Here is a 115343-nt window from a genome sequence, read left to right on the forward strand (position 1 = left end):
AGAACCAGCTTTTGCACCAGAAATTTGGACGGCTGGTTCATCAGGATACAAACTTGGCAGGGCATATAATGTACTCACGACTAGTACAACTAGAATGAGTAAATATTTCCATGCTGGGTAACGCATTCGCTTTCTTCTTAAAATGAAAAAAGTCGTGCAGCTGCACGACTATTTTATAATTAAAGGTTATTTAGAGTGCCTTCAGGTAATACTGAAATCACACTTGCACGCTGAATTTTAACTTCGTTGCCACGGTTTAATTCAACCACAGCGAAATCACCTTCGAGTTTAGTAATACGGCCCATTAAACCGCCTGCAAAAACGATTTCGCTGCCAACGCCTAAGCTCTCAACCAAAGTGCGATGTTCTTTCGCACGTTTTGCTTGAGGACGCCAAATTAAGAAGTAGAAAATTGCAATGAATACTGCAATCATCAATAAGTTAGCAACTAAGCTTGGTTGTTGTGCAGCTTCACCAGCTGCATGTGCAGTCGAAATAAAAAGGCTCATTTCATTTTCCTAAACTAAAAATATCAAAAAAGATGATAAAAAATCGGCTTGTTCAGCAATTTACATTGTCTTTTTGCTCAGCGCAAATACTGATGTATTAATCTTGCGGACAAGGAGGTACTTCAAGCCCACGGCGTGCATAAAAATCGTGAACAAAATCATCAAATGTTCCGTTATCTAATGCATCACGCATCATTTCTGCTAAACGCAAGTAATAACGAAGGTTATGGATTGTGCCAAGCATTGATGCAAGCATCTCACCACATTTTTCTAAATGGTATAGATACGAACGGGTAAAGTTGGTACAGGTGTAACAATCGCAATGCGGATCAAGTGGGCTTTGATCATGGCGGTATTTCGCATTTCGTATACGCACTAAACCGTCCGTAACAAAATAATGTCCATTACGTGCGTTACGAGTTGGCATTACACAGTCAAACATGTCTACACCACGACGAACAGCTTCAACGATGTCTTCTGGTTTGCCAACACCCATTAAATAACGTGGTTTATCCGCAGGCATTTGCTCTGGAAGATAATCAAGGACTTTGATCATCTCTTCTTTTGGCTCGCCTACAGAAAGACCGCCAATCGCATATCCATCAAAACCGATTTCTTTTAATCCATTTAGTGATTCTTGGCGGAGGTCTTCATACATGCCGCCTTGAATAATACCAAACAGGGCATTGCGGTTTTTTAACACATCATGATGTTGAGTTTTACAACGCTTTGCCCAACGTAATGAAAGTTGTAGCGATTTCTGAGCTTCTTCGTGAGTCGCTGGATAGGGTGTACATTCATCAAAAATCATCACGATATCTGAATTCAATGTATGTTGAATATCCATTGAAATTTCAGGAGAAAGGAAGACTTTAGAGCCATCAATTGGAGAGCGGAATGTTACGCCGTCTTCTTTGATACTACGCATTGCGCCTAAGCTAAATACTTGGAAGCCACCAGAGTCGGTCAAAATTGGTTTATTCCATTTCATAAAACCATGTAGACCACCGTGCTCACGAATGACATCTAGGCCAGGGCGTAGATATAAATGAAAGGTATTCCCTAAAATGACCTGTGATTTAATTTCTTCAATATCACGTGGGAGCATGCCTTTAACAGTGCCGTAAGTTCCGACAGGCATAAACATCGGTGTTTCAACGACACCATGTTCCAAGGTTAAGCGTCCGCGTCGAGCGCGACCAGACTGACCTAATTTTTCAAACTTCATAAATTGTCCAAATCGAGGCGAAAAAACAGTTCGCTGATTGATAGCGATAAAGCGCTCTATTTTCCTAGATTCGCGCAGTTTATGCTAGAAAAATTACATTATTCTTAACGACTTGGATTTTTGTTTATGAAAAATTACAAGAGATTCATGATCTTGCTAAACAATGAAGATATCTGCATATTTTTCGCCCAGGTATACAGTTTTTAGCGTATCCTAATATGAATAAATCGTAATGGATAAACAACGTGATTCTCTAAGATATTGCCACTTTTTAAGGTGGAATCCTTATTTGAAATTAGGGCGATAATCAAAATTTTGTTGCGCTTGATGATCTGTAAATGGGCGAATAGGTTTCTTTGCGAGGCTGATACTGTTGATTAAGTTATTTGGAAAAATTTGAATCAAGTTATTAAACTCTTCGACATTTCGATTGAATATTGAAATTGCAGCACTGACATTTTCATTTTGCTCTTGAATGTCATGCATCATTTGGTTGTAAAGCTGATCAGCTTTGAGATCTGGATAATTTTCAACAACCACATTTAAACTTTTCATTAACGACTGACTTAGCGCTTCAATATGCTGAAGCTGAGCTACATCAGTTGATTGTGTATTGAGATTTAGGATTTGTTGGCGTAAGGCTGTGATATTTTCTAATGTTGATTTTTCAAACTCAGTGTATTGAGATAAATTTTGCTCAAGATGCTCTAATGTTTTAATTTTCTGACGTTCAAAATTTGCGACATCTGACCAAGCACGCTGAGAAGCATTCAGATATCGAACGATATTATTTCGAACCCATATTCCCCAAACAATAATCAAAACAAAGATGGAAAGAAAAATGAATAAGCCCACACGCATTACCTAATATGATCGTTATTATGCAACTAAGTTTAGCATGCTCTGTTTGAGTTGTTGATAATTTGGCATGGTTAATGTTCTTAAGTAACCGCGCAAAGCGGATATATTTTTAATGTCTTTGATTTCAAGCTTGTGCGTGATTTCAAATAAATCGCGCTCTCCCAAATAGCACATGATTTGGTCATGAGGGTGGAAAATTAAGTCGCCCTGGTGAAGTCGATAAAATTCAATCAGTTTGAGTGTGGTCGATGGCGTCATGATCTTTGCGAGTTGTAAGCGATCTGTACCGTAAATCTGAACTTTTTTACGTAGCTCTAAATCGCTGCTCTCCCAGCGTTCTATATATGGTGCGGTGAAACCTCTCTTTCTACTGGTTGTCGCTAATCCTAGTGGTGATATATCAAATACAAATACGCCCCAACGATGACGTTCAATTTTTTTTAATTTTTGTGGTGTTTTGTTTTGCTCTGGCAGATTGATTTCATCAATATATCGGTAATGAAAAAGCATAACAGGGAAATCTTGGTTTTGAGGGTTTTTCCACGTGGTAGAGGCAAACTTTAAAATGTCATTGGCATGGTTACCTTGGTTAAACAAAGGAAATTTTTGCCTTAGCTGACTTATGATCAAGGTGTTATGTCTATTTGTTCCAAGGTGTGATGGCGTTGAATAAGCTTCTATACCGAATTTAAAACCAATCATTCGCTCTTCAAGAAATGAAATCACTTCATGAATAGGTTTATTTGGTTCATAAATAATATATGCAATCAGGATAAGTATCGCCGCTGCGCTATATGCCATCCATTTTAATGTGTCAAAAATAGGAAAGAGCGAAAAAACAATGAATATGATGGCAAGCGTAACAAAAAATTTAGGTATGCCATTGTGAAAAAAGAGTTGGGTATTCGAACCCCATGGATGTAATCCTTGCAGGATGTCATCAGAATGTTGAGCAGAACGTCCAAGAGCCCAAAGCCGATCAACACTGGCCATAATTTGCTTATTCTTTCGGGTGCGAAGGTGAAGCAGTTGCTGAACAGAATCAATCGGCATAGATCAGATCCTAATCTTTTGCTTGGTCAATCAACATTGCGTCACCATAACTAAAGAAACGATAGCGTTCTTTTACAGCATGTTGATACGCATTCAAAATATAATCACGATTGGACAGGGCTGAAACAAGCATTAATAATGTTGATTCTGGAAGGTGGAAGTTAGTAATCAAGCGATCTACCACTTTAAATTCATAACCAGGATAAATAAAAATCTGAGTATCACCAGTCCAGCCCTTCAGTTCGCCACCATTGGCTTGAGCTGCGCTTTCTGTTGCGCGTGTTGCAGTCGTTCCGACGGCAATCACTTTATTACCTCGATCTTTAGTGGCTTTAATCAACGCCATAGCTTCATCGCTGACTTGGCACCATTCACTGTGCATGATGTGATTTTCGATATCGGTTGTACGTACTGGTAAAAATGTACCTGCACCTACATGTAAAGTGACAAATGTCTTGTTTACACCTTTATCTTCGAGTTTTTTTAATAGTTGTTCATCGAAATGCAGAGATGCCGTTGGAGCTGCAACGCTGGCAATTTTTGTAGGATCATTAAATACGGTTTGATAACGTACAGTATCAATATCTTCTGCTTCTCGGTTGAAGTAAGGTGGAATAGGCAATGCACCATACTGATCCAATACATCTAAGATTGGTTTGGAAAATTCCACCACATAGAGATTTTCATGGCGCCCTTGAACCGTAACTTTAACCTCATCTGATCCGACAAAAAGCTCAGCACCTGGTTTTGGCGAGTTACTTGCTTTGATATGGCAATGAGCAATAAATTGATCAAGCATTCTTTCAACCAGAACCTCAATCGCACCACCTGAAGCACGCTTACCTTTCAAGCGAGCTTTCATTACCTTAGTATCATTGAGAACTAATAAATCACCTTCATTAAACAGGTCTAAAATATCGGTAAATTGGTGATCGTCATATTGGCCATCGGCTTTAAGATGAAGTAAGCGAGAAGCGCTTCGCTCTTCAAGAGGGTAACGGGCAATAAGTTCGTCTGGGAGTTCAAAGTTAAAATCAGAAAGTTGCATAAGAATATAAAAATGGAATCAGCAAAAATTTTGGCATTAGTATATGCTTTTTTTGCCCAGTTCGAGTTGAGTTTGGTGGTTAAAAAAGCATAATGCATACTATTGATTTAAAAATAGGCGCTTGAGTCAGGTTATGCATTGACAAAGAAAAGAAAAACGATATTATACCGAACACAACCTTTCCCGAGGTGGTGAAATTGGTAGACGCGGCGGACTCAAAATCCGCTGTCAGAGATGACGTGTCGGTTCGAGTCCGACCCTCGGGACCAAATACTTAAAGGCCTTCAAGCATATTCAGACTTGAGGGCCTTTTTATTTGTTTTAAATAAATAAAGGAATTTTAAAATTTCAAATGAAGATTTGATGAATAATATAAGATAAGGATTGAGTAAATTTTATTTTAATAATAAATAGTTATGGTTTATTCAATCGATCTTCACTAGACGCTTACGTTTTGTAAAGTATGACTCATGCTTTAGCTAGATATTCAGTCCCCAAAAATGCACTTTCTTAATATTTGAGAATGTATTAGTCTTGATGAAATAAGGTTTCATTTCTTTACTGTGAAATGAAAAAATAAAATGTAATCGATCATTATTCCCCTTTACTCCATGGCAGGATGTAGACATGAAAATAGAATTTATAGATGTCGATCAAGCTGATCAGCTCAGTGCCTGCAAAATGTCTCTTTTACTCGGTGTATCAACGCCAAAAAATCAACTTGAGAGTTTTTTAAGATTTGCGCGTGGCATTTTAAATGCGGAGTCAGCAATCTTAGCTTTTCATGATGAACCATATGTGTGGCATTCTTCTCCAAATGGATTTAAAGCTTTTAATGCCAATAAAAAAGCAAAATTATTACCATATTTCGCGGGACAAACTTCGATCAGTCGTGATCATCCTAATTATTCATCTTTTTCAGCACATATTCATCAACTCGGAGTTGATCACGAGCGAATTATAGCCATTGATTTAAAAGTGAATGATGATTTTTCAATTGGTCAAGTGATTTTATTCGATAATCAGCACCAACCTTTTGATGATCATAATTTAGAACTGGTTTATGATTTTTCAATGAGCTTGATTCGTATATTAGAGCTTCATTCGGATTATGCGGAACTCAAAGAATTATATGAACAACAATCGGCGCTTAATTTCAGTAAAACAAAATTCTTTCAAATCATTGCACACGATTTACGCGCACCATTTCATGGCTTATTAGGTTTTTCTGATGTATTGGCCAATGAGCGTGAAAGTTTGGATGAGGACAGTGTACAGAATATCGCTGAGTATTTACATGATACCGCTCAATCGACTTATAACTTATTGGAAAGCCTATTAAATTGGGCAATGGCTGAAGGCGGGAGATTTGTCTATCATCCTATTCAGTTTGAGCTTAAACAGGTGACAAAAATCGTTTTTGATGTTTTAAACACGTTGGCTGTGAAAAAAAATATTCAATTAATTGAAAGTGTGCCGCAAGAGTTAAAAGTCTTTGCCGACATTAATATGATCACATCAGTGATTCAAAACTTGGTATCCAATGCTTTGAAGTTTACTCATGTGGATGGAACTGGAAAAGTTTATATCGAAGCATCAAAATGCGATCAAGGTGTCGAAATTGCCATTCGCGATACAGGTTTAGGTATGACATCACAGCAAATTGAGAAGCTTTTTCAACCGGATTTGAAGGTATCTATTCGTGGTACATCTGGTGAAAAAGGTGCTGGTTTAGGTTTGGTGTTATGTAAAAGATTTGTTGATTTGAATCATGGTGAAATTTGTGTCAGTTCTCAACAAGGTCAAGGTACGACTTTTAAAGTCATATTACCTGAAGCAGACACTCATGCAGCGTTACCTGCCACCCCAAATACGAGTAATCAAACATCTTTGGAAAAAGTGAACTAAATAGTCCACAAATTGCGTAAGGACTGATATAAAAGAGTTTTAGATTTATTCAGGCTTTTTTTCAAATGAATGCTGATCAGTTGCAAAAAACTCTTAGAGCCAGTCAATACGCGGAACAAGTTTATAATTTACATCAAACATTATTAGAACAAGATTATTCATCTGATCAATTTAATAAATTTTTAAGTACTGAACAAATCTATCACATTGTACAAAAAGAACTTGCTGACATTCAGGATGAAAAAGAATGGATGCAAAAAATTCGAATTTTGCGAGCACGGTTAATGTTTCGGTGGATTTGGCAGGATGCGAACCGCCTCATTTCAGTTATTACATTGACTCGTGAGCTTTCAGACTTTGCCGATGCCAGTATTGATGCAGCCAAAAGCTTCGCTTATCGTCCATTGCAAGCCAAACATGGAGAGCCGATCGGCTATAACGGTAAGCTTCAAGACCTTATCGTGATTGCAATGGGTAAATTGGGGGCTCAGGAACTTAATTTATCCAGTGATATTGATCTTATATTTGCCTTCGATGAGCAAGGTGAAACCAATGGTCGTAAATGTATTGATGTTCAGCAATTTTGCATCCTTTGGGGGCAAAAAATTATTTATTTGTTGGAACATATCACCGCAGATGGATTTGTATTCCGAGTGGATATGCGATTGCGACCATGGGGTGATGGTTCAGCACTAGCAATCAGTCATGCGGCACTTGAAAAGTATCTCAGTCAACATGGGCGTGAGTGGGAGCGTTATGCATGGATAAAGGCGCGTATTGTTACAGGAGGAAAGGAAGGGGATGAGCTTCTGGAAATGACTCGACCTTTTGTATTCCGCCGTTATGTGGACTACACTGCTTTTGCAGCGATGCGTGAAATGAAAGCGATGATTGAGCGTGAAGTTCAACGTAGAAATATTGAAGATGATATTAAACTTGGTGCAGGTGGTATTCGTGAAGTCGAGTTTATCGTTCAAGTTTTCCAGTTGATTTATGGTGGTTCAAAACTTGAGCTACAAGACCGTCAATGTTTAGTGAGTCTACATCATTTGGGGGTTGTTGGATTACTTGAACCTGAAGTGGTAGATGAGCTTGAAAATGCTTATTTATTCTTGCGTCGTGTGGAACATGCTATTCAAGCCTTAAATGACCAACAAACGCAATCACTGCCTACTGAGGTTGACCAAAGAAATCGCATCGTAGAAACACTTGGATTTGAAAGTTGGGATGCGTTCTTAGATGTTCTCAATGAGAAGCGCGCTATAGTAACTTATCAGTTTGAGCATTTAATTAAAGAAAAAGAAGTAGATCCATTGGTTGAAAGCTTTAGCCAAATAGAGCAGCAATTGAATGAAGTTTTAGATGAGTCTGCTAAAAATTTGGTTCGTGAATTTTGGTATGGACATGCCATCAAAAAATTACCCGCTAAAGCAGTTAATCGTTTAAAAGAGTTTTGGCCTCATCTGATTCAAGCTGTTCTTGAATCGGATAATCCACAAGTCGCTTTGGTAAGGCTGATGCCACTGGTTGAATCTGTGATGCGGCGAACAGTCTATCTGGTGATGTTAATTGAAAGTAAAGGAGCATTACAGCGACTCGTTAAAATGGCGACTGTAAGCCCATGGATTTGTGAAGAGCTAACCCATTATCCAGTTTTACTCGATGAGTTTTTATCAATGGATTTTGAGCTACCTAAACGCCAAGATTTGGAGGATTCACTCAGACAGCAGCTGCTGCGTATTGAAATTGATCAAGTGGAAGATCAAATGCGTGTATTGCGCTTATTTAAAAAATCGAATGTTTTGACTGTAGCAGCAAGTGATGTATTGGCTGAAAGTCCACTGATGCGTGTGTCTGATGCGCTCACCGATATTGCTGAGGTTTCAGTTCAAGCAACTTTGAATTTGGCATATCAAATTACAGCAAAAAAACATGGTTACCCAGTAGATGCAGATGGTCAACGTTGTTCAAAAAATCATATGGCATTCACTGTCATTGGGTATGGGAAATTAGGCGGTATCGAACTTGGGTATGGTTCAGATCTTGATTTAGTCTTTATCCACTATATGGATGAACAGGCAGATACAGATGGCTTGAAACCAATTAGTGGTTTTGAATTTGCGATGCGTGTTGGGCAAAAGCTCATGTCGCTGATGACAACCCAAACTTTAGATGGTCGTGTGTATGAGATTGATACACGATTGCGTCCTTCAGGAGAAGCTGGGCTTCTCGTTACAAGCCTTAAGGCTTTTGAGCAATACCAACTTAAAAATGCATGGCTTTGGGAGCATCAAGCGATTGTTCGTGCGCGTAGTATAGCGGGTGAGCAAAGCTTAAGAGAAAAGTTTGAGGAATTACGCTGTCGTATTTTAACTTTGCCTCGAAATGAAGAAACGGTAAGAACAGAAGTGCTAAAAATGCGTCAAAAAATGAAAGACCATTTAGGCTCATCAAATGAGCAAAAAAAAGATGGAATTTTTCATTTAAAACAGGATGCAGGTGGTATCGTTGATATCGAATTTATGGCACAGTATGCAGTATTAGCATGGAGTGGGACGAATCCTGATCTCGCCCATTACTCCGACAATGTACGAATCCTTGAGGATGCCGCAAAAACTGGCTGCTTATCCAGCGCCGATGCGACAGCATTGATTCAAGCTTATCTCCGTGAACGTGCCGAGAGTCATCGTTTAGCCCTTGCAAATCAATCCATGCAAGTGAGTGCTGCGAATTGGCTCGATACCCGTAAGGTCGTTTGCAAGCTATGGCAAAGATTAATAGATCCAACTGCATCAGTAGTTGGATAAAAATGACTGTGTATAAAAATTTGGAGTTTAGGTCATGAATTTGGCTGATCGTGATGGTTTTATTTGGCAAGATGGACAATTAGTTGATTGGCGTGAAGCAAAAACTCACGTCTTAACACACACTTTACACTACAGTATGGGTGTGTTTGAGGGTGTCCGTGCCTACGAAACTCCGAATGGAACGGCAATTTTCCGTTTAAAAGAACACACTAAACGTCTTTTAAACTCTGCCAAAATTTATCAAATGAAAGTTCCGTTTGATCAGGCGGCATTAGAACAAGCTCAAATTGATGTGGTGCGTGAAAATAAATTAGCTTCTTGCTATTTACGTCCAATTATCTTTATTGGTTCGGAAAAGCTAGGTATTGCAGCGACGGATAATACAATTCATGCAGTGGTTGCTGCGTGGAGCTGGGGCGCTTACCTTGGTGAAGAGGCAATGGCGAAGGGTATTCGTGTAAAAACTTCTTCTTTTACACACCATCACCCTAACGTGACGATGTGTAAGGCGAAAGCATCAGGAAACTATACGCTGTCTATTTTGGCACACCAAGAAGTTGCGCACTCAGGTTATGACGAAGCAATGTTACTTGATCCACAAGGTTATGTGTGTCAAGGTTCAGGTGAAAACGTATTCTTAGTGCGTGATGGCGTGATTCATACCCCTGATATCGCTGGTGGTGCTCTTGATGGTATTACTCGTCAAACGATTATTACGATTGCGAAAGACCTTGGATATGACGTTGTAGAGCGCCGTATCACACGTGATGAATTCTATATCGCTGATGAGGCATTTTTTACAGGTACAGCGGCAGAAGTAACGCCAATCCGTGAATATGATGATCGTCAAATCGGTGAAGGTGTTCGTGGTCCAATCACAACACAAATCCAAAAAGCATACTTCGATGCCGTACAAGGTAAAGACCCTAAATATGCTCACTGGTTAACATATGTGAAGTAATTAATGCTTTGAAAAAAGGACTCAATTGAGTCCTTTTTTAATCATCTTTACCAAAAATATCTCTGGTATACACTTTATCTGCAACATCATTTAGTTTATCGCAATGACGATTACTAATAATTAAATCTGCTCTTTTTTTAAATTCTTCCAGTGTTTTGATGATTTTTGAGTTTTGAAATTTTTTCTCTGAAAGTGTGGGTTCGTAAATAATGATCTTGATTCCTTGTGCTTTGAGACGACGCATAACACCTTGTATTGCTGACGATCGAAAATTGTCTGAACCACTTTTCATGACCAAACGATATATCCCAACAACGCTAGGGCATCTCTCCAAAATAGACTGTGCAATAAAATCTTTGCGAGTAATATTCGCATCTACAATGGCTTGAATTAAATTGCTTGGAACTTGGTCGTAGTTGGCGAGTAATTGTTTAGTATCTTTAGGAAGACAATATCCGCCGTAACCGAATGATGGATTGTTATAAAATTTACCAATTCGAGGATCTAAACAAACACCCTCGATCATTTGGCGAGTGTCCAATCGGTATATTTGAGCGTAAGTATCTAGTTCATTGAAGAATGCAACGCGCATAGCTAAATAGGTGTTTGCAAAAAGTTTGATTGCTTCTGCCTCGGTGGAGTCAGTGAACAAGACTGGACAATCTTTTTTATAAGCACCCTCTATGAGCATGTTTGCAAATTGATGTGCTCGTTCAGAATTTTCACCCATTATAATTCTTGAAGGATATAAGTTATCCAGCAATGCTTTTCCTTCTCTGAGAAACTCAGGTGAAAATATAATATTCTGTGTTTCAAATTTACTTTTTAGTTGTTGGGTGTAACCTACAGGAACTGTCGATTTGATAATGATCGTCGCTAATGGATTGATACTTAAAATCTCAGTGATCACAGATTCAACACTTGAAGTGTCAAAATAATTGGTTGTAGGGTCATAATCAGTTGGTGTCGCAATAAGAATATAGTCTGCCTGAAAATATGCATCCACAGCATTAGTTGTTGCTTTAAAGTTTAATGGTTTATTACTTAGAAAATCAGAGATTTCTGTGTCTTGTATAGGTGAGATTTTCTTGTTCAATACATTTACTTTATTTTGATCAATGTCTAAGGCGGTGACTTCATGATGTTGCGCTAAAATCATCGCATTTGAGAGACCGACGTACCCAGTGCCGACAATAGTAATTTTCATTATTTTAGTTCAAGCCAGATTAAATTTAATTTGACAAAATAGGGTTTCTAAGACGTGACAATTTAATGAAGATTTGATTTCAATTTGGACGAGTTTGAATTCTTATCGTTCAAGAATATTTTAACTCTGTGGTATGATGCAGCTATTGATTCGGTGGAATAAAACGGCATGTCAATACATGAAAACAATGTCTTATTAGAAGAAGAGATTGCACAAGAACAGAACATTGTTTTGTGTATGAAGTGGGGAACCAAATATGGTTCTGAGTATGTGAATCGTCTTTACAATATGGTGAAACGACACACGACTGTTGATTTCCAGATGGTTTGTCTCACTGACCGTACAGAAGGAATTGATCCAAATGTTAAATGCTTTCCTATTCCACCGTTAGCATTGCCTGAAGGTGCGCCTGAGCGTGGTTGGAACAAACTTTCAACTTTTGAGCCTGACTTATATGGCTTAAAGGGTAACGCGCTATTTTTAGATTTGGATGTTGTTATCGTTGATAACATGGATGATTTTTTCACATATCCTGGTGATTTCTTAATTATTCATGACTGGAAACGACCATGGCGAATCACAGGTAATAGCTCAGTATACCGTTTTAAATTGGGCGCTTTCCCTGGATTATTACCATATTTTCGTGAGAACTTTGATGAGATCCGAAAAAAATTCCGTAATGAACAAGCCTATTTGTCATGGTATGTAGATAAACATGCGAAGCAAACCTATTGGCCAGATAGCTGGTGTAAAAGTTATAAATATCACTGTTTACAAAAAATCCCAATGGCGTTTTTTAAGCCACCAGTAAAACCTGAAGGTGCTAAAATTATTATTTTCCATGGTGAGATTAATCCACCTGATGCTGTGAATGGTGGCGGTGGTAAATGGTACCGCTATGTGTTGCCAAGTCAATGGATTAAGGATGCTTGGCGCTAAACATGGAAATGTTGAATAGACAAGAAAGAGCATACCGTTTATCTGTTGTGATGATGGTAAAAAATGAGGCTGAAAATTTAGCAGTTAGTTTACCTGCATTGCGTGGTTGGGTAGATGAAATCATTGTGCTTGATTCTGGAAGTACTGATCACGGACGTGAACTGGTCGAAGCTGCTGGCGGTCAATGGTTTGTGAATACAGATTGGCCTGGTTTTGGTAAACAGCGTCAATTGGCGCAAAGCTATGCGACTGGTGATTGGATTCTAGCGTTGGATGCTGATGAAGAAATTACTGAGGAATTAAAGCAAAGCATTTTAAAAGTTATCCAAAACCAACCTGCAAATATCGTTTATGGAATTAAACGCGTTGATTGTGTTTTTGGACATGAGATTGACAATCGTTATTGGTCAATAAAAGCGCATTGGCGTTTATATCCTAAATCATTTCAATATAACGATAATTTAGTGCATGAATCTATTGTTTTGAATCAAGCTAGAACAGAAACATTGAATGGATTCATGTTGCATCATACTGCACCTACACCAGAATTTTTACTCAGCAAAAGACTCCAATACGCGAAAGCGTGGGCAGTTGATCGTTTTAATCGTGGAAAATCAACTTCATCATTTGCAATTTTACTGCATGCATTCTGGGCATTTATAAAACAATATATTGTAGATGGTCGTTTTTTGAAAGGCCGCTATGGTTTTTTATACTCGTTAATATTTGCGCAATATACTTTTAATAAATATGCAATTTTGTATGATCTACATCATAACAATGCCGAAGGAAAGTTTGTTGCTGAACATCAAGCATTGCAGAATCTAACTTCAATCGAGCTTGGGACAGAAAAAAGATCCACTTTATCATTGGTGATTATTTTAAAAAATGAGTCAAGACATTTGGCAGATTGCTTAGATAGTGTGGTTGATCTCGTGGATGAAATCGTCATTCTAGATTCAGGAAGCACGGACAATACTCGAGAAATTGCTGATCGTTACGGTGCAAAATGGTTTGTAAATACTGATTGGAAAGGTTTTGGTAAGCAACGTCAATTGGCTCAAAGTTATGCCACTCAAGATTATGTGTTGGTTCTGGATCCAGATGAGCGATTGGATCAACCTTTACGTGACTCCATTGCAGAAATTCTAAAGCAGCCAGTACAGTATGATCGAGTGTTTAGTTTGGCGCGAGTGAATTTATTCTGTGGTGTTGAAGTTCAAAAACGAGGCTGGTACACCGACAAACTTGCAAGACTTTATTCACGTGAGCATTTTAAGTATTCAGATTTAGAAGTGCATGAATCTTTAGACCAAAAAGGGGTTTCAGCACAATGTTTGCCAGGTTATTTGGCTCATTTGACCAACGATGATTTACACCATTTCTTGCTCAAAAATGTTCGATATAGTCATGATTGGGCAAAAGATAAGTTTAAAAATGGAAAAAAAGTCAGTTTAATTGCCTTAATATTTCGATCAATATTTTCATTTATTCGAGAATATATTATCCGAGGTGATTTTGTTGGTGGAGCATATGGATTATTTTTGGCAATCGCTTCGATGGGATACACCTTTAATAAATACGTGATGCTTTGGCAAATGAATCAAGAGAAGAATAAATGAATATTGTAATCGCAAATATGTCGACGATTCCAGTTTTTGCTTACGGTGGAACGGAGCGAGTTATTTGGGATTTAGCAAAAAAATTAGTCGAGTTCGGTCATAAAGTCACATTTATCGTCCCGAAGGGCTCAACTTGTGATTTTGCAGAAGTTATTGAAATTGATCCTTTTAAATCTTGGAATCAATTAATTCCTGAAAATACAGATATCGTTCATTTTCAATTCCAACCTAAAAACCTTGAAATTGATATACCTTATGTTGTGACAGAACATGGTAATGCTCAAGTGGGTGATTTGTTAGATAGAAATACTATTTTTGTTTCAAAAAATCATGCAGAGAGACATCAGTCGAACAGTTTTGTTTATAACGGCCTCGATTGGTCAAATTATGGTAATGTGAATTGGAAAGCCAAGCGTGATTATTATCATTTCTTAGGTAAAGCGGCTTGGCGTTTAAAGAATGTCAAAGGTGCGATCAATGTTGCTTTAAAAGCGAAGCAAAAATTAGATGTATTGGGTGGTGACCGCTTTAATTTTAAACGAGGCATACGCTTAACATTTTCTCCAAATATTCGTTTTCATGGTATGGTGGGCGGTCAAGAAAAACTCGCACTATTAAATGGTTCAAAAGGTTTGATTTTTCCAGTGCGTTGGCATGAACCATTTGGTTTAGCGATTATCGAAAGTATGTATTTCGGGTGTCCAGTTTTTTCAACGCCTTATGGGGCTATTCCAGAATTAGTTCCTCATTTTTGTGGAAAACTTTCACCTCAAACCGATGAGTTAGTCGATGCTATTTTGAATCAGAAATATGATCCTTTACAGTGCCACGAACATGTTAAAGAATATTTTAATGCTGAAAAAATGATGTATGGATATTTAGAAAAATATCAAATGGCTGTTGAGGGTAAAGCATTTAATTATCAAGCTCCATCATTATTGAAAGATAGCACTCATTTAGATTGGCATTAAAAATGATAAACTCTCATGTAGTTTTTAAATGTATTGCAAATGTTCTAATGTGTAATTAGACAAACTAGAAAAACTAACTTTTATGGATAGATATTTTTTTAATTAATCTAAATTAAAGTATAATGTATATGTTTTTTTTCATACTAGAACTGTTGAATGTGAAATTTATTAACAACCATAATCTATTAACTTTTTTTATTTTATAAGCTTAGTAAAAAGTAGATCCCCAATTTTATATGAAGAGTTTTGTTATAAGTTTACCTTCTGCTCATGAGCGAAGGAGTCATATCACTGAGGAATTTCACGCAAAAAAAATTGATTTTGAGTTTTTTGATGCTCTAACTCCCGATTTAGCCTACGAAATTATAAAATCCGATTTTGATTTTTTTGACCTGACTAAAATTAGTGAAGGTGAATTGGCGTGTGCATTGAGCCATATTACTGTTTGGAAGAAAGCGCTGAATGATGGTTTGGATTATGTTGCGATCTTTGAAGATGACATTTTTTTAACTGAAGATGCATCATTATTTTTAAAGGATAGTAGTTGGTTAGAACAAAATATAGATATTTTAAAGATTGAAACTTTCTTCGAGAGAGTAATTTTAAAAAAATCAAAATTAAGTAAAGAAAAACATGTAATAAGTGAGCTAAAAACAGATCACTTTGGGGCTGCGGGATATATACTTTCGAAAAAAGCCATAAAGAATATTCTAAACTATATTCAGCATCAAACAACGTTGAAACCATTGGATCACATACTATTCTCTGATTTGCTTAAACACAATGATTATATTGTTTATCAGTTGGAACCTGCCATTTGTATACAAGAGAAAGTTCTCAAGCAAGAAATTACGCTCGTTAGTTCGCTAGATGCTTTCCGCAACAATTTTAAAGTACCAAAACAAATGTTGAGCATTGATCAAAAAATCAAACGAGAATTTCTTCGTTTGATTCATAAGTTGAGGCTATGTTTGTTTGCTAGAAAAGTAGAGTTTAAGTAGCTGAATTATGAGAAATTTTGTTATTAGCTTAGAGACTGCTAAGAGCCGACGTGAACACATAAGCATTGAATTCAATCGTCAAAATGTTGGTTTTGAGTTTTTTAATGCGATTACACCTGATTCTTGTCAGAAATCGATTAACTTATTAGATCTAAATTTTCAAAAGACAGAGCTTACAGAAGGTGAAATAGCTTGCTTATTGAGTCACCTCACTTTGTGGAAAAAAGCAGTTGATGAGCAATTTGATTTTATTACTATATTTGAAGATGATGTTTACCTGGGTCAAGAGAGTCATCTACTTTTAGAGAATTATAATTGGATACCAAAAGATACACATATAATCAAACTTGAAGTTTTCTCAAAAAAAATAAAAATGGCTTATCAAAAGCAAGCTATAGTACCTGGTAAACGAGCGTTGTATCAGCTGAATGGTATACACTTAGGTTGTGCTGGCTATATTTTATCTAGAAAGGCTTGTGAGCAATTATTGCAATATGCTCGAAGTCTTGATGAAATGGTGGCTGTTGATCATATAGTTTTTGAATTATTTGATCAGTCAACTCAGTATACTCCATATCAATTAAGTCCTGGGTTGTGTATTCAAAGCGATATATTAAAGCCTACACAAAAAGAAATTTTTGAAAGTAGTTTAGAGCAGAATCGTCGTAAGCGTTTTGATATTCAAGTACAGCATATCAAGCAGAAATTGACGTTTAAACAAAAGGTTGTACGGGAGTGGTTTAGACTCATTCAGCAACTGTTGGATGTATATCAGCACCGAACAATTAAGTTTAAATAGGAAAAATATCGATGGGTGATGAGAAGGTTATTCTAGCTGCTGCTACAGGTTACAGTGTTTCTCAAATTTTAGCGTTCATAAACTCTTTAGATCATACTGAATTTGATGGTGAACTTGTTTTAATCATTTATCGTAAACAATTAGAAGAATATAGAAAACACTTAAAGCATATTCAACACTACACTATTAATTACCAATTTAGTTCTATGGGTAAGCTACACTATCGTAATGATTATGTTGGATTACTCAAACATAAGTTGGCACGACGTTGCGCCACTCTGTTTTTTCAATTTGTAGCTAAAATTCCAATGCAAGGTTGGAAAGAAATCGCTTTGAACTATGCGAGTTATCCTCATGTAGGTCGTTTCTTTGAGTATCAAAAAGCGATTCGACTTCGTCCAAATGCTCAAAAAATTCTTTTATCTGATATTCGGGATGTAATTTTCCAAGCTCCACCACTTGATGGCATCGTACATGGATTGTATGTCGGGATGGAAAAACAAAAGGTTAAATTAAAGGATGAGGCTTATAACGCTGACTGGATTAAAGATGCATACGGTGTAGAAGTCTTAGAGCAAATGGGAATGCAGCAGATTTCATGTTCAGGAGTAAGCTATGGTGATCGAGAGTCAATGCTGGCTTATATTCAGTTAATGATAAGTGAGTTTTGTAATATTCCATATAAAATCATGTCGAATCGAATTTATGATCAAGCCATGCATAATAAGTTGATATTCGATGGTCGTATACCCAATATTCAATTCTGCCAACCTAATGATTCCAATATAATAACTTTAGGGTTATTTTCGCAAGAAGAGATATCTTTGTTAGATGGCAAAATAGTCAATAAAGATCAATCTGTGATTCCTATAGTGCACCAATATGATCGACATAAGTTTTTATTAAAAATTTTAAACCCTTAAGTATTTAATTTATATTTAAAAATTAATAATTTATTGATAATAGGTGAATCTTGTCAGATGAATACTGACTTAATTTAAGCAAGAGAAGAATGAAGAGGGAAGTAAGCTCAATGCTTATTTATCCGCATTTCCTTTAATCACCATATAAATAAGTGCGGCGATTGAACCAAAAGCTGCAATAAAACTACTCGTACTAAAGAACACGATACGCTGATAAGTGGTGAGGTTAAATAATTGTTCATTCAAGATATAACGCATAAATGCCCATTGCACGATGCAAAATACAATAATAATGATTGTATGACGACGAACATCAGGACGCATAGCCATATGAATGAACTCTTAAATATTTTCTGAGATTATGCCATTTTTGAGCGTTTATCTCAATGAAATAAAAACCCTGCAGTTGCAGGGTTTTTATTTAGATCAACAAAACGTTATTCTTGTGATTCAGCTTTTGGTTTTTCACGTAAGCGAATACCAAGATCACGAAGTTGAGTTGATTCAACTGGTGCAGGAGCTTGTGTTAAAGGACATTCCGCAGTTTTCGTTTTCGGGAATGCAATCACATCACGAATAGAAGAACCGCCAGTCATTAACATCACAAGACGGTCTAAACCGAATGCTAAACCACCGTGTGGAGGTGCACCATAACGTAAAGCGTTCAATAAGAAGCTGAATTTTTCTTCTGCCTCTTCTTCACCAATACCTAATGCTTCAAAAATTGCTTTTTGCATTTCTAGGTTATGAATACGAAGCGAACCACCACCGATTTCAGTACCGTTAAGTACCATATCGTAAGCAACAGACAATGCAGCACCTGGGTTATTCTTCACTTCTTCAACGCTAGATTTTGGCAATGTGAATGGGTGGTGAACAGAGGTCCATTTACCATCATCAGTTTCTTCAAACATTGGGAAATCAACAACCCAAAGTGGTGCCCACTCGCAAGTTGCCATCTTCATGTCATGACCGACTTTGATACGTAAAGCACCCATTGCATCGTTTACAACTTTCGCTTTATCTGCACCGAAGAATACGATATCGCCATTTTCAGCACCCACACGTTTTAATAGATCAAGCACGATTGGCTCGATGAATTTCACGATAGGAGATTGTAAGCCTTCGATACCTTTTTCAAGTTCGTTAACTTTGATATACGCCAAACCTTTTGCACCGTAGATACCTACAAACTTAGTGTACTCGTCGATTTGGCTACGTGGAAGAGAGCCTGCACCCGGTACGCGAAGCGCAACAATACGACCTTTAGGGTCTTTAGCAGGACCTGCGAATACTTTGAACTCTACGTCTTGCATTAAATCTGCAACGTCAACGAGTTTAAGTGGAATACGTAAGTCAGGCTTGTCAGACGCATAGTCGCGCATTGCATCTGCATAGGTCATACGTGGGAACTTATCAAATTGAACATTAAGAAGTTCTTTAAACATCTTAACTGTTAAACGTTCCATTAAATCCATAATGTCATCGTCACTCATGAACGATGTTTCAACGTCGATTTGTGTGAATTCAGGCTGACGGTCAGCACGTAAGTCTTCGTCACGGAAACATTTAGCAATTTGGTAATAACGATCAATACCACCCACCATTAACAATTGTTTAAACAACTGTGGTGATTGCGGAAGAGCGTAGAAACTACCATTTGATACACGGCTTGGAACTAAATAGTCACGCGCACCCTCAGGAGTCGCACGTGTCAAAATAGGTGTTTCAACGTCTAAAAATCCATTTTCTTCGAAATAGTTACGAATAAGGTTTGTTAATTTAGAGCGGAAACGTAAACGCTCTAACATTTCTGGACGACGAATGTCCAAGAAACGATACTTCAAACGAATTTCTTCTGAAATATTAGTATTATCATCATTTAATGGAAATGGTGGAGTTTCAGACGCTGCTAGAACTTCAATTTCTTTACCTAATACTTCGATTTGACCACTCACCATGTTGGCATTTTCAGTACCAGCATAACGACGGCGAACGCGACCAGTAATTTTTAAAACAAATTCAGAACGAGCTTTATCAGCTGTTTCGAAAGCTTCTGGTGTATCAGGATCAATAACCACTTGAACTAGACCATCACGGTCACGCATATCAAGGAAAATTACACCACCGTGATCACGGCGACGGTGTACCCATCCGCAAAGTGTAACGGTTTGATCAATTTGAGCTTCGGTTAATGAACCGCAGTAATGAGTTCGCATCATAGCGTTAAAAATCCAACTATATGGGTTAATGAAAGCGTATACGTAAACAGCGTAACGCCTTTATACAAAGGGTGAATTATGCCTCTTTGAGACTACAGTCACAAGGAGAAGATTATGAAAGCCCTATTATTTAATGCAAATTTAAAATTAAGACGATCCTTCGAATAATTCCAATTGATCTAGGATTTGAAAAACAAGCGCACAAATCGCAAACGTCAATAGAAAGCCTCTAAAGAAATAATTAATTGAGAAGCCAATGTAACCATATAGATCATTTAAAATGGCTGTATTGTAATTAGAGTTGAAATGAATAAATCCAAATAATCCACCTAATATTGCAATTAGCGCGGATACCACAGCAAAAATAGTGATAGAACGAGTTACTCTGAATGGTTGACGGTAAGTACAAAAATATTGTTTTGCAAACCATAAAATAAAGGGCAAAACGATAATAGAGGTACCGACCTGTAAAATGCGATGGAGGGGATAGTGTTGCCCGAAAAAATTGATTTGCTTAGCTAATAGATCATGAAAAGCAAAGGTTCTGTAATCAACATGGGTTAAACCATCCCAAAGGATATGACTGCTGATACCCAAGATTAATGAAATATTGATCAGCAAGAAGAACTGCAAGACAGATCTAAAGTTCGATAATTTTAAGGGATTGTAAATACCAGCCCATCTAAAAAAAGTAGGTCTTAATAGTGCATACCACAATAGACAGAATGTCATTCCCACCAATAAATTGGGATATAGCAATGCGCTCCATTGATGTGAGATTTGGATATGTTCGTCTGTAAAAAGACGAAATAAGTCAGGGACCATGCAACCAATTGCTAGAGCAGAAATAGGAAGTGTTCCTTTCGATGCTTTATGCAAAATTGGTGCGAGTACAGCATGTGAAATTGTAAAGGGCATTGCTGAAATATATCAAAAAAATGCTATCCGAATTTTATAGATTAACATTGATATGTAACCCATTGGTTTAATTATATGAAGGTAATTAATTTGGGGTAAATGAATGAAATATGATTGAAGTTTGGTTGAAATGTTATATTATAACAACAATTGTAAATTCTCGAATTTTGAGCTTGTCGTATGAACTTTCATAAAAATATCATTACTGCCTCCGTCTTGGCAGTGATAGCATCCGCAGCACATGCTGATCAAAAACAAAAAAATGTTCAATTAGATACAATTTCTTCTACCGCACATCCATTGGTTCAAACAGCTGCTGACTTCGCTGTAGCAGATCATGTGATTGATCAAAAAAAATTATCCGAAAGACCAACAACCATAGGTGATGCGTTAGCCGATGAGTTGGGTGTTTATTCTAATCAGTATGGAACAGGTGCAAGTCGTCCTGTGATTCGTGGCCAAGATGGACCGCGTGTAAAAGTTTTACAGCATGCTTCTGAAACTGCAGATGTATCAACACTTTCTCCTGACCATGCCGTAACGGTTGATCCTATTTTGGCGAAGCAAGTGGAAGTTATCCGAGGACCTTCAACATTACTGTACGCAGCTGGAACTGTGGGTGGTTTAGTCAATGTGACTGATCAAAAAATACCGACACAAATGCCAGCTAATGGTCTAGAGGGGCAAGTGGGCGTCCGCTACAACTCTGGGAGTGATGAAAAACTTGCGAGTGCAGGTGTAACATCAGCTATAGGTGAAAATTTTGCACTTCGTGTTGAAGGCACGAAGCATAAAGCCAATGATTATATCCCTTTCAAAGGTTACTTCACTGAACATCATCATGAGGGTGAGACAGAGCCTCATCGTGAAAGTGCTAAACGTGTAGAAAATACCTTCTCAGAAGGTCAAACAGTTAATGTCGGCGGCTCATGGATCCATGATCGAGGCTTTGTGGGGCTGTCATATAGTAATCGACAAGATAAATATGGATTACCTGGTCATAGTCATGAATATCATGGATGTGAATTGCATGGAGATCATTTCCATTGTCCACCACCTAATTCAGCGCACGACCATGAACACGAAAATGCTGCAGGTCCATGGGTTGACTTAAAATCTGAACGCTATGATTTGCGAACTGAATTAAATGATCCATTAAAAGGATTTGAGAAGCTGCGAGCTCATTTAAGTTTTACAGATTACGAGCATGATGAACTAGAAGAAAATGAAGTTATTAGTAACTTTAAAAGTAAGGGTTATGATGGTCGTTTAGAGTTGGTTCATATACCGTTGTTAGGTTGGGAGGGTGTTGTAGGTGTACAAGCATCTCAGCAAAAAATAAAACTTAATGCGCCTGAGGGACATGACCATGATGAAGTTGATCATGGTGACCATGATCATAGTGATCACGATCATGAACATCATGGTCATAGTCATGATGTTCTGATGGCGGATACAAAAACCAATAAGTACAGTTTATTTGCACTAGAACATAAACAGATTGGTCCTGTGCATGTCGAATTGGGCGCTCGTGTAGACCATCAAAAAATTGATGTCGATTCCAATCAAAAGAACTACTCAGGGACTGCTGTTTCAGGATCAGCTGCAGCTAATTGGGAGTTCGCGCCAAATTATAAGTTGTCTCTAGTGGGGTCTCATCAACAACGTTTACCGCTAGCTCAAGAGTTATATGCAGATGGTCTTCATTTTGCAACAAACACATATGAGCTAGGTAATCCAGATATTGATAAGGAAACATCAAATAATCTAGAGTTGGGTCTCCATTATGAAGGTGATCAGCTCGATTATCATGTTCATGTTTATCACAATTGGTTTGAAGACTATATTTATGGTGCAACTGTAGCTCAACAAGGCAATTTACGTGGACTTAAATATACGCAGGATAAGGCACGTTTTTATGGAACTGAGGCTCAGCTAGGCTATCAAATTAATGATACTTACAAGGTGAGTGTGTTTGGTGATTATGTAAGAGGCAAGATAGAGGGGGAAAATGCTCCACGTGTTCCTGCTGGACGACTTGGTACAAAGGTGGAAACCAATTTTGCTGATGGTTGGTCTGGTTTAGTTGAGTATTATCATGTATTCACGCAAGATAAATTTGCTGACTTTGAAAAAGAAACCCAAGGTTATAACATGGTCAATGTTGGTGTGTCTTATGCTGGGCAGTTAAACAATCGCAACGATTATCGGGTTTATTTAAAAGCAAATAACTTGTTGGATGATCAGGTTTATTCGCACAATTCATTTTTATCGAATATTCCACAAATTGGACGTAATTTTACCGTCGGCGTTGAATACGGGTTCTAATTTAATTCAACGTGTTAAAAACAGTTTAATGCTTGAAAAAACGTAAATTAAAACCTAGTCTGAAAGTATCGGACTAGGTTTTTTGTTATGCGTCTATTTAAACGAATTCACCAAAAATTAAATTGGTCAAACCGACGTTATGTTGGTCTGATTCTCGGTATGCTGACCATCGGCTATTTAGCCTCAGCGCTATATCATATTTATAAACCATTACCAGAAGGGCTTAATTATTCCGGTAAATTACGGCATGCAAATGTGAAATTCCTAGCAGACCAAACTTATATAGATACGGCGGGTCAGCGACAGCAGCATCAGATTTTTGATGAAATTCTCAATCTTATTGAGCAAGCGCAAACCACAATTGTGTTAGATATGTTTCTGTTCAATCCTGAAACTGGTCAGTCTCAAAATCAACATCGCGCATTAACACAAGAACTGACTCAAGCACTTATTAAAAAAAAGCGTCTAACACCGAATATTGAAATTAAATTAATCACTGATCCTATAAATTCAGTTTATGGTGGAATAATCCCAGAGCACTATCGACAACTCAGACAAGCAGGAATTGATGTCATAGAAACAGATTTATCACCATTACGCGCATCGAATCCACTGTGGTCGGGCATTTGGTATTTTTGTTGTCAGAGTTTAGGAAATAATGCTGAGAAAGGTTGGTTAAGTAATCCTTTCGGGGAAGAAAAAATTACCATTCGAAGTTATTTAAATCTTTTTAATTTTAAAGCGAACCATCGTAAAACCATCATAGTGGATACATCCGAGGGATGGAAAACACTAGTGACTTCGATGAATCCGCATGATGGAAGCTCACGCCATTCTAATGTAGCACTTGTGGTCGAAGGGCATACAGCTGTCGATATTTTAAAAACTGAACAATCAGTGGCTTTATTTTCTAAAGCAAATATTCCAATGGTTATTGTGGGAGATGTACCAGAAGATAAACAGTTGCCGCAAGTTCAAGTACTGACAGAAAAGGCAATATATGATGAACTGCTGAAACTGATTGAATCTGCTCAAGGTGCTGATGCAAAAATAGATTTGGCAATGTTCTATTTATCAGAGCGAAAAATTATTGAAGCCTTAATTGAAGCTCACCAACGCGGTGTTGAAGTTCGTGTATTACTAGACCCGAACAAAGATGCATTTGGACGTACTAAAAATGGTATTCCAAATCGTCCTGTCGCGACAGAGCTCTATAAAGCTGGAATAGACGTACGCTGGTGTAATACACAAGGTGAGCAGTGCCATTCAAAAATGATTATTAAGCGTAGTTCAGATCAGGTTGAACTGATTTTGGGGTCGGCTAATTTTACTGCTCGTAATTTGAAAAATTATAATTTAGAAACTGATTTACGTGTTATTGGCTCTTCAAATCAGCAAGTTTTTAAAGATGCAGTACAGTATTTTGATACTGCTTGGATGAATTTAGAGGGTAAGCAAATGAGTGTTGATTACTCAGAATATGCAGAAGATTCAAAAATGAAATATGCCATTTATCGATTCATGGAATGGAGTGGTCTCTCAACCTTCTAAAAAAAATCCCTCTAAAGAGGGATTTTTTCATTTATGGATTCGGTGGAACTAATTTATCGAGTTCCTTATCATCAATCTGATCGAGCTCTTTAATGTCGGTTTTAATTTTCCACTTAGACTCATCCTCAACAGGTTGAGGTAAACGTGCTTCTAACCAATCACAAACCACATCTGGCGTAAAATCAGGATGATTACACTGAATCACCCAAGATAAGAATTGTTTCGCCTCACCATTCATATAGGGTGGAGGAGACACTGGTAAAAACTGAGTGGGTAGGCGTTCATTTTTAGAAATGTAATTTAATACATGACCAAGTTCTTGAACCGTTTGCCAAGCTAAGGCATGGTCGATATTGATTTGAAATTTAAACCACCATGCATGTTCACCATCAGTGCCATAAGAATCGATATAGTTTTCTTGGACACTCGGAACTTTACAAAAAAATTGGTGCAGGCGATCAAAACTCATTTCAGGCACGGTGGATAATCTCGCAAAGTTAAAAATGGTTAGTCTAGCAGATTTACAAACAGACTCATGCAGATAAATAAAAGGTCTAAAGTATTAAATTTAAAATTTTAAATAATGTTCAAGATTTCTACATGATTGATCTATATTTAAGTTTTAGAATGAGTGTTGAAAACAAAAGTAATCTTACATTTGGAATGAGGTAATAGAGATGAACAATACATTATTGGTTAAGACTCTATTCGGTTCAGTGATTCTTTTAATAACGAGTCATACTTTTGCAGATAGTTGGGCTAATTACCAAGGTTCTAAGGTTCGACCTGTAAAACCAACACAGACTCCAATATATACTGGTAATGCAGATCGTCTAAGTAAGCCAGTCCCATTGCAACAACCACGTTTTGCTCAGAATAGACCTCAATTACAGCGACCATATCCTCCTTATCCAGCGTATCCGCAGCAGAATGGGATTACAGTGATCTATCAACAGTCTTTACCGACCACGACGACATATTCTAGCAAGCAGTCAAGTTTCGTAAATGGGCAGGGTGGTACTATTGAAATGAGTCAGTATATGCTGATTTCAGATTGGCGTCGTTATGGTCTTCCTGCACCACAAGTTGGAATGCATTGGATATACCAAAATGGTCGATATATCCAGATGCTAAATGATCGTTAGATGCTTAATCCAATTTGTCTAAGCCATCTTTATCTAAGCCAACTCATCATCTTCAGGGCGTGGTGTTTTTCCAAGTGGTAAAGGTTTATCTTGGTGTTTATCTCGGATCACTGATGGAAAATTCCAAGAAGCAAAACGCACGACCAATATAGCGAATGCTAGGATTAAAATTGATCCTGTAATAATGACTAAATCAATATCAGCTTTATGGTCATGTTGAATATCAGAAATTAACAGACGTGTCAGGGCAGTGATGGCGATATAGATCAGAAATCTGACGGGCATATGATTGGTCTTAAAATAAATACCTACCATCGCACCTAGTTCTAAATAGATAAATAACAACAGAATGTCATCAATCGTTGCATATTGTTTTACCGTAAGAATATCTATCACGGTATGTCCTGCAGACCAAATTACCATGCAGCCAATAATAAAGAGCGCAATATAGTGGAAGCTCTCAACTGCTAGATTTCCAAAACGATCTAATAAGGATTCGATTTTTTCTACGCTAATATCTTTTTTACTCATGACATCTCCTCCTTTGAAAAAACCTGATGGTTTCATTGGAGTGATGCAAAATTCATGCTCATCTTATGCCTAAGCAGGGAAGACTATTATGAGTTGCTTTGAAAATAAGCAAATTTCAGATAAAAAAAGCCTGAAAAATCAGGCTTTTTTAAGATAAAACTTATGATTGATTTGTGAAGTAATCTTCGCTAAATCCCATCACGATTTCAGAGCTAGCTTTGATGCGAGCTAAACGTGTATTTAATTCAGGTAAAACACGTTGGATGTAGTAGTTCACCAAAGATAATTTGTTCTCATAGAACTCACCTGATTTTTCACTCGCAGCTTTAGCAATTTTAGCAAACATATAGGTAAAGCTGAGTAAGCCTACCGCATGTAAATAATCCACCGCAGCAGCATTCGCATAATCAGGATTTTCCGCAGCACGTTCAAGAACAACTTGAGTAATCAATTCAAGTTCAGTTGCAGCATCAAGAGTGGCATCTTTGATGTAATTTAAGTCCGCATCTAATGCATTTGCAAAGTCACGAATTTCTTCGATATATTCTGCGATGAATTGACCATTACATTTAATCGTTTTACGACCAATCAAATCTTGTGATTGAACGCCGTTCGTGCCTTCGTAAATTTGTGAGATACGAAGATCACGGATACATTGTTCCATACCCCATTCACGAATATAGCCGTGACCACCAAAGACCATTTGGGCATCTAGAGTCGCATTGAAAGCAGTGTCTGTTAAATATGCTTTTGCGATTGGTGTGAGCAAAGCAACGCGATTATTTGCTTTTGCAACTGCTTCTGGATCCGTCGAGAACTTTGTAATATCCAGTTGTTGACCTACATATACTGCAAATGCACGTGATGCTTCATTGTTCGCACGAGCATTTAAGAGCATACGACGTACATCACCGTGTACAAGAATACTATCAGCAGGTTTATTCGGAGATTTCACACCTGTTGCACTACGACCTTGTAAACGATCAGTGGCGTATTGAGCAGCATTTTGATAAGCAAATTCTGAAGCGCCTAAACCTTGGATACCCATGGACAAACGTTCATAGTTCATCATCACGAACATTGCAGCAAGACCTTCGTTTTCTTTACCGACTAAATAGCCTTTTGCACCGTCAAAGTTCATCACACATGTTGCAGAGGCTTTGATCCCCATTTTGTGTTCAATAGAACCAGGGCCTACAGGGTTACGATCACCCAAGGTACCATCTTCATTCACTAAGAATTTAGGTACAATGAACAGAGAAATACCGCGTGAACCAGCAGGAGCATCAGGCGTTTTTGCTAATACAAGGTGAATAATATTTTCAGCTAAATCATGGTCACCACCGGTAATAAAGATTTTCGTACCCGTGATGTTGTAAGTACCATCTTCATTACGTTCAGCCTTAGTTTTAATAATGCCTAAATCAGTACCTGCGTGAGGCTCTGTGAGACACATCGTACCTGACCATTCACCTGAATAGATTTTAGGAAGATAGGTTTCTTTTTGTTCTTGAGAAGCATAGCTATTTAATGCCATACCCGCACCCACAGAAAGAAGTGGGTAAAGCATAAATGATGGGTTGGTTGAAAAAAGCATTTCATCTGCAAGCACAGTCAGCATTTTTGGCATGCCTTGACCGCCCCATTCTTCGTCAGCACCTAAGCCAATCCAACCACCTTCTGCATATTGTTGGAACGCTTCTTTAAAGCCCGCTGGTGTGGTAACAGATCCATTATTATAAGTTGCGCCTTCTTCATCACCTGTGCGATTTAGGGGAAGGGTCACGTTTTGAGCGAATTTAGCCATCTCTTCTAAAATAGCTTCAGCTGTCGCAGCATCAACATGAGCTAAATTCTCATTTGATTGCCAAAATTGTTCAGCTTGAAATACATCATTCAAAATGAACTTCATATCTGTAAGAGGCGCATTATAGATTGGCATTTTCGTTCACCTTTTTTTGTTTAAATATCTTTAGTTCTTAGCAGTCTATCGAAGCATATTAGGACTTGTTAGACGACTAAAGGTTAATATCTCGAATTATTTATAAAGAAAAAGGACGGCCAAATCTATGACTGTCCTTTTTCTTTTTACACATATTTAATGTGGATCATTAGAATGCAAAATGTTCAGCATCTAAAGTCATTAATGGCTCTAATCCACCTGCAATTACGTCAACATGTGAGCGAACGCGTGGAAGGATCTTCTTGAAGTAGAAGCGAGCTGTCGTGATTTTCGCATTGTAGAAGTCAACTTCAGTTGAACCTGCTGCAAGTTGTTGTTGAGCAACTTGAGCCATGCGAGCCCATAAGAATGCTAGCGTTACATAACCAGAGAAGTATAGGTAATCTACTGCAGCAGCACCGACTTCATCAGGGTTTTGCATCGCGCGCATACCGATCTGCATAGTTAAATCACCCCATTCTTTGTTGAGTGCAGCCAAAGGTTCAACAAACTCTTTCAAGTCTGCATTATCTTTGTTTGCTTCAGCAAATTTGTGAATGATTTTGGTGAAATCTTTCAACATCGCACCTTGAGTTTGCAGTACTTTACGACCTAACAAGTCAAGTGCCTGAATTTCGGTGGTACCTTCATATAAGCAAGCAATACGTGTATCACGAACAATTTGCTCCATACCATGCTCTGAAATGAAGCCGTGACCACCAAATACTTGTACGCCTTTGTTTGCAGCTTCATAACCAACTTCAGTTAAGAATGCTTTAGCAATTGGCGTTAATAATGACAGAATATTATCTGCAAATTTACGTTCTTCTTCAGTCGCGCCTTTCTCAACGATATCAGCATAGTGAGCGAGGTAATACACTAGAGCTCGACCACCTTCAGCAAAAGCTTTTTGCGTTAATATTAAGTTACGAACTGCTGGATGCACAATAATAGGATCTGCTTCTTTTTCAGGTGCTTTAGGACCAGAAAGTGAACGCATTGCTAAACGATCTTTCGCATATGCCAAAGCACCTTGGAAAGATGATTCAGCAGCAGACAAACCTTGTACAGCTGTACCAATACGTGCAGTGTTCATGAAGGTGAACATTGCATTCAGACCACGGTTTTCAGGGCCAATCAAGTAACCTGTTGCACGATCAAAATTGATCACACATGTTGCGTTACCATGGATACCCATTTTATGTTCAATCGAACCACAACGAACAGCGTTGCGCTCGCCAACTTCACCATCAGCAGTTAAGTTAAACTTAGGTACGATGAATAATGAGATCCCTTTCGTTCCTTTAGGAGCACCTGGTAAACGCGCAAGAACGATGTGAACAATGTTGTCCGCCATGTCATGCTCACCAGCGGAAATAAAGATTTTCTCACCTGAAATCGCAAAACTACCATCTGCATTAGGTTCAGCTTTTGTGCGGATAATACCAAGGTCAGAACCCGCATGAGATTCTGTTAAACACATGGTACCTGTCCACTCACCTGAAATTAGTTTTGGTAAGTAAGTATTTTTTTGCTCTTCCGTACCATGGTGCTCAATTGTACGAACTGCACCATGAGATAGACCTGGGTACATACCCCATGCCCAGTTCGAAGAGCCGATCATTTCAGAAATGATAATGCCTAAAGAGTTTGGTAAACCTTGACCACCATATTGTTCTTCAGCAGCTAAAGATGGGAATCCTAATTCTACATATTTTTTATATGCTTCTTTGAAGCCTGTTGGAGTAGTAACTACACCATCATTCCAAGTACAACCTTCGCGGTCACCTACTTGGTTGAGTGGAGATAATTCGTTTTCACAGAAATCTGCAGCAGCTTCTAAATATTGATCAACCAACTCACGGCTTACGTTTTCTTGGAATGCAGGGAGTTTTGAAAAGTGTTCTTCAGCATTTAATAATTCATGCAAAACGAATTGCATATCACGTAAGGGCGCTTTGTATTGTGGCATATCGGGTTCCTCAATACTGGTTAAACCAGATTTATAATCCTAATAAAAAATGTCGTGTCATCTACGACACCTATTTTGTTCTATTACATCGTGCAATAAGTTATTGCTTGGTACAAGTTTTATAGCCATATTCTGTGTGACTGTAAAGTCAAAGAAAAAATATTAATTTTGGCTAAGTGTTTAGAGTATAAAGTTTTTTCGTGAATTATATGTGAACAGAATAGTCAAAAACGTAATAAGTTATGACATAAAAAAAGGCGCAACATGCGCCTTTTTAATATTCAATCACTTAGTAGTGAGTTGAATTGAATTATGCGGATTTTTTTAAGTCTGGTTTAACGAGTGGTTGATTTGGTTTGAAATAAACTTTACATACACCGTTGATAGTCTGTTCACCCACTTTGATTTGAGCTTTTTTACCGTCAGTTTGTCCATTGCATGCTTGAAGTTTTGCATTTTGACTAACTTGCTGTTGCATCAAACGTTGATCAAATTTTTGAACAAGCTCAGCACGTTTGGCATCTGTGAGCGGTTCACCTTTTTGTGAACGGTTAGCTTGGACCGAAGCTGGCTTTTCAGCTTTAAATTGGGCACGTGCTTGCTCATGCATTTTTTTCATATCAGCACGATCCGCTATGAAACGGATATGACAAGTACCATCAATATTTTGTTTATCAGTTTTGATTTGAACAGTTTGACCTACAGCTTTGCCGTCGCATGCTTGACGAATTTGCTGCATCATCGCTTTACGGTCAGCACGCGCTTGTTTGAATTGCTCGCGTTGTTCAGGTGTTAAACGTTCTTTATGATGATGTTTTTTATCAAAGTGACCCTTTTTAACTTCTTGAGGTGCTTGAGTTGTTGTTTGACATGCAGTAAGTGCGCCCATACTGATTAAGCCAGTGGTCACCAATACAATTTTGTTCATCGCTTTCATTATGTTTATCCCCAAAGTTGTTTGGATTCGGTATAGGTAAAGATTAAATAATAAAGATGAAGAAACAATGGAGAGTTTTTTGAATCAGTGTTAGATACAATACTGAAAAACGAAGAAATAATGTGAGTTAAATTTGAATATACGTCGCGTACCAATCGCACTACGCTTATTTTTTACAGTACTGTTAACGACATTGCTCATTACGACAGTTAGCTTAAGTGTGCTGCATTGGACGATGCAAAAAAACTTCACCAAATATGTAGCTGATGTAGAAATGCAAAAGCTTGATCATCTAATCGATAATTTAGCGGGCGTATTCTCTGTTTATCAGGATTGGGGCAATGCTGTTCAAGCTCAGATTTTACAAATTGAAGGTGAAGCTGCACCCGATGATTATGATCGACTATCACGTTGGTGGTTACGTCGCCAATATGATATTGCATTGCAACAGCGTTATTTCAAAGAGCATACATTAATTAGTGAAATTGAGTCACAAAGAACGCAAACTATTAGCCCTGAAGAGCTGAAAGTCTTAGAAGAAAATTTACCTTCTGCATTTCAGCCATTTGAAGGATTGCGTTTCCCATTAAGTTCAAATCAGAATCAGACAAGAACCACGAACAGTTCTGATAAATCACATGAAAATAAGCTTTCTAGTTTGAGAACTTCTGAATACCAGCAGGGCAAGAAACTATTTATATCTATGTCTGATCACTTGGGTTTAAGTTCTAGACTATCCTTATATGATGCAAAACAACAGTTTATCTTGGGGGAACCATCAGAGAATATGGTGTCGTATCGACCGATCACAGTTGATGGCAATATTGTGGGGTATCTCGGGCTAAGACCTGTTTTAGATCAAGATGATGCTTTAAGTATTAATTTCTTTAGCAATCAAAAGCGTTATTTATTTTTAATATATATTCTGACATTTATTTCGAGTTTGGTTGCTGCCTTATTATTAGCAACTTATTTTAGAAAGCCAATTCAACGCTTATTAAATGCAACACGAGAATTAACCAAAGGAAATTTTCAGCATCAGGTGAAAGTAAATCGTAACGATGAGCTTGGCGATCTTTCGACTGAAATTAATCAGTTAGCTGTGATTCTAGATCAGCATGAAAACTCTAGAAAGCAGTGGGTTGCAGACACTTCGCATGAGTTAAAAACGCCGCTGGCTGTTTTGCAAGCACAAATTGAAGCAATGCAAGATGGAATACGTAAACCAACGCCTGAACATTTTGCTTCAATGTTGGCACAAGTTTCGAGTCTGAAAAAATTAACACAAGATTTGGCTGCGTTAGCACAAGCTGAAGCACAACAACTCAATTTTGATTTCAATGAAATTGACCCTTGGAGTGTCGTGTTAAATGAGATTGAAAATTTCAAACCTAAATTTGAACAAGCCGATCTCACGATTAGCGCAGAGGGGCATGGAACGAAATTACAATTAGATGTAGATCGTTTTAAACAAATTATGGTCAACTTACTCGGTAATACTATTCGCTATACGGAAGCCGGTGGAAGAATTCATGTGCATACGATCGAAAACGATAAGACTTGGTCGGTGATTGTTGACGATAGCCCATTAGGTCTTACTGATGAGCAATTGGCTCATTTAGGTGAGCGTTTCTATCGAGCGGATGATTCTAGAACACGTAGTACTGGCGGAACTGGATTAGGTCTAGCATTATCGTGCAAAATTGCACAAGGCATGAAGGGCTCCTTGAAGTTTGACCACTCACCATTGGGTGGATTGCGCTGCATCCTCACATTTCCAAAGAAATCGTTTTAAATTGAAGAAGGGTGACATATGAAACATGTGATGCTGGTTGAAGATGAAGTAGAACTTGCTCAATTGGTGCGAGATTATCTTGAAGCAGCTGGCTTTGAAGTCAGTATGTTTCACGATGGTCAAGAGGCTTATGATAGCTTTTTACAACGTAAACCAAGTCTAATGGTTTTAGATTTGATGGTACCTCGTATGGATGGTCTCACGATCACCCGTAAAGTCCGTGAGCAGTCTGATTTGCCTATTATCATGGTGACAGCACGAACGGAAGAGATTGATCGTGTACTTGGTTTGAATATGGGGGCGGATGATTATGTTTGTAAACCATTTAGCCCTAAAGAGTTAGTTGCTCGTGTTCAAGCAGTGTTGCGACGTTTAGATCGTAAAGCAGAACCTGAAGAAAATAATTTATTCCGTATGGACAAAGGTCAACAACGAATTTGGTATCAAAACAAATCTTTAAATTTGACACCTACAGAATTTCGACTTCTTGAATTATTCTTAGAACACGTAGGTCAGGTGTACTCTCGTGCGCAATTATTGGATCATATCAACCCAGACAGTTTTGAAGTGGCAGATCGTGTGATTGATAGCCATATCAAAAACTTGCGCCGTAAAATCTCGGATGCCGCGGAAACAGGTAATCGCCATGAATGGGTTCAAGCTGTTTATGGGGTGGGATATCGTTTCGAATATCCTGAAGATTGATTCTTTGTGATAAAAAAAAGCGAATCTAGAAGTTCGCTTTTTTTTGTGCGTTGGTTTTGGTTAGGGTCTCTACAATTGGCCATTTCATATGCAACTTTCATGTAACTTTGTTAGGATATGAGCTTATTAAAGGTGGCTATCGTATTTTTATTTAAAGTAAGCTTCGACTCTAGCTTTTACTATAGGATCAACATCATCAACCATATAAAAACAATATCTATATTTTTCGATCAAAACACTAATATATTTTTGTTTATCAGGAACTGTGTGCTTTAAGATTATCTGTGCAGCTACGGTTATTAAGTTATTTGATTGGCGCATCAAGGTGATCAGCATCTCATCTTTATATCCCATAACATCTCTAGTAAATGACTGTTTTACAGTATGTACTATGGAGTTAAGTTGCTTCAAATGATATTTTTTGAAATCACAAAGGGTGAATAGCCACCAAAATTATTGGCTGAGCAGGTAAGTTTGCAGCACCAAGCTTATCAAGCATTTCAGAAATCATTGGACATGTGTCGGATTCAAATTGCTCTTCAAATGTGTAACTAAATTGCAATTTTGATATTTGATGATTACTTGCAAGAAATAATAACCAATATGCTCTGACTACAGCTTCAAATTGTGATCTAAGTAAAATCATAGCTTGTGTTGGTAGATTTGAAGATAATAAACCACTTACTCCAAGCCCATGCTCAAATGAGATGTAAATACATTGTTCAACTAAGTCCAAACGCGGCCCACAATCGATAATGTCACTATTAATAATTTCTTGTTTTAGCTCTAAGATCATCTGAGTTGATAATCCAAAAAGTTGTTCTATATCCATAATGAATATCGTACTCATAGAGTTGTAATGATATAACCCAAATATAGAATGAGTTTTTCGTATTACTACTATTTATTAATTTAGCGTAATTATTGTTATAGAAAAGCAATTTTTAACTTTATTCAAATGACTCTGAGTAAAGCGATATGCTTTTGTTCGGCTTTTTTAAGCTTCGATACCACAAGATTATAGGAATTGGAGATCAAATCTTTGATAAGCTCTTCATCCAATTCAGATTCATCATAGATGGAAACCCAGTGTCGTTTATTCATGTGCCATCCAGATCGAATATAAGGATAAATATCTTTTAACATATGTCCATGATCTGGTTCGACTTTTAAATTAATCGCAGCTTTGCCTTTTAAATGAAATGCGAGCAAAAAGACTTTATCCATAATTTTATAAACATCACATCCCTCACCAAATGGTTGACTGACAGTGACTTCAGGAAATTTTAAAGCTTGTGATGCTGCCAATTGATGTAAATGCATAGTCAAAACGAATGGTTATTGTGGATAATGATTAAATTATCCACAGAATGAGAGAGGTTTGTGAATAACTTATGATGAACAACTGACTTGAATTTCAGGGACGTCGCTAGCTAAAGGGCCTAAGTCTTCTGGTTGTTCAAGATGTTCTTGTTTGGTGTATGGTGTTTGAAGAAGTTTGAACAAGCGATCAACTTCAGAGAAATCATCACGTTCAGCAAGTTCAATTGCTTTCTGTGCCATATGGTTTCGTAGAACGTAGTGTGGATTGGCTGTTAACATCGCTTGATCGAGATCGTCAGTGTCTTGATTTTCCCGTATTGAGAGATATTGGTGAAGAAACCGCTCAAATGCGATACGGTCAAGGCAATCATCTTTGATTTGTTCATACGCTTTATTCTGTAAACGAATAAAACTTTGGGTGTAATCAAGTTGTTCTGTTTGTAAAATATGTAGAAAAGCCATAGCACAATCAAAGCTATCTTTATGAAAACTTGGTAATCCCATTTTTTGACTTAAACCAAGTTTATAGTGTTCCAAGAACGTTGGTTCATAGTGTTCTAAACAGTAAGACAAGTCTTGTTTCCATTGCTCTCGATCATAATTTTCTGGACAAAGATGAATGAGACTATTTAACCAAGTCCATAAATTCCAGTGCCCGATACTCGGTTGGTTCTGATACGTATAGCGTCCTTGGTAATCAGAATGATTGTTGATCCAATTAGGACGGAAACGCTCCATAAAACCATAAGGTCCGAAATCTAAAGTTGAGCCGGTAATATTCAGGTTGTCAGTATTCATGACCCCGTGCGCAAAACCAATCAGTTGCCACTTGGCGATCATGATCGCAGTACGTTGAATGACTCGAGTTGCAAAAGAAAGAACAGGTTGTTCTGTCTCCAAACATTCAGGGTAGTGCCATTCAATGCACTTTTGCGTAAATTCTTGCAGTAGATCTGGCTGAAATTGATTAATCCATTCAAAGTGACCCAAGCGAATATGTGTCTCGCACGTACGCAACATCATCGCGCCACGTTCAAGTTTTTCTCGTTGTACACCTTGATCTGATGATACAAAACCAATCGCATTACTGGATTGAACACCTAGGGCATTGAGGGCGTGTCCAGCCAAATATTCACGAATAACGGAACGTAACACTGCACGACCATCGCCTCTCCGAGAATAGGGGGTAGAGCCAGCACCTTTAAGATGTAAATCGACCGTGTTGTTATTGTGATCTAGGATTTGAGCAATGAGTAAACCGCGACCATCACCAAGCTGTCCAGCCCATTGTCCAAATTGGTGACCCGCGTATACCATCGCCAAAGGTTCAAACTCAGCAAAAGTTTTTTGCCCGCTACAGATTTCTACCCAGTTCATTTTATCTTCTTGAGTCCACAGTAACTCATCTGCAAGTGCTTCATTAAAATGACCAGGTTTAGCCCCTTTTAGAGGAAGAGGTTGTTGATGATGATACAGTCGAGCGGGTAGTGTGTTATAGCGAGAATTGAACTGCATATAATTTTTCAAAATGTGATGAACAACTTTGACTATAGCAAAATTCAATACATAAAACTGTGACTGATACAATGGAAATAGTATCGAAAAAAATAAAAAAAGCCCCGATCAACGGAGCTTTGGAGTAACTGAAGAGTCTCTTGAATGAGTTATTCAGATACTGGTGATTTCTTTAAATTACGAACCAATAAGTTCAATGTCTCTCTATGATGAGATAAACGTTGTTCAACCAATTGGAATTCAACTTTCAGTTTGCTATCCATTAAGTGAATTTTTTCAGCAACAGCTGCTTTTTTGGCATTAATTTCTTGCTCTTTAAGCTTCGCCCAATCATTTAGAGTTTGCGTAAATGCTTCATATTCTTGAGCAATTTTTGTTTTAACTGTCACGATATCATCATTCACGTTATGGCCGTAAACAGCGAGATCTTGTTGCGCATATTTAAACTTCATTGCAAGCTCAGCTTTTTTAATATTAAAGCTTGGAATACGTCGTAAGTTTTTTGCTAGCCCTAGTTTTGAACACGTCCAGATCAACCATTTAGTTGGGTCGTATTGCCACCATTTTACGCCATTGCGATAGTCGTATTGGAAGATATGATGGTAGTTATGATAACCCTCCCCCCAAGTCGCAATAGCAAGAACAAAGTTGTCACGTGCAGTATTTTCATCTGTGTACGGACGTTTGCCCCACATATGGCATAGCGAGTTGATAAAGAAAGTCACATGATGGCTTAAAATTAAGCGCATTAAACCACCCAACAATAATACTCCCCAGACATCACCAACTGCCCATCCAATAGGAAGAAGAATAGCGGCATGAACGACAATCACGAGAGGGATGTAATATTTATCTTGGAACATGACAATTTTGTCAGCCAATAAATCAGGGGCGTTTTTGTAATTTGCTTCAGCTGCTGGATAGTTGCGTAGCATCCAACCGATGTGCGCGTACCAGAAGCCATTGTTAATTGAGTAGGGATCTTTTTCTACATCATCAACATGACGATGATGGGTACGGTGACCTGAGGCCCAATACAAAATGCTGTTTTGTACAGCAAAGGTTCCCATAATCATTAAAATGATTTTGAGTGGTACAGTCGCTTCATAAGCACGATGTGCCCATAAGCGGTGATAACCTGCGGTAATGCCAAGACTGCTCAGACCCAACAGCGCAAACATGCTAATCCACGCAGCAAGCGAGAAATCATGATGATAAGCATAAAGTGGAATCGCAATAACGGCGACAATAGGTAAAAACACCAATGCAAATACTGCAATCCAGTTGATTGGGGCTTTGGGTAGGGGAGCATTCATCTCCAACAGCACTCCTAGAACCTTTAATAGGTTAAAACTAAATCCACTCACAAATTTGTGAGGTAAGACTCGTTAATACTAACATGGGCGAACATGTGTTCACTAGCATTATTGTACAGTTGTATTGTTTAAACCGTAACAGAATACATCATTGTATAAATTCGACTTTGGACGAATTTCAAAAAATAAATTAGAGAAAAATAATCACTTACAGCTATGAATTTAAATATATTATAGGTGAGACATCATTAACTTGGGATAATCAGTAATTAAGCCTTGGACTCCTAAATCCTTAAGCTGTTTCGCACGATCTATATGATTGACTGTCCAAATACTAATATTTAAATTTGCGGAAAGTGTGGATGCAATGATCTCATTTGTAGCAAGTTCGTTCATCCAACCAATTTGACAACATTCAAATTTCAAAGCTTGATCAATGGCTGCATGCTTTATATCGGTTTCAACCAGTAATCCACGCTTAAACCTTGATTTTTGCTTTTGAAGGGCTTGATGAATTTTAGGATCGAAACTGGTGATAATGGCTGAATCTTCAAAGCCAATTAATTGTTGATCTAAGGCATCGACAATTTTTTCTGCGGCCTTCATCGATTCAACAGCTTTGACCTCAACTTCAATATGATTAAAATTATGAATAATTTTGAGGGTTTGGTCGAGTAGCGGTGTAGTTTCGACTTTATTCCATTCAGACCACGTTACGGCATGATTATACTGCGCTAAATCTTGCTCATCACATTCGTATAAATGTTTAGCTTGGCCTGTAGTACGAATAAAGTCATCATCATGCATCACGATCAGAGCATTATCTTTGAGTTGACGAACGTCAAATTCTACAGCGCGGATACCAATATCTTGAATATATTGAAATCCACCGAGGGTGTTTTCAGGTGCTTCCCCACGCGCACCACGATGACCAATTATTTTCATAAAACACCCTGAAATTTCAGGGTGATTTTAGTGCTAAATCATGAATGAAATATGACGATTTTTAATCAAAATTTTGATTAAAAAAGCATTTTAAGTGGATGGGGCAATCAACATGCAGACCTTTTTACACTTTTAAGGTCAGGCCTCAATCGTCTCATTGATATTCTTTTGCCAAAGCACTTCTGAGCCACCTTCAGCACGTTGTAAGGTACGAGATGCGACGAATAACCAATCAGATAAGCGGTTCAAAAGTTGCAATGATGTGGCTTGGATATTTTGATCACGTTGATGAACAGACATCACGCTACGTTCAGCTCTACGGCAGACAGCACGTGCTTGATGAGCAAAACTGCAGACTAATGTACCAGCTGGCAAAATAAAGTCTTTTAGCATGGGTAATGCTTCGTTCATACGATCAATATCTTTTTCTAAGAATTCAATTGATACTGGTTGAACCAAGTTAAAGCCTGGGATACATACTTCACCGCCTAAATCGAATAACCAGTGTTGTATCAGGCTAAGCGTATTGTCCCAAACGGATTTATCTGTAATGGTACTGATCGCTATATGCGAGCGAAGAACGCCGATCACTGCATTAAGCTCATCGACATCTCCCAAAGCATCAATACGTAAGTCATCTTTAGGTACACGTGAACCATCGCCTAGTCCGGTAGTGCCCGTATCTCCCGTGCGGGTATAAATTTTACTTAAACGGTGACCCATGTAGATCCTCTATTTTTAAATATACGGGATAGTGTAAAGATACTATCCCTATGTTTGACTTAATGCTGAATGGTTAATCCTACTGAAGCAAGTCGTCCACCATGAATATAGTAAACACCTTCAATAGAGCCTTCGTAGGCTGCTTTGTAATGTACATCGCCAATATTTTGAATGTTACCAAACAGTTTTAACTTGGGATTGATGTTCCAATAGCCATGTAAATCAACAGTAGCATAGCCAGGCGTAATTTGAGTCGTCGACCAATCTTTGGCATTTGATTTTGCAACCAATGATGCACTTAAGCCATAAACTTGGTTTTGAATGCCTGTTGAAAATGTAAAAGTTTGGCGCGGGCGACGTGTGAGTTCACTTTCTTTTGCTTCATTCATCGCTTTTACATAATGGTAGCCAGCTTTAAAGAAATAATCATCCATTACCCACTTTGTGAAAGCTTCAGCCCCCTGCATACGTGCTTCGGAAATATTATCTAAAGTCCATGGTGCTGTAGACGCATAATCAATTAAGTGATCAATCTCTGTATGGTAGATTGATAAACCGTAGTTCCATTGCTCGTTAATTCGATGATCGAAACCGAGTTCATACGATGTGCTTTCTTCGGGTTTGAGCTGAGGGTTTGCTGAGTTCCCGTAGTATAAATCATTTACGGTAGGCGCTTTAAATGCTGTACCTATATTGGAGTAGATACTTAAATCAGGGCGAATCTGATATCGAACGCCAACTTGCCCCACTGTATGTGTTCCAAATTTTTGATTATCTTCAGCCCGAATACCGATTTGGGTATTTATTTTTTCATTCTGAAATTGATGCTGAGCATAATAGCCAGTTGTATTTAAATCTTGCTGAAAAGCTCCTGAACTTTTCTGTGTTTCGGTGTCTAATGTTTTATGTGTTATACCAAAACTCAAATTATGTTGAGAATTAAGCTGTTTTTTTAGCACAAGCTCATATTCATCTGCTGTGTAGGTCGTATTCTCTAGGCTTTGTAGTTGTTTTAATTCATCTTTAAAGTGAGAAATACGAGAGTCAAGACGCAAAGTATCATTCAATTCTGTGTAGGCTTTAAGCGTAGTGACAGTATTTTTAAAATCGTGAGATTTCTTCAGGTAGCGCGGATTGAGGTAGTCTGAATAGTCTGTACCTTCATATACAGATGTTCCTTCATTCTCCGAATAATCTAAACTTGCACCGAATCTCTCTTTTTTAATACCAGTTTTTATGGAAAAACCTTTTTGATCGTAATTTGATTTGATGCCATCTTGATGATCACTAATAACCGTTCCGTCACTTTCTAAACGTTGACCTCTTACTTGTAGATACAAATCATTTTCAGCAATGTCAGCGCCTAGAAGTGCTTTATAAGTTTGGTTCTCACCAATTTCACCAGTAATAAATGCACCTGTTTTTTCAGGTATTTTGGTAATGACTTGAACCACGCCTCCAATCGCATTTGTACCATACAGTACTGATGCTGGGCCTTTAAGCACTTCAATTTGGTCAATATCAGTTGTATCTAAGAAGCTTAAAGATGCTAAACCACTGGCATCGTTATTTAAACGTACACCATCTCGTAAAACCAAAGTGTGGTCTGAGTCAGTGCCGCGCATGAAAATTGAAGTCTGTTGTCCAAAGCCACCAAGTTGAACGACGTTTAATGCAGCTTCAGTACGTAACAAATCCGCAAGTTGAGAAATGGGTGATTGTTCGATAGTTTCAGGTTCAATGATAGAGATGCGTGCAGGAATTTGTTCAATGTTTTGTTCCGAACGTGTCGCAGTCACTACAATTGAATTTAACTTTGCTTGAGATGAGGATTGTTGTTGATCGGCGAGAACAGTGGTTGAGCCTAATGCAAGCGTGATTGCACCAAACAAAGAGGTGGTTTTAAAGTATTTAGACATGAAGCGCTCCATACATCCACTTCCCCGTGAATGATTGAATGAGAGAACACAAAAAGCAGGTATCCGGACTTAAATGTGTAAAATTATTACTGACTATCCACCTTCCCATAGAAAACTACAGTGGTGTAAACCGAGGTTTAAATTGATAGCCGTTTCATTTTTACCGTTGCGGGGGCAGTGTTGGATTCGCACCAACTTCCCTAAAGCGATTGCTTTGACTTGTTGCAATTTGAGCGCAGTATAAAGAGGGCTTCTCATTTAAACAATCTTCACACCGAATATTCTGAGTGAACTTTACGCAAGATGAAAAAATTGCTTTACAATGAAGCGCCCAAAAATGATAGATCGGCTATGATGAGGGTGGATTAGAGCTAGAATAGATGCGAACTCGTGCAAAAATATGTGGGATTACCCGATTAGAAGATGTCCAAGCTGTTGTGCAAGCTGGTGCGGATGCCATAGGACTTGTGTTTTTTCCACCAAGTCCAAGACACGTAGATGTTGAGCAAGCAGCACTGTTGGTTCAAGCGATTCCTGCTTATATTCAATCAGTTGGATTATTTGTTAATAGTTCAGCCGAAGAGATCCAAAACATACTTAAAAAAGTCCCTTTAGATATTTTGCAGTTTCATGGCGATGAAAGTCCAGAACAGTGCAAACAAATTGCTCAAGCAGTGGGTCGTCGCTGGTATAAAGCAATTCAAGTAAAACCAGAACTAGATATCGTTGAAGAAATCAATAAATATCAAAAGTTTGGTGCGAGTGCTGTGTTGTTGGATACATGGCATCCAGATTTAAAGGGCGGAACAGGCCACAGCTTTGATTGGACAACATTTCCAAAATTAAATATTCCATTGATCTTGGCAGGAGGACTAAACCCTGACAATATCGAGCAAGCAATTCTTACAACACAAGCATATGCTGTGGATGTGAGCGGCGGTGTAGAGTCCGCAAAAGGTATAAAAGACCAACAACTCGTAGAACGCTTTATGCAAGGAGTCCATCGTGGATCAGCAAACCGTTAATCAACAAGATCAAGTGATTGACTATACCCAATACCCTGATGCAAAAGGGCATTTCGGTATCCATGGCGGACGTTTTGTGTCAGAAACTCTAATGGCTGCACTAGAAGATCTAGAGCAACTGTATTTCCGAATGAAAAATGACGAACAGTTTTTGGCAGAATTCGACCGTGACCTCGCTTTTTATGTAGGTCGTCCAAGTCCGCTTTATTATGCTGAGCGATGGTCAAAGGAGTTGGGTGGTGCACAAATCTATCTAAAACGAGAAGACTTGAACCATACTGGCTCTCATAAAGTAAATAACACGATCGGTCAGGCTTTGCTGGCAAAGTTATCAGGCAAAAAACGTATTATTGCTGAGACTGGTGCAGGTCAACATGGTGTGGCAACAGCGACCATCGCAGCGCGTTTAGGGCTTGAATGTGTTGTATACATGGGTGCAGATGATGTGAAACGCCAAGCGATGAATGTATATCGTATGCGTTTATTGGGCGCGACTGTTGTTCCTGTCGAAAGTGGTTCTAAAACATTAAAAGATGCCATGAACGAAGCCATGCGTGATTGGGTAACAAATGTCGATTCTACTTATTACGTGATTGGTACAGTTGCAGGTCCACATCCATATCCTCAATTGGTACGTGATTTCCAATCGATCATTGGTCGTGAAGCACGCCGTCAAATTGAAGAGCAAGCAGGTCGTCTACCAGATGCATTGGTTGCTTGTGTCGGCGGTGGTTCAAATGCTATGGGCTTGTTCTATCCATTCCTGAATGATCAAGATGTGAAAATGTACGGTGTTGAAGCTGCTGGTTACGGTATTGAAACTGGTAAACACTCTGCTCCATTAAATGCTGGTCATGTTGGTGTGCTGCATGGTAACCGCACTTATCTTATGTCGGATGCACAAGGTCAGATTATTGAAACACACTCAATTTCAGCAGGTTTGGATTATCCTGGTGTAGGCCCAGAGCATAGCTTCTTAAAAGATATGAAGCGTGTTGAGTATGTTCCAATTAATGACAATGAAGCATTACAAGGCTTCCGCGACTTAACTAAGATTGAAGGTATTATTCCTGCACTTGAAAGTTCGCATGCGATGGCATATGTGACTAAGTTGGCTCCAACGATGTCTAAAGATCAAATTATTATTGCGACGGTTTCAGGTCGTGGTGATAAAGACTTAATGACAGTTGCACGCATTGATGGCGTGGAAATGGTAGAAATGTGATGTAAAACAGCATTAAATAAAGCTCCTTGGTAGGGGCTTTATTTTTATAAAAAGAAAATGGGGGAATGAAATGAGACAAGAAAAAAAGCAGGGTTATGTTGAAGTATTCATCGAGTCTTATGAGGAATTTATTGAATTAATTCGGCCAGATAAAGAAAATTTGAAAGATTATCTTGATAGTTGCTCAGCTAACCTTTTATATCGTGGTCAACAAGATCATACTTGGTTATTACAACCTAGTTTATTTCGGAATGATTAGACTTTTGAAATTTATTCTGACGCTTTTCATAACTTATACAATGCACAATTGTTAAGAATAAATACATTTATAAAAGGCTGTGATCAAAATGGAATTCAAATTCCATCGGATTCAAAACACCTGAGAGAAGAATTGCTTAATCGCAACATTGATTCGAGTCTAATTGATAAGATTTTTTTAAATAGCGCCTACGCTCCACCTGACGATTTATATGAGTTTCTCGCATTTGCTCAGCATTACGGAATACCGACCGAATTGTTAGATTGGTCAAAGAGTCCGTTAGTTGCTAGCTTTTTTATGGTTAAAGGAGTCCTTGATAGTTTTATAAGTGAGAAAAATAAAGAGAAATTTAATTACGCTGGCTGGATGTCCTTATGGATTTTAAACCCTGACAAGAAGAGCTTACTTAATCAAGGTAGTGCAGAACCTATTTTTGAAATGGTGGAAGTTCCTAAAGGGCTGAATCGAAATATTTCTGCACAAGATGGATGTTTTACACTTATTCGTCAAAAACTTGGAAACAGCCAAAGTTTAACTTGGAATGAAGAAAATAGAAGATTTCAAGAGATTAAATTACTTGATGAGCTTATAGCTGAGAAAAGAGTTGAAAAAATGCTCTTAAAAATTTCCTTGCCTGTAAAGTTCGTAGAGAAAGTTTTGAAGTATTGTGAAGCTTATGATGTAACGTCTGCTTTAATTTATGGAGGGGCAGAAGGTGCTGCAAAATATGCGAATGATAATTTTGCCTTAGAATCTTTTAAGCTTAAACTATCAGAAATTCAATAAAAGTAGGACCTCTCATGCCTAGCCTATTTATCGTCATGCTCGGTGGTCGACATCAGCGTGCCAACACCGAAGTGCACGATGTCGTGCTCGCTGTGGGTGAAACATTGGAAGAAACTTACCCACAGCTTAAAACCGTATGGTTTGGTGAGAAGAAAGGCTTACATATTGATGCTTGGGCGAAGGTAAATGGAGTGGAATATAATGAGCAGCAATTCCAAATCCATTTTACAGATGCAGCTCCTAATGAAAACGAAATGAAACTCTGGTTGATTAATTTAGGTGGGTACCACGTTAATGAGTTCGGAGAGTTACATCGTTATGTATTAGTACCCGCTTTAAATAGTGCATCGGCTAAAGAACGTGGTAAATCATTCTTTGGAAAAGATTGGCAAAAACAGCATACAGATCGGGTTTTGGACGTTGATGATTGTATTGCCATTGATCAAGTTCATGGTCGATATATTCAATTGATCGAGGGTCAATTTAAAGAAGGGTATTGGGAAAATACATACATCACGATCGGATAATTTTTCATAAAGAACAAATTTACTATTTATATGAATTTATGTGCTAAGAAAAGCCCAATAAAATCTTTATGTGGAATAAGTGCTAGAATCCAGAGTTTGTCTATATATCAGTGATTTGAGTGATTACATATCAATAAAATCGCTATTAAATATGTAAAAAACGCATTTTATTGATAGATGAATAAAAGCTATGCTGTGCTTCGTTAAAATTAAACTACTAGCTGTACGCCATGTATTTATATACTGATTTCGATCAGCAACTGATCAATGAACGTGTTGCACAATTCCGTGATCAAACGGAACGTTATTTAGCTGGAAAGCTTACTGAAGATGAATATCGTCCATTACGTTTACAAAATGGATTATATGTTCAGCGTTATGCGCCGATGCTTCGCGTCGCTGTACCTTATGGTTTGATGAACTCTAAACAGCTTCGTAAAATTGCTGAACTCGCTAAAGCGTATGACCGTGGTTATGCACACGTTTCTACTCGTCAAAACTTTCAATTTAACTGGCCAGCATTAGAAAATGTGCCAGACATGTTGCAAGAGTTGGCATCAGTTCAAATGCATGCGATTCAAACATCTGGTAACTGTATTCGTAATACAACAACAGACCAATATGCAGGTGTCGTTGCTGGTGAAATTGAAGATCCAAGACCGACATGCGAATTGATTCGTCAGTGGTCAACTTTCCATCCAGAATTTGCATTCTTGCCACGTAAGTTTAAGATCGCAGTTTCTGCACTTGCTGAAATCGACCGCGCTGCAACAGCATTTCATGATATCGGAGTGTATATCGTTCGCAATGAGGCGGGTGAAATGGGCTATAAAATAATGGTTGGCGGTGGTTTAGGTCGTACACCGATCATTGGTGCTGTGATCAAAGAGTGGTTGCCACGTGAAGACCTTATTGCTTACTTAGAAGCAGTGCTTCGTGTGTATAACTTACACGGTCGTCGTGATAACAAATATAAAGCTCGTATCAAAATCTTGGTAAAAGCTGTAACACCTGAGGTTTTTGCTGAAAAAGTTGAAGCTGAATTTGCACATACGATTAAAACTTTAAAAGTTGATGCAGACACTCTGGCGAAAATGGACCAGAACTTCACACCATTTGCGTACCAAGATTATGCAGATGAAGACTTCTCAGCACTGTTTGCTGCACATCCGAAATTCAAACAATGGTTTAACATCAATACCAATGCACACAAAGTGAAAGGTTACCGCATCGTAACAATTTCGTTGAAACGTGCAGGCGTTGCACCGGGTGACGTGACCACTGAAGAAATGAACTTGATTGCTGATCTTGCAGATAAGTACACTTTTGGTGAATTGCGTACCACGCATGAGCAAAATATTGCCCTTGTTGATGTACCGCAAAAAGACTTATTTGAGCTTTGGACGATTCTTGAAAAGAATAACTTGGCTCGCGCGCACATTGGTTTCTTAACTGACATTATCTGCTGTCCAGGTGGTGATTTCTGTTCGTTGGCAAATGCGAAATCTATTCCGATTTCTGAAGCTATTTCACGCCGTTTTGATGATCTAGATACAATTTACAACTTAGGTAAATTGGACTTGAACATCTCAGGTTGTATGAATGCCTGTGGTCATCACCATGTGGGTAATATTGGTATTTTAGGTGTCGACAAGAAAGGCGCAGAATTCTACCAAATTACATTGGGTGGTAATGCAGACCATGATGCCTCAATCGGTGACATCTTAGGACCATCATTTGCTGCTGAAAAAGTACCAGATGTAGTGGAAGAAATTTTGAACACTTATCTTGATTTACGTCAAGAAGGTGAAGAGTTCATTGATACTTACCGTCGTGTAGGAATTCAACCATTTAAGGAGCGTGCATATGCTTAATACCGCACTACAAGTGCTCTCTAAGGATGGCACGATTGCAGACAATACTTATCAACTGATTGGTGAAGATGGCGTATTGCCACAAGGTGATGTGGTTTTAACGGTGGAGCAGTTAGACCAGCTTGCCAATGTTTCAGGTAAAAAAGCACTTTACCTAACCGTAGATGCCTCACCTGAAAACAATGAATTCCCACTTGATCAGCTTGATGCAATTTTTATTGAGTTTGCAGGTTTTAATGATGGTCGTGGGTATTCATTTGCCGCATTGTTACGTCGCCAAGGCTTCCAAGGCGAACTTCGTGCAACAGGTGATGTATTCAAAGACGTGTTGAACTACATGAAGCGTGCAGGTTTCGATACTTTCGTGATTAAAGAAGGTAAAGACATTGCAGAAGCAGCGGCAGGTTTAAACGACTTTACTCAACCTTATCAAGCGTCGACTGCTGTACCAAAACCAAATTATCAAACGGGTGCTTAATTTTATTAAGTGATAAAAAAGCTGAACTTAGGTTCAGCTTTTTTTATTTAATGGAAACAAGATTCAGGTATTCATAGTTCAGCCTAAGCGCTATTCAAAATGACACATAGAAGGTCAAAGTTTAATCAAATGTCTATTTAGAGCAGAATTTTTTAATTCATTCAGAAATATATAGCGACAAAGCCTTTAGTGCAGCGGTTTTTTATATGATTCAATTGATCGATTAACACTGATTTAAATGATAAATTTGCTCCAAAAAAGTGCAGTTTATTGTAGTATGTTAGTATTCATTTGATCATTTTTGGTGCGGGTTTTTCTCCACTCAATCAGACTGTTTTGCGGTATATGTTTAGTACTCAGTCTAGTGATCTTGCCATCATTTAAATAGTGAAGCAGTTGTTATGCAAAATTTGATTCGTATTGGTATTGTCGGTTATGGCAACCTCGGTCGTGGCGTTGAAACGTCAATTCACAAGAACCCAGATTTAGAGCTTGTGGGAATTTTTACACGCCGTGCACCTGAATCAGTGTCTCCTTGCTTTAGTGACACGAAAGTTTTTCATATGGATGACTTAAATGACCTTCAAGACAAAATTGATGTGTTGATCTTATGTGGTGGATCTAAAGATGATCTTCCAAAACAAACACCAGAATTGGCAAGTAAATTCAACACAGTAGATAGTTTTGATACGCATGCACGTATTCCTGAGTTTTTTGAAGCAGTGAATGAGCCTGCACTTGCTAACAAAAAAACGGCAATGATTTCGATTGGATGGGATCCAGGCATGTTCTCAATTAATCGTTTATTTGGTGAGGCATTATTACCAGATGGTGAAACCTATACTTTCTGGGGTAAGGGTTTGAGTCAAGGTCACTCAGATGCGATTCGCCGTGTGGCGGGTGTTAAAGCAGGTGTTCAATATACTATTCCATCACAAGATGCGATTGATAAAGTTCGTAGTGGTTCACGTTCTATATTAACCACTAAAGAAAAACATACTCGTGAATGTTATGTTGTGCTTGAAAATGGTGCTGACGCTGAAGTCGTAAAGCAGGCGATTGTGACCATGCCAGACTATTTTGCAGAGTACAACACGACTGTGAACTTCATTGACGAAGAAACGCTTCGTAACGAGCATAATCGTATGCCCCACGGTGGATTTGTCATTCGCAGTGGTAATAGTAGTGCAGAGCAGACTCAAGTAATGGAGTTTTCGTTGAAATTAGATAGCAATCCTGAGTTTACTGCAAGTGTACTTGTGGCTTATGCACGTGCATGCTACCGCATGAATCAAATGGGTCAATATGGCGCGAAAACTGCATTTGACGTTGCACCAGGCTTATTGTCAATGAAATCTCCAGAGCAACTACGTAAAGAAATTCTTTAAGTCTAATAATTCAAAGCTATGCTTTGAATTGAGATTATAAAAAAGCCTCTAGCTAAGTAGAGGCTTTTTTATTTACCCTCCTTTAGTCAAGAAGGGTTTAGGGGAGGATTGATGATTTAAATCTCCCTCAAGCACCTCTTTGAAAAATAGGGGCTTTAGACGCTTTAGATTAACTCAATCGCCACTGCAGTTGCTTCGCCACCACCGATACAAAGCGCAGCAATACCACGTTTACCACCTGTGCGTTTAAGTGCATGGATTAACGTTAAAATAATCCGTGAACCTGTAGATCCTACTGGATGTCCTAAAGCACATGCTCCGCCGTTGATATTTACTTTTTCAGGGTCGAGTTTGAACTCATCAATAGGACACATTGTGACCATTGCAAAAGCTTCGTTGATTTCCCAAAGGTCGACTTCTGCGACATTCCAACCTGTTTTATCGAGAACCTTTTGGATTGCACCGACTGGTGCAATCGTAAACTCAGAGGGATGTTGTGAATTAGAGGCATATGCCACAATTTTGGCTAAAGGATTTAAACCCTTTGTATGTGCTTGTTCAGATGAACTGATAACCAAGGCTGAAGCACCATCAGAGATCGAGCTGGCATTGGCAGCAGTGATCGTACCATCTTTAGCAAAAGCTGGGCGAAGTGTTGGTATTTTATCGATGTTTGCGTTAAAAGGTTGCTCATCTTTATCTACAACGACATCTCCTTTACGAGTTGACACAGTAACAGGGACGATTTCATCGTTGAAGTAGCCTTCAGTAATCGCAGTTTGAGCACGCTTTAATGAACGTATTGCAAAGTCATCCATTTGCTCACGGGTATAGCCTTTAGTGTTGGCCATATCTTGAGCAAATGAGCCCATCAAACGACCAGTTTCAGCATCTTCTAAACCATCGAAGAACATATGATCTTTGATTTCACCGTGACCCATGCGGTAACCACCACGTGCTTTAGGTAAGACGTAAGGAGCGTTGGTCATAGACTCCATACCGCCTGCAACCACAAAATTTGCTGAACCAGCTTTAATCATATCAGCTGCTTGCATCACAGCTTTCATGCCTGACCCACATAATTTATTGATTGTCACTGCACCTGTCGAGTCAGGTAGTCCAGCTTTGCGCATGGCTTGGCGAGCAGGGCCTTGTTTTAAACCTGCAGGCAAAACGCAACCCATAATGACTTCTTCAATGTCTGCTGGCTGCAAACCCGAGCGTGAGATAGCCTCTTTAATGGTCACTGCACCCAGTTCTGGTGCAGTCACACTTGATAAACTTCCCTGAAAGCCGCCCATTGCCGTACGTGCACCATTAAGGATGACGATATCAGTCATTATTCTCTCCAATTTATTTAGCTTTGTTTTACAGCTTGAGTATATGTAATATCAGGCCAATTAATATTGGCTATAGTGTGTAAAATGTGACTGATAAGTTGTCATTCACATGTCTTAGTTTCTTCAAGACGAGTCTGTCCCATCATTGAAAGTCTGACGATTAGATTTGATTTATTTGAATGTGCACAGTATTTAAAATGTCCCATTGATCCACGTGGTAAACCAGAGTCTGGTTGGAAGGTGATCGTATTCTTGCTGGTAACACCACCTTTCCAACTGAAATCACCATATTGGTAATCTGTCGAAGTTGCTTGAATAAGCTTTTCGTGAGGATCGAATTGTTGATTGTGATTCTGATCTAGAAAGATGATAAACCCTTTATGCCATTGACTGTTCTTACACGATTTTAAATCTTGAGAAGCACAGATCATCACAGGGCTTCGGTAACTTACAGCATTGGCTTTAGCTTGGCTGATGGCTTGCCGTACCGTGCTAAGAATTTGCGCCCTTTCTTGATTTTCACGAAATTCATGATAATGAGGGAGTGCTATCATCACAAAAATACTAATAATGACGATCGTGAAAATGAGTTCTAAAAGGGTAAAAGCAAGAGATTTACAATAGGAATACATTTTAAAGCTTCTAGTATTTGTTAATTATTTGAATTTATAGATAATCTTGGTGAAGTTATATTATAAGCTGAAGTGCTAAAAAATGATTACTATCACCTTTGAATGCTGTTAATATACCAAAAATGAAAAGATAAGTTATTCATGCGGATAAATTGAGTAAAAAATTACCGAATTACAACGGAAATTGTAAGTAATTTTGTCAATAATTTACTTGATTAAAGTAATCAAACACTTGGAATTCACTTTAAGTGTTTGTATGATTCAACATGAGTAGCTTAAAAAAAATACTGGGGTATAAAAAAGCCTATCTCAGGAAGCCATAATTATTTTAGGCTGAGCTTGAAAAACAATTGTTATCTCTGGAGGATATCCATGAAATTGAGTCGTATCGCACTTGCTATGCTTGTTGCTGCTCCATTCGCTGCTGCTAATGCTGGTGTAACTGTTACTCCACTATTAGTGGGTTACACATTCCAAGACACTCAACACAACAACGGTGCTGCTGATCACTTATCTGACAGCATTATCGAATTACAAGACGATTTATTCGTTGGTGCTGCGTTAGGTATTGAACTTACTCCATGGTTGGGTTTTGAAGCTGAATATAACCAAGTAAAAGGTGATATCGAAGGCACAATTACTGGTAATGATGTTGGCGAGTACAAGCAAACTCAAATCAATGGTAACTTCTATGTTACTTCTGATTTAATCACTAAGAACTATGACAGCAAAATTAAGCCATACGTTCTTTTGGGTGCTGGTCACTACAAATATGAATACGATGGTGTAAATCTTAAAGATGACGAAGGTACTTTAGGTAATGCAGGTGTAGGTGCTTTCTGGCGCTTAAATGATGCTCTATCTCTTCGTACAGAAGCTCGTGCAACTTATAACATCGACGAAGATTTCTGGAACTACACAGCACTTGCTGGTCTTAACGTAGTTTTAGGCGGTCACTTGAAGCCTGCTGCTGAAGTAGTAGAAGTTGCTCCAGTTCAACCAGCTCCAGCTCCAGTTCAACCAGCTCCACAAGAGTTGACTGAAGATCTTAACATGGAACTTCGCGTATTCTTCGATACGAACAAGTCTAACATCAAAGATCAGTACAAGCCTGAAATTGCTAAAGTAGCTGAAAAATTAAACGAATATCCAAATGCAACTGCTCGTATTGAAGGTCACACTGATAATACTGGTCCACGTGCGTTGAACGAACGTTTATCTTTAGCTCGTGCTAACTCTGTGAAATCTGCTCTTGTAAGCGAATACAACATTGACGCTTCTCGTTTAGCGACTCAAGGTTTCGCTTGGGATCAACCAATTGCTGACAATGCAACTAAAGAAGGTCGTGCGATGAACCGTCGTGTATTCGCTACGATTTCTGGTAGCCGTACAGTAGTTGCTCAACCTGAAGCAGCAGCTCAATAATCTTTACTAGATTGTAAAAAACAGCTCTTAGGAGCTGTTTTTTTTACCCCTTTTTTATAAATGTGATATATTTCACAAAATATAATCAACAACACAATGAGAATAAAGATGAAATATAGCTTGATAGCAGGCTTATGCATTGCTTTAACTTTGGCAGCTTGTACAACGACAAAGACGCAATCAACTAATGGTGTACAAGACTTGGATCAAAAGATACTAATTGAATTAAAACAAGGTCTACCGCTGTATTTTAATCACAATTCCCGTCAAATAGATGTCCGATATGAACCTTATTTAACAGCAGCTTCAAAAATTCTGGCGCAGAATAAAAGTTTTATACTTCAAGTAGATGGGCATACAGATAATCGAGGGTCTATAGCAGCGAATCAAAAAGTATCACTTGAGCGAGCAAATGCTGTCCGTAATGAATTGGTGATGCAATATAATGTTGATCCTAAACAAATTTCGACTCAAGGTTATGGCCCAAATCAGCCAATCGCTGATAACACGACAGAAGAGGGTCGAGCATTGAATCGTCGAGTGAATTTGACCTTAAAAATACAATAAGATCAGAATCTAATAATAAAAAAACAGCTCAATTTGAGCTGTTTTTTTTAGTCTTGTTCGACTTGAATCGGTTTCACATCCATATCTTGATATTGAATCAACTTGGTTTTGTACTTAAACTTATAAACTAACCATATTGCTAAGAATAAGAAGATCCCAATATAAGTAGAGATAACGGCAATCCATTCACCATCTAGTACGGCTTGATAATTTTGACCTAACACCACGATTGCACACAAAACAAAAGCGAACCATGGTGCAAAAGGGAAGAACTTTGCACGATATGCTAGATCTTCTAACTTATACCCTTGAGCCAAATAGCCTTTTCTAAATCGGTAATGAGAGATTGCAATCCCAAGCCATACGATAAAGCCACACATACCAGACATATTTAGAAGCCAATTAAATACTTCCTCTTCACCAATAAATGTCGTCAAGAAGCATAGTGCTGCAATTACTGTCGTAGCATAAAGTGCATTCATTGGAACACCGCGACCATCAAGTTTAGAGAACACTTTAGGTGCACTGCCATTTTTCGCCATATCAAACAGCATTCGCGTGGAAGAGTACATTCCTGAATTTCCGGCAGAAAGGATAGCGGTAAGAATGACCGCATTCATGACACTTGCAGCGAAAGCGAAGCCTGCTTGTTCATAGAGTAGCGTAAAAGGTGATAATGCAATATTTTCATCTGATGCGGCTTGCATTAGACGAGGATCATCATACGAAATCAATGTACCGATAATAAAAATACAAACGATATAGAATAAGAGAATACGCCAGAAGATCTGTTTAATCGCAATAGGAATGGTTTTCTTCGGATCTTTCGACTCACCAGCGGCAACACCAACCATTTCAGTACCTTGAAATGAGAATCCTGCGATCATAGCGACACCAATTAATGCTGACAAACCACCTACAAATGGCGCTTCACCCTTTGACCAATTTGCGAAAGTTGCAACATTGGGTGTCATCATGATTTTGGCAATCATGAAAATACCAATGATGATAAATGCAATGATGGCAAGAACTTTAATGAGTGAGAAAAAGAACTCAGACTCACCAAAACCTTTGACTGTTAAGGCATTAATACCAAAAACGATAGCAAGGAAAATGGCACTCCAATAGAAACCTGGGATATCAGGAAACCAAAATTTCATGATGAATTGAACTGCAACAAGTTCAAATGCGACGGTTATCGCCCAGTTGTACCAATAGTTCCAGCCTAGTGCGAATCCAAACCCACCTTCGACATATTTGGTGCCATAGGTGAAGAAAGCACCTGATGTTGGATTGTGTGTTGCGAGTTCGCCTAAGCTGGTCATGAGGAAGTAAATCATTACGCCAATTAAACAATAGGCAAGTAATGCACCACCAGGGCCAGCATTGGCAATTGTTGCACCCGAAGCTAGGAATAGTCCTGTACCGATAGAACCACCAATGGCGATCATATTAAGATGGCGTGCTCCAAGCTTTCGCTTAAGTTGACCGGTTTCGCTCATCGAAAGTTCCTTATGATTTCTTTTGAGTACTTGCAAACAGTACTTTAAAGCCTTGTTGATCAGTCAAAGTTTCACATTGACCAAAATTTTGCTCAATGAGAGTTGGGTAGTTTAAAAAACGATTTGCCACGATCCAAAGTTCACCACCAGATTTTAGATGGCGACGTGATGTCTTACAAAGATTCTCACTCGCATTGTAATCAGTGTATATACCCTGGTGGAAAGGAGGGTTACTGACGATGGCATGTAAAAATAGTGGCGCATCTTCAATGCCAGTCACAGCTTTGATTTCGAGCTGTTCTGGTGACAAATTATTTTTTTCAAATGTTAGGCGGGTGGAGGCGAGCGCAAAAGCATCCACATCAAGCGCAAAAATACGATTTTTGGGATTCAATTTGGCTAAATATGCACTGATAATGCCAGCACCACAACCGAAGTCAGCGATTTTACCTGAACTCACTCGATTGAGGTAGGGGAGAAATACAGCTGTACCAATATCAAGTTTATTTTGACTAAATACACCAGGTAAAGCATAAATCTGTAATTCGCCATTCGGTGTTTGAATTGTATATTGTTGAGCCCAATTTTCTAAAGCTCGAGGCGTAGGAGTCTGATCGATAATTAATTGCCACATTTGACAATGACGAGCGCTGTCTAGTTTGACACATTTGCCAAATGGAGCGAGTTGTTTTGCTGCTCGTTCAACGCCACCTTTTTTTTCACCCACAAGAAAAATTGATCCACCAAGACCGAGTTTTAATACCACACTGTGTAGTAAGTAATTCAAAAGCTCTTTGGCTTTAGGCACAAAAACAATAACTTGATCATATTCTGCTTCAGGGATATCCGTCCCAAAATGAACAGGAATATTTTGATTTTGGAAAAATAGAAAGTCGTTATAATTCGATGTCCATACTGAAGCCTGAATATTTTTATCGAGCTGAGTGCTTAAGTCATCAGTTGGTGCATTGACTAATAATATTCGACCTTTCAGAAAGTTATGTTGACGAATAACAACTTCACTTTGAGGAACCATATATTTCTCCACAGAATAAAAGAGCCCAGACAATGCTGGGCAGTCTTTGATTCAATCTAAATTATTTCTTTGCTTCAGGTAGAACGAAGTTCAAGATCAAGGCTGCAATGCCGCCAGTTGCTACACCAGAGCTAAATATATTACGAATGAGTTCAGGCATATGTTCAAGAATCTGTGGAACTTGAGCAACACCTAAACCAAGAGCAAGTGAAATTGCAATAATAAGCAATGCACGGCGGTCAAGCTGAATACCAGAAAGGATATTAATCCCTGATGCTGCAACAGCCCCAAACATCACCATGACAGCGCCCCCCAGTACAGCTTGAGGAACAGCTTGGATGATGGCAGCCACTGCTGGTAGTAAACCCAAAATAACTAATAGAGCAGCGATCCATATACCCACGTGGCGACTAGCGACACCAGTTAATTGGATTACTCCGTTGTTTTGAGCAAAAACAGAACTCGGGAAAGTATTAAATAAGCCTGCGAGTAAGGAGTTTGCACCGTTGACGAGTACACCACCTTTAATGCGCTCCATCCATTTCGGACCATCAACAGGCTGATTAGACAACTTAGAGGTCGCGGTGATATCACCAATCGCCTCTAATGAAGTAACCAGATAAATAAATGCCATTGGTATAAATAAACTCCAAGAGAAGTCTAAGCCAAAGTGCATTGGTGTAGGGATTTGAACCAAAGGTGCATTTTCTAAGCCAGAAAAATCTAAATGGCCCATGAAGCCTGCTAGCGCATAACCTACGATCAGTGCAATTAATATCGCACTACTCTTAACCCATGTAACATTTAAGCGGTTTAAGAGAATGATTAATGCCAAAACAGTACAAGACATAATGAGATTGTCTGTATTGGCAAAAGTGTTATTCCCCATCGCTTGGTAACCACCACCCATTGAGATTAAACCTTCTTTAATCAACGTTAAGCCAATGAGAAGTACAACAATACCAGTCACAAGTGGAGTAATGAGTTTTTTCACCCATGGTAATATGCGTGAAACTCCCATTTCAATGAATGAGCCTGCAATCACGACACCAAAAATTGAACCCATAACAGTTTCAACTGGAGTTCCCGCGGCAACCATTGCTGAGCCAATCCCAATAATAGGACCGATAAAGTTAAAACTTGTACCTTGAACAATTAGTAAGCCTGCACCGAAAGGACCAACCTTTTTACTTTGTAAGAATGTCGCAATACCTGAAATCACCAATGACATGGAGAGGATCATGTTTGTATCTTCTTTAGAAACACCTAAAGCCAAACAGATCAATAGACCAGGAGTAACAATCGGAACAATAATGGCAAGTAAATGCTGAATGGCAGCGAGAAAAGCGATGAACGGTTTTGGTTTATCGTCTAAACCATAAACAAGATCGAGTTTCGGTTCTTGAGATTGGTCGGGAGCAGACATGGTCTATACCATCTAGATTAAGCGAAAGTGCCGACATTCTAATCGAGTTGCATGCGTTTACAAAACCGAAACATAACCATTCGTCAAAAAAAAATGAAATTGTAAAGAAACAGTCACTATAAAAGTTTAGGATTTTTCTGTATAATTTGCCCTCAAATTTAAAGCGTATCGAATTTACATGTCAGATATTAAAACTCTCCGTAATATTGCCATCATCGCACACGTCGACCATGGTAAAACGACTCTTGTCGACAAACTTTTACAACAATCAGGTGCTTTGGGTGAACGCGCGGGTGAGATCGAGCGTGTCATGGATTCAGGCGCTATTGAAAGTGAACGTGGTATTACCATTCTTGCAAAAAACACTGCAATCAAATGGTTAGATAAACGTACTGATACTGAATACCGTATCAATATCGTGGATACCCCGGGACACGCCGACTTCGGTGGTGAAGTTGAACGTGTAATGTCGATGGTTGACTGTGTACTTCTTTTGGTAGACTCACAAGAAGGTCCAATGCCACAAACTCGTTTCGTAACGCAAAAAGCGTTCGCACGTGGTTTGAAACCAATCGTAATTATCAACAAAGTTGACAAGCCTAATGCGCGTCCTGACTGGGTAATCGATCAAGTATTCGATTTATTTGATAACCTTGGTGGTACTGACGAACAGTTAGACTTCCCTGTGGTTTATGCTTCTGGTCTTCGTGGTGTAGCAGGTCCTTCACCAGAAGAATTGGCTGAAGACATGACTCCGTTGTTCCAAACAATCGTAGACATCGTTGAGCCGCCAGCAGTGGATGTTGATGGTCCATTCCAAATGCAAGTGTCTTCACTTGACTATAACAGCTTCGTTGGTGTTATTGGTGTGGGTCGTATCCAACGTGGTTCAGTGAAATTGAACACACCTGTAACGGTAATCGACAAAGATGGTAAAACACGTAACGGTCGTATCTTAAAAATCATGGGTTACCATGGTTTGGAGCGTATTGACGTTGAATCTGCTTCTGCAGGTGACATCGTATGTGTAACAGGTATGGACGAACTTCATATCTCTGACACGATTTGTGATCCTAAACATGTTGAAGCATTGCCACCGCTTTCTGTAGATGAGCCTACAGTATCGATGACATTCCAAGTTAACAACTCACCATTCGCCGGTAAAGAAGGTAAGTTTGTGACCTCACGTAACATCCGTGAACGTCTTGATCGCGAATTAATTCACAACGTAGCACTTCGTGTAGAAGATACTGACAGTCCTGACCGTTTTAAAGTGTCGGGCCGTGGTGAACTTCACCTTTCGGTATTGATCGAAAACATGCGTCGTGAAGGCTTCGAGATGGGTGTATCTCGTCCGCAAGTAATCTTGAAAGAGATTGACGGCGAAATGCAAGAGCCATACGAAAACGTAACATTTGACGTAGAAGAACAGCATCAAGGTGCTGTAATGGAACAAATGGGTAACCGTAAAGGTGAAATGACCAATATGGAAGTCGACGGTAAAGGTCGTATTCGTATTGAAGCAACTGTACCTTCACGTGGCTTGATTGGTTTCCGTTCAGAATTCATGACCATGACTTCAGGTACTGGGATCATGACCTCAAGTTTCTCGCACTATGGACCAATGAAACAAGGTTCTGTTGCAAAACGTCAAAACGGTGTGTTGATTTCTATGGTTCAAGGTACATGCTTGGGCTATGCATTGTTCAGTTTACAAGACCGTGGTCGTCTATTCGCTAAACCTCAGTTAGAAGTTTACGAAGGTATGATCATTGGTATCAACTCTCGTTCAGACGATATGGTTGTAAACCCAACTAAAGCGAAACAATTAACAAACGTTCGTGCATCAGGTACTGATGATGCATTAACACTTGTTCCTGCGATTGAATATACGTTAGAACAAGCACTTGAATTTATTCAAGATGATGAGCTTGTTGAAGTTACACCTAAATCAATTCGTATTCGTAAGCGTTGGTTGACTGAAAACGAACGTAAACGTAATAAATCTTAATTGATTTAAATAAAAAAACCGCTCTTTTGAGCGGTTTTTTTATATCTTGACTCCATCATTCAATAGATGAAATAAAAGTTGTTGAATTGTTGTAGTTGATTCGGTCAAGATCTTGTTTATTTAAACAGAGATACTTATGATTTTGGTGGAAAACCAACGAGTTTGGACGGAAATATCATTAAGAATAATGTATATTATGTCACATTAATGCATAGAAAAATTTTGGAGAAAAAATGAGCATTATTAAAGAGTTTAAAGAATTTGCCGTGAAAGGCAATGTAATGGATCTGGCGGTCGGTGTGATCATTGGTGGGGCGTTTGGTAAAATCATCGATTCAATGGTGAAAGATGTCATCATGCCAATTATCAGTTGGATCTTAGGCGGTGATGTTGATTATTCAAACTGGTTTGTTGTATTAGGCGATAATCCAAATAACCTTACAACGCTTGCTGCCGCTCAAGAAGCGGGTTTAAATGTTTTGGCTTACGGTAATTTCTTGACGATTCTCATCAACTTTATCCTGCTTGCATGGGTGGTATTCTGGTTAGTGAAATTGATGAATAAAATGCGTCGTAAGCAAGAGGAGGAAGCTCCAGCACCTGAAGCTACTCCAGAAGATATTGAATTACTTCGTGAAATTCGTGACGAATTAAAACGTAAAGGTTAATGCTTTTACAATGAAAACGGCGCTAAATGCGCCGTTTTTTATATCTCATCATTTTTTTTAAATCCCCCTTTGTCAAAGGGAGGCTGGGAGGTATTGATTCTTAGCTCTCCCTTGCGAAGCGATGCTTCTCATCTCCTAAAAGGAGAGGGAAATCCAAGAAGTTTAAAAATCCATACGAAATTTAATTTCGAGTAAATGCCAGCCGAATTGACTCTTAATTGGTCCATGTAATTCACGTTCAGCCAAACTAAAAACTGCCTTATCGATAGGACCAACCAATTGTCCTTTCTTAACCTCACCTAATTCCCCTCCTTTTTTTCCTGAGGGACAAGTTGAGTGTTGCTTAGCAATTTTAGTAAAATCAGCACCTTCTTTAAGCTTTTGTTTAAGTTGGATACACAGGTCTTTATCTTTGACTAAAATATGCCGAACAATTGCTGATTTCATTTGGATTTTACCTTTGATACAGGATTCTTTGAGGCTTGAGGTCGCTTAAGCGGTTGACACTCAGGGCAAAAAACAGAAGCACGTTGCCCGAGTTTAATATTTTCTAAAGTTGTTTCACAGTTGATGCACATTTCACCAGCGCGCCCATAAGCCAATAGCGTTTGTTGAAAGTAGCCATTTTCGCCCATGGCATTGGTGTAATCACGTAAAGTAGATCCGCCTAAATCAATTGCTTGCTTAAGGATTCGTTTGATTTCAATGACAAATTTTTCAATTTGTGGCCGTGTAAGACTAGAGGCGGGTTGTGCAGGATGAATGCCCAAATTAAACAGACTTTCAGTTGCGTAAATATTTCCAACACCCACAACAATGTGGTTATCCATAATTGCAACTTTGACTGCAACGCTCTTATTTTTAAATTTCTGCTCTAGATAGTCAGCATTGAAAGATTCACTTAAAGGTTCAGGTCCAAGCGTATCTAAAAGTTTGGTTTGAGCATGATCATCTAGCCATAAAATGCAACCAAAACGACGAGGATCGTGGTAGCGTAATTGGATATCATCGAATTGTATGATGAAATGATCATGTTTTCTCAGCGCATCACGTGAATCGCTTAAACGAAAGCTTCCTGACATTCCCAAGTGCCATAACATGGTCGCATTTTCAAATTGTGCCAAAATATATTTGGATCGACGTGTTAGCCCTATCAGTCGTTGACCGACCAATTGATTTACATCATTTGGTATAGGCCATCTCAGACTTGAATTATTGACTTGAACAGAAAGTACTTTTTGATTCAGCAAAGGGAGCAAGCTGGTTTTAGTGGTTTCAACTTCAGGTAATTCAGGCATGGAAACTCTGTTAAATGGGCGAGTAGAAAAATATTGGGTTATATGAGGATATTGCAAGCAGCATCGAGTGAACTACAAGATATTACGCTTGAACAGAATATGATACACAATCCATCTAGTGCCTTCATGGTTAAGTTTTAAAATGTTTTTTAAAGCATTCAATGATGAAATGAACTTAGATGATTTATCACGTAAATGCGTTGTACACTGTTACAAATAAATCAATTTAAAATCAGGGAGATTCAGTGTGGCAAAATTATTTGAGCCAATTCAATTCGGAAATTTATCACTCAAAAATAGAATTATTATTGCTCCCATGTGTCAGTATTCTGCGAATGAAGCAGGGGAGCATAGTTTTTGGCACGAACAACAATGGGCGAGTTATGCATTGTCGGGTGCTGGATTATATATTATTGAAGCAACTGCGGTACAAGCTGTAGGTCGTATCAGCTTTGCAGATTTAGGGTTGTGGAATGATTTACAACGTGCACAATTAAAAGCATTGATTGATAAGGTAAAAGCGATTGCTCCAACGCCAATCGCCATTCAGTTAGCGCACGCGGGACGTAAAGCTTCAACTGATAAACCATGGTTGGGACGTGGTCAATTCTCATCGAATCATGAACATGGCTGGCAAACGGTATCTGCAAGTGATTTACCATTTAATCCAGATGATCAGGCTCCTCATGAATTAAGTATCGAGGAAATCAAAAAAATTATCGATAACTTTGCAACTGCAGCAGTCAGATCTGTAGATGCAGGTTTTGATCTCATCGAAGTCCACGCGGCTCATGGTTATCTATTACATCAATTTATGTCCCCTTTATCTAATCGAAGAACAGATGAATATGGTGGAAGTTTTGAGAATCGCATTCGTCTAACTTTAGAGGTTTTTCAGGCGATCAAAAATGCTGTTCCAGACAACTATCCAATCGGTGTTCGTTTGTCTGCAACAGACTGGATGGAGCAAGAAAAGGGATGGGATATTGATGACTCAATTGGGTTATCAAAGGCATTAGAAAAACTTGGTGCAGTTTATATCCATGCATCATCTGGTGGATTACATGTCGATCAAAATATTCAGATTGGTCCTAATTACCAAGTTCCATTTGCGGAAGCAATCAAGAAACACGTAGACATTCCAGTGATTGCTGTTGGGCTGATCACTGAACCTCAACAGGCGGAAGATGTTTTACAACAAGGCAAAGCTGATGCAATCGGGCTCGCAAGGGCAATACTATTTAATCCAAGGTGGCCATGGCATGCTGCTGCTCAATTAAAAGCAGAGGTTGAAATTAGTCCGCAATATTTACGATGCCAACCGCATGATGTGAAATCATTATTTAAGCCATATGCTGATAGATAAAATAGGCATAAAGGTATACTTAAAAAGTCATCCTGGGTAATGACGGCTGTTGTATGATAATTTGACTAACTCATACAATAGCTAGGGATGCTAAGTCATGGTTTTATCGGTCATTATTCCGATTTTTTTACTGCTTTTTTCGGGATATGCTTCGGTTAAACTGAATTTACTTAGCAAAGAGCAAGTCTCCATTGTCGGTACATTCGTCATTCGAGTCGCTTTACCTGCTCTATTTTTACAAGCGCTTTCATCAAAAGATCTTGATGCGATATGGCAACCTGAACTTTTTTACAGTTATATTGTGGTGACCGCCTTTGTATTTGCAATCGCTTTAGGGATTTTGGTAAAGCATTTTAAAAACAATTTAAGTGATGCTGCCATCCTCTCGATTGGAGCGTCAATGTCTAATACTGGACTACTTGGTACGGCCATTTTAAGTCTATTGATTGGTCATATTGCGCTTGCTTTTACTTCTTTAATTGTAATTATCGAAAGTGTTTTTCTTGTTCCAGCAGCTTTATTTATTGCGGGCTTGCAAGCTCAAAATCAGCAAGCAGTACTCAATACATTAAAAAATAACTTTATAAACTTATGTAAAAATCCATTGTTTATTGGTGTGGTAATCGGAATTTTGTGCGCGGTTTTTCAGGTTAAACTGCCGCATTATATAGATCAAGTTTTCTTAATGATTGGTCAGACGGCATCTCCTTTGGCGTTATTTGTGATTGGCGGGAGCGTCGCAGGTTTAACCTTAAAATATGTCAACCAGCAGAGTCTTTATATTGTTCTATCATCCAACTTTATTTTTCCAATACTCATGTATTTGACTCTACGATTTATTGCTCAAGCACCGATGGATATCGTGTATGTAGGGACATTGATTGCAGCTTTACCTACACCTGCATTATTTGGAATGTTGGGACAAGCATATGGACTCAATGATCGTGCAATTACACCTTTATTGATGAGTACAGTGATTGGATTTATTGTGACTGCTGGATTAATTATTTTATGGTGGTAATTGAATAAAACTTAGAATGTAATCATAAATATCCTTTTCATATAAGAAAACCCTATCTTGCGATAGGGTTTTTGTTTTTGAGCATCGGTTTAAAATTTAAATTAATGCTTAAGATTTAGCTTTCGTATTTGCTGCAGGTTTTTTTGCATTCTCAGCAATCAGTTTGTTCACGATCGCTAGATTTTCTTTGGCTTGAGGAATATTTTCATCTGCTAAAGCACTAAATATTTTTTTTGCCTCAGGTAGGTTTTGCGGAACGATATTTCCGTTTACGAACATGTTACCAATGGCCATAAGCGCAGGGATGTATCCTTTTTTACCTAAATCTTGAATGCTCGCTAAACCTTTTTTCACAGGCGCTTCAGTTTTGGTTTTGAAGCCTAATGAAATATCGTATAAAGCACGAGCATGAATGGCTGGATAACTTCCTTTCTTAATTAAAGGATCAAGTTTTTGTAACGCGAGCTTATCAGATTGTTCTTTACCTTCAGAGAACAGCAGAACCGCAGATTCAACAATCGCATCTTCAAAACCTTGAGCTGCAGCTTTATCTAGGTATTCACGAGATTTTTTTTCATTTTTGGTCAGACCCAAGCCACCAGTGGCATAGTTTTGCGCCAATACATAATTGGCTAGAGGATAGCCTGCAGTGCCAGCTTGTTCATAAAGTTGTACTGCTTTTTTGTTGTCTTGTTTGGTTCCTTGACCAGCTTGGGTCAGATATGCCAAGTTATAAGTCGCTTGAGGATTCCCAGCTTTTGATAAGCGTTCAAGTTCTTGGTAGGCCGCATTGTAATTCTTTGCTTGAATCAGTTCCTGTACTTTGCTGAATGCAGGATCGACTGGTGCGGCAGCGAAGCTAAATGAGGTGGCAACAGCGAGTAAAGCACCACATAATATTTTTTTCATAATTGTTTTATACCTATCTTAAAAGCAACCCTATTTATTTGATGTAAATAGAGTTTTATACCATTTAATCATAGTCCGAATTATGTGAATGTAAATATAGAATATGTATACATCCTTCAAATTTAGCTTCGCTTTGTGAATAAAGTGTGATTATTGCAATGTGTGCATATAAACGATACTGGATTTATGTTGTTCAGCCTTGAATATATGGATTTAACCAAAATTTTAATGCACTAGTAGTTCTTCAATGGTTTTGCTTAAATACGCATTGTGCAATGAGGTGGTCAACGATGTTTATAAAAGGCATTAAACGTAATTACGATAAAGTTTTTCAAGATGATTCAATCCCAGATGATCAAAAGATAGATGCGCTCTTATTGAAACTTGGCGAGCAGTATTTGGTGAGTCAGGAGAATCGAGTGTATGTATTCCAAAAAGGTGATTTAACCGTAAAGTTTGATGCTAAACACGCGAGAGCATTTCATTTTAAAGATTATGTGGTGAAGGATATGAATAAACTATTTCATGGCTTTTAGAATAAACCTCCTAGCGATATAGGAGGTTTTTTTATGAGTCATCTCTCAATCGATTGAGAGTTAAAATCTATTCTATCTAATGCCTTGGTCTTATTTTCATATCTTTATCAATAAAAACTCTTTATTATAAAACGATACGAAACGTATCGTTTTATTTGGGGATTTCATGACAAGCAAAGATAAAAGTGCACGACGCCGATCATGTATTTTAGCTTCAGTCAAACAGGCTTTGAATGAAGTGGAATATCACCAACTGACAGTAGAAGACATTGCTTCACGTGCTGGGGTGGGAAAGTCGACTATTTATCGATGGTGGTCACATAAATCTGAATTGGTTCTAGACACGTTTAAGGAGCTCACACTCTCAATTTTTGAGTTTGATCCAGAACTCGACCTTGAACAAAATCTTAATCAACAATTGCTTCGTTTGGCTAAGGCTTTAGATCATCCAGTGGGACGTGCAATGTTGGTGGTTATGGCGAATCATCGTGAATTGGCTGCAACATTCTTCAAGCAATATTTATTACCTAAACGAGTTCAACTGCATCAACTGATCCAACAGGCGATTGAGGCGGGGGAGCTGATTGAACATGATCACTATGATTTGGTGCTTGATCGACTCTATGGTCCTATTCATTACCAAATTATTTTCTTTAATCATTTGCCTGATGAGCACTATATCCGTCAATTGGTCAAACTGAGTTTAGATCCATTACGCCCTCACGCCTAAACATTAATGCGACAAGAGTAGATTTTCATGAGTGTAACCGTCGAACGACTTTGGAATCGTTCATTTATCTTGTGTGTATTAAATAATTTATTTGTTTTTATTTACTACTTTGCCATGTTGGCTGTCCTTCCGATTTACATTGTGAAGGACTTAGCGGGATCAGTTCAAGAAGCAGGATTAGCGTTAACGCTTTTTCTCGCCTCATCAATAGCAGTACGACCATTTTCAGGCATGATCATTCAAAAAATGGGTAAGCGACTCACTATGCGTGGATCGAGCACGTTTTTTGCGGTCTTTGCATTTGCTTATTTATTCATTGATAACATGTGGTCATTGTTGCTTATACGATTTTTACATGGGATATGGTTTAGTGTGTTGACCACTGTGGCTGTTCCAGTCGCGAATGACTTTATTCCTGAGCATCGTAAAGGTGAAGGCATGGGCTATTATGTGATGTCCACTAACCTAGGTGTGGTATTTGGACCGTTAATTGCGCTTACCACGATTCAATTTTATAGCTTCCAAATTTTATTCGGTGCTCTCGCGGTGCTCATCAGTGTAGGTCTAATTTTTAGCTGGTTATTAAATATTCCAGCGAATCAGATACCTCAGCAACATAAAATGAATAAAAAAGGATTTAAGCTAGACGATTTTCTTGAGCCTAAAGTTTTTGCTGTAAGTGGTGTTGCTTTACTTACAGCTTTTGCTTACTCGAGTATTACCAGTTTTATTACGGTTTATAGTGAGAGCAAACAACTGCTGGCGTACACCAGTGTATTTTTTATATTGTTTGCGGCGTCGATGTTAATTGTAAGACCTTGGGTTGGTAAAATTTATGATCGTCAAGGTCCGAGTGCTGTTATCGTTCCTTCTTTTATATTTTTTGCGATTGGGCTTGTGGTCGTAACATTAGTCAATAATCAATGGATGTTGTGGTTATCTGCAATTTTTATTGGAATTGGATATGGCTCAGTATTTCCTTGTTTGCAAACGCTCACCATTCAAACTGTAGATAAACAACGGATGGGGCATGCAATATCAACATTCTTTATTTGTTTTGATATTGGTCTGGCAGTTGGTTCAGTTGTAATGGGATTAGTTATCGCACAATGGAGCTTTGAATTTATGTACTTGTGCTGTGCAGTGTTGGTGATTTTGACTCTATTGTTTTATCAAAAATATGTTTCTAAAAAGATGATTGAGAAGATTGAGTAAATTGCATTTGGGGTTTGATAACTCTTAGATTAAAAAAGCCTCCGTTAAGGAGGCTTTCTAATTAAGCTACTTTTTTCTTGGTGACGTGGACTTTTTGTTTTGCATCTCGAGCGAGGAAATAGTAGAACGTTCCACCTAAAAATGCACCGATGAACCAGTTAAATGGTGCTAAAACTTGCAACAAAGGTACAAGGGTAAACGTCAAGCAAATCACAACAGCTGGTGCAAGTGCCCCAATTGCTTTTGGATTAAATCCATTTCGATACCAATATGCGCCATCCTTTTTGTCGTTAAAAAGATCCTCAACAATCACTTGCTGTTTTTTAACAAAATAGAAATCGGCAATTAATATCCCGAATAAAGGACCAATAAATGCAGCCAATACATCGAGGGTATAATGAATCAGTTCAGGAGAGTTAAATAAATTCCAAGGTGTAATGAGAACTGAACCGACCGCTGCGATCATACCGGCACTTCTAAAACTGAGTTTCTGTGGGAAAATATTAGAAAAATCAAACCCAGCAGAAACGAAATTCGCCACGATATTAATACCAATAGTGGCAGTCAATACTGTTAATAAGCCCAAAACAACTGCGAAAGTATTATCAATCATTGCGACTGTTTCTAGCGGGTCAGTCACCATTTTGCCGAATAAGCTATAAGTTCCTGAAACAATTATCACAGTGATTAATGAGAAGAAAATAAAGTTAAATGGAAGTCCCCAGAAATTACCTTTTTTAACCTGTTGCATTGATTTTCCATAACGCGAAAAATCACCAAAATTGAGTAAAGGACCTGAAAAATAAGAAACGACCAAAGCAATTGCAATAATGGTTTGTGTAACTTGTTCAGAGGTGGTGAGCGTTTTCGAGCCTAAATTGAAAGAAATATTTGACCAGCCCACTTGTGCAACTAACCAAGCTGCAAGCGCAAACATGACCACATATACTAATGGTCCAGCCCAATCAATAAATATACGAATCGCATTCATTCCTTTCCAAAAGACTAAAGCCTGTAAAACCCACATCAATCCAAAACAGATCCAACCAATCGCTGAAAGTCCTGCAAAACTGATTTCTGATAAAGGTATCAAGCTTGGGAAAAACTTGAGCGCGACGATCATGAGTGCATTTGAAGCGAGCCAAGTTTGAATACCGTACCATGCTAAGGCAATGATTCCCCGAATAAGTGCGGGGATATTTGCCCCGAACACACCAAAGGATTGTCTTGCGATGACCGCATAAGGTACGCCAGAGACTTGGCTGGGTTTTGCGACTAAATTTGCAGCAATTTGTACAATTACAATACCGACAATTAAGGCGAAAAACACTTGCCAGCTTGCAAGACCGAGTGCGAATAAAACTCGCAGCTACGACATATCCCCCCATACTATGAACATCAGACATCCAAAATGAAAAAATGTTGTACCAAGACCAATTTTGTTTTGCGGGTGCAAGATCGGCATTGGTTAATTTAGGACTATAATTTTCTTGATTCATTTTAATATTCACATTGTTTCGCTACTTTGTTCTGAGCAGAAACTATGCCAAATGATAAAATAATAAATATAAGATATTGTTATTTAATAAAATATTTTATATTTCTCTTTTGGTTTGAAAATTGCTAGATCTTTATGTTCAATTTTTTATTGCAATTTTTTGTTGATAAAAAAACTAATATTTTCTTATGAAATTCAAAGTGTAACGATCTTATGTCTCTAAAAATTCAAGTGATCAATCCCAATACGAGTGCTGCAATGACAGAAGTTATTGGTCAAGCAGCCCAAAATGTAGCAAATATGGGTACAGAAATCTTAGCAGTATGTCCAAAAAAGGGCGTAGCCTCAATTGAGGGGCATTATGATGAAGCAATATCTGCCATCGGTGTTTTGGATTTAATCCAACAAGGTAAAGAATTAAACGTTGATGGTCATATTATTGCGTGTTTTGGTGACCCTGCCTTACATGCAGCACGTGAACTTGCCGAAGCACCTGTAATAGGAATTGCTGAAGCTGCATTTCATATGGCGACCTTGGTCGCGACCAAGTTTTCAATTGTCACTACATTGGCACGGACGAAAATCATCGCTGAGCATTTATTGAATGAGTATGGGTTTAGAGATCATTGTGCTCAAATACGTTGTATTGATTTACCTGTTTTGGCTTTAGAGCAAGATCCTGATTTTGCGTATCAACAACTTTTAGTGAGCTGTACTCAAGCTAAAAATAATGATGGAATTGGCGCGATTGTACTGGGTTGTGGAGGCATGGCTGAAATGGCAGAGCGAGTTAGTGCAGAGCTGAATATCCCGATTATTGATGGTGTACGTGCTGCGGTTAAGTTGGTTGAGGGTTTACATGGTATGGGCCTCAAAACCAGTAAGTGGGGAGATTATGATTTTCCGCGAAAAAAATGATAAAGAACTGACTTTGAAGTGAAAAGGATTTTAGTCGCATCTTCAAAAGATCTAATTTTAGATATAAAAAAATAGGGATTTAGATTTCATGAAGAATACCAAACTGTCATATTGATTAGTTTGGCATTCTTCCTTTATGTCGTCTAAATTAGTATTTCAATAATTATTTCAAGCTTACTGTGGTCTAGCCACATCACCATTTAAATACTCAGGCAAATCTAAAACAGTCACGTCTAACTCTGCTAATGCTTCAGGACGTGCCACCACCAAAGCGATATAACCGTTTTCGAAAGGCGCACTATTGACGACTTGTACACTTTTATCGAGTTGTTCAGCTTCTGCAGGTACAGCACCTGTACCCTGAATTAAATGTAACCACGCTTTCGGTTTAGCTTTAAACCATAAACGTGCAATCACTTCCTGACCCAAGTAACAACCCTTGTCATAGTGAACGCCTTCACGTTGATGTAAACGAAGTTCTTGGGGTTGGAACACGTGTTCTATGACTTGATCAATGTAAGCTTGACCATGTTGAATAGCTTGAACTTGCCAAGCGGCAATATCTGTTACTTCTGCTGAGAACGTTGTGGTGTCACCTTGAAGCGTAGGATAGACCTGACCTGATTCTTCAAGTTTCATTTTGGAAAAAGCACCAAATTTTTTAATGTGTTTAGAAAATTCTTCAGCTTGATCTTGAGTGGTGACAATGACAAAGCTTTCAGGATTCAGCTTTGTTAGCCATAAACCAAAGTGAATTCGACCTTTTAAATCACAAATTGCTGTGTAGCGCGTGATATTTTCTTCAAGGCGTTCAACATGCAACGTCACTTGACCTTGTAAAAATTTTTGAGCATCCACGCCATTAAGCGTAAATGAGGAGAAAGATAAATTGTTCATTTTCTATGCTCGAATCTGAATCTAATACTAAAGAATTATCCCAATTTTCCACTATTTTTCAAAAAAAAGCACATAACTGCTAATTTAACTGCGTTATTTGAAACAAAATATTTCAAAAACCCTGTTTTTTACACCTAAATGTATGAAATATATAAGATTTGGGAAATGGACTTTCAGCAGTGTACTATGCCAACACAAATGATGAAGTCTCATCAACAACAAAATGTTTAGAAAGTTTAGAAAAAAGATGCTCAAGGCAAGGCAGGAACGCGATGAATAACAACTACCGTAAACCACTGCAAGGTACCCAGCTCGAATATTATGATGTGCGTCAAGCCGTTGAGGATATTCAGCCAGGCGCATACGCAAAACTCCCATATACTTCTAAAGTGCTTGCAGAGCAATTGGTACGCCGTTGCGATCCTGCAATTTTAGAGCAGTCTCTTAAAGAATTAATCTTTAATAAACAAGACCACGATTTCCCTTGGTATCCAGCACGTGTGGTCTGCCACGATATTTTAGGTCAAACAGCATTGGTGGACCTTGCAGGTTTGCGTGATGCGATTGCTGATCAAGGTGGAGACCCATCTAAAGTCAATCCTGTAGTACCAACTCAGTTGATTGTCGATCACTCACTCGCAGTCGAGTACGGTGGTTTTGATCCTGATGCATTTGAGAAAAATCGTGCGGTGGAAGACCGTCGTAACGAAGACCGTTTCCATTTTATTGAATGGACCAAAACGGCATTTGAAAATGTTGATGTAATCCCTGCGGGTAATGGCATCATGCATCAAATCAACTTGGAGAAAATGTCACCGGTAATTCAAAACCGTGGTGGCGTAGCTTTCCCTGATACGTGTGTGGGTACAGATTCACATACCCCACATACCGATGCTTTAGGTGTCATTTCAATTGGTGTCGGTGGTTTAGAAGCTGAAAATGTCATGCTTGGTCGTGCATCTTGGATGCGTTTACCTGACATTATTGGTGTAGAGCTTGTTGGTCAGCGTAAGCCGGGCATTACGGCAACTGATATTGTATTGGCTTTAACAGAGTTCTTGCGTAAAGAGCGTGTAGTCGGTGCTTATTTAGAGTTCTTTGGTGAAGGTGCAGACACCATGTCGATTGGTGACCGTGCGACCATCTCAAACATGACACCTGAGTATGGTGCAACGGCTGCGATGTTCTACATCGACCAAAACACCATTGATTATTTAACGCTGACAGGTCGTGAGCCTGAGCAAGTGAAGCTTGTAGAAACCTACGCCAAAGAAATTGGTCTGTGGGCAAGTGATATGACCAAAGCTGAGTACCCACGTGTACTTCGTTTTGATTTATCAACCGTAACTCGTAACATTGCAGGGCCATCAAACCCACATGCACGTGTATCTACAAGTGATTTAAAAGCGAAAGGCATTGCAGGCAATTTAGAAGCAGCACGTGCTCAAGAAGCAGAAGGCTTAATGCCTGATGGTGCAATCATCATCGCGGCAATTACATCATGTACCAATACCTCTAACCCACGTAATACAGTGGCAGCAGGCTTGCTTGCTCGTAAAGCGAATGAGTTAGGCTTAGTGCGTAAGCCGTGGGTGAAATCATCTTTTGCACCGGGTTCTAAAGCCGCAGCATTGTATTTAGAAGAAGCAGGTGTACTCGGTGATTTAGAAAAACTTGGTTTTGGTATTGTGGCGTATGCATGTACCACATGTAACGGGATGTCAGGTGCGTTAGATCCAAAAATCCAGCAAGAAATTATCGACCGTGACCTCTACGCAACGGCTGTTTTATCAGGTAACCGTAACTTCGATGGTCGTATCCACCCGTATGCAAAACAAGCATTCTTGGCATCGCCTCCGCTCGTAGTTGCATATGCCATTGCAGGTACGATTCGTTTTGACATTGAAACGGATGCTTTAGGTCATGATAAAGATGGCAACCCAATTTACCTCAAAGACATTTGGCCATCTGATGAAGAAATTGATGCACTGGTAAAAGTTGCGGTAAAACCTGAGCAATTTAAGAAAGTGTATATCCCAATGTTTGATTTGGGTGAGAAAGTTCAAGCGGCAAGCCCATTGTATGATTGGCGTCCGCAAAGTACTTATATCCGCCGTCCGCCATATTGGGAAGGCGCACTTGCTGCACCACGCACTTTAGCCAATATGCGTCCGCTTGCGATTTTAGGCGATAACATTACAACGGATCATTTATCACCATCGAATGCGATTATGATGGATTCGGCAGCAGGTGAATATCTACATAAAATGGGCGTTCCTGAGGAAGACTTTAACTCATACGCAACGCACCGTGGTGACCACTTAACGGCACAACGTGCGACATTTGCGAATCCGAAATTGTATAACGAAATGGTGGTACGTTCGGACGGTACGATTAAGCAAGGTTCAAAAGCGCGTGTAGAGCCTGAAGGCGAAGTAATGCGTATGTGGGAAGCCATTGAAACCTACATGAACCGTAAACAGCCTTTGATCATTGTGGCAGGTAAAGACTACGGTCAAGGTTCTAGCCGTGACTGGGCTGCGAAAGGTGTTCGCCTTGCAGGGGTTGAAGCGATTGTGGCAGAAGGTTTCGAGCGTATTCACCGTACCAACTTGGTCGGTATGGGTGTGTTACCGCTTGAGTTTAAGGCAGGAACTGACCGTAAAAATTTAGGTTTGGATGGTACTGAGCTGTATAGCGTGATTGGTAACATCGCACCTCGTTCGACTTTGACGCTTGTGATTGAGCGTGCAACGGCTGATGGCAAAAATCAAACCATTGAAGTGCCTGTGACATGCCGTTTAGATACCGAAGAAGAAGTTTCTGTGTATGAAGCGGGTGGGGTATTACAACGCTTTGCGCAGGATTTCTTGGAAGGGAATGTGGCTTGATGATTTCAGCTAAAAGTATTTGATATTGTTTAAAAAAAGCCCTACTGTTAAGTGGGGTTTTATTTTGAGAATACTATGATAGAAGAATCATTGACGGCTTTAGTTTCTGAGTTAATAAAACAATTTACTTCGCCAATATATAGTGGATTAAAAAATCTTACGAAAGAGACAAATAATAAGATAAAAGTTACTTTGGGGTCTTGTTTTACGGATTACTTACTTAGAAATTATGAAAGGTATTCAAAAACTAAAACTCTATTATATAGAGAAATGCCTGTAAAATTAAAAGATTTTTATGTAAGAACCGATTTGAGAATTAATTCAAAACTTGTAGATGAAAATAAATTTATTGATGAAATAGAAAAAAATAAGCGCTTAATAATTTTAGGTGGTGCGGGTTGTGGTAAATCAACTTTTTGTAAGAGTTTGTTTTTAGAGTTAATTGAAAAGCCTGTTGGTGTTTTTCCAATTTTTATTGAGTTAAGATATTTAAATAATTCTTCTGAAAAGTCTTTGTATAACTTTATTTTAAACTCAATGATTAATATAAACCCATCCTTTAATAAAGAGCAACTTGATTATGCTTTAAAATTAGGGAAAGTTTTATTTATTCTTGATGGTTTTGATGAGGTCAACAATGAGGAAAGAGAGCACATAGAAAAAGAAATACTACGTTTATCCAATAACTATCATGGTATTAGAATTTTGATATCTAGTCGTTATGATAGTAGATTTTCATCATGGGAAGAATTTTATCAATATCATGTTGAAGATTTAGATAAAAATAAAGCACTTACTCTTATCAATAAATTGGATTATGATAGGCAAGTAAAGCAAGCATTTACAAAAGAGCTCGATAATAAGCTATACGAATCTCATGAAAGTTTTGCTTCTAATCCTTTATTATTAACTATGATGCTTTTGACATATGAGCAAATAGCTGAAATTCCGAATAAAATTCATTTATTTTATGAGCAAGCATTTTTAACATTATTTAATAAGCATGACTCACTAAAAAGTTTGTATAAGCGCAAATCTTATACTCAATTACCATTAGATGATTTCAAACGATGTTTAGAAGCTTTTTGCTTGTTAAGTTATACTGATAGGTTATACTATTTTGAAGAGGAAAAAATAACTAAATATCTTAATAACTCGATAAAACTTTCGGGAGTTAAGACGAATTCAGAAAGCTTTTTAAATGATTTACTTGATTCGGTTTGTATCCTGCAAAGGGATGGACTTGGTTTTACATTTACACATAGATCATTTCAAGAATATTTTTCAGCACAGTTTTTAGTGAACAAATCAATCGAAGGAAAAATAAAAATATTTGATAAAATTTTTTCTTTAAGTTGGACTGATAATGTAATTAGTATGCTTTATGATATTAATCCGGAATTGCTTGAAAAAGAATGGATAATTCCAAAATCAGAAAAAATAATCTCAGATATTGATGGCTTAAAGCATGATTTTCTTTTAACTTTAAATAAAATGTATTCATCGATAAATGTATCTTTTGATGATGATGAAAATGAAAGTGTTCTTACATATGGGACGGGTGATTCAATGAAAAAACATGGGTTTTTTTGTTTTTTTGTTATAAGGTTGTATAGTCAAGAATATAAAAGTTTTAATAATTCTATTAAGAAAAATATTGCTGAAAAAGAATTTAAAGATGAGTTGATTGATTATATTAATATGGATGGAGATATAGATTTAGATAATATACAAAAAATTGATCCGTATGCTAGAAAATTAATCGAAAAGTCAGGTGTTTTCAATGATTTACTCAAAAATATAGAATTTTTGAAACATATAATTGATTCACGCAAGAAAAAATATTTACTACAAGATCACGATATTATGTCTTTGATTTTTAATGGATGAAAAAGTTGAAAAAAGTACAATTCAAGTTGATACGAATTTATAAAAAAGATTTTTTAAAATCTCTTTCTGAAATGCCTTCAAATTTTTTATAGCTATCACATAATAGATGAGTATCCACAAGAAAGAGAAGATCTCTTAACGGATATTTTATAAATATACCTACTAAAAAACTAGGTTACTCAATTTATCTGAAGTTTACCAATTGAAGATGTTTTTTGCAAAAATGCCATCATCATTTGTCGAAATGGACAATAAAAAGTCATTCACACTCCGTTATAGTGACTTCACCATTTCTAAAAATATACGGAGAACAAAAATGGTTACAGCTGGCTCTAAACCGGGAACAGGTTTCTATTTTTGCGTTCAATGTGGGCATCGTGCTTACTTAGAAATTGGTACTGATCGTTTACCACCGTGTACCAAATGCTTAAGCAATCAATTTAAAAAATAATTCGCTCAAGCAAACACACTAAAACAGACACCACTGTTTTAAACAAAAGCCCTATTACACCATAGGGCTTTTTTGTTACCTTAATAAAATTAAAAACATATAAATAAAAAGGTTCACTATGGAAACGATACTCGGTTTATGTCTTGGTATAGGATTAAGTGCTGCATGTGGCTTCCGCGTATTTGTTCCATTATTGGTGATGAGTATTGCCGCTATTATGGGCATTTTTGAACCCCTCAAAGGCTTTGAATGGTTGGCGATGCCATCGGTCTGTATTGCATTAGGCTTTGCCACACTGTGTGAAATAGGCGCTTATTACATCCCATGGGTAGACAACTTACTCGACACCATTGCAACACCTGCCGCGATGGTGGCTGGAACATTGACGACCATGGCGGTAAGCTCTGGTGAAATGTCGCAATTTGCAAGTTGGGCTGCTGCAATCATCGTTGGTGGTGGAACAGCAGGAGCAGTGCAACTTGGGACAGTGGCAGCACGGGGTGTATCGACCGCAACCACGGGTGGCGTGGCAAATCCTGTGGTTTCTACAGGTGAGTGGGTCAGCGCATTGGTGATTTCCGTATTGTCATTTTTTATACCAGTATTGGTAGTGATCGTTTTAATAATCGGTGTGGTTTGGGCAGTACGCTGGATTCGTCAGAAAAGACGCATGGTAAAGAATGCCAAAACTCCCCTTTAAAATCTCAATGAAACATCACAAAAATATGTTGAATCACGATTACCATTCCAATTCATCTAAAAAATTATATCGGCTAAAAACATTATAAAAATTATAAAGGAGTTCAGCAGATGCCTGTGCTAAAAATATTAAAGCGTCATGGTATATCAGTCGCAATACTTATGGCATGTTCTATTGCTTCAGTACCGTTATGGGCGAAAACTCCACAGCAGAAACTATTAAGCCCAGAAGAAATCAAACTTCAACATCAGGCAAAAAAATTTAAGGCCTTTATTCCAGACCAATACTTTCTGTACGATGCCGTAGAAGGTGATTTGAATCAGGATGGTCAAAAGGATGCCGTACTCATCGTAAAAAAAATTGATCCCAAAGGGTGGGTGAACCATCCTGTTCAGGGCAAGCTGGATCGTAACCGACGTGGCATTCTGGTGCTATTACAGAACCAATTCACATATCAAAAACTGATGCAGAATGTGACTGCATTTTCATCGGAAAATGAAGAGGGTGGTGTCTATTTTGCGCCAGAACTCAGTGTTGATATCCGCAAGAATATTCTGGGGATCCATTATGGACACGGTCGTTATGGCTATTGGAGTTACAAGTTTCGTTTAGAGCAGCAGGATATGCGTTTGATTGGTTATGATCTTTCTAGTAATCATGGCCCGTATACTGATTATAGAGTAAGTATTAATTTTCTCAGTCATCAAAAAAAGCATTCACAAAATATCAATTCGGCAGATCGGGATCTTCAGGAAAAATTTAAGCATACCTGGTCCAAAGTGAATTATTCACCAATCTATCTGTCCAAAATCAAGGACTTTGATGAGCTGAATTTTGAATAGTTTTTTTAATGAGGTTGGTGCGAACTTTGCATGATCATTTGAAGTAAAAATGATTGCAAGAGGAAGAATTACATGGAAATGAGCAGCATAGCTGAAAATGAAAAAACGTCTTTAGGTGTTAAAGTTCATTTGATGGCAGGCTGGCCAATTTTACTGTTACTCATTGGTGGCGCAGTAGGAGCGGTACTGGGCATCGTTGCGTATGTGATTAACCTCAAAATTTACAAATCTGAATTATCTCAACTACAAAAAGTACTCGCTAATCTTATGTGTGGCATGTTTGCCATGATGTTGTGGTGGAGCATTGCATCTTGGATTCAAGCAACTCTCTAAAATGGAAGGTCAGCTTGAATTTTAATTGCAATATTTATCTCAAAAACGCTAAAAAAAGTGTATCAATGAGCCTATTTGGGAAAAAATATTATATTTATAAGGTGACATGAAATATTTTTTTATTTGATGCTGAAATTCGTTTATCTTAGGAAATTAATCCCGACGCAGTCTCGCTATTATATATCTCAAGGGTGTGACGGGATCGAAAAGAGTAGATTGCTACCAGTTGCGTACAACGTGCGTGTAGTACTTACCCAAAAGGTCTTGATTCGGCTTAGGACGCTATAAATCAGAAGTTTATAGGCAATAGGGTTATAACTTACAAAGTTATAATAGTTGAAGTAAACAACATGTTTTCCCTGACACCCTCAAAATTCTCTTAAAAAAAATTATAATTCTCAATTCTCAATTCTCAATTCTCAATTCTCAATTCTCAATTCTCAATTCTCAATTCTCAATTCTCAAATCGCTCATCTTATAAATTGACACTGTGTTGATCAGTTGCTATTTTTCCGCATCCCAAAGAAATGCTTTGTTCACATGCCTTTAGACGATAATTTTGTATATATGCCACCTCAAGGTCCACTTAACATCGTCTATGAAGATGATGATTTGGTGGTCATTGATAAACCAGCAGGACTATTGTCTGTGCCAGGACGCTTGCCTGAGCATCATGACAGTGCGTATTTAAGAGTGATAGCTCAATATCCAAATGCAAAAATTACCCATCGTTTAGATATGGCAACCTCTGGAATTTTGATGTTTGCAAAACATCGTGATGCTGAAGTGGCTGTGAGCAAAATGTTCCAAGCGCGCACCATGAGAAAAAATTATGTGGCATTGGTGCAAGGTAAAATTGCACAACAGGGACAAGTAGACTTGCCTTTAATTACGGATTGGGAAAACAGACCGAGACAAATCGTTCATTTTGAACTTGGAAAACCAGCCTTAACACTGTTTGAATTAGTCGCTTATGATGCGCATTTAGATATTAGTCGTGTCTTGTTGACGCCAATAACAGGGCGTTCACATCAATTACGCGTACATATGCAAGCCATAGGTCATCCGATCACAGGTGATAAACTCTATCATCCAAACCCTAAACTCAGTGATTTAGGGCGTATGGCTTTGCATGCGAGTTATTTAGAGTTTCAACAACCGTTGAGTGGTATTGAAATTAAAATTGTGAGTGAAGTTCCATTTTGAATGAAACGCTTCAAGCAAAATACGTATTGTGAGTGCCTAACTAAAATTTAACAATTACGATCATATAAAGTTAAGAACAATTTCTAATGAATTCTTCTCCAAAATGAAATAAATATAGGCTACTCTAGGATATTGTATACGCAATAACCACAATAAGGATGAACGTATGAGCCGTGATTTAGAACAATTTCCAAATGATGATAATGGCGATGTACTGTGGCAAATGTTCCAGGATGGAGATGATTTAAGCGAGCCGCATGAGATTGAGTACTCAATTGCTTTTAGCTCTAAAGAAAAAGCTGAAAAATGTGCCTTGTTCTTGCTTCAGGAAGAACAAAAGATCAGTTTATTTATTGATGAAGAGTCTGAATCCGCAGAATGGATTATCACGATTTACGTGTACATGGAGCCAGAATACTCAGATATTGTGGATTTGGAAGAGTGGTTTACCAAAATAGCCAATGACTATGACGGTGAGTACGATGGATGGGGATGTATGGCATATGTATATGATGATGAAGATATAGAAGATGAGTTTCAAAGCTAAACAAGGCTAGAGCCAATAAAAGAACCTAAGTGATTGAACTTAGGTTTTTTTATTTAAACCTTATAAAATTTAAGGTTTTTTTCTATTCGCTAGATGAAAGTGGTATATTGAGCAAAATTTTTTTAATTTTTTGGATTTTTTATGTCTTTGCCAAATTGCCCAAAATGTTCCTCTGAATATACTTATGAAGATGGGGACCTCTTGATCTGCCCAGAATGTTCACATGAATGGAAAGAAGGAGAGACACTCGAAGAAGTGGTTCAGATCAAAGATGCAAATGGCAATCTTCTTGCAGATGGTGATACCGTAACGGTTATCAAAGATTTAAAAATTAAAGGTTCATCATCCGTAATCAAAGTCGGTACTAAAGCAAAAAGTATTCGTTTGTTGCCAGATGCAACGGATGGTCATGATATTGATTGTAAAGTAGATGGTTTTGGCGCAATGAAACTTAAGTCCGAATATGTAAAGAAAGCATAAGCTTTTATAATGGCTTCAGTGAAACTGGGGCCAATTTTTTATGCGAAAATAACTCCTCATTGGTTTTCTGATCATAATGATAAGTTTTAATAAATAATGGTTGTTTTTTATCAATTTAAATTGAATTTTAGATACAAATTAGAATAAAAATTTCTTTGCTTGGCACAAAATAACATTACACTTTTTCTTTAAAAGTGTTAACTTCATCACACTAATAACAATAAGGTCACATCATGTCTATTCAGATTGAGGGTAATGTTGTTGCTGCTCATGAAGTATTAGCGCAATTAAAAGAATGGGATTCAGCATTAGTGGGTAATAATGTTGATGCGTTAATCGAAAAATGTGCACAAAATGTAAGTATGTTTGATGTCAGCACTCAACTTGAAGGGGCTGAAGCTTATCGAAAAGAATGGCAAAAATTTAGCCCATATTTCTTTGATGGGATGCAAATCACTCGCCGTGATGTAAAAGTGCATGCGAGTGATCATTTGGTTGTATTACACTGTCACTCTAAAGTGGAACATAAAGCCTTAAAAGGTCAGCTGCAAATGCCTTGGTGTCGTACAACATTATGTCTACAAAAAACCAATGAACAATGGGTGATGGTACACCAACATATTTCTATGCCTGTAGACTTAGCAACGGGAAAGGCTATCATCTTGAAGGATAAATCAAAATTAAGGCTTGTGGTTTAGCTTATCTTGAGCATTTAGATGGGCTTAAACAGTGTTATCTTTCATGAATGAGTTAAATTCTGGAGACGTGTCATGGGATTTCATGATTTATATCGTTTAAGTTCTCATGCGGTGATCACCAACCCAGAGGGACAAGTCTTATTACTGAAAGCAAACTATGCCAATTATAGTTGGGGGTTGCCTGGTGGTGGTTTAGATCAAGGTGAAACCATACATCAAGCTTTGCTCAGAGAATGTAAAGAAGAAATAGGTTGTGATATAAGCATCCAATATTTATCAGGGGTTTATTATCACGCACATGTAAACTCACACACCTTTATATTTAGATGCATGATTGAAAATAACGCCCAAATTCAACTCTCTGAAGAACATACGGAATATGCATGGTTTAGTCCAGAGCAACTGTCTGAGGTTCAACGCACTCGCGTTCAAGACTGTCTGAGTTTTCAAGGTGAAGTTCGGAGTTATTCATTCTAGAATTTAGAAATTAGACAGTTGGCATAATGTTTTGAAAATGATTGAGCTTAGCAATGATTTCATCTACTTGTTTCAGACGTTTCACTTCATCCCATAACAGTTTTGCTTCAGGATAATGTTTAGACATCATACCTAGCCATTGCTTATAACGTCCGACCATATTCATTTCTTTTTTATAAGAACCATTTAAGAAGCGAATTTGGAGTGTAATTAAATCGCTCCATTGTAATATCGCTTCGTCTTTATTTTGTCGGATGCATTGTGTGACATCGGGTGTTGTCACTGCTGCACGACCAATCATTAGATCTTCACAACCTGACTCTATTAAACACTGGCGCGCATCTTGGTTATTCCAGATTTCACCATTGGCTATCACATTAATGCTAAGCGCATGACGAATGGGTTGAAGTTGATCCCAAAAGGCGGGTGGGGTATAGCCATCTGCTTTAGTGCGTGCATGAACGGTAACCCAAGCGGCACCTGCATCTTCTATAGCATGTGCATTTTCGAGGGTGAAATTACGATCCATATAACCTAAACGCATTTTTGCTGAAACTGGTATTTCAGCAGGCACTGCATCACGTACAGCTTTAACCAATTGATACACTGTTTCTGGCTCATCCAATAATACAGAACCACCTCGATGTCGGTTAACTGTTTTAGCTGGACAGCCGAAATTCATATCAATTGCGGGTGCGCCTAACTCCACAGCTCGAACGGCATTGGCAGCCAACATGGTTGGATTATTCCCTAAAAATTGAACGTGAACAGGTGTTCCTGCTGCTGTTTTGCCATCGCTCAATAATTCAGGACAGTAGGAATGATAGATGTGATCTGGAAGTACAGAATCAGTGACACGGATAAACTCAGTTACACACCAGTCGAAGCTACCGACATGTGTGAGTACATCACGCATGATGGGATCAGTTAAACCTTCCATGGGTGCTAAAACGAGTTTCACTTGGTCACCTGAATATGGGAAAAACGGTGTTATACGGTGTTTTGTATAGCTTGTCTAGTCAGAAATTTCACACAAAAAAAAGCCCAAACTTATGTTTGGGCTTTTCGCTTCCAATTATTGATATTTAGCCCATTGTAGGTCTGCATTTTTAATGGCGATGAAATCATTGGCATTCACATCATCAACTTTATTTAAATTTTTATATTCATTTTTGGGAATATAAATATTTGTACCAGCACCCATTGTATTGTGTTGTTGAACACTAGTATAGGGTGGGACACCTTGAGAGCTGATATTACCAAAGATTCCATTTTTTTCACCGATACCACATGCTGCACTACCTTCAACATTACTTCTTGCTAATACGTCACCATAAATTTGTGCACATGCACCAATACGCACAACTTGATTAGACATCAAGGCAACTAAACCAAGTTCTAACTTTGTTATTTCTTTATTATCAATAGTCACTGTATCAAGCGTACCGTTAGGTAATCTATTGGTATTTTTATACATCGTATTCGCATCTTGGCACAAATTCACTGGCGTCAAGAATTTGTTCGATAAAGTTGCAGGTGTTGTTGCAGGTGGACTAACACTAAACTTAGTATTAGACGTAGTGCCTAAGTTACGTGAACAAATTAAGGCATCTGTTGCATTTGGATTTCGCGTAATATTACGAGGCGAATAAATGCGAGGAGACATCGCAATCGCATCAATATCACCTTCAGCAAGGAAAGTATTGGTGAATACAGAATCAGTACTGTCCGCCGCAAGATTCGCTTTACCAGAAATAATTAATTTACCTTCGAAATACAGAATACCTGGAGCAAAACTTGCGTTATCGAATGTAGATGTATCCATTGAACGAATATACCAAGTGTCTGGTAATGTATAGTCATAATCTTTAGGCCAGCCAAATATATAACGATCTTTACCATCAAGACCATTGAAGTCTAAGCTGACCCGTGGAAGATATCCAATAATTTGGCTCGTGCAATAACCGCTCTTATGCTCAGTACGTAGCCCTAAACTATTGGTCATGACCTGTTCTTCATGAATAGTTTCACAAATAGCACCGACATAATCTTTGCTATTCAAGGTGTATTTCCCTAAATAGAAACCTCGTGAGCCTGAGTTTGAGTTCTCAGGGTCAATTTTCATGATTTGAGTTTTATTTCCTGAAGCATCTACAGCAAACTGTTTGTGAATATTATTAGTAGCATCATACTCATACATGTAAGTGATTTTAGAGCTCTCATTGCGAAGATGATTTAAATATACGCGAGCAGCGCCATATTCACGTACGAAAATATAGTTTGCATCATTTCGATATTGACGAACATCGACTCTGGTTTCAAACGTCATATTTTGAATTGCTTCTTGAATACTGGCTATGGTTTCAGAAACATCGTATTTAGGAATATCTGGAAAAGTACTGAGCTGAGGGATGCTTGTGAGTTTTTCATAAATTTTTCCACTAATTGCATTCTTAAATCCTTCAACTACACCATTCTGGTTTGAAGTACTAAAGTTGGCAAGATAGACATCACCTTTTACATCTTCAGCAATAAGACCATCTAGTAAGCGTAATGGACCGTTAGAATACACATTTCCACCAATCCAACTCGTACTTAAGCGGACTCCAGCCTTGTACGCGCCAATCCCTTGTTTCGACTGATTGTGAGCATAGGCCGATTGTTCAATTTTGGAGAAGGTATCAAGGTCAATAAATTCTTTGGCTCTTACACTGCCCTTAACGTCACTACTAGAAATATTAACTTTACCGCCTGATGTAATATCACCCGTAACAACACTAGTTCCGATCATTGTTACGTTGCCACCTGCCATGACATTTCCGTTGACTTTACTAGAAACGGAAATATTGACATTCCCTTGGTGTGTGGTGATAGAAGACACTTCAACATTCGTGCGTAGTGTTACATCTTTATTGGTATGTAAGTTTGCAGCATAGCCACCTTCTGTAAGACTAATATTTCCGTCAGTGGAAATATTTTGAGCTTTAGAACCAAGAGAAAGTGTGACATCACCAATTGCTTTAATATTTTCTGCTTTGACATTGGTTAACAGTTTAACCCACTCACCAGATGAAATATTGCCAAAATTTCCGCCGTTAATAATGTGAACATAGCCCTCAGCATTGATGTTAATTACAGCCCCATTTCTTGTACCACAGGCATCAATTAAACAATCAATATAGACATTTCCACCTTTACCATCTTTGTCTTTCTTAACGTTAATAGTTAAGTTTTTGATATTTTTGATTTTGAAACCAGCTTGTAAGGACAGGCTGCCACCATCGACATTCAGTTCGACATACTCATCTGGTTTAGTTGGATCTTCGCCGGAAATGGTAGTGCCAGACATAAATGTTTGACCAGTGAAATTAATAACACTCTTGTACTTAATCAGGTCTGCTGCAAGGTCATAGATTGCTTGTATCGTAGTAGCTGATTGAGCTGACCCACTTTTCGACAGAATATTTGCGATGACAATACATTTGGTTCCAGTAGAACCATCTGGGTTATTGGTTAAACCATTGCAACCTTTTACATCTTTTACTTCAACCGTGACATAACGTTGGTTGGTATCATCATTTAAAAGCTGAATTTCACCTGTATTTAATAAGCTTTGGCGAAAGTCATTAATATCGGTATCCTTATATTTTTTTAATAAATATTCACGAAAGGCGCTAACACCTGACCATCCCATGAGTTGTACGTTGGTTTGTGCATGCGCAGCAACATTTGCTTCTTTGTTGGAGATCAGTGATTTTGCAACAGTCGATGTTATGATCATCACTGTAAGCCCGATGAGCAAGACCAAAAGAATAGTGGCCATGCCTTGCTGCTTTCTTAAACTATTCATCTTTAATCTCGCTCTTAAAGGTTAACAATGTTATTAAGACAAACGGTATTACTCACTGTTTGACCAATGTTTGAATTTTGCATTTCATCTGCGTATTGACGATTAGCAGTAATCGTCAGTTGGCGCGTACCTTTGGAGTTGTTTTTATCAATTCCAAAAGGTGTACAATTTCCCGGTGTTAATACAAAGTTAAAAACGGTGCCTGTTTCTAAGGTCTTAAAGGAAACAATATGCTGTTTTTCATCAGGTTGGCTAAAAGTTTCTATATTTAATACTGCTTCAGACCCACAGTTATTCTTTTTAAGAAAGATTAAGCGATATGTATCACCTTCTTTTTCTTGAGTTAATGCTTCACAGTTGTAATTAATCGTTGTATTTGCAGACATTAAGCTTGTTACAGGATCTGGATTCATTCGCCAGAAAACAGCAGGTAAATTTTGAGTGTCCACTCCTACAGCAATATCTGATGTTTTTCCTGAACCATAGCCTGCATTTTGAACGAGCTTCTGTGCAACTGATAATGCTGTTCGTATTTGAGCATCGTATTCCGAATCACGAGAAGAACTAATACCAATTTGAGTCGTCTGTTTAAAAAGCATGAGCATCATTAGCATGCATAACATTGCAATGACTAATCCAACCATCAACTCAACGAGCGTAAATCCTTTTTGACTCATGATTTATCTCCCGACTCGATAACAATCTAAGCCTTCCATACTGTCTTCAGCGCAGGTTTTGGCATTAGATTGATTTGTACTCGCAGCTAACACAGGCCATGTAATTTTTGTACCTGCGACACCGCTCGTTTCACTAATATTTTCAGAATTCAAATTGCAATAAATGTAGTAGGTATTACCATTTAATGTGAACGATTTACTTTCGGTAGATTGGTTATTGAATGAAGCACAAACATCAGTTGAGTCAGTTGATATAGTGATGGTTTGTAAGCGATTTTGCAGTTCGTTTATCACTATATTGTCAATGTTCATATATCGTTGCGTGTTCAACATTTTGCTGATTGCTAAACCGCTACCAAAAACAATAATCGAGAATATAAGTAAACCAACAAGAGACTCCAACAATGTGAAACCACGTTGATTAGTTGATTTGAATGTTTGCTGATTCATTATTCTTCTCAACTGTAACGGTTAAATTTAAATTTGAATTGCACGTTGCTGATGCTGAACTTGCAGCAACCAACATCCCATTCGAGTTAAAAGATAGACAATAAAACTCTGTATTGTTTACTTTGAAAAATACATTCGATGCATAGGGGATTTTTTGAAGGATATAGTTTTGGTCAGGCGAGTTGCCGTCACTTGTTGAACACGCATCAGTACTGTCCTTAGCAACACGAATGACTCTAATTTCTTGATGGGTTTTATCTATACAAACAGATGTTGCTGCAAGTGAAGACTCTTGATTATTCGTGTTTCGAATTGCTGCAGAACGAGCTTGATAAGTCGCATTTTTAATACCTGCTAGCGCTCCATCAACATGACTTTGATCTACCCAAGCTCTGGTTAAAGAAGTACCTACAAATAACAAAATAGCCAGTACAACGATCGTAATCATTAGTTCGATCAGCGTGAAACCAAGTTGTTTTCTATAACCAGTATTTTGCATATTATTTCACCCAGTCAGTATATGAACCACAACCGGACACGGTACGAGTTCCATCATTTTTGAGTGTTAATGTACAACCTAAAACTCTTGCTTCAGTTCCTATTGCCTGAACCGCATAATTCACACCATCTGATGAAGTGTATGTAAAATTAAATGAATCAGAACTTGGATTCCAAGTTGTAAATTTAGTTTTTACTGCGTTGGTATTTGATAAGGTTTCTTTAGGGTAGTTTAGTGTTCTTTGATATGCATTTTCAGCACCTAATGAAAGTGCGATTAAATTTGATTGAGCTTCTTTGATTTTTGCTTTGGTGACGTAGTTTTGATAACTAGGTACTGCAATTGCGGCCAAGATTGCAACAATAATGATGACGATCATTAATTCGATTAAGGTAAAACCTTTTTGCAATTTCATACATACCCCAAAATAATCATCAAAAATATCCATTTACTAACTGTAACATTAGTTACTAACCTAAATAATAACAACTTATAGGAGATTAATGGGGGCTATTAAGCGATGAACAGATTATTAATATTAATTAATTAAATAATTCAAATAATATTAACTATTATTTATTAAATCATCATAAAGATTTAATGTGGTTTTTTATTTTAAATAATTGATTTTTATTACTATTTTTAATATGAAAATTTTATTTATACTTAAAATTTATTTACCTATATTTTAAATGTATTTAAAATATATAAAATTTAATAGGATGTGATATTTATTTAATTATTATTATTTATCGTGATTTAAATCACACAATTGTTATTTTCCTAGAATCATTTCTAATACAAATTTTGATCCAATAAAGCCTATTGCAAGTAAAATAAAACCAATAATGGTAAAGCGTCTCGCTTTTTGACCGCGCCAACCAAAACGATAATGTCCAAATAAAAGTGCACCGTAAACAAACCAAGAGACAATACTAAATGCTGTTTTATGTGCCAAATGTTGTGCAAAAAAATCATCAATCGTAAAAAAGCCGAAGATAAGTGCAGTACTTAATAAAATGAAACCTGTAACAAGCATATCGAATAACAGAGATTCCATTGCTTGATAGGAGGGTAATAGATTTACCCAAACACGATGTTTCTGTTTGTTTTTTAACTCACGATCTTGTAACCACAACAAAACTGCGTGAATTGTTGCCATTAATAGCACTGCATAAGCTGAGAGTGACAAAATAATATGGACATCAAGTCCAAGTGTGTTCTGTTTAAGTGTAAGTATAGGCTGGCTCAAGGAATAGCCTAAAATTAAACCCAATGCAGCTACTGGTATTCCAATCAGATTCAGCGCAAGTACAGGTCGATAAGTGCTATAAAGCAGGCTCAATAACAACATGAGTGCTGAAGTAAATGAAAGGAGATTAAAAACATTATAGTTAATGCCGAAAGGCGTTTTCATATCTATCAATAAGACGACAGCATGCAAGATCAAGCCTAATCCAGCTACGAGACTGATAAACCAATGATTAGGGACACGTTTAGTCATTAAATGGGTAAACAAATACCAAAAGGCAGTGGTATAGGCGATCAATGCTAAAATTGTGTAAACCAAAGGGAGGCTAATCATGTCAAACCTTTTTATGGATGCTGAATATTCATCTAATAAGATATAAATTCCAAACGAACTACAGTATCCTATAGCATCTTATGCATAAATTTTCTATTTTAAGAAAGATTTTTTTGCAACAACCATTTTAAGCGGATTTTGCAATGTTTGATACCTTAACAGAACGACTCACGCAGAGTTTAAGAAATGTTACTGGCTCTGGGCAACTGACCGAAGACAATATTAAAGATACGTTACGTGAAGTGCGTATGGCACTTCTTGAAGCCGATGTTGCACTTCCTGTAACTCGTGAATTTATCGCGAAAGTTAAGGAAGAGGCATTAGGTCAAGAGGTGATGTCACAGTTATCTCCAGGCCAAGCATTCGTCAAAATTGTTCATGATGAACTCACCAAAATGATGGGTGAGGCAAATGAAAGTCTTGATCTTGCTGCAAAGCCTCCCGTTGTTGTTTTATTGGCTGGTTTACAAGGTGCAGGTAAAACGACGACTGCTGCAAAATTAGCTCGTTTTTTACAAGAGCGACAAAAGAAAAAAGTCGCAATGGTTTCTGCCGACGTCTATCGACCTGCAGCGATTAAGCAGCTCCAGACTGTAGCAGGTGAAGTCGGCGCGATTTTCTTTGAATCAAGTGCTGATGAAAAGCCAATTACGATTGCGAACCGAGCGATTGAACAAGCCAAAATTCAATTTGCGGATGTATTGATTGTCGATACTGCAGGTCGTTTACATATCGATGACGATATGATGGGCGAAATTAAAGAATTGCATGCAGCGATTAATCCTACAGAAACACTGTTCGTTGTAGATGCAATGACCGGTCAGGATGCTGCAAATACAGCAAAAGCATTCAATGATGCATTGCCTTTAACCGGTGTGATTCTTACAAAAACTGATGGTGATGCGCGTGGTGGTGCGGCACTTTCTGTTCGTGCAATTACTGGTAAGCCTATTAAATTCTTGGGGATGGGGGAGAAACTCGATGCCCTTGAACCATTCCATCCTGAGCGTGTAGCACAACGTATCTTAGGTATGGGTGATGTTCTTTCTTTGGTCGAAGAGCTTGAACGTAAAGTCGACAAAGAAAAAGCTGAAAAAATGGCGAAAAAACTGCAAAAAGGCGGCAGCTTCAACTTTGAAGATATGCTGATGCAGTTTGAACAAATGAATAAAATGGGCGGTATGATGGGCTTCTTAGACAAGTTGCCTGGCATGAGTAACTCAGGAATTCAGGATGCGATTGCTCAAGCAAATCCTGAAAAGCAAGTGAAGAAAATGGAAGCGATTATTCAATCGATGACCATCAAAGAGCGTCGCAATCCTGACTTGATGAATCCAAGCCGTAAAAAACGTATCGCAGCAGGTTGTGGTATGGATGTAGCTGAAGTCAATAAGCTGATCAAACAACATGCCCAAATGGCAAAAATGATGAAAAAATTTGCGAATCCATCGGGTATGGCGAAAATGATGAAATCATTAAGCGGTATGCAAAAGAAATTTGGTGGCGGCGGTGGCGTTGGTCCGTTATTTGGTGGAAAAGATCCAAAATAACTCCCAAAATTTAAAAAGGCGCTGTGGCGCCTTTTTTCATGCTACATAATTTTGCAAACTTACTATTTAGTTTAAAAAATAATCAATTCATGATGTTGAGAATATAGTCAAGAGTGCAAGAAAATGACACAGGTTTATGTTGTGCATGGATATACGGCAAGCCCTGAAGAAAATTGGTTTCCATGGATACAACAACAAGCTGATCAGTATGGTATTCCATTAAAAGTATTGAGATTAGATCCTTCTGAGACGCCACAATTAGGAACGTGGGAACAACAAATGAAAGAGCAAATAGCTCAAATTGATGATCAAACAATTTTTGTTGCTCACAGTCTCGGGTGTATTGCAACTTTACATTACTTAAGCCAAGTGCTTTTAAACCAAAAAATCAAAAAATTAATTCTAGTTGCTGGTTTCAATGGACGTTTAGGGCGGCTTGAGCAAGTCAATCCATTTATTGATGCTGCTGATATAGATTTTGAACTCATTCGTGGCCAAGTTCATGATCGCGTGGTCATTTATTCTGAAGGTGATGAGCGCGTTCTGCCTAAATTTAGTTTCCAGCAAGCTGAAAGTATTGATGCACATGTCGTTGCTGCTGAACATCAAGGCCATTTTATTGATTCAGAAGGTTGTACGGCATTGCCTGAGGTCTGGGCTGAGATTATTCGAGATTAATTCAGAAGCTATAAGCTCTCACTGACGTGTTTAACGTGATGTCACCCACATATTGATTTCTGCTCTAAAGACAAGCGCTTGGTTTTAATCATGGACTTCGACACACGCTACAAATCTATTTGGTATGGATTGCCCCGCTTGAATTGGCGTCAGAGGATAAGCAACTGCTGTTAAATCGGTCGTTGCTTTTTTAATATAGTTGACTTGCATACCGTCGGGTATCCATCGATGGCTTGGTGGAAGAGTGACTTCTGTCATTAGACCACCAGTAAGCTCTGCCAAATTACACAATGCGATCGCATGTACAGTATCGAGGTGATTTAAAACCCTTTTTTCTTTAGACATCTGGACCTGACAAAAATCTGGTCTCAATTCAATAATTTTCGTGCGAATCGACTTGAAATAAGGTGCTTTGAGTTGGATCACTTGATTGAAAAGTATTTTCCCAAAGGGCAGTTTCTTCGCGATATTCCAAACGTTTAACGTCCTGTTATTCATGTTGTTCAGCCTGTTTTTTTGTATTTTGGATGTGTGTACTGACACTGAGTGAATAATTTTTTGTTTTAAAAGACACTCAGTTCAGCAGACCTGATGACCAAGTTATGTTTTTTGCTTCGCGACAGCAAGATAGCGTTGTAAGCCTTTTAATAATAAATCGGTTTCGATTTGCGGGTCATAAGATTGTAAATATTGAGCAAAGAGTGCAGCATCACCACCAGTAAGAATTAATTTTCTTGGTGATGTTGTTAAAACTTTTTCGATCATACTGACCAATCCCAATAAAATACCATGATGAACTGCATCCAATGTATTTTGCCCAGGACTTAACTCATCAAATGCAGCATCAGGGATTTTGATCCCTTTGGTATTTTGAATAAGTGAATCTCGCTGTAGATAGAGATTTGGTACGATATATCCACCTAAATGTGTAAATCCATCTGCTAAATCAATCGTTAAGGCCGTTCCACAACTGATCACGCAATATTTCTCTTGAGGATCGGTGACGACCGCTAGAACTTGTAGCCAACGATCAATGCCCAGTTGGTTCGGTTCTGTATATCCACATTGGAGTCCTGCATATTCTTGATGAACTTTAGCAACGACAATTGGGATATCTAGCAGTTTTAAAATTTTGAGTATACGGTCGTTATTCTTCTTGTCTTGAACAGATGAGATACCGACTTCTGAGAGGTTTTGAGATTTAAAGTGTTGGATGAGACCCAACATTAAGTCCGCAGGAGATTGTAGATGAAGCTCCGCCACATGCTCCAAGATTTGCTCACCTTCCGTGATCCAATATTTTAAACGCGTATTGCCTATATCTAACCAAAGACGTTTCATCATGTATTCGCTGACCTATATTTTCTTTATTTTTTTAAGCGTAAACGCCCTTGATACAAACCGATTAAACCTTGTTCAGTCAAAATATTAATTCGACCATCATCTCCAATACCTTTAAAGATACCTTGTACTGTTTTATTCACTTGCTCAAACTCTACAGTCTGATTCATAAAAGCAGCATAGTGATTGAAACGTCCCGAGAGGTTATAACTTCCATGCTCAAACCATTGTCCGGCTTGCATGATGGCGAGATAAAGTTCTGAAATAATCTTAATTCGATTTGGATGAGCTAAACCCAATTGCATAATGGATGTGGTTTGCTGTTCGATTGCTGCATCAGAAACAGGCAATAAATTAACACCAACGCCAACAATCGCCTGATGTGGGGTTACAGGCTCTACCAAAATGCCACCCCATTTACCTTGCACACTATAAAGGTCATTTGGCCATTTGATTTGTAAATGATCCAATGACTTAAATGAAGGAATTTGCAAAATATTAAGTGCAATCTCAAGGGATAGTCGACCATCTAAGGGTGTTTTGGTTTCTAGCAATGTGCTTAAATAAATATTCCCGACTGGGGAAACCCATTGTCGTTGATGTTGTCCACGTCCCTGAGTTTGAGTCTCACTGCATACAAGAATACCCTGTACACCTTTTTTGATGAGTGCGCGTACTTCATCATTGGTTGAAGTGGTGCTCTGTTTTAAAAGTAAAACTTCTGGAAGTTGTTGAGCTTCAGTTAAAAGCTGACTGAGGTGGCGAGTCTCTAAATCCATGTTGAATCTGAGAAGAGTAAAAGATTTATGGAGTTAATCATATATTTAGCTATTGGTGCAATCGCTGGTTTTACTGCAGGGTTGTTTGGCGTGGGCGGTGGGTTAATCATCGTACCCATTTTATTTATTGTATTTACCCAAATGGGTTATGACCCAACTGTCATTATGCACATGGCGCTTGGAACATCATTGGCTACGATTGTGGTCACATCGATTAGCTCAGTTATGGCACATCATAAAAAAGGTGCAGTGCTATGGTCAGTATTTAAAAATTTAGCGCCAGGTTTGGTACTGGGTTCATTTTTTGGTGCTGGATTGGCCAGTATTATCTCTGGACCAATGCTCCAATTGATTATCGGTTGTTTCGCAATTTGGGTTGCATACCGTATGTTCCGTGGTGCTAATGTGGTGGTCGATCAATCTAAGCAACTACCTTCTGTACCTGCTCAATTGGCTGCGGGAAGTGGAATTGGGGTGGCTTCAGCAATTTTTGGGATCGGTGGAGGAAGTTTAACCGTACCTTATTTAAATCATCATGGGGTGGTGATGCAAAAAGCTGTTGCAACATCTGCTGCAAGTGGACTGCCGATTGCTTTAGCAGGTGCATTTGGATTTATGTTCTACGGACAAAAAGCACCTGCTGAAATCGAAAATGCCATTGGATATGTTCATGTTTATGCATTCATTGGCATTAGTGTAATGAGTTTTATCACCGCAAAAGTAGGAGCAAAAGTTGCACATAAACTGTCAGCAGCGATGTTGAAAAAATGTTTTGCAGCTTTGCTTACAACTGTAGGGATTTATTTTATTTATCAAGGCGTATTTTGAGAAAAATATGCCAAATCATTCTCGAAAATAATGATGTGTATTGACTTAAAAATTTGATAAATTGTCAGACAAAGACATAGTCAGTATGATGCTATTGGTATAAAAACAATAAAATAGCATCATGCTTGATGAAGTGTGAGTAAAAAAATAAATAGGAATATTATGCAATTGGAAGAAGTGGACAGCCTTTCAGAGCAAATAGCCAGACATATAAGTGAACAGATTATTAGTGGCGAATTGGTCGAAGGTGAACGTATACAAGAATTGCGTATCGCTAAAGAATTAGACGTGAGTCGAGGTTCGGTACGTGAAGCTTTGTTATTACTTGAACGCACGCATTTAATTGAAATTTATCCAAGACGCGGCGCAATTGTGTCAGAAATGTCTGCTCAACAAGTGCGAGCTTTATTTGATACGAGTGCACTTATGTTAGGGCAGATCGTCCAGCGTATGAGTGAAACTTGGCGTAATCATGAAGCTGAGGCGCTTCAGCAACTTATGCAATATTTAATTGAACAAGTTAAACAAAGTAATACTGAAAAATTTTACGATGGTGTATTTCAATTTTTAGCTAAGCAACAAGATATGGTAGCCAACCCATACTTAATGAAGTTTTATCGCGAACTGTTGCCATCTATACGTCGTAGTTATTTTTTAACCTTAAATACTTCGCGTAGAGAGCTTCAAGAAGCACTTGAATTAATTAAGCTTGTGATCGATGCAATTTTGATCCGAAAATCACAACAAGCTACTTTATTTATGGAAGATTTTTGCCGACACTTGCGCAATCTAGTGTTAGAGTCACTGACACGAATGAAACAAATTGAACTAGCTTGGGCGCGGAGATCGCGCAGATAATCAGGACACTATGCGATTAAGCAGCTTAAAACTCTCTGGCTTTAAATCTTTTGCGGATAGCAGCACCTTACAATTTAAAGCCAACCGTACCGCAGTCGTGGGACCAAATGGTTGTGGTAAATCCAACGTCATCGATGCAATCCGATGGGTGATGGGAGAGTCAAGCGCACGCCAGTTACGTGGTGGAAGTATGCAGGATGTCATTTTTACTGGGACAGCAAAACGTAAACCAGTGGGAATGGCGAGTGTAGAATTACGCTTCGAAAACACCTATGGAAAACTAGGTGGAGCATATAACGCTTATAGTGAGTTGGCGGTACGTCGCCAAGTCAATCGCGAGGGTAAATCTGAATATTTTCTTAATGGTACAAAATGCCGCCGCCGTGATATTACAGATATTTTTTTAGGAACAGGCTTAGGTCCTCGTTCGTATGCGATTATTGAACAAGGCATGATTAACCGTTTGGTCGATGCAAAACCAGATGAAATGCGCGTTTATATCGAAGAAGCTGCTGGAGTATCACGTTATCAAGCACGTCGTCGTGAGACGATGCAACATTTAGAACATACTCATCAAAATTTAAGTCGTCTAAATGACATTGCTGTTGAATTAAAATCCCAATTAAAGACACTAAAGCGTCAAGCAGAAGCTGCACTTCAATATAAAGCCTTAGAGACTGAAATTCGAACTTTGAAAGTTGAGATACTTTCATTTCAATGCCATCAAAGTGAACGAATTCAACAAGAATATACAACTGAAATGACTGAATTGGGTGAGCAATTTAAGCTTGTTCGTTCTGAACTCACCACTGTTGAGCATGATTTAACAGCAACAAATGAGTTATTTCAGCGATTAATGCAACAATCCACACCACTTCAGCAAGAATGGCAACAAGCTGAAAAAAAGCTGGCTGAATTACAAGCCAATTTGGATCAAAAACAGCAATTGTTTGCTCAAAATACTTTAACTTTAAAGCAGCTTGAAGAGCAAAAAATACAAACCAAAGAGCGGATGCAACTGATTGATATTCAGTTGGAAAATTTGATCCTCCAGCAAGAACATCAAGCAACAACATTGAGTGATACTGAATCAAATGCACAGCTTGATTTACAACAATTCAATGAGCTGAAGGCAAAGCAACTTGAAGCGCAAAAATCATTTTCTGAAATAAAAGCATTGGTTGAAAAGCAACAACAGCAACGTGCACAAATGTTGGCGCAGAGTGATCAATTGGCTAAAAATGTGCTTCGAATTGAGCAGCAAAAGCAAACTTTGGTCGAACAAAAATCTCAAAATCAAGCACAGTATGAACAGGATGATATTGACAATCTCCTGCATGAAAAACATGATGTACAGATTGAAATCGTTCGTCTAGAAGAAAGAATTACGACATTAGAAACTCAATTGAAACGTGATCAAATCTCATTGACTGAGCAAAAAAGTAAATGCACAGATTTGAATTCACACATCCAGATTTTGAAATCTGAACAAAAACAATTACAACAGCTTGTGGTGAAAGTCAGTCGACATGCATCGAAGAGCAATGACCCTTTAATGCAAATTTTGAAGCTAAAAGATCAGGCGAAACCATTTACAGCATTGGTCGAAAAATTTCTGTCAAAGTGGCTGCATGCGAATACGTTAAAGAGTGAAGATTTATTTCAGACCGAATCAGCCCGTCAATTAAAAGTTATTCAGCAAGATGTATCTGGGACTGTACTTGGTTTACCCACATTAGCAAGTTGGATTGATTTCCCCCAAAACTCATTATGGTTAAACGTTGCGATAGCTCAAGATTTTGAGCAGGCGCTTCAATTACAGCCTCAATTAAAACCAGGTGAGTCTATTTTAAGTTTGGATGGCTATCATATTGGTCCTGACTGGATGATTGGTCTGTACTTTGATGAGTCGAGTCAAGATGCTCAAGGAGCACTTAGCCACCGAATTCGATTAGATGAAATTGATTCAGAGTTGACACAAATGGTGAAAGCGCATGAGTCAATGACGCTCGAACTCGCTGAGATGCAATTAAAGCTTGAACAAAAAAATAGTGAATGTACGGAGTTGCAAAAAGCGTTAAAAAATCATCAAGCCCTTGCTCACCAAGTTGAAGTGAAGATTGCAAAACAGCAAATGGCTCAGCAGGCTTTCGAGTCGCAAAATCTACACATCGAGTCACAAATTGCTCAACTTGATGCGCAGCTTGAAGAAGATGCGATGCAAAAAGATGATTTGGAAATCGATTTACATGCATTGATGCTTAAAATTGAACACAATCTTCCACACTACAAAACCTTAGAGTTTCAAGTTGAAGAATTGAATGATCAGGTTGAGCATCTTCAGGACTTAGTCTACAAAAAACAACAAGAGTTAGAAACAAACCGCCGTACTCATACGCAAAATCAGCAACAAATTGAGCTGTTGGAAAAAGATGCAAGTTTTCTAAAAACGCAATATCAGCAGATCATCACTCAAATTACACAAGCTAAAAATTTCGTGGATCCGATTCAATTAGAATTACCCACTTTGCAAAGCCAATATGAGGTTCAAAAGCAGCAGACTGAAAAGTTACAAAAGACTTGGTCCTCATGGCAAGTCGAACTTAATGAAATACAGTCTAAGCAACAAAAATTGACGGAGCTACGGTTAAATCATCAGCAAAGTGATGAGCACTTTAGAACCCAGTTAGAAGAGAAGCGTTTAGCATGGCAAGTGGCTAAATCTGATTTACAACATTATGCTGAACAATTAAAAGAGCTTAATGCAGAATTATTAGAAAATGTGAAAATTGATTTGAGTCAGCACCAACAGCAGTTAGAGCAAGCACAGCGTCAGTTTGACAAAATAGGCGCTGTGAACTTAGCAGCTTCAGAAGAGTATGAAGAAGTATCAAAGCGCTATGAAGATTTAAGCCATCAAATTGAAGATCTTGAAAAAACAGTCGCACAATTAAAAGATGCGATGAAAAGCATTGATCAAGAAACTAAAAAGCTATTCATGACTACCTTTGATCAAGTAAATGCGGAATTGCAAAACTTATTCCCAAAGGTGTTTAATGGTGGTGAAGCAAGTTTAAGTTTAGAAGATGATTGGCAATCTGGTGTAAAGCTAATGGCTCGACCACCAGGAAAGCGAAATAGTTCTTTAGCATTGTTATCAGGCGGTGAAAAAGCACTAACAGCACTAGCATTAGTTTTTGCTATATTTCGACTGAATCCAGCACCATTTTGTGTATTGGATGAGGTTGATGCACCGTTAGATGATGCAAATGTTGGACGTTTTTGTAATTTAGTAAAAGAGCTTTCTGAACAGGTCCAATTCATTTACATTACACACAATAAAGTTGCGATGACGATGGCTACTGACTTACTTGGTGTAACAATGCCTGAGCCAGGAACATCGAAGTTAGTCACTGTTGATCTAGAAGAAGCGAAAGAATACGGTTTAGCTGCGGAGTCTTAATATGGAAATCAGTACCATTATCGGAATTGTGATCGCAATCGTGATCTGTTGCATAGGGTTGTTTATGATCCTGCGCAAGCCGAGTGATGCAGCACCGTCATTAGATGCTGAATTACATATAAATGAACAATGTAATCAACCCGTCATTCCTCGTCATGTTCGTAGTCTTTTACAGGCGCAAGCCGCACCATTGGCTTCTTCTGAGCGAGTAGAACCAAGTTTGAAAGACATTGAAGCGAGTGATGTGGCTGGAGTGGATCAAACAGCTGATCAGCATGCTACAAAGACGCCTGAAAATATTCAAGAAACTGTAGAAGTGGTAGATACAGTGCAACTGGATACTTCGGTAGACCTTGCAGAGAAAGAAAGTAAATCTCTGCTAGACTCCAGTAAAAACTCGGACAGCACTGAGACTGACCCATTAGAAAAAAATACAGAAACAGTCGAGAGTAAAGCTCAGTCGATTGATGGTGTAACAGACACTCAAAGTGCAGATCTTATTTCCAAAGATTCAATCGTAGAAACTACAATTGAAGACTCGAAAAAAGTTGAGCCAAGTTTTGTATTAAATCCGAATATTCAAACTGCTGAAATCAAAGAATTTGAAGAAGAAAGCAGCATCTTGGATGTGCATTTACATGAACAGCAACGTTTTGATGATGAAAGTGCTTTAGCAAATGCCGAATACATTATTAGTTTGAATATGTATCCGAACCCTCGAAAAGCACTTTCTGGTGATAAAGCTTTGAAAGTGTTAATGAAATATGGATTGCGCTTTGGCGAAATGAACTGTTTCCATCGTTATGAAACTCCTGATGCAGTCAGCCCATTGCTGTTTTCCGTACTCAGAATCACAGATCAGGGTCCTGCAGGTTTTGATTTAGAAACATTATCTGGTGAACAAGTTCAAGGTTTAGCATTCTTCTTAGCATTACCGCATCATAATGTTCAAAAAGGCTATGACAGTATGGTTAGTATTGCAGGGCTTATTGCACGTGAAACAGATGGTACCGTCTATGATGAAAATAATCTTGAATTTACACCGCAGTTAAAAGAACACTGGCGCCATAAAGCGATCGACTATAGATCAGGTCAAGCTGTTTAATCACCTAGGTGACTTACTGAATTTGTGTAAAGTCATTTATACTGTTTAGGTTGAAATTATTGGGCGGAATTTTCCGCCCTTTTATATGGTGAAAATATGGATCAGAACGCTGTCGTTGCGCAAATGCGCCAACTCATTCAATTACTGGCTCGGCATAACCATGCTTATTATGTGATGGATCAGCCGACAATTGAAGACAGTGAATATGATCAATTGTTTTATCAACTAAAAAACTTAGAAGAACAATATCCTGATTTAGTACAGACGGATACACCGACCAATAAAGTCGGTGATAAACCTTTATCTAAGTTTGAAAATATTACACATACTGTTCCAATGTTGTCTTTGGGTAATGTGTTTAATCAGGATGAACTTTTTGCCTTTGCACGCAGAATTGAAGAGCGTTTACCTAACCAGAAAATCCAATACGACGTCGAACTTAAATTTGATGGGCTTGCGATCTCACTATGGTATGAACATGGTGTGTTGATTCGAGCGGTTACACGTGGGGATGGTGAAACAGGAGAAGTCATAACCCAAAATGTAAAAACAATTCGTAATTTGCCTAAAGTACTCATGATGTCTCAAGGTGTACCACCAGCGTTGTTAGAAGTTCGTGGCGAAGTACTAATGCCTAAAGCTGGATTTGTAAAGTTAAATGCTGAAAATGAGGCCAAAGCTGAGAAAACTTTTGCTAACCCAAGAAATGCAGCAGCAGGGAGTTTGCGTCAACTTGATCCGACCATAGCAGCATCACGACCACTTGCATTCTATGCTTATGGAATTGCGCAATGCATGCCACATCATGGTCTGAGTACGATGTCAGAGAGCTTAAATTGGCTTGAACAGTTGGGCTTTGCTGTTGGGGAAAAACATTTTGTTTGTGACAGTATTGAAGAGGTTCAAGCGGCTTATGAATCTGTAAATCAGGAGCGTCCAAACCTGTCAGTTGAAATTGACGGGATGGTCATCAAAGTCAATGATTTGAAGCAACAACAACAATTAGGCTTTTTAAGTCGTGAACCTCGATGGGCAACAGCATATAAGTTCCCTGCAGTGGCTGCGCTAACCACAGTTGAAAATATTGATTGGCAGGTAGGGCGTACAGGTACTTTAACGCCTGTAGCGCGATTAAATCCTGTATCGGTTGGCGGAGTCACAGTATCAAACGTAACTTTACATAATATTGGTGAAATACATCGCTTGGACGTGCGCGTTGGAGATACGGTGAGTGTCTATCGTAGCGGAGATGTTATTCCTAAAGTTGAAAAGGTTTGGCCAGAATTTCGACCTCTAGAAACCACTGAAATTCAATTGCCAGAACAATGTCCTGTATGTGCTTCTCCAGTTGTGATGCCTGAAGGCGAAGCTTTAGCACGATGTTCTGGTGGGCTTTATTGTGCGGCACAGCGTATAGAGGCGATCCGTCATTTTGTATCACGTAAAGCAATGGACATCGAAGGTTTGGGTGATCGTTGGGTTGAGTCTTTATTACATCTTGAACTCCTCAAAGATGTTGCAGACATTTATCACTTGCACGAGCATCGTGAAAAATTATTGACTATTGAAAAAATGGGTGAGAAATCTGTACAAAATCTCATCGACTCAATTGAAAGTAGTAAAAAAACAACATTAGCGGCATTTATTTACGCACTAGGCATTCGAGGAGTAGGCGAGACTACGGCTCGAATGTTAGCCAATACTTTCCAGACTTTAGATGCGCTGAAATCTGCTGATTTAGAAGCACTGAAGAAAACCCCTGATGTAGGTGATATTACTGCAGAATGGATATTAGACTTTTTTAAAGCTGAACATAATATTGAAGTATTAAATCGATTAATTGAGGCTGGAATTCATTGGGATGCACCGATAGCACCGACTCGACAACCTTTAAATGGTGAGAGCTGGGTGGTGACTGGTACTTTAAGCAGTATGGGGCGAGATGAAGCGACTCAACTCTTACAGGCATTAGGTGCACGTGTGAGTGGTAGTGTATCCAGTAAAACGAAATGCTTGGTTGCTGGTGAAAAGGCGGGTTCCAAACTTGAAAAAGCAGAAAAACTAGGTATTCCGGTGATGAATGAGGCTGAGTTTATTGCATTTATGATTCAGCATGGTCAGCTCACTGAACCTGAGTCTTAAGTGTATCTTGCACATAACGAAGGGCATCAATAGATGCCCTTTTTTCTCGAGTAATTAGATATTAACCACGTTTTTTGATAATGCCATCGTCAAGTAGCTGTTGAAAATGTTCTACGATACTTGTCTCAACGTCACGATATTGCATGCCTAATTCTTGCTTACTACGCTCAGCATTGAAGTAAATGGGATAACCCACATTCAAGTCAACGAATTTTCGCGTATAGCCAAACAGAGGAGCGAGTAATTTGAATAAAAACTTGGGAGCAATCATTCGTGGGAAAGGATAGCGTCCACCATAATGTTGTCGTAATGTTTTACCCATTTCGAGTAGGGTCATCGTTTTAGCATTAATAATATATCGTCCATGTGCTTTAGGGTGAAGTGCTGCTTGGATATGCGCATGAGCGACATCTCGAACATCGACTAAACCATTCCACATTGGAGGAACACCAAATAATGTCATGCCATTTCCAAATTGTTGAATGACTTCAACACTTCCAGATTGTGTAGAAGGTGTGAGTGATGGTCCAACAACCAGTGAGGGATTGATACACACTAAATTCCATCGAGATTGTGCCTTTTGCATATCCCATGCTTTGCGTTCTGCTGCGACTTTAGAGTAAAAATAAGGTTGGTGTTCGGCACTACTGGTGGTATTCCAATGGCTTTCTTCAAACTGGTTCTGCTCAGTTTTCAAAATATCCACTGCATCGCCATAAGTTGAAGCAATACTAGATGTGACAACGACACGTTTTACTGTATCTGTACGATTGACACTGTTCAGTACATTGGTCGTACCTTTTAGTGCAGGGTCAATCAAGTCTGTGATTGGATCTTTAAAGTTAGTCACTAAAAAAGGTGACGCCATATGGATCACAATTTCACAGTCTTTCATTGCTTCATCAAACGAACCTTCTTCTAAGAGATTTGCTTGAAATAACTTTAAAGCGCCTGAAGTTTGAGATGCGATTTGTTCTAAATGTTGAAAACTTGAACTTTTAGTTAAGTCTCGTACAGTGGCGTGAACGGTGTATCCTTGTTCTAATAATTGTTTAATTACCCAACCAGCAATATAGCCAGTTGCACCTGTCACCAAAATCGGGGCAGTAGTCGTCATCATTGTTATTGCCTGATGGTCAAATAGATTCATTCTAAAATTAAAAAAAGGATTTGTCCTTGATCATTTTCAACATCAACTCAAATGTAATGAGAGTCACTTCGATTGGTTACAAAATTAAATAGAGCTAAAATTTGTTTAAAACTGCTCTCGAATTTTTTTAACTGTATGCAAGGGGTTATTTTTTAAGTAAAAAATAAGTGATTCAAACTGCAAATGCGTATGTTTCTCATTTTAATTTTATAAAAATCATAAACTTACACATTATATTTTTTGCAAAATAAGCTCTGATTGTTCATAATGTTGCTATTAAAGAATGGAGTGATTGAAATGCGTGGCAATCCAGAAGTCGTAGATTACTTAAATATGTTGATCGGTGGTGAACTGGCTGCTCGTGATCAATATCTCATTCATTCACGTATGTATGAAGATTGGGGTCTCACTAAGATTTTTGAGCGTATCGATCATGAAATGCAAGAAGAAGCACAACATGCTGATGCTATTATTCGCCGTGTCTTATTCCTAGAAGGCACACCGAATATGAATCGTGATGATATTGAAGTAGGTGAAGACGTCGTTTCATGTTTAAAAGCAGATTTAAAGCTTGAGTACGAAGTGCGTGAAAAATTAGCGCAAGGTGTAAAGCTTTGCGAGGAAAAAGGCGATTACGTGACACGTGATATGTTGCGTCAGCAAATGTCGGATACCGAAGAAGATCATACTTATTGGTTGGAAAAACAGCTTCGCTTAATTGAACTAATTGGTTTACAAAACTATATTCAGTCTCAAATGTAAGTTAAAACCCAGCAAGGCTGGGTTTTTTTATACCTCAGTTTTGCCTGAATTGGCTCATTTTTAATAATTATCTAAAAATCAAAGTGAAATTGAATGATTTGCTCAATGAGTTATTGTGCTTGGCTTTATATACTGACCGAAAACGATCAGCTAAGGATTGGCAATCATGAGTAAAATCTTATTAATTACCGGTTGGGGACTTGGAACAAAACCACTAGAAAATTTAAAAACTGCTTTGGATATGGCAGGATTTCAAATCGATCTGATTAATATCTTTAATGCACTCGACCCTGTGGAATTATCTAAACATGTAGAGTTAGCCAAAAAAGTCGATGTCATTATGGGGTGGTCTTTAGGCGGACAATTAGCAACGTTGCTCACCCAAAAGGTTTTCGAGCTTTCAGGTCAGGCAAAAACGTTAATTACTTTAGCATCGAATCCTTGCTTCGTTGCCAATGAACGCTGGTGTACAGGTATGCCGGTTTCTACTTTTCAAAGTTTTAGAGAGTCTTTTGAAAATGATCCCATGACCACTTTAAAGCGATTTTGTTATCTGGTCTCACAGGGAAGCCAAACTGCTAAGCAAGATTGGCAATCTTTGCAAAATTCAATTACGAGTGAAGAGCTAGATTTAAAAAAGCAGGGCTTGGATTTACTATATCATCTTAATACTGTTGAGATATTGAAAAATTATGTCGGAAAACAATTACATGTATTTGCTGATGATGATGGATTAGTTAGTAACAAAGTTCTAGATAATATCCGAAAGATAGATGCAAAGTTTTTTAAATTCGAAATTATCCCAGGCTCTCACTGCTTTTCAATTTTTAGAGCTACACAACTAAGTGACAAAATCGTTCAATATCTAAGAAAGAATGAGAAATCCTGATGAATATTGTCTAATCAGGCAATTCATAACAAAAATAATTCGCGTTATGCTCTGTTTAGATTAATAAGGAAATTCTTCCAGGATGGTTGACGAATTCGATTTAGCACACTTATGGCACCCTTATACTTCGATGTTAAACCCACTGCCGACATATAAAGTAAAAAAGGCTACAGGGGTGATGATTGAACTTGAAGATGGTCGTCAACTCATTGATGGTATGTCATCTTGGTGGTGTGCCATTCACGGGTATAACCATCCTCAACTTAATCAAGCTGTGTCGGATCAATTGCAGCACATGTCACACATTATGTTTGGTGGGCTTACTCATGATCCTGCGATTGAATTAGGGAAGGCATTATTAAAAATTACACCACCTCAATTAGATAAAATATTCTATGCGGACTCAGGTTCTGTCGCTGTTGAAGTCGCACTAAAAATGGCAGTTCAATATTGGACCGCACAAGATAAGAAAGATAAAACCAGTTTTATCACGACGCGCTCTGGTTACCATGGTGATACATGGAATGCAATGTCAGTATGTGATCCAGTCACTGGGATGCATCAGGTCTTTGGTTCTAGTTTACCTTATCGCTATTTTGTTCCTGCACCCCAGACTCGATTTGATGAAGATTGGAATCCAGCAGATATTCTTGTATTGGCAGAAACTTTAAAAAAACATCATGCCACTATCGCTGCCATGATTATTGAGCCGATTGTGCAAGGTGCTGGAGGCATGCGTTTCTATCATCCTGAATATTTACGCGAAGCCAAGAGGCTATGCGATCAATATCAGGTGTTAATGATATTTGATGAAATTGCCACAGGGTTTGGACGAACAGGTAAATTATTTGCTTGGGAACACGCTCAAGTTGAACCAGACATCATGTGTATTGGTAAGGCGCTGACCGGTGGGTATATGACTTTATCTGCAACACTGACCACGCGACATGTCGCTGAAGTGATCAGCTCTGGTGAAGCTGGCGTATTTATGCATGGACCTACATTTATGGCGAACCCCTTGGCTTGTGCTGTCGCTTTAAAGAGTACTGAGCTTTTATTGTCACAAGATTGGCAGTCCAATATTCAAAGAATAGAGCAAATTCTAAAACATTATTTACATAGATTAGATGATCAAGCGCATATTCAAGATGTTCGTGTGCTCGGTGCTATCGGTGTTGTTGAACTTAAACAAAATGTTGATATGAAAACGCTGCAACAGCGTTTCGTAGAACGAGGCGTGTGGATTCGTCCTTTTGGAAAATTAGTTTATGTCATGCCGCCTTTTGTGATTTCAGATGTCGAACTCACTGAATTACTAACGCAGTTGGTGAGTGTTGTGATGGAGCTTGCAGAGGAAATGAGATGAATCTGTTGGATCACTACGCAGAGCAGTTAGACTCATTAAAACAAACTGGAAATTTTCGGCAGTTTAAATCCATCGTTCAGTATGGAAAATGGGTTGAGTTTCAGCAACAGAGAATGTTGAATCTTTCGAGTAATGATTATTTAGGGATTGCGTCAGATCTACAAATAAGAGAAGCATTTTTTGATTACTGTTCAGCAGATTCAAAAAGAATGAGCTCTTCATCTTCAAGGTTACTCACAGGAAATTATCCTGAATATGAGCAATTTGAATATGACATGAGTCAATCATTCAATCAAAGGGCAGTTCTGTTATTCAACAGTGGCTATCACATGAATATTGGTATTCTGCCTGCGATTGCTGATAGTCAAACTTTAATTCTTTCGGATAAATTGATTCACGCCAGCATGATTGATGGGATTCGCTTAAGTAAAGCGAAGCTGATACGTTATCGACATAATGATCTGCTTCATTTAAAGCAATTGATCGAGCAATATCATGATGATCCCTTGTATCAAAGAATCATTGTGGTAACTGAATCAATTTTTAGTATGGATGGTGATGAAACTGATTTAACTGCGTTGGTGAGTCTGAAATATCAGTTCAGTAAAATCATGTTATATGTAGATGAAGCACATGCTATTGGTGTTCGGGGGAAGCAAGGACTCGGTTGCGCTGAACAATATGCTGTCATAGATGATATCGATTTCTTGGTCGGAACATTTGGGAAAGCACTCGCATCTGTTGGTGGATACATTGTGTGTCATCCAATCTTAAAAGATTATTTAATCAACAAAATGCGCTCTTTGATTTTTAGTACCGCACAACCACCCATCAACATGGCTTGGACGCATTTTATTTGGAATAAAATGAAAAAAATGCAGGAGCAACGTGCTCATTTAAGTGATTTGAGTCTGCAACTGCGTCAATATATTCTTGAGCAAGGTTACGAATGTCCTTCAAGCTCGCAGATTATTCCTTTAATTTTAGGTGATTCTCAGCGTGCACTTGAGCGCGCACAACAATTACAACAATCTGGTTTTTATATTTTGCCGGTTCGGCCACCAACGGTTCCACAAGGAAGTTCACGCCTGAGAATTTGTATGAATTCTCAGCTGAATCAAGATGAATTGGAGCGGTTGAAAGAACAATTATGAATGACTCTATGTTGAACAAATTTATTCAAAAAGAAATGATTGCTACTCGATTTGCAAAATCGCATTGGACTTATGCAGATCAGGCACGTATTCAACAAAATGTAGCGAAGCATTTAAGCGAGCTGATGCGTCTTTATGTTTCATCTTCTGAGCTTGCTAAAGTATTTGAAATTGGATGTGGAACTGGAAATCTAACTCAAGAGATGTTTCATCATTTTAAAATGGATCAAGTCATTTTGAATGATTTATATGCTGATGTTGAGCATACCATCAGTCATCATCAGCCTGTCGAGTGGCGTATTGGTGATGTCGAAAAAATTGAGTTACCCAAAGACCTTGATTTATGTGCCTCAAGCTCTGCATTACAGTGGATGTCTGAGTTTGAAAGATTGATACAGAAAATTTATTCGGCTTTAAAGCCCAATGGTTATTTTTGCTTTTCAACTTATGGGCCTCAGAACTTAAAAGAAATTAAATCCTTAACTGGACAAGGATTAAAATATTTTGATCAAAGCCAAATTAAAAGCTTACTAGAGCAGAACGGATTTGAAGTGATGCACTGTGAACAACAATTGGCTCAATTACACTTCGCGCACCCAAAATTGGTCCTAAAACATTTACAGGCCACAGGTGTGACGGCAACCTCACAGGGGTTTCGTTGGACGAAGCAAAGTTTGAATCAGTTTTATCTAGGTTACCGACAATTTATTGCGACTGATGAGCAAGAGAATCTTGTCTATCCTTTAACGTATCACCCTATATTTTTTATCGCACGGAGTAAGTCATGAGTGCTCAAATCTACTTTGTGAGCGGTATTGATACTGGAATTGGAAAAACATACGTCACTGGTTATTTGGCAAAAATTTGGCGTGAACAAGGGCGGAATGTCATTACTCAGAAATTAATTCAAACGGGTAATGTGGATGTTTCTGAAGATATTGAAAAACATCGTGAAATTATGGGATGTGGTTGGTTAGAGGAAGATACTCAAAAACTCACTATGCCTGAAATTTTCAGTTATCCTGCATCGCCTCACTTAGCGACACGTATAGATGGGCGAAGTATTGATTTCGCTAAAATTGAACAAGCGACTCAACAGTTGTCCTCTTCATATGAAGTTGTTTTGCTTGAAGGGGCGGGTGGCTTGATGGTCCCTCTAACAACACAATATTTAACCATTGATTATTTAGTGGATAAAAAATATCCCATAATTTTGGTGAGTTCGGGGCGTTTGGGAAGCATCAACCATACTTTGTTGAGCTTAGAGGCACTGAAGCATCGTGGGCTTGAGTTATATGCTCTAGCATATAATTTGAATGCTGAATCTGACGATGAGCTTATTTCACGTGATACATCTGCCTACTTAAAAAAGTATTTATCGCAACATTTTCCATCTGCTAAATGGATTGATATTCCTTTTATTGAATAAATGAAAAAAACCGCTCTATTGAGCGGTTTTTTTAGGGATTTAAAAAATTAGAACTTCTTAAAGCCTTTGTTAATACCAAAAGGTTTGCGTTGACCAAATTTATTTTCATTACGTGGTTTGTAATCAACAGAATTGCCGTTTACTTCACCTTTGTTTTCAGGACGCTTATTGCGGAAATCCTGATTTTCAGTGCGAGGGGCACGATTGTTGAATCGATTCTCAAAGCCTTCTTGACGTGGCGCACGTGCATTGAAACGGTTTTCTGAGCCTTCTTGACGCGGTGCGCGATTGTTAAATCGATTATCACTGCGGCTTTGATCAGCACCACCTTGACGGAAGTCACGGCGTGGTTCTTGATGCTCGCCTTCGTCACGGCGTTGTTGGCGTAAATAACCACCACGACGTGCTGCAAGTGGTTTCTCTTGCATACGTTCATTGCGGCGTTTCGCCATACCGTAAAGACCAGTACCTTGGCGTGGTTTGAGCTCAACAGACTTAGTTAAGTTATCAATGTCATTTTTATCAAGTTCAATCCAACGACCTGTACGTAATTCTCGTGGCAGAATGACTGTACCATAACGTGTACGTAATAGACGGCTGACTTTCAAGCCTTGTGATTCAAAGATGCGGCGTACTTCACGGTTACGTCCTTCTTTTACAACCACTTGATACCAACGGTTAATCCCTTCACCACCAATTTCAGAGAATGACTCAAATTTTGCTGGACCATCATCGAGCATGACACCATCTGTCATGTTCTTTTTCAGTTGAGGGGTCACTTCACCCATCACACGTACAGCGTATTCGCGTTCAATTTCACTAGATGGATGCATTAAGCGGTTTGCAAGCTCGCCATCGTTTGTGAAAAGTAATAATCCTGTTGAGTTGATATCTAAACGACCAACCATGACCCAACGATCACCCGGAATTGATGGTAATTGATCAAATACAGTTGGGCGATTTTCAGGGTCGTTACGTGAACAGATTTCACCTTCAGGTTTGTAGTAAATCAATACACGACGACGGATTTCATCTTCAATTTGGAACTGTACTTTACGACCATCGATACGAAGCTCATCGGTTGGTTCGATACGTTCACCTACTTGAGCAACTTGACCGTTGACACTAACACGACCGGCAGCAATGACTTCTTCCATATAGCGGCGAGAGCCCAAACCTACACGTGCCAATACCTTTTGCAATTTTTCACTCATAACAGCATAACCTTAGAAATAATCATCAACAGTTCACCTATTTACGACTTGGGTGCGTGAGCATCCAATGCCATAAAAGCTTCCTTGGCATCCTGTAGGGGAGGCAGTTGATTTAAATCACTTAAACCAAAAGCATTTAAAAATTGTGGCGTTGTAACCAACAACGCGGGTCTTCCTGGAAGTTCCCGGAAACCAGACTCTTTAATCCAGTTCCAATCGAATAACGTTCTGAGTTGCTGACTGTTATTCGTGACTCCTCGAATTTGCTCAATATCGGCTCGGGTAACGGGCTGATGATAAGCAATCACTGCTAGAGTTTCTAACAATGATGGTGATAATTTAGTTGGACGTTCTGGCCAAGTTTGTGCAATCACTTGTCGATACTTAGCACGAACTTGAAAGCGAAAACCTTGAGCTGTTTCAGTCAGCTCAATTGAACGACCGTGTTGTAACACTGCAAGCTGTTGTAAATAGGCGCGCAGTTGTTGTTTGGAAAATTGGTTTTGAAATGCCTCTTTTAAGCGTGCAATAGAAACAGGCGCTTCACTGGCAAAAATAATAGCTTCGAGCTGCATGAGCACTTCGTGGTGTAACTCATCAACTTGAAAGGAGTTTGATTGATCAATGGTCATATCATTACCCCTTGAATTGCCAGCGGGGCTTCAATACCTGATGCAATAATTTGAACTTTTTGCTGACGTGTTAGCTCTAATATTGCCATAAACGTCACCACTAACCCCATGCGACCTTGACTTGGTTTTAAAAGTTGATCAAATTTCAAAACCTCACCTGATTTTGTCATCTGTTCAATATAGGCAATACGTTCTTCAAGCAAAACAGGTTCTTGAGTAATCTGGTGTGTAACAGGCTCTGGGCGATTAAAAATACAAAACATAGCATCGCGCAGAAGAGAGGCTTCATAACCTTCATTTACTGTATTAATTTGTCCAAGGCTAACGTTGGGTAGAAAAGTATCACGGTCCAAAATAGGCATTTGACCGAGACGCTCAGCAGCTTGCTTGATCCTTAAATATGTCTCTAAACGATCTATTAATTCTTGTTTTGGATCTTTTTCAATTTGAATTGATTTAGGTTTAGGCAGCAGTAAGCGTGATTTTAAATCTGCTAATAAAGCCGCCATCACCATATAATCTGCGGTCAACTCAATATTGAGTGACTTCATACTGTCAATATATGACAAATATTGCGTTGCAATCGGAGCTATATCGAGCTGAAGTAGATCGAAACCGTTTTTTTGGATGAGGTAAATTAAAAAGTCGAGTGGTCCTTCGAAATGTTCTAATAGAATTTCGAATGCTGCAGGCGGTATATATAAATCTTCAGGAATCGTATCTTGCCACTCATCTAAAACACGGATGTGTGGAAGTGCGTCCATGGGATTATGGATAGCTTGAGTCATTACAATTATTAGCCACGCGAATTTTCAAAAGCATGTTGGGCGATTCAGGAGATCACATATCGAAATCAGTAAAAGGACAGTGATTCGAATAGCATAAAAACAATATGGGTATTCTAAATTAAATCGAGTGCTGAATATATCTTTATCCGCAGTTTTACGATAAAAAATTTGAAATAAATAGGTAGTATTTTTTAAGGTTATATAGATGTATTTAGTGTTTTAACTGATAAATGTAAACTGGTATTCATTGTTAGCGTGTATTCGACGAGAAGTAAAAGAGTATGAATAATTTTCAAAAAGTAGAACAAAATGTATATGAACAAAGTGTAGGTATAAAAGTTCACTCAAATACTCACCCTATAGACTCATTCAAAGCGTTGAGTGGAACGTATGTAAATTTATATCCCTTAAATTTAATTCAAAATATTGAAGAGCTTGCAAGAGATCTATTCCCACTCAAGATTACAGATGAGTTTATTTCAAGCTTTACCTATTTGCCTTACGATGCGCCAACTTCGATTGAAGATTTGTCATATAAACTCTCATCGCAATTTGGTACACAAGGGAATATTTATTATGTTATTCGCATAGCGAAAAACCAGTGGGGTGGATCGCATTGATGAATATCGGGTTGGATGATGCAGTGGTTGAAATTGGGAATGTATACTTCTCAGCAGATTTAAAACGGTCTAGAGCTGCTACAGAAGTATTATTTTTACTGTTGAATGAGTGTTTTACTTTAGGATTTAGGCGTATAGAGTGGAAGTGTCATGAGTTGAACTTAGCTTCCAAAAAAGCCGCGCTACGATTCGGTTTTCAATATGAAGGAATGTTTAGACAACATAAAGTGGTCAAGGGAAGAAACCGAAACACGCTTTGGTTTTCAATGTTGGATGAAGAGTGGCTGACTTTAAAAGAAAGTTATTTAGCTTGGCTTTAACCAAGCAACTTTACGCAAGAGGGTCAACAAATAAAGACCCTCCAAGCATTTTATAACGAAAAATCAGCGTAAATTAAATAAAGCGAGATGAATGGTGAGGCATTTTACTCAAAAGCACTCACATCACCCACGCCACGGCGGATAATTTCAGGTTGACTTCCTGAGAGATCAACAATACTTGTTGTGGTTAATGTACCAAGTCCACTATCAATAAAAACATCAATTCTTTTACTTAATTGTTGTTCTATTTCATATGGATCATCCAAAGGCTCAGTTTGACCTGGAAGAATCAGGGTGCTGGTGAGTAAAGGCTCACCCAGCTCTTTAAGAAGCATTTGACAGACTGGGTTGCTCGGTACACGTAAACCAATGGTTTTCTTTTTGGGGTGCATCAAGCGACGAGGGACTTCACTTGTCGCTTGCAAAATAAAGGTGGTAATCGCAGGTGTATTATTTTTAAGCAGACGATAAGTTGCATTATCCACTTTTGCATACGTTGCAATATCTGAGAGATCCGCACATAAGATCGCATATTGATGCTTAGCACCAAGATCACGGATTTGAGCAATTCGTTCCATTGCTTGCTTATTACCAATTTGGCATCCGATGGCATAGGCCGCATCTGTTGGATAAACCACGACATCGCCTGCACGTATTCTTTCTACTGCTTGAGTAATAAGTCGAGATTGTGGATTGTCAGGATGTACTCTTAAATGAAGCATTTTATTTTCTCCTGATTATTTTTTCGTATTATTGCGTGCATAGACATTCACTTCAATGTCATGAATATATATTTACTAGACTTAATCTAGCGATGCACGAGAAAATTCATCCAAATGTAATGTTTTGCCACTTCTGAGACACTTACAGATGCACTGAATAAAGTGTTGAGCATCTCTTGGAAGCTGAGCGTCACCTGAAAAATAGCGCTGTACTTGAGCATAAACATTGTCTTTAAAAGACTGTCCATCACCACCTTCACCCGTTAAATTGTCCAGAGAAACACGGAATTTTCGACCAAAGGCTGTGGCAAACATCCATTCTATTGCTTGAGGTTTAATTTCGACTTGTTCAAATAGGGCTTGTTGTTCAGCGGTTCGACCATCTGGTGCATACCAGTAGCCAAGATCAGGAAGAGTGCGACGATGATCTCCTGCGATTGTCCAATGACTTATTTCATGTAAAGCACTATTGAAAAATCCATGTGCGAATTGGATGCGAGCGGGTTGTTGGTCTGAGGCGGGGAAGTATTCAGGTTCAAAGTCGCCTTTGACTAATGTGACATTTAAGTGGGAAAACCAATGATTAAAGTGTAAGATAAGCCAGTCTACCTGTTGAGCTTCTGTTTGCAGATTTACCCAAGGTGCGAGTTGCACGCGGTCTAAGTGATCGGTCAAATTTGAGGTCGAAGGATAGTGTAACTGTAATGAAGTTGTGACTTCAGGTTGCGGCTGCAACTGATGCATGACTTGATTAACCCAAATGATCTGTCTGAATAAGTGCAAAATTGTATCTTAATCTTTGACAGAGTACTTATGAATTTGTAGAATTGCCGCCTTAATTATGTCAGCAAATACCTTTCCGGCACAGATTGAGCCGTTTAAATGGGCTGAACAGGGCTTCACATGGTCAGGTACACTGCCATTGTCGCGCTTTGTTCGTATATCCCGTGAAGCTGTTGGGTCAATTGATAATCAATTGATCAACATAGACTGTAAGCTATCAATGGATGCGTATCATCGTATCGTTTGGCTTGATGGTAGTGTTGAAACGAAGGTTCCAATGGAATGCCAACGTTGTTTGGATACTGTTGACTTACCTCTCGAATTGGACTTTCATCTGGCTTTAGTCGATGATGAGTCACTGATAGAGCGCTTGGATGAGGATGCTGATTTCATCGTCTTAGGTGAGAGTGAAGCAACGACAAAAGGTTCATTTGATGCACCTGCAACCGCTGATTTACTTTCTCTCATAGAAGATGAATTGTTATTGTTGATTCCTTTGTCACCAAGACATGAGTCTTGTGAGCATAAGCATCAACCTGCCCAAGAAGAAGTTGTTGAAGAAAAACGAGATAATCCGTTTGGTGTTTTGGCAGCTTTGAAGGGTAAACTTAACTAATTTTTGTGTTATACTCTTAGGTATAAGACAATCGAATTTGTTCTGATCCATTTTTTCGATCTTTGTAAGGAGCCATCATGGCCGTTCAGCAAAACCGTAAAAGTCGCTCTCGCCGTGACATGCGCCGTTCACATGACGCTTTAACCGAGAATGCATTAACAGTAGACCAAACGACTGGTGAAACTCACCGTCGTCACCACGTAACTAAAGATGGTGTCTACCGTGGTCGCCAATTATTCGCTAAAGCAGCTGATGCTGAATAATTGGTGATGTATTAAGCGTCAAGCTTAGTAGAAAAAATGGGAGCGTAAGCTCCCTTTTTTTATTTCTATTTTTTGTTGTATTTGGCAATTACCAAAGCTTTTTTTTAATGATAAATTTCGCTCCATCAAATCAGTTAAGACTTGAGTTTGATGTTCAAGATGATCGAAATTAATCAAAATTGAATAGTCAAGCTCTGAATAAAGGATTTTTATATGTCTGCTAAACGCCTCGAGCAAGCCGTTCTTGCGACCAAAACTGCATTTGTTTTTCCTGGACAGGGTTCTCAAAAAGCAGGAATGTTAGCGGAGCTTGCAGAACAGTTTAGTAGTGTGCAAGAAACGTTTGCTGAAGCTTCTGAAGCACTCGGCTTTGATTTATGGCACATTGCGCAAAGTGGTGAAGGGTTAAACCAAACTGAATTTACACAACCAGTACTGCTCACAGCAAGCATTGCTTTATGGCGTGTATGGTTAGAGCTTGGTGGTGTCGTTCCTAAATATTTAGCGGGACATTCACTGGGTGAATACAGTGCATTGGTTGCTGCAGAATCTTTAAGCTTAAAAGATGCAGTTAAATTGGTGAACTTACGAGGTAAGTTGATGCAAGATGCTGTCCCTCAGGGGCAAGGTGCTATGGCTGCGATTCTTGGTCTTGATGATGCTAAGGTTGTAGAACTGTGTGCTCAAGTCACCGCTCAAGGTGAGGGTTCGGTGGAGGCTGCAAACTATAATGCACAGGGTCAAGTTGTGGTGGCAGGTGATACTTCACGAGTTGAAGCGTTAATAGCTTTGGTAAAAGAGCAAGGTGCAAAAGCAATTGCGTTACCAGTATCAGTACCATCACATTGTTCATTAATGAAGCCAGCGGCAGCAGAGTTTGCCAAAGCTTTAGCAGATGTTGATATTCAATTACCTCGCATTCCAGTGATTCAAAATGTCAATGCACAAGTGGCTGACAGTGTTGATGAATTGCGTACAGCGTTGACATCACAACTTTATCAGTCTGTCCAATGGACTAAAACACTTCAAGTATTGGCTGATCAAGATGTGAGCTATGTTGTTGAATGTGGTCCTGGGAATGTATTAACAAATTTAGCAAAACGTCTAGCACATGTTGAAAAAGCATTGCCTTTAGATACTAAATCTCGTTTAGAAGATGCTTTAAATACTGTATTAGTTGCAGAAGGGAAAATTGCATGACGCAGGAATGTAAAGTCGCGTTAGTGACAGGTGCAAGCCGTGGTATTGGTGCTGCGATTGCACAACAGCTGATCGAAGATGGCTTTTTTGTTGTAGGTACGGCTACATCTGATTCTGGTGCTGAAAAATTATCTACACAATTTGCTGAACATGGTGCAGGAAAAGTACTCGATGTTCGTGATGGAGCTGCAATTGATGCACTCATTACAGATATTGAACAAAGTTTTGGTCCTGTACTTGTTCTTGTGAATAATGCAGGTATCACAAAAGATAATCTACTGCTTCGTATGTCTGAAGATGATTGGGATGATATCCAAAATATTCATCTTAAAGCAGTGTTCCGTCTCTCTAAACGTGTATTGAAAGGTATGACGAAAGCGAGATTTGGACGAATTATCAATATTAGTTCTGTCGTTGCGCATTTTGCAAATCCAGGTCAAGCAAATTATTCAGCTGCGAAGGCTGGGATTGAAGCTTTTAGCCGCAGTTTGGCTAAAGAAATGGGCAGTCGTCAAATTACTGTCAATAGTATCGCGCCTGGCTTTATTGCAACTGAGATGACTGAACAGTTAAGTGATGAAATTCAGAAAAAAATGAGTGATCAAGTGGCATTGAACCGTTTTGGTCAGCCTCAAGATATCGCAAATGCAGTAAGTTTCCTTGCTTCTGATAAAGCAAGTTACATTACTGGTACGGTATTACACGTGAATGGCGGTTTATACATGGCGTAATGCGATGTATAAACTTTCAAATATATCAAGATTCAATTAAACTATAGGCATTATACGCCGCCACAAGCAATGAGGAGAATTCCTGTGAGCGATATCGAACAACGTATCAAACAAGCAGTAGCTGAACAACTTGGCTTAAAAGCTGAAGAGATTAAAAACGAAGCATCTTTCATGGATGACTTAGGTGCTGACTCTCTAGATCT

Annotated in this window: 111 protein-coding genes, 1 tRNA gene, 1 pseudogene and 1 riboswitch (2 of these 114 cut by a window edge); of the genes and pseudogenes, 64 read left to right on the forward strand and 49 right to left on the reverse strand. The window is 38.4% G+C overall.

Features of this window, described 5'->3' with window-relative positions; all coding sequences use genetic code 11:
- The 6 genes from secD to queA all read right to left on the reverse strand — a co-directional run.
- On the reverse strand, nucleotides 1–126 hold the 5' portion of the coding sequence (gene secD / locus AC1M9P_RS07150; protein ID WP_481587158.1) for a protein translocase subunit SecD. 1776 nt of this gene lie to the left of the window's left edge; 126 of the gene's 1902 nt are visible here — the first part of the coding sequence; the start codon lies at nucleotides 124–126; its stop codon lies beyond the left edge, outside the window.
- 53 nt (nucleotides 127–179) lie between these two features.
- A complete protein-coding gene (gene yajC / locus AC1M9P_RS07155) occupies nucleotides 180–509 on the reverse strand; it encodes a preprotein translocase subunit YajC (RefSeq protein ID WP_035265599.1) in 330 nt (109 codons plus the stop codon).
- A gap of 97 nt (nucleotides 510–606) precedes the next feature.
- Complete coding sequence (gene tgt / locus AC1M9P_RS07160) at nucleotides 607–1737, reverse strand: tRNA guanosine(34) transglycosylase Tgt (RefSeq protein ID WP_035265598.1); 1131 nt, start codon at nucleotides 1735–1737, stop codon at nucleotides 607–609.
- Nucleotides 1738–2022: 285 nt separating this feature from the next.
- Nucleotides 2023–2592, reverse strand: a complete 570-nt coding sequence (locus AC1M9P_RS07165) for a LemA family protein (protein WP_481587159.1) — start codon at nucleotides 2590–2592, stop codon at nucleotides 2023–2025.
- Between the two features lie 24 nt (nucleotides 2593–2616).
- Nucleotides 2617–3651: a hypothetical protein gene (locus tag AC1M9P_RS07170; RefSeq protein WP_481587160.1), complete on the reverse strand. Its 1035-nt coding sequence runs from the start codon at nucleotides 3649–3651 to the stop codon at nucleotides 2617–2619.
- 10 nt (nucleotides 3652–3661) lie between these two features.
- Nucleotides 3662–4699 carry a tRNA preQ1(34) S-adenosylmethionine ribosyltransferase-isomerase QueA gene (gene queA / locus AC1M9P_RS07175; protein ID WP_481587161.1) on the reverse strand — a complete coding sequence of 346 codons (1038 nt, stop codon included), beginning with the start codon at nucleotides 4697–4699 and terminating at the stop codon, nucleotides 3662–3664.
- A gap of 182 nt (nucleotides 4700–4881) precedes the next feature.
- Here queA and AC1M9P_RS07180 point away from each other — a divergent pair.
- The 4 genes from AC1M9P_RS07180 (at nucleotide 4882) to AC1M9P_RS07195 (ending at nucleotide 10375) form a co-directional block, all read left to right on the forward strand.
- Nucleotides 4882–4968 (forward strand) — tRNA-Leu (locus AC1M9P_RS07180).
- A gap of 358 nt (nucleotides 4969–5326) precedes the next feature.
- A complete protein-coding gene (locus AC1M9P_RS07185; RefSeq protein ID WP_481587162.1) occupies nucleotides 5327–6607 on the forward strand; it encodes a sensor histidine kinase in 1281 nt (426 codons plus the stop codon).
- A gap of 65 nt (nucleotides 6608–6672) precedes the next feature.
- The gene (gene glnE, locus AC1M9P_RS07190; RefSeq protein ID WP_481587163.1) at nucleotides 6673–9414 is read left to right on the forward strand and encodes a bifunctional [glutamate--ammonia ligase]-adenylyl-L-tyrosine phosphorylase/[glutamate--ammonia-ligase] adenylyltransferase; all 2742 of its coding nucleotides are present in this window, start codon (nucleotides 6673–6675) and stop codon (nucleotides 9412–9414) included.
- A 34-nt stretch (nucleotides 9415–9448) separates the two neighbouring features.
- Nucleotides 9449–10375: a branched-chain amino acid transaminase gene (locus tag AC1M9P_RS07195; protein ID WP_035265589.1), complete on the forward strand. Its 927-nt coding sequence runs from the start codon at nucleotides 9449–9451 to the stop codon at nucleotides 10373–10375.
- 37 nt (nucleotides 10376–10412) lie between these two features.
- Here AC1M9P_RS07195 and AC1M9P_RS07200 read toward each other — a convergent pair whose 3' ends face one another.
- On the reverse strand, nucleotides 10413–11582 hold the full coding sequence (locus AC1M9P_RS07200) for a nucleotide sugar dehydrogenase (RefSeq protein WP_481587164.1): 1170 nt from the start codon (nucleotides 11580–11582) through the stop codon (nucleotides 10413–10415).
- Between the two features lie 168 nt (nucleotides 11583–11750).
- Here AC1M9P_RS07200 and AC1M9P_RS07205 point away from each other — a divergent pair, with 168 nt between their 5' ends.
- From AC1M9P_RS07205 to AC1M9P_RS07230, 6 genes are all read left to right on the forward strand, one after another.
- On the forward strand, nucleotides 11751–12521 hold the full coding sequence (locus AC1M9P_RS07205) for a glycosyltransferase (RefSeq protein ID WP_092767589.1): 771 nt from the start codon (nucleotides 11751–11753) through the stop codon (nucleotides 12519–12521).
- Between the two features lie 11 nt (nucleotides 12522–12532).
- Nucleotides 12533–14143 (forward strand): glycosyltransferase family 2 protein, encoded by a 1611-nt coding sequence (locus AC1M9P_RS07210; RefSeq protein WP_481587237.1) that lies wholly within the window; start codon nucleotides 12533–12535, stop codon nucleotides 14141–14143.
- Nucleotides 14140–15114 carry a glycosyltransferase gene (locus tag AC1M9P_RS07215; RefSeq protein ID WP_481587165.1) on the forward strand — a complete coding sequence of 325 codons (975 nt, stop codon included), beginning with the start codon at nucleotides 14140–14142 and terminating at the stop codon, nucleotides 15112–15114. The genes AC1M9P_RS07210 and AC1M9P_RS07215 overlap by 4 nt, the downstream gene beginning before the upstream one ends.
- 236 nt (nucleotides 15115–15350) lie before the next feature.
- Nucleotides 15351–16115, forward strand: a complete 765-nt coding sequence (locus AC1M9P_RS07220; RefSeq protein WP_481587166.1) for a glycosyltransferase family 25 protein — start codon at nucleotides 15351–15353, stop codon at nucleotides 16113–16115.
- Between the two features lie 7 nt (nucleotides 16116–16122).
- Nucleotides 16123–16914, forward strand: coding sequence for a glycosyltransferase family 25 protein (locus AC1M9P_RS07225; protein ID WP_481587167.1), 792 nt, complete (start codon nucleotides 16123–16125; stop codon nucleotides 16912–16914).
- Nucleotides 16915–16925: 11 nt separating this feature from the next.
- Nucleotides 16926–17837, forward strand: coding sequence for a hypothetical protein (locus tag AC1M9P_RS07230; RefSeq protein ID WP_481587168.1), 912 nt, complete (start codon nucleotides 16926–16928; stop codon nucleotides 17835–17837).
- Nucleotides 17838–17951: 114 nt separating this feature from the next.
- On the opposite strand, the gene AC1M9P_RS07235 is transcribed toward AC1M9P_RS07230, so the two are convergent.
- The 3 genes from AC1M9P_RS07235 to AC1M9P_RS07245 all read right to left on the reverse strand — a co-directional run bounded on the left by AC1M9P_RS07235 (nucleotide 17952) and on the right by AC1M9P_RS07245 (nucleotide 20977).
- On the reverse strand, nucleotides 17952–18167 hold the full coding sequence (locus AC1M9P_RS07235; RefSeq protein ID WP_035265580.1) for a hypothetical protein: 216 nt from the start codon (nucleotides 18165–18167) through the stop codon (nucleotides 17952–17954).
- A 107-nt stretch (nucleotides 18168–18274) separates the two neighbouring features.
- Nucleotides 18275–20059, reverse strand: a complete 1785-nt coding sequence (gene aspS, locus AC1M9P_RS07240) for an aspartate--tRNA ligase (RefSeq protein WP_035265578.1) — start codon at nucleotides 20057–20059, stop codon at nucleotides 18275–18277.
- A 147-nt stretch (nucleotides 20060–20206) separates the two neighbouring features.
- Entirely contained in the window at nucleotides 20207–20977 is a 771-nt protein-coding gene (locus tag AC1M9P_RS07245) for a DUF4184 family protein (protein ID WP_481587169.1), read from the reverse strand.
- Between the two features lie 180 nt (nucleotides 20978–21157).
- Between AC1M9P_RS07245 and znuD the strand changes: the two genes are divergently transcribed.
- Nucleotides 21158–23305 (forward strand): zinc piracy TonB-dependent receptor ZnuD, encoded by a 2148-nt coding sequence (gene znuD / locus AC1M9P_RS07250; RefSeq protein WP_481587170.1) that lies wholly within the window; start codon nucleotides 21158–21160, stop codon nucleotides 23303–23305.
- An 87-nt stretch (nucleotides 23306–23392) separates the two neighbouring features.
- The gene (locus AC1M9P_RS07255; protein WP_481587171.1) at nucleotides 23393–24856 is read left to right on the forward strand and encodes a phospholipase D family protein; all 1464 of its coding nucleotides are present in this window, start codon (nucleotides 23393–23395) and stop codon (nucleotides 24854–24856) included.
- A 31-nt stretch (nucleotides 24857–24887) separates the two neighbouring features.
- On the opposite strand, the gene AC1M9P_RS07260 is transcribed toward AC1M9P_RS07255, so the two are convergent.
- Nucleotides 24888–25334: a hypothetical protein gene (locus tag AC1M9P_RS07260; RefSeq protein ID WP_092767573.1), complete on the reverse strand. Its 447-nt coding sequence runs from the start codon at nucleotides 25332–25334 to the stop codon at nucleotides 24888–24890.
- 199 nt (nucleotides 25335–25533) lie between these two features.
- Between AC1M9P_RS07260 and AC1M9P_RS07265 the strand changes: the two genes are divergently transcribed.
- Nucleotides 25534–26001: an RcnB family protein gene (locus tag AC1M9P_RS07265; protein WP_481587172.1), complete on the forward strand. Its 468-nt coding sequence runs from the start codon at nucleotides 25534–25536 to the stop codon at nucleotides 25999–26001.
- A 33-nt stretch (nucleotides 26002–26034) separates the two neighbouring features.
- On the opposite strand, the gene AC1M9P_RS07270 is transcribed toward AC1M9P_RS07265, so the two are convergent.
- The 4 genes from AC1M9P_RS07270 to AC1M9P_RS07285 all read right to left on the reverse strand — a co-directional run bounded on the left by AC1M9P_RS07270 (nucleotide 26035) and on the right by AC1M9P_RS07285 (nucleotide 31383).
- Complete coding sequence (locus tag AC1M9P_RS07270) at nucleotides 26035–26532, reverse strand: phosphate-starvation-inducible protein PsiE (RefSeq protein ID WP_035265636.1); 498 nt, start codon at nucleotides 26530–26532, stop codon at nucleotides 26035–26037.
- Between the two features lie 160 nt (nucleotides 26533–26692).
- On the reverse strand, nucleotides 26693–28474 hold the full coding sequence (locus tag AC1M9P_RS07275) for an acyl-CoA dehydrogenase C-terminal domain-containing protein (RefSeq protein WP_481587173.1): 1782 nt from the start codon (nucleotides 28472–28474) through the stop codon (nucleotides 26693–26695).
- A 169-nt stretch (nucleotides 28475–28643) separates the two neighbouring features.
- Nucleotides 28644–30446, reverse strand: a complete 1803-nt coding sequence (locus AC1M9P_RS07280; RefSeq protein WP_180028280.1) for an acyl-CoA dehydrogenase C-terminal domain-containing protein — start codon at nucleotides 30444–30446, stop codon at nucleotides 28644–28646.
- A gap of 310 nt (nucleotides 30447–30756) precedes the next feature.
- On the reverse strand, nucleotides 30757–31383 hold the full coding sequence (locus tag AC1M9P_RS07285) for a hypothetical protein (protein WP_481587174.1): 627 nt from the start codon (nucleotides 31381–31383) through the stop codon (nucleotides 30757–30759).
- Nucleotides 31384–31516: 133 nt separating this feature from the next.
- Here AC1M9P_RS07285 and baeS point away from each other — a divergent pair, with 133 nt between their 5' ends.
- Nucleotides 31517–33178, forward strand: coding sequence for a sensor histidine kinase efflux regulator BaeS (gene baeS, locus AC1M9P_RS07290; protein ID WP_035265564.1), 1662 nt, complete (start codon nucleotides 31517–31519; stop codon nucleotides 33176–33178).
- Between the two features lie 18 nt (nucleotides 33179–33196).
- A complete protein-coding gene (locus tag AC1M9P_RS07295) occupies nucleotides 33197–33883 on the forward strand; it encodes a response regulator (RefSeq protein ID WP_092767563.1) in 687 nt (228 codons plus the stop codon).
- A gap of 147 nt (nucleotides 33884–34030) precedes the next feature.
- Here the strand turns inward: AC1M9P_RS07295 and AC1M9P_RS07300 are convergent, their stop codons facing one another.
- From AC1M9P_RS07300 to AC1M9P_RS07335, 8 genes are all read right to left on the reverse strand, one after another.
- On the reverse strand, nucleotides 34031–34294 hold the full coding sequence (locus tag AC1M9P_RS07300; RefSeq protein WP_481587175.1) for a hypothetical protein: 264 nt from the start codon (nucleotides 34292–34294) through the stop codon (nucleotides 34031–34033).
- A 16-nt stretch (nucleotides 34295–34310) separates the two neighbouring features.
- Entirely contained in the window at nucleotides 34311–34715 is a 405-nt protein-coding gene (locus AC1M9P_RS07305) for a DUF6988 family protein (protein WP_481587176.1), read from the reverse strand.
- Between the two features lie 122 nt (nucleotides 34716–34837).
- Nucleotides 34838–35206 carry an MmcQ/YjbR family DNA-binding protein gene (locus tag AC1M9P_RS07310; protein ID WP_481587177.1) on the reverse strand — a complete coding sequence of 123 codons (369 nt, stop codon included), beginning with the start codon at nucleotides 35204–35206 and terminating at the stop codon, nucleotides 34838–34840.
- Between the two features lie 69 nt (nucleotides 35207–35275).
- Nucleotides 35276–36721 carry a protein adenylyltransferase SelO gene (locus AC1M9P_RS07315; protein ID WP_481587178.1) on the reverse strand — a complete coding sequence of 482 codons (1446 nt, stop codon included), beginning with the start codon at nucleotides 36719–36721 and terminating at the stop codon, nucleotides 35276–35278.
- Nucleotides 36722–36870: 149 nt separating this feature from the next.
- Nucleotides 36871–38037 carry an acyl-CoA desaturase gene (locus AC1M9P_RS07320; RefSeq protein WP_035265557.1) on the reverse strand — a complete coding sequence of 389 codons (1167 nt, stop codon included), beginning with the start codon at nucleotides 38035–38037 and terminating at the stop codon, nucleotides 36871–36873.
- Between the two features lie 231 nt (nucleotides 38038–38268).
- Nucleotides 38269–38982, reverse strand: coding sequence for a glycerophosphodiester phosphodiesterase (locus AC1M9P_RS07325; protein WP_481587179.1), 714 nt, complete (start codon nucleotides 38980–38982; stop codon nucleotides 38269–38271).
- Nucleotides 38983–39120: 138 nt separating this feature from the next.
- A complete protein-coding gene (locus AC1M9P_RS07330) occupies nucleotides 39121–39705 on the reverse strand; it encodes a cob(I)yrinic acid a,c-diamide adenosyltransferase (RefSeq protein WP_481587180.1) in 585 nt (194 codons plus the stop codon).
- Nucleotides 39706–39764: 59 nt separating this feature from the next.
- The gene (locus AC1M9P_RS07335) at nucleotides 39765–41624 is read right to left on the reverse strand and encodes a TonB-dependent receptor plug domain-containing protein (RefSeq protein ID WP_481587181.1); all 1860 of its coding nucleotides are present in this window, start codon (nucleotides 41622–41624) and stop codon (nucleotides 39765–39767) included.
- Between the two features lie 37 nt (nucleotides 41625–41661).
- Nucleotides 41662–41862, reverse strand: a riboswitch (cobalamin riboswitch).
- A gap of 142 nt (nucleotides 41863–42004) precedes the next feature.
- Here AC1M9P_RS07335 and AC1M9P_RS07340 point away from each other — a divergent pair.
- From AC1M9P_RS07340 to AC1M9P_RS07375, 8 genes are all read left to right on the forward strand, one after another.
- Nucleotides 42005–42649: a phosphoribosylanthranilate isomerase gene (locus AC1M9P_RS07340; protein WP_481587182.1), complete on the forward strand. Its 645-nt coding sequence runs from the start codon at nucleotides 42005–42007 to the stop codon at nucleotides 42647–42649.
- Nucleotides 42630–43874 carry a tryptophan synthase subunit beta gene (gene trpB, locus AC1M9P_RS07345; protein ID WP_481587183.1) on the forward strand — a complete coding sequence of 415 codons (1245 nt, stop codon included), beginning with the start codon at nucleotides 42630–42632 and terminating at the stop codon, nucleotides 43872–43874. Before AC1M9P_RS07340 ends, trpB begins: the two co-directional genes overlap by 20 nt.
- Nucleotides 43875–43944: 70 nt before the next feature.
- Nucleotides 43945–44133: a hypothetical protein gene (locus AC1M9P_RS07350; RefSeq protein WP_481587184.1), complete on the forward strand. Its 189-nt coding sequence runs from the start codon at nucleotides 43945–43947 to the stop codon at nucleotides 44131–44133.
- Nucleotides 44134–44181: 48 nt separating this feature from the next.
- Nucleotides 44182–44919 carry an FRG domain-containing protein gene (locus AC1M9P_RS07355; RefSeq protein WP_481587185.1) on the forward strand — a complete coding sequence of 246 codons (738 nt, stop codon included), beginning with the start codon at nucleotides 44182–44184 and terminating at the stop codon, nucleotides 44917–44919.
- A gap of 14 nt (nucleotides 44920–44933) precedes the next feature.
- Nucleotides 44934–45446, forward strand: coding sequence for a DUF1543 domain-containing protein (locus AC1M9P_RS07360; protein WP_481587186.1), 513 nt, complete (start codon nucleotides 44934–44936; stop codon nucleotides 45444–45446).
- 230 nt (nucleotides 45447–45676) lie between these two features.
- Nucleotides 45677–47320: a nitrite/sulfite reductase gene (locus AC1M9P_RS07365; RefSeq protein WP_481587187.1), complete on the forward strand. Its 1644-nt coding sequence runs from the start codon at nucleotides 45677–45679 to the stop codon at nucleotides 47318–47320.
- A complete protein-coding gene (locus AC1M9P_RS07370) occupies nucleotides 47313–47798 on the forward strand; it encodes a DUF934 domain-containing protein (RefSeq protein WP_481587188.1) in 486 nt (161 codons plus the stop codon). The genes AC1M9P_RS07365 and AC1M9P_RS07370 overlap by 8 nt, the downstream gene beginning before the upstream one ends.
- A 401-nt stretch (nucleotides 47799–48199) precedes the next feature.
- Nucleotides 48200–49186, forward strand: a complete 987-nt coding sequence (locus AC1M9P_RS07375; RefSeq protein ID WP_481587189.1) for a diaminopimelate dehydrogenase — start codon at nucleotides 48200–48202, stop codon at nucleotides 49184–49186.
- A gap of 164 nt (nucleotides 49187–49350) precedes the next feature.
- Here AC1M9P_RS07375 and AC1M9P_RS07380 read toward each other — a convergent pair whose 3' ends face one another.
- Both AC1M9P_RS07380 and AC1M9P_RS07385 read right to left on the reverse strand, forming a co-directional pair.
- Nucleotides 49351–50526, reverse strand: a complete 1176-nt coding sequence (locus tag AC1M9P_RS07380) for a thiolase family protein (protein ID WP_481587190.1) — start codon at nucleotides 50524–50526, stop codon at nucleotides 49351–49353.
- A 101-nt stretch (nucleotides 50527–50627) separates the two neighbouring features.
- Nucleotides 50628–51158 carry a GspH/FimT family pseudopilin gene (locus AC1M9P_RS07385; RefSeq protein WP_481587191.1) on the reverse strand — a complete coding sequence of 177 codons (531 nt, stop codon included), beginning with the start codon at nucleotides 51156–51158 and terminating at the stop codon, nucleotides 50628–50630.
- Between the two features lie 372 nt (nucleotides 51159–51530).
- On the opposite strand from AC1M9P_RS07385, the gene omp38 reads away from it, so the two are divergent.
- Nucleotides 51531–52583: an outer membrane protein Omp38 gene (gene omp38, locus AC1M9P_RS07390; protein WP_035265534.1), complete on the forward strand. Its 1053-nt coding sequence runs from the start codon at nucleotides 51531–51533 to the stop codon at nucleotides 52581–52583.
- 108 nt (nucleotides 52584–52691) lie between these two features.
- Nucleotides 52692–53150 (forward strand): OmpA family protein, encoded by a 459-nt coding sequence (locus tag AC1M9P_RS07395; RefSeq protein WP_481587192.1) that lies wholly within the window; start codon nucleotides 52692–52694, stop codon nucleotides 53148–53150.
- 47 nt (nucleotides 53151–53197) lie between these two features.
- Here the strand turns inward: AC1M9P_RS07395 and AC1M9P_RS07400 are convergent, their stop codons facing one another.
- The 3 genes from AC1M9P_RS07400 to AC1M9P_RS07410 form a co-directional block, all read right to left on the reverse strand.
- Nucleotides 53198–54652 (reverse strand): amino acid permease, encoded by a 1455-nt coding sequence (locus AC1M9P_RS07400; RefSeq protein WP_481587193.1) that lies wholly within the window; start codon nucleotides 54650–54652, stop codon nucleotides 53198–53200.
- Between the two features lie 10 nt (nucleotides 54653–54662).
- Nucleotides 54663–55688, reverse strand: coding sequence for a methyltransferase (locus tag AC1M9P_RS07405; RefSeq protein ID WP_481587194.1), 1026 nt, complete (start codon nucleotides 55686–55688; stop codon nucleotides 54663–54665).
- Nucleotides 55689–55749: 61 nt separating this feature from the next.
- Nucleotides 55750–57114: a uracil-xanthine permease family protein gene (locus tag AC1M9P_RS07410; RefSeq protein ID WP_035270592.1), complete on the reverse strand. Its 1365-nt coding sequence runs from the start codon at nucleotides 57112–57114 to the stop codon at nucleotides 55750–55752.
- A 178-nt stretch (nucleotides 57115–57292) separates the two neighbouring features.
- Between AC1M9P_RS07410 and typA the strand changes: the two genes are divergently transcribed.
- Nucleotides 57293–59125: a translational GTPase TypA gene (typA, locus tag AC1M9P_RS07415; protein WP_035270590.1), complete on the forward strand. Its 1833-nt coding sequence runs from the start codon at nucleotides 57293–57295 to the stop codon at nucleotides 59123–59125.
- 233 nt (nucleotides 59126–59358) lie between these two features.
- On the forward strand, nucleotides 59359–59793 hold the full coding sequence (gene mscL / locus AC1M9P_RS07420) for a large conductance mechanosensitive channel protein MscL (protein ID WP_035270698.1): 435 nt from the start codon (nucleotides 59359–59361) through the stop codon (nucleotides 59791–59793).
- 162 nt (nucleotides 59794–59955) lie between these two features.
- On the opposite strand, the gene AC1M9P_RS07425 is transcribed toward mscL, so the two are convergent.
- Nucleotides 59956–60240: a peptidylprolyl isomerase gene (locus AC1M9P_RS07425; protein ID WP_481587195.1), complete on the reverse strand. Its 285-nt coding sequence runs from the start codon at nucleotides 60238–60240 to the stop codon at nucleotides 59956–59958.
- Nucleotides 60237–61091: a bifunctional DNA-formamidopyrimidine glycosylase/DNA-(apurinic or apyrimidinic site) lyase gene (mutM, locus tag AC1M9P_RS07430; protein ID WP_481587196.1), complete on the reverse strand. Its 855-nt coding sequence runs from the start codon at nucleotides 61089–61091 to the stop codon at nucleotides 60237–60239. The genes AC1M9P_RS07425 and mutM overlap by 4 nt, the downstream gene beginning before the upstream one ends.
- 247 nt (nucleotides 61092–61338) lie before the next feature.
- Between mutM and AC1M9P_RS07435 the strand changes: the two genes are divergently transcribed.
- Together AC1M9P_RS07435 and AC1M9P_RS07440 are read left to right on the forward strand one after the other, a co-directional pair.
- Nucleotides 61339–62457, forward strand: a complete 1119-nt coding sequence (locus tag AC1M9P_RS07435) for an NADH:flavin oxidoreductase/NADH oxidase (RefSeq protein WP_481587197.1) — start codon at nucleotides 61339–61341, stop codon at nucleotides 62455–62457.
- 97 nt (nucleotides 62458–62554) lie between these two features.
- Nucleotides 62555–63478, forward strand: coding sequence for an AEC family transporter (locus tag AC1M9P_RS07440; protein WP_481587198.1), 924 nt, complete (start codon nucleotides 62555–62557; stop codon nucleotides 63476–63478).
- A 108-nt stretch (nucleotides 63479–63586) separates the two neighbouring features.
- Here AC1M9P_RS07440 and AC1M9P_RS07445 read toward each other — a convergent pair whose 3' ends face one another.
- On the reverse strand, nucleotides 63587–64387 hold the full coding sequence (locus AC1M9P_RS07445; protein WP_092767509.1) for a tetratricopeptide repeat protein: 801 nt from the start codon (nucleotides 64385–64387) through the stop codon (nucleotides 63587–63589).
- Between the two features lie 290 nt (nucleotides 64388–64677).
- Here AC1M9P_RS07445 and AC1M9P_RS07450 point away from each other — a divergent pair, with 290 nt between their 5' ends.
- The 3 genes from AC1M9P_RS07450 (at nucleotide 64678) to AC1M9P_RS07460 (ending at nucleotide 66868) form a co-directional block, all read left to right on the forward strand.
- Nucleotides 64678–64923, forward strand: coding sequence for a hypothetical protein (locus AC1M9P_RS07450; RefSeq protein ID WP_481587199.1), 246 nt, complete (start codon nucleotides 64678–64680; stop codon nucleotides 64921–64923).
- A gap of 166 nt (nucleotides 64924–65089) precedes the next feature.
- Nucleotides 65090–65653 (forward strand): TetR/AcrR family transcriptional regulator, encoded by a 564-nt coding sequence (locus AC1M9P_RS07455; RefSeq protein ID WP_481587200.1) that lies wholly within the window; start codon nucleotides 65090–65092, stop codon nucleotides 65651–65653.
- A 27-nt stretch (nucleotides 65654–65680) separates the two neighbouring features.
- Nucleotides 65681–66868 (forward strand): MFS transporter, encoded by a 1188-nt coding sequence (locus AC1M9P_RS07460; protein ID WP_481587201.1) that lies wholly within the window; start codon nucleotides 65681–65683, stop codon nucleotides 66866–66868.
- A gap of 61 nt (nucleotides 66869–66929) precedes the next feature.
- Here the strand turns inward: AC1M9P_RS07460 and AC1M9P_RS07465 are convergent.
- Nucleotides 66930–68367: pseudogene (locus AC1M9P_RS07465) on the reverse strand (NCS1 family nucleobase:cation symporter-1).
- A gap of 212 nt (nucleotides 68368–68579) precedes the next feature.
- Here AC1M9P_RS07465 and AC1M9P_RS07470 point away from each other — a divergent pair.
- Nucleotides 68580–69284: an aspartate/glutamate racemase family protein gene (locus AC1M9P_RS07470; protein WP_481587202.1), complete on the forward strand. Its 705-nt coding sequence runs from the start codon at nucleotides 68580–68582 to the stop codon at nucleotides 69282–69284.
- A gap of 174 nt (nucleotides 69285–69458) precedes the next feature.
- Here the strand turns inward: AC1M9P_RS07470 and ygfZ are convergent, their stop codons facing one another.
- Nucleotides 69459–70181: a CAF17-like 4Fe-4S cluster assembly/insertion protein YgfZ gene (ygfZ, locus tag AC1M9P_RS07475; RefSeq protein WP_481587203.1), complete on the reverse strand. Its 723-nt coding sequence runs from the start codon at nucleotides 70179–70181 to the stop codon at nucleotides 69459–69461.
- Between the two features lie 272 nt (nucleotides 70182–70453).
- Between ygfZ and acnD the strand changes: the two genes are divergently transcribed.
- The 11 genes from acnD to AC1M9P_RS07530 all read left to right on the forward strand — a co-directional run bounded on the left by acnD (nucleotide 70454) and on the right by AC1M9P_RS07530 (nucleotide 80696).
- Nucleotides 70454–73072 carry a Fe/S-dependent 2-methylisocitrate dehydratase AcnD gene (acnD, locus tag AC1M9P_RS07480; RefSeq protein WP_481587204.1) on the forward strand — a complete coding sequence of 873 codons (2619 nt, stop codon included), beginning with the start codon at nucleotides 70454–70456 and terminating at the stop codon, nucleotides 73070–73072.
- A gap of 75 nt (nucleotides 73073–73147) precedes the next feature.
- Entirely contained in the window at nucleotides 73148–74962 is a 1815-nt protein-coding gene (locus tag AC1M9P_RS07485; RefSeq protein ID WP_481587205.1) for an NACHT domain-containing protein, read from the forward strand.
- Between the two features lie 244 nt (nucleotides 74963–75206).
- Nucleotides 75207–75413, forward strand: coding sequence for a zinc ribbon-containing protein (locus AC1M9P_RS07490; protein WP_481587238.1), 207 nt, complete (start codon nucleotides 75207–75209; stop codon nucleotides 75411–75413).
- A 118-nt stretch (nucleotides 75414–75531) separates the two neighbouring features.
- Nucleotides 75532–76113: a DUF4126 domain-containing protein gene (locus AC1M9P_RS07495; protein WP_481587206.1), complete on the forward strand. Its 582-nt coding sequence runs from the start codon at nucleotides 75532–75534 to the stop codon at nucleotides 76111–76113.
- 110 nt (nucleotides 76114–76223) lie between these two features.
- The gene (locus AC1M9P_RS07500) at nucleotides 76224–76955 is read left to right on the forward strand and encodes a hypothetical protein (RefSeq protein ID WP_481587207.1); all 732 of its coding nucleotides are present in this window, start codon (nucleotides 76224–76226) and stop codon (nucleotides 76953–76955) included.
- Nucleotides 76956–77027: 72 nt separating this feature from the next.
- Nucleotides 77028–77288, forward strand: a complete 261-nt coding sequence (locus AC1M9P_RS07505) for a hypothetical protein (RefSeq protein WP_481587208.1) — start codon at nucleotides 77028–77030, stop codon at nucleotides 77286–77288.
- Nucleotides 77289–77828: 540 nt separating this feature from the next.
- Nucleotides 77829–78494 carry an RluA family pseudouridine synthase gene (locus AC1M9P_RS07510; RefSeq protein WP_481587209.1) on the forward strand — a complete coding sequence of 222 codons (666 nt, stop codon included), beginning with the start codon at nucleotides 77829–77831 and terminating at the stop codon, nucleotides 78492–78494.
- A gap of 166 nt (nucleotides 78495–78660) precedes the next feature.
- Nucleotides 78661–79041 carry a ribonuclease E inhibitor RraB gene (locus tag AC1M9P_RS07515; protein ID WP_179998992.1) on the forward strand — a complete coding sequence of 127 codons (381 nt, stop codon included), beginning with the start codon at nucleotides 78661–78663 and terminating at the stop codon, nucleotides 79039–79041.
- 141 nt (nucleotides 79042–79182) lie between these two features.
- The gene (locus AC1M9P_RS07520; protein WP_035269853.1) at nucleotides 79183–79521 is read left to right on the forward strand and encodes a zinc ribbon domain-containing protein YjdM; all 339 of its coding nucleotides are present in this window, start codon (nucleotides 79183–79185) and stop codon (nucleotides 79519–79521) included.
- Nucleotides 79522–79754: 233 nt separating this feature from the next.
- Complete coding sequence (locus AC1M9P_RS07525; RefSeq protein WP_179998993.1) at nucleotides 79755–80219, forward strand: YybH family protein; 465 nt, start codon at nucleotides 79755–79757, stop codon at nucleotides 80217–80219.
- A gap of 72 nt (nucleotides 80220–80291) precedes the next feature.
- Nucleotides 80292–80696, forward strand: coding sequence for an NUDIX hydrolase (locus tag AC1M9P_RS07530; RefSeq protein WP_481587210.1), 405 nt, complete (start codon nucleotides 80292–80294; stop codon nucleotides 80694–80696).
- Between the two features lie 10 nt (nucleotides 80697–80706).
- On the opposite strand, the gene AC1M9P_RS07535 is transcribed toward AC1M9P_RS07530, so the two are convergent.
- The 7 genes from AC1M9P_RS07535 to AC1M9P_RS07565 form a co-directional block, all read right to left on the reverse strand.
- Nucleotides 80707–81657: a tRNA dihydrouridine synthase gene (locus tag AC1M9P_RS07535; protein WP_481587211.1), complete on the reverse strand. Its 951-nt coding sequence runs from the start codon at nucleotides 81655–81657 to the stop codon at nucleotides 80707–80709.
- Nucleotides 81658–81771: 114 nt separating this feature from the next.
- Nucleotides 81772–84519, reverse strand: a complete 2748-nt coding sequence (locus AC1M9P_RS07540; RefSeq protein WP_481587212.1) for a bactofilin family protein — start codon at nucleotides 84517–84519, stop codon at nucleotides 81772–81774.
- A gap of 41 nt (nucleotides 84520–84560) precedes the next feature.
- Nucleotides 84561–85223, reverse strand: a complete 663-nt coding sequence (locus tag AC1M9P_RS07545; protein ID WP_092767483.1) for a PilW family protein — start codon at nucleotides 85221–85223, stop codon at nucleotides 84561–84563.
- Between the two features lie 3 nt (nucleotides 85224–85226).
- Complete coding sequence (locus AC1M9P_RS07550; RefSeq protein ID WP_092767481.1) at nucleotides 85227–85673, reverse strand: PulJ/GspJ family protein; 447 nt, start codon at nucleotides 85671–85673, stop codon at nucleotides 85227–85229.
- Nucleotides 85645–86172 carry a pilus assembly FimT family protein gene (locus AC1M9P_RS07555; RefSeq protein WP_481587213.1) on the reverse strand — a complete coding sequence of 176 codons (528 nt, stop codon included), beginning with the start codon at nucleotides 86170–86172 and terminating at the stop codon, nucleotides 85645–85647. Before AC1M9P_RS07555 ends, AC1M9P_RS07550 begins: the two co-directional genes overlap by 29 nt.
- A gap of 1 nt (nucleotide 86173) precedes the next feature.
- The gene (locus tag AC1M9P_RS07560) at nucleotides 86174–86587 is read right to left on the reverse strand and encodes a type IV pilin protein (RefSeq protein WP_481587214.1); all 414 of its coding nucleotides are present in this window, start codon (nucleotides 86585–86587) and stop codon (nucleotides 86174–86176) included.
- Between the two features lie 360 nt (nucleotides 86588–86947).
- Nucleotides 86948–87757: a cytochrome C assembly family protein gene (locus AC1M9P_RS07565; protein ID WP_179999001.1), complete on the reverse strand. Its 810-nt coding sequence runs from the start codon at nucleotides 87755–87757 to the stop codon at nucleotides 86948–86950.
- Nucleotides 87758–87900: 143 nt separating this feature from the next.
- Between AC1M9P_RS07565 and ffh the strand changes: the two genes are divergently transcribed.
- Nucleotides 87901–89307, forward strand: a complete 1407-nt coding sequence (gene ffh, locus AC1M9P_RS07570; RefSeq protein ID WP_035269264.1) for a signal recognition particle protein — start codon at nucleotides 87901–87903, stop codon at nucleotides 89305–89307.
- 123 nt (nucleotides 89308–89430) lie between these two features.
- Entirely contained in the window at nucleotides 89431–89985 is a 555-nt protein-coding gene (locus AC1M9P_RS07575) for an RBBP9/YdeN family alpha/beta hydrolase (RefSeq protein WP_481587215.1), read from the forward strand.
- Nucleotides 89986–90069: 84 nt separating this feature from the next.
- Here the strand turns inward: AC1M9P_RS07575 and AC1M9P_RS07580 are convergent, their stop codons facing one another.
- From AC1M9P_RS07580 to AC1M9P_RS07590, 3 genes are all read right to left on the reverse strand, one after another.
- Nucleotides 90070–90483, reverse strand: a complete 414-nt coding sequence (locus AC1M9P_RS07580; RefSeq protein WP_481587216.1) for a hotdog fold domain-containing protein — start codon at nucleotides 90481–90483, stop codon at nucleotides 90070–90072.
- Between the two features lie 102 nt (nucleotides 90484–90585).
- Nucleotides 90586–91326 carry a type III pantothenate kinase gene (locus AC1M9P_RS07585; protein ID WP_481587239.1) on the reverse strand — a complete coding sequence of 247 codons (741 nt, stop codon included), beginning with the start codon at nucleotides 91324–91326 and terminating at the stop codon, nucleotides 90586–90588.
- Nucleotides 91327–91352: 26 nt separating this feature from the next.
- Complete coding sequence (locus tag AC1M9P_RS07590) at nucleotides 91353–92105, reverse strand: biotin--[acetyl-CoA-carboxylase] ligase (protein WP_481587217.1); 753 nt, start codon at nucleotides 92103–92105, stop codon at nucleotides 91353–91355.
- Nucleotides 92106–92132: 27 nt separating this feature from the next.
- Here AC1M9P_RS07590 and AC1M9P_RS07595 point away from each other — a divergent pair, with 27 nt between their 5' ends.
- From AC1M9P_RS07595 to ligA, 5 genes are all read left to right on the forward strand, one after another.
- A complete protein-coding gene (locus AC1M9P_RS07595; RefSeq protein ID WP_481587218.1) occupies nucleotides 92133–92933 on the forward strand; it encodes a sulfite exporter TauE/SafE family protein in 801 nt (266 codons plus the stop codon).
- Nucleotides 92934–93095: 162 nt separating this feature from the next.
- Nucleotides 93096–93791, forward strand: coding sequence for a GntR family transcriptional regulator (locus AC1M9P_RS07600; protein WP_481587219.1), 696 nt, complete (start codon nucleotides 93096–93098; stop codon nucleotides 93789–93791).
- A gap of 10 nt (nucleotides 93792–93801) precedes the next feature.
- The gene (locus AC1M9P_RS07605) at nucleotides 93802–97254 is read left to right on the forward strand and encodes a coiled-coil domain-containing protein (RefSeq protein ID WP_481587220.1); all 3453 of its coding nucleotides are present in this window, start codon (nucleotides 93802–93804) and stop codon (nucleotides 97252–97254) included.
- 1 nt (nucleotide 97255) lies between these two features.
- Nucleotides 97256–98359: a cell division protein ZipA C-terminal FtsZ-binding domain-containing protein gene (locus tag AC1M9P_RS07610; RefSeq protein WP_481587221.1), complete on the forward strand. Its 1104-nt coding sequence runs from the start codon at nucleotides 97256–97258 to the stop codon at nucleotides 98357–98359.
- Nucleotides 98360–98455: 96 nt separating this feature from the next.
- Nucleotides 98456–100501 carry an NAD-dependent DNA ligase LigA gene (gene ligA, locus AC1M9P_RS07615; protein WP_481587222.1) on the forward strand — a complete coding sequence of 682 codons (2046 nt, stop codon included), beginning with the start codon at nucleotides 98456–98458 and terminating at the stop codon, nucleotides 100499–100501.
- Between the two features lie 61 nt (nucleotides 100502–100562).
- On the opposite strand, the gene AC1M9P_RS07620 is transcribed toward ligA, so the two are convergent.
- Nucleotides 100563–101627, reverse strand: a complete 1065-nt coding sequence (locus AC1M9P_RS07620; RefSeq protein ID WP_481587240.1) for an SDR family oxidoreductase — start codon at nucleotides 101625–101627, stop codon at nucleotides 100563–100565.
- 321 nt (nucleotides 101628–101948) lie between these two features.
- Here AC1M9P_RS07620 and ftn point away from each other — a divergent pair, with 321 nt between their 5' ends.
- From ftn to bioD, 6 genes are all read left to right on the forward strand, one after another.
- A complete protein-coding gene (ftn, locus tag AC1M9P_RS07625; protein WP_481587223.1) occupies nucleotides 101949–102413 on the forward strand; it encodes a heteropolymeric bacterioferritin subunit Ftn in 465 nt (154 codons plus the stop codon).
- A 166-nt stretch (nucleotides 102414–102579) separates the two neighbouring features.
- Entirely contained in the window at nucleotides 102580–103302 is a 723-nt protein-coding gene (locus AC1M9P_RS07630; RefSeq protein ID WP_481587224.1) for an alpha/beta hydrolase family protein, read from the forward strand.
- 82 nt (nucleotides 103303–103384) lie between these two features.
- Entirely contained in the window at nucleotides 103385–104668 is a 1284-nt protein-coding gene (bioA, locus tag AC1M9P_RS07635; RefSeq protein ID WP_481587225.1) for an adenosylmethionine--8-amino-7-oxononanoate transaminase, read from the forward strand.
- Nucleotides 104665–105822, forward strand: a complete 1158-nt coding sequence (locus tag AC1M9P_RS07640) for an 8-amino-7-oxononanoate synthase (RefSeq protein ID WP_481587226.1) — start codon at nucleotides 104665–104667, stop codon at nucleotides 105820–105822. The genes bioA and AC1M9P_RS07640 overlap by 4 nt, the downstream gene beginning before the upstream one ends.
- An 8-nt stretch (nucleotides 105823–105830) precedes the next feature.
- On the forward strand, nucleotides 105831–106610 hold the full coding sequence (gene bioC / locus AC1M9P_RS07645; protein WP_481587227.1) for a malonyl-ACP O-methyltransferase BioC: 780 nt from the start codon (nucleotides 105831–105833) through the stop codon (nucleotides 106608–106610).
- Nucleotides 106607–107251, forward strand: a complete 645-nt coding sequence (bioD, locus tag AC1M9P_RS07650) for a dethiobiotin synthase (RefSeq protein WP_092767451.1) — start codon at nucleotides 106607–106609, stop codon at nucleotides 107249–107251. The genes bioC and bioD overlap by 4 nt, the downstream gene beginning before the upstream one ends.
- Nucleotides 107252–107298: 47 nt before the next feature.
- Here the strand turns inward: bioD and rluB are convergent, their stop codons facing one another.
- Genes rluB through AC1M9P_RS07665 form a run of 3 tightly spaced genes read right to left on the reverse strand, consistent with a single transcriptional unit; the run spans nucleotide 107299 to nucleotide 109885 of the window.
- Nucleotides 107299–108465: a 23S rRNA pseudouridine(2605) synthase RluB gene (rluB, locus tag AC1M9P_RS07655; RefSeq protein ID WP_081403293.1), complete on the reverse strand. Its 1167-nt coding sequence runs from the start codon at nucleotides 108463–108465 to the stop codon at nucleotides 107299–107301.
- Between the two features lie 41 nt (nucleotides 108466–108506).
- Complete coding sequence (gene scpB / locus AC1M9P_RS07660) at nucleotides 108507–109097, reverse strand: SMC-Scp complex subunit ScpB (RefSeq protein WP_035269219.1); 591 nt, start codon at nucleotides 109095–109097, stop codon at nucleotides 108507–108509.
- Nucleotides 109094–109885 carry a segregation and condensation protein A gene (locus AC1M9P_RS07665; RefSeq protein ID WP_035269217.1) on the reverse strand — a complete coding sequence of 264 codons (792 nt, stop codon included), beginning with the start codon at nucleotides 109883–109885 and terminating at the stop codon, nucleotides 109094–109096. The genes scpB and AC1M9P_RS07665 overlap by 4 nt, the downstream gene beginning before the upstream one ends.
- A gap of 281 nt (nucleotides 109886–110166) precedes the next feature.
- Between AC1M9P_RS07665 and AC1M9P_RS07670 the strand changes: the two genes are divergently transcribed.
- Together AC1M9P_RS07670 and AC1M9P_RS07675 are read left to right on the forward strand one after the other, a co-directional pair.
- A complete protein-coding gene (locus AC1M9P_RS07670; RefSeq protein WP_481587228.1) occupies nucleotides 110167–110505 on the forward strand; it encodes a hypothetical protein in 339 nt (112 codons plus the stop codon).
- Nucleotides 110487–110825, forward strand: coding sequence for a GNAT family N-acetyltransferase (locus AC1M9P_RS07675; protein ID WP_481587229.1), 339 nt, complete (start codon nucleotides 110487–110489; stop codon nucleotides 110823–110825). The genes AC1M9P_RS07670 and AC1M9P_RS07675 overlap by 19 nt, the downstream gene beginning before the upstream one ends.
- Nucleotides 110826–110929: 104 nt before the next feature.
- Here the strand turns inward: AC1M9P_RS07675 and AC1M9P_RS07680 are convergent, their stop codons facing one another.
- Together AC1M9P_RS07680 and AC1M9P_RS07685 are read right to left on the reverse strand one after the other, a co-directional pair.
- Nucleotides 110930–111547 (reverse strand): L-threonylcarbamoyladenylate synthase, encoded by a 618-nt coding sequence (locus tag AC1M9P_RS07680; RefSeq protein WP_035269212.1) that lies wholly within the window; start codon nucleotides 111545–111547, stop codon nucleotides 110930–110932.
- Nucleotides 111548–111628: 81 nt separating this feature from the next.
- A complete protein-coding gene (locus AC1M9P_RS07685) occupies nucleotides 111629–112291 on the reverse strand; it encodes an elongation factor P hydroxylase (protein WP_180028321.1) in 663 nt (220 codons plus the stop codon).
- A 97-nt stretch (nucleotides 112292–112388) separates the two neighbouring features.
- Here AC1M9P_RS07685 and AC1M9P_RS07690 point away from each other — a divergent pair, with 97 nt between their 5' ends.
- The 5 genes from AC1M9P_RS07690 to acpP all read left to right on the forward strand — a co-directional run.
- Entirely contained in the window at nucleotides 112389–112946 is a 558-nt protein-coding gene (locus tag AC1M9P_RS07690; RefSeq protein ID WP_481587230.1) for a YceD family protein, read from the forward strand.
- 77 nt (nucleotides 112947–113023) lie between these two features.
- Nucleotides 113024–113209, forward strand: a complete 186-nt coding sequence (gene rpmF, locus AC1M9P_RS07695; RefSeq protein WP_035269206.1) for a 50S ribosomal protein L32 — start codon at nucleotides 113024–113026, stop codon at nucleotides 113207–113209.
- Between the two features lie 213 nt (nucleotides 113210–113422).
- The gene (fabD, locus tag AC1M9P_RS07700; RefSeq protein ID WP_481587231.1) at nucleotides 113423–114409 is read left to right on the forward strand and encodes an ACP S-malonyltransferase; all 987 of its coding nucleotides are present in this window, start codon (nucleotides 113423–113425) and stop codon (nucleotides 114407–114409) included.
- Entirely contained in the window at nucleotides 114406–115140 is a 735-nt protein-coding gene (gene fabG / locus AC1M9P_RS07705; protein WP_481587232.1) for a 3-oxoacyl-ACP reductase FabG, read from the forward strand. The genes fabD and fabG overlap by 4 nt, the downstream gene beginning before the upstream one ends.
- Before the next feature lie 84 nt (nucleotides 115141–115224).
- Nucleotides 115225–115343: the 5' portion of an acyl carrier protein gene (gene acpP / locus AC1M9P_RS07710; RefSeq protein ID WP_035269198.1), read on the forward strand. 118 nt of this gene lie beyond the right edge of the window; the window shows 119 of its 237 coding nt (coding positions 1–119); its start codon is at nucleotides 115225–115227; its stop codon lies beyond the right edge, outside the window.

It is taken from the genome of Acinetobacter sp. 25-47-122, assembly GCF_056779695.1.

What these genes read in the sequence shown, in the direction of transcription:
- AC1M9P_RS07360 (WP_481587186.1), top strand. Translation starts at nt 44,934, where the DNA reads ATGCCTAGCCTATTTATCGTCATGCTCGGTGGTCGACATCAGCGTGCC.
- queA (WP_481587161.1), bottom strand. Translation starts at nt 4,699, where the DNA reads ATGCAACTTTCTGATTTTAACTTTGAACTCCCAGACGAACTTATTGCC.
- AC1M9P_RS07690 (WP_481587230.1), top strand. Translation starts at nt 112,389, where the DNA reads ATGTCAGCAAATACCTTTCCGGCACAGATTGAGCCGTTTAAATGGGCT.
- AC1M9P_RS07205 (WP_092767589.1), top strand. Translation starts at nt 11,751, where the DNA reads ATGTCAATACATGAAAACAATGTCTTATTAGAAGAAGAGATTGCACAA.
- AC1M9P_RS07605 (WP_481587220.1), top strand. Translation starts at nt 93,802, where the DNA reads ATGCGATTAAGCAGCTTAAAACTCTCTGGCTTTAAATCTTTTGCGGAT.
- AC1M9P_RS07235 (WP_035265580.1), bottom strand. Translation starts at nt 18,167, where the DNA reads ATGGCTATGCGTCCTGATGTTCGTCGTCATACAATCATTATTATTGTA.
- AC1M9P_RS07285 (WP_481587174.1), bottom strand. Translation starts at nt 31,383, where the DNA reads ATGAAAGCGATGAACAAAATTGTATTGGTGACCACTGGCTTAATCAGT.
- AC1M9P_RS07670 (WP_481587228.1), top strand. Translation starts at nt 110,167, where the DNA reads ATGAATAATTTTCAAAAAGTAGAACAAAATGTATATGAACAAAGTGTA.
- AC1M9P_RS07640 (WP_481587226.1), top strand. Translation starts at nt 104,665, where the DNA reads ATGAATCTGTTGGATCACTACGCAGAGCAGTTAGACTCATTAAAACAA.
- AC1M9P_RS07445 (WP_092767509.1), bottom strand. Translation starts at nt 64,387, where the DNA reads ATGAAAAAAATATTATGTGGTGCTTTACTCGCTGTTGCCACCTCATTT.
- bioA (WP_481587225.1), top strand. Translation starts at nt 103,385, where the DNA reads ATGGTTGACGAATTCGATTTAGCACACTTATGGCACCCTTATACTTCG.
- AC1M9P_RS07385 (WP_481587191.1), bottom strand. Translation starts at nt 51,158, where the DNA reads ATGTATTCCTATTGTAAATCTCTTGCTTTTACCCTTTTAGAACTCATT.
- acnD (WP_481587204.1), top strand. Translation starts at nt 70,454, where the DNA reads ATGAATAACAACTACCGTAAACCACTGCAAGGTACCCAGCTCGAATAT.
- AC1M9P_RS07400 (WP_481587193.1), bottom strand. Translation starts at nt 54,652, where the DNA reads ATGAGCGAAACCGGTCAACTTAAGCGAAAGCTTGGAGCACGCCATCTT.
- AC1M9P_RS07365 (WP_481587187.1), top strand. Translation starts at nt 45,677, where the DNA reads ATGTATTTATATACTGATTTCGATCAGCAACTGATCAATGAACGTGTT.
- AC1M9P_RS07665 (WP_035269217.1), bottom strand. Translation starts at nt 109,885, where the DNA reads ATGACTCAAGCTATCCATAATCCCATGGACGCACTTCCACACATCCGT.
- bioC (WP_481587227.1), top strand. Translation starts at nt 105,831, where the DNA reads ATGTTGAACAAATTTATTCAAAAAGAAATGATTGCTACTCGATTTGCA.
- AC1M9P_RS07455 (WP_481587200.1), top strand. Translation starts at nt 65,090, where the DNA reads ATGACAAGCAAAGATAAAAGTGCACGACGCCGATCATGTATTTTAGCT.
- AC1M9P_RS07585 (WP_481587239.1), bottom strand. Translation starts at nt 91,326, where the DNA reads ATGAAACGTCTTTGGTTAGATATAGGCAATACGCGTTTAAAATATTGG.
- AC1M9P_RS07295 (WP_092767563.1), top strand. Translation starts at nt 33,197, where the DNA reads ATGAAACATGTGATGCTGGTTGAAGATGAAGTAGAACTTGCTCAATTG.
- fabD (WP_481587231.1), top strand. Translation starts at nt 113,423, where the DNA reads ATGTCTGCTAAACGCCTCGAGCAAGCCGTTCTTGCGACCAAAACTGCA.
- aspS (WP_035265578.1), bottom strand. Translation starts at nt 20,059, where the DNA reads ATGATGCGAACTCATTACTGCGGTTCATTAACCGAAGCTCAAATTGAT.
- omp38 (WP_035265534.1), top strand. Translation starts at nt 51,531, where the DNA reads ATGAAATTGAGTCGTATCGCACTTGCTATGCTTGTTGCTGCTCCATTC.
- AC1M9P_RS07500 (WP_481587207.1), top strand. Translation starts at nt 76,224, where the DNA reads ATGCCTGTGCTAAAAATATTAAAGCGTCATGGTATATCAGTCGCAATA.
- ligA (WP_481587222.1), top strand. Translation starts at nt 98,456, where the DNA reads ATGGATCAGAACGCTGTCGTTGCGCAAATGCGCCAACTCATTCAATTA.
- AC1M9P_RS07280 (WP_180028280.1), bottom strand. Translation starts at nt 30,446, where the DNA reads ATGCCACAATACAAAGCGCCCTTACGTGATATGCAATTCGTTTTGCAT.
- AC1M9P_RS07600 (WP_481587219.1), top strand. Translation starts at nt 93,096, where the DNA reads ATGCAATTGGAAGAAGTGGACAGCCTTTCAGAGCAAATAGCCAGACAT.
- AC1M9P_RS07580 (WP_481587216.1), bottom strand. Translation starts at nt 90,483, where the DNA reads ATGAATAACAGGACGTTAAACGTTTGGAATATCGCGAAGAAACTGCCC.
- AC1M9P_RS07265 (WP_481587172.1), top strand. Translation starts at nt 25,534, where the DNA reads ATGAACAATACATTATTGGTTAAGACTCTATTCGGTTCAGTGATTCTT.
- AC1M9P_RS07555 (WP_481587213.1), bottom strand. Translation starts at nt 86,172, where the DNA reads ATGCAAAATACTGGTTATAGAAAACAACTTGGTTTCACGCTGATCGAA.
- mscL (WP_035270698.1), top strand. Translation starts at nt 59,359, where the DNA reads ATGAGCATTATTAAAGAGTTTAAAGAATTTGCCGTGAAAGGCAATGTA.
- AC1M9P_RS07185 (WP_481587162.1), top strand. Translation starts at nt 5,327, where the DNA reads ATGAAAATAGAATTTATAGATGTCGATCAAGCTGATCAGCTCAGTGCC.
- AC1M9P_RS07440 (WP_481587198.1), top strand. Translation starts at nt 62,555, where the DNA reads ATGGTTTTATCGGTCATTATTCCGATTTTTTTACTGCTTTTTTCGGGA.
- mutM (WP_481587196.1), bottom strand. Translation starts at nt 61,091, where the DNA reads ATGCCTGAATTACCTGAAGTTGAAACCACTAAAACCAGCTTGCTCCCT.
- AC1M9P_RS07515 (WP_179998992.1), top strand. Translation starts at nt 78,661, where the DNA reads ATGAGCCGTGATTTAGAACAATTTCCAAATGATGATAATGGCGATGTA.
- AC1M9P_RS07485 (WP_481587205.1), top strand. Translation starts at nt 73,148, where the DNA reads ATGATAGAAGAATCATTGACGGCTTTAGTTTCTGAGTTAATAAAACAA.
- AC1M9P_RS07375 (WP_481587189.1), top strand. Translation starts at nt 48,200, where the DNA reads ATGCAAAATTTGATTCGTATTGGTATTGTCGGTTATGGCAACCTCGGT.
- AC1M9P_RS07590 (WP_481587217.1), bottom strand. Translation starts at nt 92,105, where the DNA reads ATGGATTTAGAGACTCGCCACCTCAGTCAGCTTTTAACTGAAGCTCAA.
- glnE (WP_481587163.1), top strand. Translation starts at nt 6,673, where the DNA reads ATGAATGCTGATCAGTTGCAAAAAACTCTTAGAGCCAGTCAATACGCG.
- fabG (WP_481587232.1), top strand. Translation starts at nt 114,406, where the DNA reads ATGACGCAGGAATGTAAAGTCGCGTTAGTGACAGGTGCAAGCCGTGGT.
- znuD (WP_481587170.1), top strand. Translation starts at nt 21,158, where the DNA reads ATGAACTTTCATAAAAATATCATTACTGCCTCCGTCTTGGCAGTGATA.
- AC1M9P_RS07505 (WP_481587208.1), top strand. Translation starts at nt 77,028, where the DNA reads ATGGAAATGAGCAGCATAGCTGAAAATGAAAAAACGTCTTTAGGTGTT.
- AC1M9P_RS07310 (WP_481587177.1), bottom strand. Translation starts at nt 35,206, where the DNA reads ATGCATTTACATCAATTGGCAGCATCACAAGCTTTAAAATTTCCTGAA.
- AC1M9P_RS07270 (WP_035265636.1), bottom strand. Translation starts at nt 26,532, where the DNA reads ATGAGTAAAAAAGATATTAGCGTAGAAAAAATCGAATCCTTATTAGAT.
- AC1M9P_RS07490 (WP_481587238.1), top strand. Translation starts at nt 75,207, where the DNA reads ATGGACAATAAAAAGTCATTCACACTCCGTTATAGTGACTTCACCATT.
- AC1M9P_RS07275 (WP_481587173.1), bottom strand. Translation starts at nt 28,474, where the DNA reads ATGCCAATCTATAATGCGCCTCTTACAGATATGAAGTTCATTTTGAAT.
- typA (WP_035270590.1), top strand. Translation starts at nt 57,293, where the DNA reads ATGTCAGATATTAAAACTCTCCGTAATATTGCCATCATCGCACACGTC.
- AC1M9P_RS07545 (WP_092767483.1), bottom strand. Translation starts at nt 85,223, where the DNA reads ATGAGTCAAAAAGGATTTACGCTCGTTGAGTTGATGGTTGGATTAGTC.
- AC1M9P_RS07330 (WP_481587180.1), bottom strand. Translation starts at nt 39,705, where the DNA reads ATGGGTCACCGTTTAAGTAAAATTTATACCCGCACGGGAGATACGGGC.
- AC1M9P_RS07680 (WP_035269212.1), bottom strand. Translation starts at nt 111,547, where the DNA reads ATGCTTCATTTAAGAGTACATCCTGACAATCCACAATCTCGACTTATT.
- AC1M9P_RS07525 (WP_179998993.1), top strand. Translation starts at nt 79,755, where the DNA reads ATGTCTATTCAGATTGAGGGTAATGTTGTTGCTGCTCATGAAGTATTA.
- AC1M9P_RS07245 (WP_481587169.1), bottom strand. Translation starts at nt 20,977, where the DNA reads ATGCCCTTTACAATTTCACATGCTGTACTCGCACCAATTTTGCATAAA.
- AC1M9P_RS07305 (WP_481587176.1), bottom strand. Translation starts at nt 34,715, where the DNA reads ATGGATATAGAACAACTTTTTGGATTATCAACTCAGATGATCTTAGAG.
- AC1M9P_RS07450 (WP_481587199.1), top strand. Translation starts at nt 64,678, where the DNA reads ATGTTTATAAAAGGCATTAAACGTAATTACGATAAAGTTTTTCAAGAT.
- AC1M9P_RS07610 (WP_481587221.1), top strand. Translation starts at nt 97,256, where the DNA reads ATGGAAATCAGTACCATTATCGGAATTGTGATCGCAATCGTGATCTGT.
- AC1M9P_RS07230 (WP_481587168.1), top strand. Translation starts at nt 16,926, where the DNA reads ATGGGTGATGAGAAGGTTATTCTAGCTGCTGCTACAGGTTACAGTGTT.
- AC1M9P_RS07370 (WP_481587188.1), top strand. Translation starts at nt 47,313, where the DNA reads ATGCTTAATACCGCACTACAAGTGCTCTCTAAGGATGGCACGATTGCA.
- AC1M9P_RS07550 (WP_092767481.1), bottom strand. Translation starts at nt 85,673, where the DNA reads ATGAATCAGCAAACATTCAAATCAACTAATCAACGTGGTTTCACATTG.
- AC1M9P_RS07395 (WP_481587192.1), top strand. Translation starts at nt 52,692, where the DNA reads ATGAAATATAGCTTGATAGCAGGCTTATGCATTGCTTTAACTTTGGCA.
- AC1M9P_RS07340 (WP_481587182.1), top strand. Translation starts at nt 42,005, where the DNA reads ATGCGAACTCGTGCAAAAATATGTGGGATTACCCGATTAGAAGATGTC.
- AC1M9P_RS07255 (WP_481587171.1), top strand. Translation starts at nt 23,393, where the DNA reads ATGCGTCTATTTAAACGAATTCACCAAAAATTAAATTGGTCAAACCGA.
- scpB (WP_035269219.1), bottom strand. Translation starts at nt 109,097, where the DNA reads ATGACCATTGATCAATCAAACTCCTTTCAAGTTGATGAGTTACACCAC.
- yajC (WP_035265599.1), bottom strand. Translation starts at nt 509, where the DNA reads ATGAGCCTTTTTATTTCGACTGCACATGCAGCTGGTGAAGCTGCACAA.
- AC1M9P_RS07225 (WP_481587167.1), top strand. Translation starts at nt 16,123, where the DNA reads ATGAGAAATTTTGTTATTAGCTTAGAGACTGCTAAGAGCCGACGTGAA.
- rpmF (WP_035269206.1), top strand. Translation starts at nt 113,024, where the DNA reads ATGGCCGTTCAGCAAAACCGTAAAAGTCGCTCTCGCCGTGACATGCGC.
- AC1M9P_RS07565 (WP_179999001.1), bottom strand. Translation starts at nt 87,757, where the DNA reads ATGATTAGCCTCCCTTTGGTTTACACAATTTTAGCATTGATCGCCTAT.
- AC1M9P_RS07335 (WP_481587181.1), bottom strand. Translation starts at nt 41,624, where the DNA reads ATGTCTAAATACTTTAAAACCACCTCTTTGTTTGGTGCAATCACGCTT.
- AC1M9P_RS07520 (WP_035269853.1), top strand. Translation starts at nt 79,183, where the DNA reads ATGTCTTTGCCAAATTGCCCAAAATGTTCCTCTGAATATACTTATGAA.
- AC1M9P_RS07510 (WP_481587209.1), top strand. Translation starts at nt 77,829, where the DNA reads ATGCCTTTAGACGATAATTTTGTATATATGCCACCTCAAGGTCCACTT.
- AC1M9P_RS07215 (WP_481587165.1), top strand. Translation starts at nt 14,140, where the DNA reads ATGAATATTGTAATCGCAAATATGTCGACGATTCCAGTTTTTGCTTAC.
- AC1M9P_RS07320 (WP_035265557.1), bottom strand. Translation starts at nt 38,037, where the DNA reads ATGAATGCTCCCCTACCCAAAGCCCCAATCAACTGGATTGCAGTATTT.
- AC1M9P_RS07405 (WP_481587194.1), bottom strand. Translation starts at nt 55,688, where the DNA reads ATGGTTCCTCAAAGTGAAGTTGTTATTCGTCAACATAACTTTCTGAAA.
- AC1M9P_RS07170 (WP_481587160.1), bottom strand. Translation starts at nt 3,651, where the DNA reads ATGCCGATTGATTCTGTTCAGCAACTGCTTCACCTTCGCACCCGAAAG.
- AC1M9P_RS07350 (WP_481587184.1), top strand. Translation starts at nt 43,945, where the DNA reads ATGAGACAAGAAAAAAAGCAGGGTTATGTTGAAGTATTCATCGAGTCT.
- AC1M9P_RS07530 (WP_481587210.1), top strand. Translation starts at nt 80,292, where the DNA reads ATGGGATTTCATGATTTATATCGTTTAAGTTCTCATGCGGTGATCACC.
- AC1M9P_RS07595 (WP_481587218.1), top strand. Translation starts at nt 92,133, where the DNA reads ATGGAGTTAATCATATATTTAGCTATTGGTGCAATCGCTGGTTTTACT.
- AC1M9P_RS07200 (WP_481587164.1), bottom strand. Translation starts at nt 11,582, where the DNA reads ATGAAAATTACTATTGTCGGCACTGGGTACGTCGGTCTCTCAAATGCG.
- rluB (WP_081403293.1), bottom strand. Translation starts at nt 108,465, where the DNA reads ATGAGTGAAAAATTGCAAAAGGTATTGGCACGTGTAGGTTTGGGCTCT.
- AC1M9P_RS07560 (WP_481587214.1), bottom strand. Translation starts at nt 86,587, where the DNA reads ATGAAATTGCAAAAAGGTTTTACCTTAATCGAATTAATGATCGTCATC.
- AC1M9P_RS07325 (WP_481587179.1), bottom strand. Translation starts at nt 38,982, where the DNA reads ATGAAAATAATTGGTCATCGTGGTGCGCGTGGGGAAGCACCTGAAAAC.
- ygfZ (WP_481587203.1), bottom strand. Translation starts at nt 70,181, where the DNA reads ATGAACAATTTATCTTTCTCCTCATTTACGCTTAATGGCGTGGATGCT.
- AC1M9P_RS07495 (WP_481587206.1), top strand. Translation starts at nt 75,532, where the DNA reads ATGGAAACGATACTCGGTTTATGTCTTGGTATAGGATTAAGTGCTGCA.
- AC1M9P_RS07425 (WP_481587195.1), bottom strand. Translation starts at nt 60,240, where the DNA reads ATGAAATCAGCAATTGTTCGGCATATTTTAGTCAAAGATAAAGACCTG.
- ftn (WP_481587223.1), top strand. Translation starts at nt 101,949, where the DNA reads ATGCGTGGCAATCCAGAAGTCGTAGATTACTTAAATATGTTGATCGGT.
- bioD (WP_092767451.1), top strand. Translation starts at nt 106,607, where the DNA reads ATGAGTGCTCAAATCTACTTTGTGAGCGGTATTGATACTGGAATTGGA.
- AC1M9P_RS07630 (WP_481587224.1), top strand. Translation starts at nt 102,580, where the DNA reads ATGAGTAAAATCTTATTAATTACCGGTTGGGGACTTGGAACAAAACCA.
- AC1M9P_RS07315 (WP_481587178.1), bottom strand. Translation starts at nt 36,721, where the DNA reads ATGCAGTTCAATTCTCGCTATAACACACTACCCGCTCGACTGTATCAT.
- AC1M9P_RS07685 (WP_180028321.1), bottom strand. Translation starts at nt 112,291, where the DNA reads ATGCATCAGTTGCAGCCGCAACCTGAAGTCACAACTTCATTACAGTTA.
- AC1M9P_RS07575 (WP_481587215.1), top strand. Translation starts at nt 89,431, where the DNA reads ATGACACAGGTTTATGTTGTGCATGGATATACGGCAAGCCCTGAAGAA.
- AC1M9P_RS07460 (WP_481587201.1), top strand. Translation starts at nt 65,681, where the DNA reads ATGAGTGTAACCGTCGAACGACTTTGGAATCGTTCATTTATCTTGTGT.
- AC1M9P_RS07195 (WP_035265589.1), top strand. Translation starts at nt 9,449, where the DNA reads ATGAATTTGGCTGATCGTGATGGTTTTATTTGGCAAGATGGACAATTA.
- tgt (WP_035265598.1), bottom strand. Translation starts at nt 1,737, where the DNA reads ATGAAGTTTGAAAAATTAGGTCAGTCTGGTCGCGCTCGACGCGGACGC.
- AC1M9P_RS07470 (WP_481587202.1), top strand. Translation starts at nt 68,580, where the DNA reads ATGTCTCTAAAAATTCAAGTGATCAATCCCAATACGAGTGCTGCAATG.
- ffh (WP_035269264.1), top strand. Translation starts at nt 87,901, where the DNA reads ATGTTTGATACCTTAACAGAACGACTCACGCAGAGTTTAAGAAATGTT.
- AC1M9P_RS07220 (WP_481587166.1), top strand. Translation starts at nt 15,351, where the DNA reads ATGAAGAGTTTTGTTATAAGTTTACCTTCTGCTCATGAGCGAAGGAGT.
- AC1M9P_RS07410 (WP_035270592.1), bottom strand. Translation starts at nt 57,114, where the DNA reads ATGTCTGCTCCCGACCAATCTCAAGAACCGAAACTCGATCTTGTTTAT.
- AC1M9P_RS07380 (WP_481587190.1), bottom strand. Translation starts at nt 50,526, where the DNA reads ATGACTGATATCGTCATCCTTAATGGTGCACGTACGGCAATGGGCGGC.
- AC1M9P_RS07540 (WP_481587212.1), bottom strand. Translation starts at nt 84,519, where the DNA reads ATGGCCACTATTCTTTTGGTCTTGCTCATCGGGCTTACAGTGATGATC.